109 protein-coding genes, 1 tRNA gene and 2 pseudogenes (1 of these 112 running past the window's edge) are annotated in these 111023 nt (G+C 67.7%); 56 read left to right on the top strand and 56 right to left on the bottom strand.

Features of this window, described 5'->3' with window-relative positions; translation table 11 throughout:
* The 5 genes from ACO057_RS01590 to ACO057_RS01570 form a co-directional block, all read left to right on the top strand.
* On the top strand, positions 1-331 hold a 331-nt coding region (locus ACO057_RS01590; protein WP_421988594.1), incomplete at its 5' end, for a YceI family protein.
* Positions 332-685: 354 nt separating this feature from the next.
* Positions 686-4324, top strand: a complete 3639-nt coding sequence (locus tag ACO057_RS01585) for a response regulator (RefSeq protein ID WP_421988593.1) — start codon at positions 686-688, stop codon at positions 4322-4324.
* On the top strand, positions 4321-5238 hold the full coding sequence (locus tag ACO057_RS01580; RefSeq protein WP_421988592.1) for a GGDEF domain-containing response regulator: 918 nt from the start codon (positions 4321-4323) through the stop codon (positions 5236-5238). Before ACO057_RS01585 ends, ACO057_RS01580 begins: the two co-directional genes overlap by 4 nt.
* Before the next feature lie 390 nt (positions 5239-5628).
* Positions 5629-7848: a polyribonucleotide nucleotidyltransferase gene (pnp, locus tag ACO057_RS01575; protein WP_421988591.1), complete on the top strand. Its 2220-nt coding sequence runs from the start codon at positions 5629-5631 to the stop codon at positions 7846-7848.
* Positions 7849-7976: 128 nt separating this feature from the next.
* Positions 7977-9377: an NAD(P)H-dependent flavin oxidoreductase gene (locus ACO057_RS01570; RefSeq protein ID WP_421988590.1), complete on the top strand. Its 1401-nt coding sequence runs from the start codon at positions 7977-7979 to the stop codon at positions 9375-9377.
* Here ACO057_RS01570 and ACO057_RS01565 read toward each other — a convergent pair.
* Positions 9361-10830 (bottom strand): PLP-dependent aminotransferase family protein, encoded by a 1470-nt coding sequence (locus tag ACO057_RS01565; protein ID WP_421988589.1) that lies wholly within the window; start codon positions 10828-10830, stop codon positions 9361-9363. The genes ACO057_RS01570 and ACO057_RS01565 overlap by 17 nt on opposite strands.
* Before the next feature lie 120 nt (positions 10831-10950).
* Between ACO057_RS01565 and ACO057_RS01560 the strand changes: the two genes are divergently transcribed.
* The 4 genes from ACO057_RS01560 to ACO057_RS01545 all read left to right on the top strand — a co-directional run bounded on the left by ACO057_RS01560 (position 10951) and on the right by ACO057_RS01545 (position 14989).
* Positions 10951-11670: a pyridoxamine 5'-phosphate oxidase family protein gene (locus ACO057_RS01560; protein ID WP_421988588.1), complete on the top strand. Its 720-nt coding sequence runs from the start codon at positions 10951-10953 to the stop codon at positions 11668-11670.
* Between the two features lie 34 nt (positions 11671-11704).
* On the top strand, positions 11705-13060 hold the full coding sequence (locus ACO057_RS01555) for an amidase family protein (protein WP_421988587.1): 1356 nt from the start codon (positions 11705-11707) through the stop codon (positions 13058-13060).
* Between the two features lie 217 nt (positions 13061-13277).
* Entirely contained in the window at positions 13278-14204 is a 927-nt protein-coding gene (locus ACO057_RS01550) for a glycosyltransferase family 2 protein (RefSeq protein ID WP_421988586.1), read from the top strand.
* Positions 14201-14989 (top strand): hypothetical protein, encoded by a 789-nt coding sequence (locus tag ACO057_RS01545; RefSeq protein WP_421988585.1) that lies wholly within the window; start codon positions 14201-14203, stop codon positions 14987-14989. Before ACO057_RS01550 ends, ACO057_RS01545 begins: the two co-directional genes overlap by 4 nt.
* On the opposite strand, the gene ACO057_RS01540 is transcribed toward ACO057_RS01545, so the two are convergent.
* The 8 genes from ACO057_RS01540 to ACO057_RS01505 form a co-directional block, all read right to left on the bottom strand.
* Positions 14940-15707, bottom strand: coding sequence for an ABC transporter permease (locus ACO057_RS01540; protein ID WP_421988584.1), 768 nt, complete (start codon positions 15705-15707; stop codon positions 14940-14942). The two genes, ACO057_RS01545 and ACO057_RS01540, sit on opposite strands and share 50 nt — an antisense overlap.
* Entirely contained in the window at positions 15704-16582 is an 879-nt protein-coding gene (locus ACO057_RS01535) for an ABC transporter ATP-binding protein (RefSeq protein WP_421988583.1), read from the bottom strand. Before ACO057_RS01535 ends, ACO057_RS01540 begins: the two co-directional genes overlap by 4 nt.
* Positions 16474-17478 (bottom strand): ABC transporter substrate-binding protein, encoded by a 1005-nt coding sequence (locus ACO057_RS01530; protein ID WP_421988582.1) that lies wholly within the window; start codon positions 17476-17478, stop codon positions 16474-16476. Before ACO057_RS01530 ends, ACO057_RS01535 begins: the two co-directional genes overlap by 109 nt.
* 122 nt (positions 17479-17600) lie before the next feature.
* Positions 17601-18125, bottom strand: a complete 525-nt coding sequence (locus tag ACO057_RS01525; RefSeq protein ID WP_421988581.1) for a GNAT family N-acetyltransferase — start codon at positions 18123-18125, stop codon at positions 17601-17603.
* 3 nt (positions 18126-18128) lie between these two features.
* Positions 18129-19007: a 3-hydroxyisobutyrate dehydrogenase gene (gene mmsB / locus ACO057_RS01520; protein ID WP_421988580.1), complete on the bottom strand. Its 879-nt coding sequence runs from the start codon at positions 19005-19007 to the stop codon at positions 18129-18131.
* Between the two features lie 42 nt (positions 19008-19049).
* Entirely contained in the window at positions 19050-20621 is a 1572-nt protein-coding gene (locus ACO057_RS01515) for an alkaline phosphatase D family protein (protein ID WP_421988579.1), read from the bottom strand.
* Entirely contained in the window at positions 20614-21288 is a 675-nt protein-coding gene (locus ACO057_RS01510; protein ID WP_421988578.1) for a DUF599 domain-containing protein, read from the bottom strand. The genes ACO057_RS01515 and ACO057_RS01510 overlap by 8 nt, the downstream gene beginning before the upstream one ends.
* A 28-nt stretch (positions 21289-21316) precedes the next feature.
* On the bottom strand, positions 21317-22528 hold the full coding sequence (locus ACO057_RS01505; protein WP_421988598.1) for an NADP-dependent isocitrate dehydrogenase: 1212 nt from the start codon (positions 22526-22528) through the stop codon (positions 21317-21319).
* Positions 22529-22748: 220 nt separating this feature from the next.
* Between ACO057_RS01505 and ACO057_RS01500 the strand changes: the two genes are divergently transcribed.
* Positions 22749-23483, top strand: a complete 735-nt coding sequence (locus ACO057_RS01500; protein ID WP_421988577.1) for an SDR family NAD(P)-dependent oxidoreductase — start codon at positions 22749-22751, stop codon at positions 23481-23483.
* Here ACO057_RS01500 and ACO057_RS01495 read toward each other — a convergent pair.
* From ACO057_RS01495 to ACO057_RS01480, 4 genes are all read right to left on the bottom strand, one after another.
* The gene (locus ACO057_RS01495) at positions 23477-23770 is read right to left on the bottom strand and encodes a hypothetical protein (RefSeq protein ID WP_421988576.1); all 294 of its coding nucleotides are present in this window, start codon (positions 23768-23770) and stop codon (positions 23477-23479) included. The genes ACO057_RS01500 and ACO057_RS01495 overlap by 7 nt on opposite strands.
* Positions 23771-23996: 226 nt before the next feature.
* Complete coding sequence (locus ACO057_RS01490; RefSeq protein ID WP_421988575.1) at positions 23997-24986, bottom strand: MBL fold metallo-hydrolase; 990 nt, start codon at positions 24984-24986, stop codon at positions 23997-23999.
* 35 nt (positions 24987-25021) lie between these two features.
* Positions 25022-26263, bottom strand: a complete 1242-nt coding sequence (locus ACO057_RS01485; protein WP_421988574.1) for a class I SAM-dependent RNA methyltransferase — start codon at positions 26261-26263, stop codon at positions 25022-25024.
* Between the two features lie 147 nt (positions 26264-26410).
* Positions 26411-27604, bottom strand: coding sequence for an acyl-CoA dehydrogenase (locus ACO057_RS01480; RefSeq protein WP_421988573.1), 1194 nt, complete (start codon positions 27602-27604; stop codon positions 26411-26413).
* 249 nt (positions 27605-27853) lie between these two features.
* On the opposite strand from ACO057_RS01480, the gene ACO057_RS01475 reads away from it, so the two are divergent.
* Complete coding sequence (locus ACO057_RS01475; protein ID WP_421988572.1) at positions 27854-28831, top strand: serine hydrolase; 978 nt, start codon at positions 27854-27856, stop codon at positions 28829-28831.
* A gap of 61 nt (positions 28832-28892) precedes the next feature.
* Here ACO057_RS01475 and ACO057_RS01470 read toward each other — a convergent pair whose 3' ends face one another.
* Positions 28893-30647, bottom strand: coding sequence for a DEAD/DEAH box helicase (locus ACO057_RS01470; protein ID WP_421988597.1), 1755 nt, complete (start codon positions 30645-30647; stop codon positions 28893-28895).
* A 383-nt stretch (positions 30648-31030) separates the two neighbouring features.
* On the opposite strand from ACO057_RS01470, the gene ACO057_RS01465 reads away from it, so the two are divergent.
* Complete coding sequence (locus ACO057_RS01465; RefSeq protein ID WP_421988571.1) at positions 31031-31729, top strand: alpha/beta fold hydrolase; 699 nt, start codon at positions 31031-31033, stop codon at positions 31727-31729.
* Between the two features lie 8 nt (positions 31730-31737).
* Here the strand turns inward: ACO057_RS01465 and ACO057_RS01460 are convergent, their stop codons facing one another.
* On the bottom strand, positions 31738-32094 hold the full coding sequence (locus ACO057_RS01460; protein WP_421988570.1) for a hypothetical protein: 357 nt from the start codon (positions 32092-32094) through the stop codon (positions 31738-31740).
* A 286-nt stretch (positions 32095-32380) separates the two neighbouring features.
* Between ACO057_RS01460 and ACO057_RS01455 the strand changes: the two genes are divergently transcribed.
* On the top strand, positions 32381-32911 hold the full coding sequence (locus ACO057_RS01455; protein WP_421988569.1) for a DUF4189 domain-containing protein: 531 nt from the start codon (positions 32381-32383) through the stop codon (positions 32909-32911).
* A 29-nt stretch (positions 32912-32940) separates the two neighbouring features.
* Here ACO057_RS01455 and ACO057_RS01450 read toward each other — a convergent pair whose 3' ends face one another.
* The 7 genes from ACO057_RS01450 to ACO057_RS01420 are packed head-to-tail and all read right to left on the bottom strand — an operon-like array spanning position 32941 to position 39657.
* Positions 32941-34644: a GMC family oxidoreductase gene (locus tag ACO057_RS01450; protein WP_421988568.1), complete on the bottom strand. Its 1704-nt coding sequence runs from the start codon at positions 34642-34644 to the stop codon at positions 32941-32943.
* A 15-nt stretch (positions 34645-34659) separates the two neighbouring features.
* Positions 34660-35316 (bottom strand): glutathione S-transferase family protein, encoded by a 657-nt coding sequence (locus tag ACO057_RS01445; RefSeq protein WP_421988567.1) that lies wholly within the window; start codon positions 35314-35316, stop codon positions 34660-34662.
* 11 nt (positions 35317-35327) lie between these two features.
* Positions 35328-36035 (bottom strand): ABC transporter ATP-binding protein, encoded by a 708-nt coding sequence (locus ACO057_RS01440; RefSeq protein ID WP_421988566.1) that lies wholly within the window; start codon positions 36033-36035, stop codon positions 35328-35330.
* Positions 36032-36787 carry an ABC transporter ATP-binding protein gene (locus ACO057_RS01435; RefSeq protein ID WP_421988565.1) on the bottom strand — a complete coding sequence of 252 codons (756 nt, stop codon included), beginning with the start codon at positions 36785-36787 and terminating at the stop codon, positions 36032-36034. Before ACO057_RS01435 ends, ACO057_RS01440 begins: the two co-directional genes overlap by 4 nt.
* Positions 36784-37659, bottom strand: a complete 876-nt coding sequence (locus ACO057_RS01430; RefSeq protein WP_421988564.1) for a branched-chain amino acid ABC transporter permease — start codon at positions 37657-37659, stop codon at positions 36784-36786. Before ACO057_RS01430 ends, ACO057_RS01435 begins: the two co-directional genes overlap by 4 nt.
* Complete coding sequence (locus ACO057_RS01425; RefSeq protein WP_421988563.1) at positions 37656-38525, bottom strand: branched-chain amino acid ABC transporter permease; 870 nt, start codon at positions 38523-38525, stop codon at positions 37656-37658. The genes ACO057_RS01430 and ACO057_RS01425 overlap by 4 nt, the downstream gene beginning before the upstream one ends.
* Positions 38526-38529: 4 nt before the next feature.
* Complete coding sequence (locus ACO057_RS01420) at positions 38530-39657, bottom strand: ABC transporter substrate-binding protein (protein WP_421988562.1); 1128 nt, start codon at positions 39655-39657, stop codon at positions 38530-38532.
* A gap of 387 nt (positions 39658-40044) precedes the next feature.
* On the opposite strand from ACO057_RS01420, the gene ACO057_RS01415 reads away from it, so the two are divergent.
* Positions 40045-40461 (top strand): hypothetical protein, encoded by a 417-nt coding sequence (locus ACO057_RS01415; RefSeq protein ID WP_421988561.1) that lies wholly within the window; start codon positions 40045-40047, stop codon positions 40459-40461.
* 77 nt (positions 40462-40538) lie between these two features.
* On the opposite strand, the gene ACO057_RS01410 is transcribed toward ACO057_RS01415, so the two are convergent.
* Entirely contained in the window at positions 40539-41300 is a 762-nt protein-coding gene (locus tag ACO057_RS01410; RefSeq protein ID WP_421988560.1) for a class II aldolase/adducin family protein, read from the bottom strand.
* Positions 41301-41647: 347 nt separating this feature from the next.
* On the opposite strand from ACO057_RS01410, the gene ACO057_RS01405 reads away from it, so the two are divergent.
* The 3 genes from ACO057_RS01405 (at position 41648) to ACO057_RS01395 (ending at position 47542) form a co-directional block, all read left to right on the top strand.
* Positions 41648-46516 carry a PAS domain-containing protein gene (locus tag ACO057_RS01405; protein ID WP_421988559.1) on the top strand — a complete coding sequence of 1623 codons (4869 nt, stop codon included), beginning with the start codon at positions 41648-41650 and terminating at the stop codon, positions 46514-46516.
* A gap of 189 nt (positions 46517-46705) precedes the next feature.
* On the top strand, positions 46706-47014 hold the full coding sequence (locus tag ACO057_RS01400) for a hypothetical protein (RefSeq protein ID WP_421988558.1): 309 nt from the start codon (positions 46706-46708) through the stop codon (positions 47012-47014).
* A gap of 324 nt (positions 47015-47338) precedes the next feature.
* Positions 47339-47542 carry a cold-shock protein gene (locus ACO057_RS01395; RefSeq protein WP_421988557.1) on the top strand — a complete coding sequence of 68 codons (204 nt, stop codon included), beginning with the start codon at positions 47339-47341 and terminating at the stop codon, positions 47540-47542.
* Between the two features lie 640 nt (positions 47543-48182).
* Here the strand turns inward: ACO057_RS01395 and ACO057_RS01390 are convergent.
* Positions 48183-48308 (bottom strand): annotated as a pseudogene (locus tag ACO057_RS01390) (hypothetical protein); the annotation flags it as partial.
* 564 nt (positions 48309-48872) lie between these two features.
* Between ACO057_RS01390 and rfbF the strand changes: the two are divergent.
* The 10 genes from rfbF to ACO057_RS01340 are packed head-to-tail and all read left to right on the top strand — an operon-like array spanning position 48873 to position 57917.
* Positions 48873-49640 (top strand): glucose-1-phosphate cytidylyltransferase, encoded by a 768-nt coding sequence (gene rfbF / locus ACO057_RS01385; RefSeq protein ID WP_421988556.1) that lies wholly within the window; start codon positions 48873-48875, stop codon positions 49638-49640.
* Positions 49640-50692, top strand: a complete 1053-nt coding sequence (rfbG, locus tag ACO057_RS01380) for a CDP-glucose 4,6-dehydratase (protein WP_421988555.1) — start codon at positions 49640-49642, stop codon at positions 50690-50692. Before rfbF ends, rfbG begins: the two co-directional genes overlap by 1 nt.
* Positions 50596-51510, top strand: a complete 915-nt coding sequence (locus tag ACO057_RS01375; RefSeq protein ID WP_421988554.1) for a transketolase — start codon at positions 50596-50598, stop codon at positions 51508-51510. The genes rfbG and ACO057_RS01375 overlap by 97 nt, the downstream gene beginning before the upstream one ends.
* Positions 51507-52409 (top strand): transketolase family protein, encoded by a 903-nt coding sequence (locus tag ACO057_RS01370; protein ID WP_421988553.1) that lies wholly within the window; start codon positions 51507-51509, stop codon positions 52407-52409. The genes ACO057_RS01375 and ACO057_RS01370 overlap by 4 nt, the downstream gene beginning before the upstream one ends.
* Positions 52406-53320 (top strand): NAD-dependent epimerase/dehydratase family protein, encoded by a 915-nt coding sequence (locus ACO057_RS01365; RefSeq protein WP_421988552.1) that lies wholly within the window; start codon positions 52406-52408, stop codon positions 53318-53320. Before ACO057_RS01370 ends, ACO057_RS01365 begins: the two co-directional genes overlap by 4 nt.
* Positions 53317-53706: a GtrA family protein gene (locus tag ACO057_RS01360; protein WP_421988551.1), complete on the top strand. Its 390-nt coding sequence runs from the start codon at positions 53317-53319 to the stop codon at positions 53704-53706. Before ACO057_RS01365 ends, ACO057_RS01360 begins: the two co-directional genes overlap by 4 nt.
* Before the next feature lie 16 nt (positions 53707-53722).
* Positions 53723-54469, top strand: coding sequence for a class I SAM-dependent methyltransferase (locus ACO057_RS01355; protein WP_421988550.1), 747 nt, complete (start codon positions 53723-53725; stop codon positions 54467-54469).
* Positions 54470-54475: 6 nt separating this feature from the next.
* Positions 54476-55189 carry a class I SAM-dependent methyltransferase gene (locus tag ACO057_RS01350; protein WP_421988549.1) on the top strand — a complete coding sequence of 238 codons (714 nt, stop codon included), beginning with the start codon at positions 54476-54478 and terminating at the stop codon, positions 55187-55189.
* 2 nt (positions 55190-55191) lie between these two features.
* Complete coding sequence (locus ACO057_RS01345) at positions 55192-56172, top strand: glycosyltransferase family 2 protein (RefSeq protein ID WP_421988548.1); 981 nt, start codon at positions 55192-55194, stop codon at positions 56170-56172.
* A complete protein-coding gene (locus tag ACO057_RS01340; protein ID WP_421988547.1) occupies positions 56169-57917 on the top strand; it encodes a hypothetical protein in 1749 nt (582 codons plus the stop codon). The genes ACO057_RS01345 and ACO057_RS01340 overlap by 4 nt, the downstream gene beginning before the upstream one ends.
* A gap of 165 nt (positions 57918-58082) precedes the next feature.
* Here ACO057_RS01340 and ACO057_RS01335 read toward each other — a convergent pair whose 3' ends face one another.
* The 4 genes and pseudogenes from ACO057_RS01335 to ACO057_RS01320 form a co-directional block, all read right to left on the bottom strand.
* Positions 58083-58292 carry a hypothetical protein gene (locus ACO057_RS01335; RefSeq protein ID WP_421988546.1) on the bottom strand — a complete coding sequence of 70 codons (210 nt, stop codon included), beginning with the start codon at positions 58290-58292 and terminating at the stop codon, positions 58083-58085.
* A 124-nt stretch (positions 58293-58416) separates the two neighbouring features.
* Positions 58417-59167 (bottom strand): IS5 family transposase gene (locus ACO057_RS01330; RefSeq protein ID WP_421988545.1). Its coding sequence is split into 2 segments (ribosomal slippage): positions 58417-58831 and positions 58830-59167, totalling 753 coding nucleotides; the frame shifts between segments, so codons are not numbered across the junction.
* 87 nt (positions 59168-59254) lie between these two features.
* Positions 59255-59930, bottom strand: a pseudogene (locus ACO057_RS01325) (IS630 family transposase).
* 348 nt (positions 59931-60278) lie between these two features.
* Complete coding sequence (locus ACO057_RS01320) at positions 60279-61367, bottom strand: class I SAM-dependent methyltransferase (protein WP_421988544.1); 1089 nt, start codon at positions 61365-61367, stop codon at positions 60279-60281.
* A gap of 1257 nt (positions 61368-62624) precedes the next feature.
* On the opposite strand from ACO057_RS01320, the gene ACO057_RS01315 reads away from it, so the two are divergent.
* Positions 62625-64157 (top strand): hypothetical protein, encoded by a 1533-nt coding sequence (locus ACO057_RS01315; RefSeq protein WP_421988543.1) that lies wholly within the window; start codon positions 62625-62627, stop codon positions 64155-64157.
* Between the two features lie 63 nt (positions 64158-64220).
* Entirely contained in the window at positions 64221-65078 is an 858-nt protein-coding gene (locus tag ACO057_RS01310; protein WP_421988542.1) for a DNA adenine methylase, read from the top strand.
* A 647-nt stretch (positions 65079-65725) separates the two neighbouring features.
* Here the strand turns inward: ACO057_RS01310 and ACO057_RS01305 are convergent.
* The 15 genes from ACO057_RS01305 to ACO057_RS01235 form a co-directional block, all read right to left on the bottom strand.
* Positions 65726-66265, bottom strand: a complete 540-nt coding sequence (locus tag ACO057_RS01305; RefSeq protein ID WP_421988541.1) for a hypothetical protein — start codon at positions 66263-66265, stop codon at positions 65726-65728.
* Between the two features lie 69 nt (positions 66266-66334).
* Positions 66335-67024, bottom strand: a complete 690-nt coding sequence (locus tag ACO057_RS01300) for an SOS response-associated peptidase (protein WP_421988540.1) — start codon at positions 67022-67024, stop codon at positions 66335-66337.
* A 65-nt stretch (positions 67025-67089) separates the two neighbouring features.
* Entirely contained in the window at positions 67090-67503 is a 414-nt protein-coding gene (locus tag ACO057_RS01295) for a hypothetical protein (protein WP_421988539.1), read from the bottom strand.
* A gap of 75 nt (positions 67504-67578) precedes the next feature.
* A complete protein-coding gene (locus ACO057_RS01290; protein WP_421988538.1) occupies positions 67579-67809 on the bottom strand; it encodes a hypothetical protein in 231 nt (76 codons plus the stop codon).
* 180 nt (positions 67810-67989) lie between these two features.
* On the bottom strand, positions 67990-68253 hold the full coding sequence (locus ACO057_RS01285; RefSeq protein WP_421988537.1) for a hypothetical protein: 264 nt from the start codon (positions 68251-68253) through the stop codon (positions 67990-67992).
* Entirely contained in the window at positions 68250-68897 is a 648-nt protein-coding gene (locus tag ACO057_RS01280) for a structural protein (RefSeq protein ID WP_421988536.1), read from the bottom strand. The genes ACO057_RS01285 and ACO057_RS01280 overlap by 4 nt, the downstream gene beginning before the upstream one ends.
* A gap of 299 nt (positions 68898-69196) precedes the next feature.
* A complete protein-coding gene (locus ACO057_RS01275) occupies positions 69197-69394 on the bottom strand; it encodes a hypothetical protein (protein WP_421988535.1) in 198 nt (65 codons plus the stop codon).
* Positions 69391-69765 carry a hypothetical protein gene (locus ACO057_RS01270; RefSeq protein WP_421988534.1) on the bottom strand — a complete coding sequence of 125 codons (375 nt, stop codon included), beginning with the start codon at positions 69763-69765 and terminating at the stop codon, positions 69391-69393. The genes ACO057_RS01275 and ACO057_RS01270 overlap by 4 nt, the downstream gene beginning before the upstream one ends.
* The gene (locus tag ACO057_RS01265; protein ID WP_421988533.1) at positions 69762-70493 is read right to left on the bottom strand and encodes a hypothetical protein; all 732 of its coding nucleotides are present in this window, start codon (positions 70491-70493) and stop codon (positions 69762-69764) included. Before ACO057_RS01265 ends, ACO057_RS01270 begins: the two co-directional genes overlap by 4 nt.
* Positions 70493-72565: a hypothetical protein gene (locus ACO057_RS01260; RefSeq protein ID WP_421988532.1), complete on the bottom strand. Its 2073-nt coding sequence runs from the start codon at positions 72563-72565 to the stop codon at positions 70493-70495. Before ACO057_RS01260 ends, ACO057_RS01265 begins: the two co-directional genes overlap by 1 nt.
* A complete protein-coding gene (locus ACO057_RS01255) occupies positions 72558-72926 on the bottom strand; it encodes a hypothetical protein (protein ID WP_421988531.1) in 369 nt (122 codons plus the stop codon). The genes ACO057_RS01260 and ACO057_RS01255 overlap by 8 nt, the downstream gene beginning before the upstream one ends.
* Positions 72927-73004: 78 nt before the next feature.
* The gene (locus tag ACO057_RS01250) at positions 73005-74111 is read right to left on the bottom strand and encodes a hypothetical protein (protein WP_421988530.1); all 1107 of its coding nucleotides are present in this window, start codon (positions 74109-74111) and stop codon (positions 73005-73007) included.
* A 6-nt stretch (positions 74112-74117) separates the two neighbouring features.
* Positions 74118-74939 carry a hypothetical protein gene (locus ACO057_RS01245; protein ID WP_421988529.1) on the bottom strand — a complete coding sequence of 274 codons (822 nt, stop codon included), beginning with the start codon at positions 74937-74939 and terminating at the stop codon, positions 74118-74120.
* On the bottom strand, positions 74939-76597 hold the full coding sequence (locus ACO057_RS01240; protein WP_421988528.1) for a hypothetical protein: 1659 nt from the start codon (positions 76595-76597) through the stop codon (positions 74939-74941). Before ACO057_RS01240 ends, ACO057_RS01245 begins: the two co-directional genes overlap by 1 nt.
* Positions 76594-77775 carry a hypothetical protein gene (locus tag ACO057_RS01235; protein ID WP_421988527.1) on the bottom strand — a complete coding sequence of 394 codons (1182 nt, stop codon included), beginning with the start codon at positions 77773-77775 and terminating at the stop codon, positions 76594-76596. The genes ACO057_RS01240 and ACO057_RS01235 overlap by 4 nt, the downstream gene beginning before the upstream one ends.
* Here ACO057_RS01235 and ACO057_RS01230 point away from each other — a divergent pair.
* From ACO057_RS01230 to ACO057_RS01170, 13 genes are all read left to right on the top strand, one after another.
* Positions 77768-78166, top strand: a complete 399-nt coding sequence (locus ACO057_RS01230) for a hypothetical protein (protein WP_421988526.1) — start codon at positions 77768-77770, stop codon at positions 78164-78166. The genes ACO057_RS01235 and ACO057_RS01230 overlap by 8 nt on opposite strands.
* Positions 78166-78390 (top strand): hypothetical protein, encoded by a 225-nt coding sequence (locus ACO057_RS01225; protein ID WP_421988525.1) that lies wholly within the window; start codon positions 78166-78168, stop codon positions 78388-78390. The genes ACO057_RS01230 and ACO057_RS01225 overlap by 1 nt, the downstream gene beginning before the upstream one ends.
* Positions 78390-78512 (top strand): hypothetical protein, encoded by a 123-nt coding sequence (locus ACO057_RS01220; RefSeq protein WP_421988524.1) that lies wholly within the window; start codon positions 78390-78392, stop codon positions 78510-78512. The genes ACO057_RS01225 and ACO057_RS01220 overlap by 1 nt, the downstream gene beginning before the upstream one ends.
* The gene (locus tag ACO057_RS01215) at positions 78512-78634 is read left to right on the top strand and encodes a hypothetical protein (protein WP_421988523.1); all 123 of its coding nucleotides are present in this window, start codon (positions 78512-78514) and stop codon (positions 78632-78634) included. Before ACO057_RS01220 ends, ACO057_RS01215 begins: the two co-directional genes overlap by 1 nt.
* A complete protein-coding gene (locus ACO057_RS01210; RefSeq protein WP_421988522.1) occupies positions 78631-79149 on the top strand; it encodes a hypothetical protein in 519 nt (172 codons plus the stop codon). The genes ACO057_RS01215 and ACO057_RS01210 overlap by 4 nt, the downstream gene beginning before the upstream one ends.
* Entirely contained in the window at positions 79146-79829 is a 684-nt protein-coding gene (locus tag ACO057_RS01205; RefSeq protein ID WP_421988521.1) for a hypothetical protein, read from the top strand. The genes ACO057_RS01210 and ACO057_RS01205 overlap by 4 nt, the downstream gene beginning before the upstream one ends.
* Positions 79829-80032 carry a TraR/DksA C4-type zinc finger protein gene (locus tag ACO057_RS01200; RefSeq protein ID WP_421988520.1) on the top strand — a complete coding sequence of 68 codons (204 nt, stop codon included), beginning with the start codon at positions 79829-79831 and terminating at the stop codon, positions 80030-80032. The genes ACO057_RS01205 and ACO057_RS01200 overlap by 1 nt, the downstream gene beginning before the upstream one ends.
* Positions 80022-81086 carry a phage Gp37/Gp68 family protein gene (locus ACO057_RS01195; protein WP_421988519.1) on the top strand — a complete coding sequence of 355 codons (1065 nt, stop codon included), beginning with the start codon at positions 80022-80024 and terminating at the stop codon, positions 81084-81086. Before ACO057_RS01200 ends, ACO057_RS01195 begins: the two co-directional genes overlap by 11 nt.
* Entirely contained in the window at positions 81083-81274 is a 192-nt protein-coding gene (locus ACO057_RS01190; protein ID WP_421988518.1) for a hypothetical protein, read from the top strand. Before ACO057_RS01195 ends, ACO057_RS01190 begins: the two co-directional genes overlap by 4 nt.
* Positions 81271-81417: a hypothetical protein gene (locus tag ACO057_RS01185; protein WP_421988517.1), complete on the top strand. Its 147-nt coding sequence runs from the start codon at positions 81271-81273 to the stop codon at positions 81415-81417. Before ACO057_RS01190 ends, ACO057_RS01185 begins: the two co-directional genes overlap by 4 nt.
* Before the next feature lie 121 nt (positions 81418-81538).
* A complete protein-coding gene (locus ACO057_RS01180; RefSeq protein ID WP_421988516.1) occupies positions 81539-81919 on the top strand; it encodes a hypothetical protein in 381 nt (126 codons plus the stop codon).
* Positions 81920-82093: 174 nt separating this feature from the next.
* Positions 82094-82360 carry a hypothetical protein gene (locus tag ACO057_RS01175; protein WP_421988515.1) on the top strand — a complete coding sequence of 89 codons (267 nt, stop codon included), beginning with the start codon at positions 82094-82096 and terminating at the stop codon, positions 82358-82360.
* Between the two features lie 26 nt (positions 82361-82386).
* Positions 82387-83607 carry a hypothetical protein gene (locus ACO057_RS01170; protein ID WP_421988514.1) on the top strand — a complete coding sequence of 407 codons (1221 nt, stop codon included), beginning with the start codon at positions 82387-82389 and terminating at the stop codon, positions 83605-83607.
* Positions 83608-83717: 110 nt separating this feature from the next.
* Here the strand turns inward: ACO057_RS01170 and ACO057_RS01165 are convergent.
* A tRNA-Thr gene (locus ACO057_RS01165) sits at positions 83718-83792 on the bottom strand.
* A gap of 150 nt (positions 83793-83942) precedes the next feature.
* Between ACO057_RS01165 and sppA the strand changes: the two genes are divergently transcribed.
* The 7 genes from sppA (at position 83943) to trpA (ending at position 89047) form a co-directional block, all read left to right on the top strand.
* Positions 83943-84854 (top strand): signal peptide peptidase SppA, encoded by a 912-nt coding sequence (gene sppA, locus ACO057_RS01160; RefSeq protein WP_421988513.1) that lies wholly within the window; start codon positions 83943-83945, stop codon positions 84852-84854.
* A gap of 70 nt (positions 84855-84924) precedes the next feature.
* Positions 84925-85227, top strand: coding sequence for an integration host factor subunit beta (ihfB, locus tag ACO057_RS01155; protein WP_421988512.1), 303 nt, complete (start codon positions 84925-84927; stop codon positions 85225-85227).
* Positions 85228-85245: 18 nt separating this feature from the next.
* Positions 85246-85530: a lipopolysaccharide assembly protein LapA domain-containing protein gene (locus ACO057_RS01150; RefSeq protein WP_421988511.1), complete on the top strand. Its 285-nt coding sequence runs from the start codon at positions 85246-85248 to the stop codon at positions 85528-85530.
* Positions 85531-85541: 11 nt separating this feature from the next.
* A complete protein-coding gene (gene pyrF, locus ACO057_RS01145; RefSeq protein WP_421988510.1) occupies positions 85542-86255 on the top strand; it encodes an orotidine-5'-phosphate decarboxylase in 714 nt (237 codons plus the stop codon).
* A complete protein-coding gene (locus tag ACO057_RS01140; RefSeq protein WP_421988509.1) occupies positions 86252-86896 on the top strand; it encodes a phosphoribosylanthranilate isomerase in 645 nt (214 codons plus the stop codon). The genes pyrF and ACO057_RS01140 overlap by 4 nt, the downstream gene beginning before the upstream one ends.
* Positions 86897-86945: 49 nt before the next feature.
* Entirely contained in the window at positions 86946-88229 is a 1284-nt protein-coding gene (trpB, locus tag ACO057_RS01135) for a tryptophan synthase subunit beta (protein ID WP_421988508.1), read from the top strand.
* Positions 88226-89047, top strand: a complete 822-nt coding sequence (trpA, locus tag ACO057_RS01130) for a tryptophan synthase subunit alpha (protein ID WP_421988507.1) — start codon at positions 88226-88228, stop codon at positions 89045-89047. Before trpB ends, trpA begins: the two co-directional genes overlap by 4 nt.
* A 2-nt stretch (positions 89048-89049) precedes the next feature.
* Here trpA and ACO057_RS01125 read toward each other — a convergent pair whose 3' ends face one another.
* The 3 genes from ACO057_RS01125 to ACO057_RS01115 form a co-directional block, all read right to left on the bottom strand.
* Positions 89050-90081, bottom strand: coding sequence for an LLM class flavin-dependent oxidoreductase (locus ACO057_RS01125; protein WP_421988506.1), 1032 nt, complete (start codon positions 90079-90081; stop codon positions 89050-89052).
* 67 nt (positions 90082-90148) lie between these two features.
* The gene (locus ACO057_RS01120) at positions 90149-91231 is read right to left on the bottom strand and encodes an esterase (protein ID WP_421988505.1); all 1083 of its coding nucleotides are present in this window, start codon (positions 91229-91231) and stop codon (positions 90149-90151) included.
* Between the two features lie 91 nt (positions 91232-91322).
* Positions 91323-91988 (bottom strand): DUF2848 domain-containing protein, encoded by a 666-nt coding sequence (locus ACO057_RS01115; RefSeq protein ID WP_421988504.1) that lies wholly within the window; start codon positions 91986-91988, stop codon positions 91323-91325.
* Between the two features lie 65 nt (positions 91989-92053).
* On the opposite strand from ACO057_RS01115, the gene ACO057_RS01110 reads away from it, so the two are divergent.
* Positions 92054-92911: an NAD(P)-dependent oxidoreductase gene (locus ACO057_RS01110; protein WP_421988503.1), complete on the top strand. Its 858-nt coding sequence runs from the start codon at positions 92054-92056 to the stop codon at positions 92909-92911.
* Between the two features lie 78 nt (positions 92912-92989).
* The gene (locus ACO057_RS01105; RefSeq protein WP_421988502.1) at positions 92990-93952 is read left to right on the top strand and encodes a Bug family tripartite tricarboxylate transporter substrate binding protein; all 963 of its coding nucleotides are present in this window, start codon (positions 92990-92992) and stop codon (positions 93950-93952) included.
* A 59-nt stretch (positions 93953-94011) separates the two neighbouring features.
* Here ACO057_RS01105 and ACO057_RS01100 read toward each other — a convergent pair whose 3' ends face one another.
* The 4 genes from ACO057_RS01100 to ACO057_RS01085 form a co-directional block, all read right to left on the bottom strand.
* Positions 94012-94464 (bottom strand): cupin domain-containing protein, encoded by a 453-nt coding sequence (locus ACO057_RS01100; protein WP_421988501.1) that lies wholly within the window; start codon positions 94462-94464, stop codon positions 94012-94014.
* Between the two features lie 106 nt (positions 94465-94570).
* Complete coding sequence (locus ACO057_RS01095; RefSeq protein ID WP_421988596.1) at positions 94571-95527, bottom strand: 2-hydroxy-3-oxopropionate reductase; 957 nt, start codon at positions 95525-95527, stop codon at positions 94571-94573.
* Positions 95469-96248: a 2-oxo-tetronate isomerase gene (gene otnI, locus ACO057_RS01090; RefSeq protein ID WP_421988500.1), complete on the bottom strand. Its 780-nt coding sequence runs from the start codon at positions 96246-96248 to the stop codon at positions 95469-95471. Before otnI ends, ACO057_RS01095 begins: the two co-directional genes overlap by 59 nt.
* Positions 96249-96375: 127 nt before the next feature.
* On the bottom strand, positions 96376-97560 hold the full coding sequence (locus ACO057_RS01085; protein WP_421988499.1) for a pyridoxal-phosphate-dependent aminotransferase family protein: 1185 nt from the start codon (positions 97558-97560) through the stop codon (positions 96376-96378).
* Positions 97561-97686: 126 nt separating this feature from the next.
* Between ACO057_RS01085 and ACO057_RS01080 the strand changes: the two genes are divergently transcribed.
* The 4 genes from ACO057_RS01080 to ACO057_RS01065 all read left to right on the top strand — a co-directional run bounded on the left by ACO057_RS01080 (position 97687) and on the right by ACO057_RS01065 (position 102851).
* Entirely contained in the window at positions 97687-100557 is a 2871-nt protein-coding gene (locus tag ACO057_RS01080) for an FAD-binding and (Fe-S)-binding domain-containing protein (protein WP_421988498.1), read from the top strand.
* Positions 100554-101120, top strand: a complete 567-nt coding sequence (locus ACO057_RS01075) for a DUF924 family protein (protein ID WP_421988497.1) — start codon at positions 100554-100556, stop codon at positions 101118-101120. Before ACO057_RS01080 ends, ACO057_RS01075 begins: the two co-directional genes overlap by 4 nt.
* 276 nt (positions 101121-101396) lie before the next feature.
* Complete coding sequence (locus ACO057_RS01070) at positions 101397-102140, top strand: DUF1194 domain-containing protein (protein ID WP_421988496.1); 744 nt, start codon at positions 101397-101399, stop codon at positions 102138-102140.
* A 72-nt stretch (positions 102141-102212) separates the two neighbouring features.
* Positions 102213-102851 (top strand): VOC family protein, encoded by a 639-nt coding sequence (locus ACO057_RS01065; RefSeq protein WP_421988495.1) that lies wholly within the window; start codon positions 102213-102215, stop codon positions 102849-102851.
* A gap of 110 nt (positions 102852-102961) precedes the next feature.
* Here the strand turns inward: ACO057_RS01065 and ACO057_RS01060 are convergent, their stop codons facing one another.
* A complete protein-coding gene (locus ACO057_RS01060) occupies positions 102962-103546 on the bottom strand; it encodes a class I SAM-dependent methyltransferase (RefSeq protein ID WP_421988595.1) in 585 nt (194 codons plus the stop codon).
* A gap of 59 nt (positions 103547-103605) precedes the next feature.
* Here ACO057_RS01060 and ACO057_RS01055 point away from each other — a divergent pair, with 59 nt between their 5' ends.
* Positions 103606-104973 (top strand): PleD family two-component system response regulator, encoded by a 1368-nt coding sequence (locus tag ACO057_RS01055; protein ID WP_421988494.1) that lies wholly within the window; start codon positions 103606-103608, stop codon positions 104971-104973.
* A 125-nt stretch (positions 104974-105098) separates the two neighbouring features.
* Here the strand turns inward: ACO057_RS01055 and rpmG are convergent, their stop codons facing one another.
* The 4 genes from rpmG to dprA form a co-directional block, all read right to left on the bottom strand.
* Complete coding sequence (gene rpmG, locus ACO057_RS01050) at positions 105099-105266, bottom strand: 50S ribosomal protein L33 (protein ID WP_421988493.1); 168 nt, start codon at positions 105264-105266, stop codon at positions 105099-105101.
* Between the two features lie 103 nt (positions 105267-105369).
* Complete coding sequence (rnr, locus tag ACO057_RS01045) at positions 105370-107799, bottom strand: ribonuclease R (RefSeq protein ID WP_421988492.1); 2430 nt, start codon at positions 107797-107799, stop codon at positions 105370-105372.
* 1 nt (position 107800) lies between these two features.
* Positions 107801-110545, bottom strand: coding sequence for a type I DNA topoisomerase (gene topA / locus ACO057_RS01040; RefSeq protein WP_421988491.1), 2745 nt, complete (start codon positions 110543-110545; stop codon positions 107801-107803).
* Positions 110546-110621: 76 nt separating this feature from the next.
* Positions 110622-111023, bottom strand: partial view of a DNA-processing protein DprA gene (dprA, locus tag ACO057_RS01035; RefSeq protein ID WP_421988490.1) — the end only. The gene runs 663 nt beyond the window's last position; the window shows 402 of its 1065 coding nt (coding positions 664-1065); its start codon lies off the right edge, out of view — the gene reads right to left on this strand; its stop codon occupies positions 110622-110624.

The following is a 111023-nucleotide window of genomic DNA, read 5'->3' as shown; positions in this document are numbered from 1 at the left end:
CATGTCGGCCGTGAGCGTGTCCTTGCCGGGCGCCGCCGAGCGCCTGCGCTCCGAGCCCTTTTTCGATGTCGCCCGGTTCCCCCAGGCCCGCTTCCACGGGGAGGCGGACGGGCAGGGCGAAGCCAGCGCCTTCGCGGTCCCTGGCGAGCTGACCCTGCGCGGCGTCACCGGGCCGTTTCGGATGCGCGCCAGCCTGATTCAAGGACGGCCGGGCGCGGTCCGCTTCGAGGCGCAGGGCGAGATCAGCCGTGCCGCCTTCGGCCTCGTGGCGGACCGCCCGATGGTATCGGACGCGATCCAGCTCAAGGTGGATGTCTCCCTCGGGATTTAGGACGCGAGGGGCAGCGCCTCGGCCCGCCTGATCGATGCAATGCAGGGAGAAGCAAATTAACGTAGGATTCCGCGCAGAATAGATTGATGTGTCCAAGTCAGACTTTAGCGATAGAATATTCCGCTCCATGAACCTCGCGTGCGACGGGCCTTCGGAGTGATCTCAATGCCGCCTCCACGATCAATCCCTCCGGAATTTCTGGAGCGATGCAGGCTGAGCCTGGAGGATCTGGCGGATTGGACGGGGGCTGCCGCGGTGCGGCTCGTTCAGGCCCTTCCGGGTCGCCATCTGGTTCTTGTGAGCAGCCATGGCAGTGCGGCGCGGCCGTGGAGCGACGAGCCTGTCTCGGCGGCCTTGCGGGAGCGCGTTCCGCTGCATCTCGCCGAGGCCTCGGGCCTACCGGATGCGGGCTATGCGGCCCATCCCGTCGCCTGGCCGGATGCATCCCCCTTCGGCGTCCTCGACGCGCTCGACCTTCCTGCGTCCCTCGAGCCGGAGCGCTGCCTCCGCCTGATGGCGCAGTTCGCCCGCGCGATTGAGGACCAGCTGTCGCTGCTCTGGAGCAGGAGCGAGATCGCCCGCCTCGAGGTGGAACGGCTGGCCCAGCGCGAGCGCATGGCGCTCGCGACCGAGGTCAGCGGGATCGGCATCTGGGACTATAATATCGACGGCGACGTCCTTCTTTGCGACGAGACCTGCCTGGCCATCTACGGAATGCCCGGCGAGACCGGACGGATGAAAAGCATGGCCGCCTTCAAGGCCCTGATTCATCCCGAAGACGTCGACCGGATCACCGATGAGCGCATGGCCGAGCTGGCCATGAGCAAGCAGGATCGCCAGGTCGAATTCCGCCTGCTCCGGCCTTCGGGGGAGATGCGCTGGATCACCTCGGCCGCCTGCATGCTGCCGGCGACCTCGGTGACGCCCAATCGCCTCGTGGGCGTCGTCGTCGACATCACTGAGGCCCGGCAGGCCGCCGAGGTGATGCGCGCCAGCTACGACGCCCTGCGCCGGGCCGAACGGCTATCGAAGGTGGGGAGCTGGACGCTTCACCTCGACACCGGCCACTTCGACACCTCGGCCATGCTCTACGAGATGAATGGCGCGGATCCGGAGGGACCGTCGCTGACGGTCGCGGATCTTCAGAATTTCCTGGCGCCCGAGAGTTTCCAGGCGGTCTCGGAGGCCGTCGCCCGATGCGCCCGGACCGGGGAGCCCTACGGCATCGATGCCACCCATTTCCGTCCGGATGGCTCCAGCTTCGCGGTCCATATCCGCGGCGAGGCGCTCTACGGTGCCGGCGGCGATATCGTGGCGCTGACCGGTACGGTCCAGGATATTTCCGAACGCGAGGAATCGCGCGCCCGGCTTCAGGCCCTGGCCGACAATCTGCCCAATGGAGCGATCTATCGCCTGGAGCGCCAGCCCGACGGCGGGTATCGCCTGACCTATGTCAGCGCCGGCATCGAGAAGCTCATCGGCGTACGGCCCGAGGAGATCATCGCCAACCGCGGCGCCTTCCTCGCGGCGATCCATCGCGAGGACGTCGGGCATTATCTGCTGGAGGTGGAGAAATCCCGCACGACGGGCACCGTGTTCGATTGCGAGTTCCGCGCCTGCCGGCCCGACGGATCCATGATCTGGATGCGATGCCGCTCCGCTCCCCGTTCCGCGGCGGCCGGGACGGCATGGGACGGCATCATGCTGGACATCACCCGCGAGAAGGATGCGGCACGCGAAGTCCAGCTCGCCAAGGAGGCCGCCGAAGCCGGCGAGCGCGCGAAGTCGGACTTCCTCGCGACGATGAGCCACGAGATCCGCACGCCGATGAACACCGTGATCGGCATGGCGCGGCTGGTCCAGCAGACCGACCTCTCGGCCAAGCAGCGCAACTATCTGCAGAAGATCGACGTCTCGGCGAAGGCGCTGCTGAGCATCATCAATGATGTGCTCGATTACTCGAAGATCGAGGCGGGGATGCTGGCCTTGGATATTTCGGAGTTCGACCTCGACGAGGTGCTGGAGGCGGTGTCGGCCGCGACGTCGGCGCGGGCCGAGGAAAAGGGCCTCGAGATCGCCTATTCCATCGCCCATGACCTGCCACGCCGCCTGCGTGGCGACGCCTTCCGGCTGGGCCAGGTCCTGATCAATCTCGTCGGCAATGCGGTGAAGTTCACCAAGGTCGGCGAGATCGTCGTCAGCGTCGAGGTGGAGGAGGGCGGCATGATCGCCTTCTCCGTGCGCGACACCGGGATCGGCCTCACGCCGGAGCAGATCAGCCATCTCTTCCGGCCCTTTTCCCAGGCCGAGGCAAACACCTCCCGCCGCTACGGCGGCACCGGCCTGGGCCTGGCGATCTGCCAGCGCCTCGTCACGCTGATGGGCGGGACCATCGGCGTCGAGAGCGTGCCCGACTGGGGAAGCACCTTCCGCTTCGTCCTGCCGATCGCGCCCGCCCGGGAGCGCGAGCCCGCGGCCGCGCAGCTGCCGCAGCCCTCGGCATTGGCCGGCGCGCGCGCGCTCATCGTCGACGACAATGCCAGCGCTCGGGAAATCCTGTCCGAGATCCTGCGCGCATTCGGGATGCGGGTGGACAGCGCGGCCTCGGGCGTCGAGGGCCTGCATGCCGTGCGGGAAAGCTGCCGCGACGCCAATCCCTATGAGATCGTGCTCATGGATTGGCGCATGCCGGGCATGGACGGGCTGGAGGTCGCAAGGCGCCTGCGCGAAGACGAGCGCCTGGCCCATATGCCGGCGGTCCTGATGGTGACCGCCTATGGCCGCGAGGAGATCCTGAAGCGCGCCGAGGAGCTCGGCCTCCAGGGCCTGCTGATCAAGCCGATCACCGCCTCGGTGATGTTCAACACCCTGATCCAGATCCTGCGGCCCCTCGCGCCGGTTCAGACATCGCTCGCGCCCCCGGCCCATCCGCTGACTCCCAATGCCGATTACGGTCTGGCCGGGCGCCGGGTCCTGGTCGTGGACGACAATGCGCTGAACCGGGAGGTGGCGACGGATTTCCTGGAGCTCGCGGGCGTGATCGTCACCACCGCGAATAACGGCCGTGAAGCGTTGGAGAGCCTCGAGGACCGCGTCTTCGACGCCGTGCTGATGGACATCCACATGCCCGAGATGGACGGGCTGGAGGCCACGCGGGCCATTCGCCGGCAGCCGCAATGGGCGGACCTGCCCATCATCGCGCTCACCGCCCAGGCCCGCGCCGAGGACCGCTTCATCGTCGCGGATGCGGGGATGAACGCCCATCTGGCCAAGCCCATCGACGAGGCGGCGCTCTACAGCGTCCTCGCCAAAGCGATCGCGGATCGCGCGGCGGGCGGCCCCGTCGCCGAACCCGCGCCGCGGGATTTCGCCGCCGAGCGGCCGGCCCGCGCGATCGCGCGGATCGACATGGCCGCCATCGAGGAGCGCTTCGGTATCTCGTCGGCGCGCATCATCCGCCTGTTCGACGGCTTCCTGCGCGATTTTTCGGGCGCGCCGGCGGAATGCGAGAGGCTCGCCAGCGGGGATGACCTGCCGGCCGCCGCCATGCTGGTGCATACCCTGAAGGGGTCCATGGGCTATCTCGGCGCCGATCTCCTAGGCGATACGGCGGAGCGGATCGAGGATGCCGCGCGCCTCGGCGATGTCGCGACGCTGCGTCAGGCGCTTCCCGGCTTCGCGCGGGATCTGCGCCTGCTGCTCGCCGAGGTGGCGGCCGAGCGCGGGCGCGTTTCGCAGGAGGCCGGCGTCCCCGCGCCATCGCCCGCGCCCGTCCTCACGCTCATCGCGGAACTGCGCTCCCTGATCGAGAGCGGCGATTATGGCGCCGTCGCGAAGCTCGAGCGCCTCTCGGAGCATCTGCGCCAGCCGGACCAGATCGCCCTTGTGGCGCAGATGCGCGAGGAGGTGGACGACCTGCGCCGGGACGAGGCGCTGGTCTCCCTGCGGCATCTCGCCGCCACATTGCCGGAATTCGAGGCGAGCGACGAATGATGACCGCCGACGACCGCCCCACCATCCTCATCGCCGATGACGAGCGCCTCAACCGGACGCTGCTCGCGGAGCTTCTGCAGAAGGACTACCGGATCCTGCTGGCCCGCGACGGCGTCGACGCGCTCGAACGCGCGCGGGCGGATGCGGAGCGCATCGCGCTGATCCTGCTGGATGTCTCGATGCCCGGGGAAAGCGGCTACGACGTGCTGAGGGCGCTGCGCGGCGACGAGAGGACGGCCGGGATCTCCGTCATCTTCATCACCGGCCAGAGCTCGGAGGCCGATGAGGAATTCGGCCTGCGCCTGGGGGCGGTCGACTACATCCACAAGCCGATCCGCCCCGCGATCCTCCTCGCCCGCGTGGGCAACCTCGTGAAGCTCGCCATGCAGAAGCGCGACCTCGAGCTGGTGGCGCAGCGCGACGGACTGACCGGCATCGCCAACCGCCGGCATTTCGACGAGGCCATCGACCGGGCCTGCCGCCACGCGGCCCGGACCGGTGAGCCGGTCGGTCTCGCGCTCTTCGATATCGATCACTTCAAGCTCTACAATGACCGCTATGGCCATGTCGCCGGCGACGAGGCGCTGCGGCAGGTGGCGCAATTGCTCGCGCGGCACGCCCGGCGTCCCTACGATATCGCCGCGCGGATTGGCGGCGAGGAGTTCGCTTTGCTGTCCCCCATGGGCGATGGCATCGTCGAGCTGACGGACCGCTTCTGCGAGGCCGTCGTCGGGCTGCGGATTCCGCACGAGGCGTCGTTGACGACGGCCTTCCTGACCGTCAGCGGCGGGACCGCCCTGGTCGCCGGCGCGGGATACGCCGATTTCCGCCTGCGCCTGGTCGAGCAGGCGGATCGCCTTCTCTACGAGGCGAAGTCCCGCGGGCGGAACCAGGCGGTTCACCTCGACTCATGAGGTTCCCGCGGCTGTTACTTGAGCTTCGAAGTAGTCGCCGAGACCAGCCGGCAAGCAGGGGGCGCCGCGACGCCGTGCGCCCTGGAAATCACGCTGGCGTTCGACGTCCATCCGGTCCATAAGGCGGCGCAGTCGATCCTGGCTCTGCCTGGAACGGCTCAACCACGCGCGCAGCGGTGGGTTGTCAGAGCCTCCGATCCCCCGAACGGAAGACGGGTCTGGCGGCGTTTCCGGCCACATGGCTTCGCCGCGGGTGCAATCCCCGGCCCCATGTACCCCGAAGCGCCGAAAGTCTCCTTCCTCGAAGGGCATTTTTCGCGACGGACTGTCATCCTGCCGCATGCGCACCCGAAAAGTCCCCGTACCGATGCGGGGCAAGAAGGACGCTGCATGTTCGACAATTACTTCCGCAAGGATATCGCCTGGGGCGGTCAGATCCTGACGCTCGAGACGGGCAAGGTCGCCCGTCAGGCCGACGGCGCCGTCATGGCGCGCCTGGGTGACACCATCGTGCTCTGCACCGTGGTCGGCGCCCGCAACGTGAAGCCGGGCCAGGACTTCTTCCCGCTCACGGTGAACTACCAGGAAAAGGCCTTCGCGGCCGGCAAGATCCCCGGCGGCTTCTTCAAGCGCGAGGGCCGTCCCTCCGAGAGCGAGACGCTCATCTGCCGCCTGATCGACCGCCCGCTGCGCCCCCTCTTCCCCGAGGGTTTCCGCAACGAGGTTCAGGTCATCGCCACCGTCCTCAGCCATGACCTCGAGAACGATCCCGACATCGTGGCGCTGGTCGGCTGCTCGGCCGCGCTGACGCTGTCGGGCATTCCCTTCTTCGGCCCGGTGGGCGCGGCCCGCGTCGGTTACATCGACGGCGGCTACGTGCTCAACCCGACCGCCGCGCAGCGCAAGCTGAGCGCGCTCGACCTCGTCGTCGCCGGCACCGCCGAGGGCGTGCTGATGGTCGAGTCCGAGGCCAAGGAGCTTTCGGAAGACGTGATGCTGGGCGCCGTCGAATTCGGCCACCAGCAGTTCCAGGCCGTCATTCAGGGCATCATCGCGCTCGCCGAAGTGGCCGCGAAGGAGCCCTGGGATGTGGCCGAGGCCGATCCGGCCTTGGCGACCCTGAAGGCCCGCATCGCCGAGCTCGGCACGGCCTCCGTCGGTGAAGCCTATAAGATCACCGAGAAGCTGTCCCGCCAGAAGGCCGTGGGCGCCGCCAAGAAGGCCGTGCTCGCGACCCTGGAGTCCGAGGGTGCCGACGTGGGCGCCGCCAAGGGCATGATGAAGGAGCTCGAGGCGGATGTGGTCCGCAACGCGATCCTCGACACCGGCCTGCGCATCGACGGCCGCGACACCAAGACGGTCCGCCCGATCCTCGCCGAGGTCGGCGTGCTGCCGCGCGCCCATGGTTCCGCGCTGTTCACCCGTGGCGAGACGCAGGCCCTCTGCGTCGCGACCTTGGGCACCGGCCAGGACGAGCAGGTCATCGACGCTCTCGCGGGCGAGTACCGCGAGAACTTCATGCTGCACTACAACTTCCCTCCCTACTCGGTGAACGAGACGGGCCGCATGGGCTCGCCCGGCCGTCGTGAGATCGGCCATGGCAAGCTTGCCTGGCGCGCGATCCACCCGGTGCTCCCGGAGAAGGACAAGTTCCCCTACACGATGCGCATCGTGTCCGAGATCACGGAGTCCAACGGCTCGTCGTCCATGGCGACGGTCTGCGGCACCTCGCTCTCGCTGATGGACAGCGGCTGCCCGCTGCTCCGTCCGGTGGCCGGCATCGCCATGGGCCTGATCAAGGAAGATCGCGGCTTTGCCGTGCTCTCCGACATCCTGGGCGACGAGGATCACCTCGGCGACATGGACTTCAAGGTGGCCGGGACGGAAGCGGGCATCACCGCGCTCCAGATGGACATCAAGATCACGTCCATCACCTTCGACATCATGAAGACGGCCCTGGGCCAGGCCAAGGATGGCCGCTTCCACATCCTCGGCGAGATGGCCAAGGCCATCAGCGGCGCCCGCGGCGAGATGGCGGCCACCGCGCCGCGCATCACCGTGATCCAGGTGCCGAAGGACAAGATCCGCGAAGTCATCGGCACGGGCGGCAAGGTGATCCGCGAGATCGTCGAGCAGACCGGCACGAAGATCGACATCGAGGATGACGGCACGATCAAGATTGCGTCGACCAACCCCGAGGCGACCCAGGCCGCGATCGACCGGATCAAGGGCATCACGGCGGAAGCCGAGATCGGCGCCATCTACAACGGCAAGGTGGTGAAGACCGCCGAGTTCGGCGCCTTCGTGAACTTCCTCGGCGCCAAGGACGGTCTCGTCCACATCTCCGAGCTGGCCAATGACCGCGTGAACAAGACGACCGATGTCGTCAAGGACGGCGATGCGGTCAAGGTCAAGGTCATCGGCTTCGACGACCGCGGCAAGGTGAAGCTCTCCATGCGCGTGGTCGACCAGGCCACGGGTGCGGACATCACCGAGCAGGTCGGCGAGCGCCGTCCGCGTGCGGAAGGCGAGGGTGAGGACCGTCCCCGCCGCGAAGGCACCGGCCGCGACGACCGTGGCGGCCGCGACCGCCGCCCCCGCCGCGACTAACTCTGACGAATCGGGCGGGGTGCTTTGCATCCCGTCCGAAAATCGCCATATCCGCCCGGCGCCCGCTTGCGCCGGGCGATTTCGTGCTAGTGTCATATTCGGAAATATTTCGGCAGGAACGGCGGACCTTGAAGGCGATCAATACCATCCGCATGGGCGGTGTGGACGTTCTCCCCCTCGTTGAGGGCGGCAAGGGCGTCGCCGTGAGCAACGGGCTGACCGCCGGCGCCTGGGCCGCCGCGGGCGGCGTGGGCACGTTCTCCGCCGTCAATGCCGACAGCTACGACGCCGAGGGGCGGACCATCCGGCAGATCTACACGGGCAAGACGCGCGTGGAACGTCACGAGGAGCTGGTCGCCTATGGCATCGCCGGCGGCATCGCGCAGGCGCGCGAGGCCCGCGACGTGGGCGGCAAGGATGCGCGCATCCACGCCAATATCCTCTGGGAGATGGGCGGCGCCGAACGCGTCATCCGCGGCGTGCTGGAGGGGGCCAAGGGCCTCATCAACGGCATCACCTGCGGCGCGGGCATGCCCTATCGCCTGTCGGAGATCGCGCGCGAATTCGGCGTGCACTACTACCCCATCGTCAGCTCGGCCCGGGCCTTCAGCGCGCTGTGGAAGCGCAGCTATTCCAAGGTCAGCGACTGGCTGGGCGGCGTGGTCTACGAGGACCCCTGGCTCGCGGGCGGCCATAACGGCCTGTCCAACGGCGAGGATCCGCGCAAGCCCGAGGCGCCGTATGAGCGCGTGCGCAAGCTGCGCGAGCAGATGCGCGCCTTCGGCCTGGGCGACACGCCCATCATCATGGCCGGCGGCGTGTGGTGGCTCGAGGAATGGGACGACTGGCTCGACAATCCCGAGCTCGGCCCGATCGCCTTCCAGTTCGGCACCCGCCCGCTGCTGACCAAGGAGAGCCCGGTCAGCGAGGCCTGGAAGCAGCGCATGACGGCGCTGAAGTCCGGCGACGTGCTGCTGCAGCCCTTCTCGCCCACGGGCTTCTACTCCTCCGCCGTGCGCAACGAGTTCCTCCAGGACCTCGAGGCCCGCAGCGAGCGGCAGGTGGCCTATACGAGCGAGCCGATCGGCGAGCACACGGCCGAATTCGGCGTGGGCCCGCGCAAGCGCCCCGTCTGGCTGACGCCCGCCGACCGCGAGCACGCCGTCTCCTGGACCGACCAGGGCTATAGCGACGCGCTGCGCACGCCCGATTCCACCCTGGTCTTCGTGACGCCCGAGAATGCGCGCGAGATCGTGAAGGATCAGGTCGATTGCATGGGCTGCCTGAGCCATTGCCGCTTCAGCAACTGGACGCAGAACGGGCCGGAATTCAGCTCGGGCAAGAAGGCCGATCCGCGCAGCTTCTGCATTCAGAAGACGCTGCAGGACATCGCGCATGACGGCAGCCTGGAGCACAATCTGATGTTCGCCGGGCACAACGCCTATCGCTTCGCTTCCGACCCCTTCTACTCCAACGGGTTCATCCCGACGGTGAAGCAGCTGGTCGAGCGGATCATGACCGGCCGCTGAAGCCGGAGGGGGCACCAGGCCCCCCGACGCATTCGGCCAGCATCCGGGCCGCGTGCCTGAGGGCGCCGGGCTCGTGTCCGGAAAAGCCGAGCATGAGCGCCTGGATCGGGCGCTCCTCCATGAACATCGGGCTGACTGGCCGGGCGATGACGCCGGCCCGTTCCGCGGCCGCCGAGACCTCGGTGTCGCGCCATCCGGGCTTCAGCCGCGCCAGCAGCTTGAGCCCCTGGTCGGGCGCCTCGACGTCGAGGAAGCGCCCGCAGCCCTCGCGCAGCGCCTCGACCAGCGTGTCCCGCGCGATCCGGTAGCGCTGGCGCATCCGCCGCAGATGCTGCGCGAAATGGCCCTCCGCGAGGAAATCCGTGACCACGCCCTCCTGGAAGACCGGCGGGTGCCAGTCCGAGAGCAGGCGCGCGGATTGCACGGGCTCCAGCAGCTCCGGCGGCAGCACCGCATAGCCCAGGCGCAGGCCGGGAAAGAGCACCTTGCTGAAGGTGCCGATATAGATCACGCGCCCGCCCTCATCGACGCCCTGCAGCGCGGCCAGGGGGCGGCCGGCATAGCGGAACTCGCTGTCGTAATCGTCCTCGACGATCCAGGCGCCGGCGCGCCGCGCCCAGGCCAGCAGCTCCATCCGCCGCGCCATGGAGAGCACCACGCCCATCGGATATTGCGAGGAGGGCGTCACATAGGCGAGCCGCGCGGCGGGGGAGGCGGCGATGCCCTCGCTCACGATCAGCCCCTGCGCGTCCACCGGCACGGGCACGATCTTCGCCCCCGCCGCGGCCATGGCGGCGCGCAAGGCGGGGTAGCAGGGATCCTCGATCCAGACGGGATCGCCGGGCGCGACCACCACCTTGCGCACGAGGTCGATGGCCTGCTGCGCGCCGGAGGTGACGATCACCTGGTCGGGCGTGCAGCGCACCGCGCGCGCGGCGCCGAGATAATTCGCGATGGCCTCGCGCAAAGCGAGCGAGCCGCGCGGATCGCCATAGCCCAGCATGTCGGGATCGGGCGATTGCAGCCGCCGCAGGGTGAGCTGCCGCCAGATGCGCGCCGTCGCGTCGTCCCAGGAGGTGCGGCCGGTGTTGAAGGGCTGCGCGCCCGGCTGAACCATGTTGGGGAGGCTGAAGGGGACCGGCTCGGTCTTCGGGAGGGGGCTGGCCGGCGCCGGCCGCTCGAGCCCTTGGGGCAGGTTGCCCGACACATAGCTGCCGGCGCCCACGCGCCCCTCGATGAAGCCCTCGGCCAGCAGCTGCTCATAGGCCGCGACCACGGTGTTGCGCGCGATGCCCAGGCGCTGGGCGAGCACGCGCGTCGCCGGCAGCCGCGCGCCGGGCGGCAGCGTGCCGCCCAGGATCGCGCGGCGCAGCTCCAGATAGACCTGGCGCAGCAGGGGCGTGCCGCTGGTGCGCTCGATGGCGAGGAGGAGCAGATCGGAGAGGTCGGCCATGGCGGCATTCTATCTCGGAAAAGTGAATGGACCAGTGGATCTTCCTGAAATTGGCCCTCGCGAAGGACCAATCTGCCTGTCACGATATGGCATCAATTCCACCCCACCAGGATTCCCGCCATGTCCGAGGTCGTCGACAGCTACCCCGTCACCGAGCGCAACAAGGTCCGCCGCCTGCACGAGCGCGGCCGGCACGACTTCGCCTCGGTCTATGAGATCTTGGACGCGGCGATGCTCTGCCACGTCTCCTATGTGATCGACGGGCAGCCCTATTGCACGCCCACCGCCTTCTGGCGCGAGGGCAACCACCTCTATTGGCACGGCTCCTCGGCGAGCCGGATGCTGCGCACGCAGAAGCCCGGCACGCCGGTCTGCGTCACGGTCACGCATCTGGACAGCCTCGTGCTCGCGCGCTGCGGCTTCAACCATTCGGTCGACTATCGCTCGGCCATGTGCTTCGGCAACGCGCATATCATCGAGGACCTCGACGAGAAGGCGAAGCTGCTCGACCTCATGATCGACCGCTTCTATCCGGGCCGGAACGCCGAGCTGCGCCCGAGCACGGCGCTGGAGCTGAAGGCGACGATGGTCATCGGCATGAACATCGACCAGGCCTCGGGCAAGGTCCGCAGCAAGGGCATCGGCGACGAGGAGGAGGACTACGCGCTCCCGATCTACGCCACGCGTTTCCCGGTGACGCAGGTGATCGGCGCGCCGGAAGACTGCCCGCGCATGCCGACCGGGGTCGCTTTCCCGGAAGGCCTTGCGGGTTTCACCGCGGGTCGTAGGCTCGATGACATCATGTCGGAGAGCTACAAAAAAACCTATGGCGACACCTGATCTGGCTACCGCCTCGGCGGTCGAAATGGCGGCGATGGTACGCGCGAAGCGCGCCTCGCCCGTAGAGATCACCGAGGCGGTCCTGGATCGGATCGGGAAGAAGAATCCCTCGCTCAACGCCTTCGTCGCGCTCGATGCCGAGGGCGCGAGGGCGGCGGCCCGCGCGGCCGAGGCGGCCGTGATGAAGGGCGAGGGCCTCGGCCCGCTGCACGGCGTGCCTGTCTCCATCAAGGACGTGCAGGCCGTGAAGGGCCTGCCCACGCGGCGCGGCTCCTGTCTGAGCGACGCGACGCCGGCGGCGGAAGATGCCGTGCTCGTGGCGCGGCTGCGCGCGGCCGGTGCCATCATCCTCGGCAAGACCACCGCCACCGAGCACGGCTGGACGGCCGTGAGCAGCAGCCCGCTCACCGGCCACACGCACAATCCGTGGAAGCAGGGGCGCACGGCGGGCGGATCCTCCTCCGGCGCGGCCGCGCTGTGCGGCGCGGGCTGCGGGCCACTGCATCTGGGGACGGATGGCGCGGGCTCCATCCGCCTGCCGGCGCATTTCTGCGGCGTGGTGGGCTTCAAGCCGACCTATGGCCGCGTGCCCTACACCCCGGTGCCGAACAATGGCGGGCTGTCGCATGCCGGGCCGCTCGCGCGCACGGCCGAGGACGCGGCGCTGATGTTCTCCGTCATGGCCGGGCCGTCGCCGCGCGATCACACGTCGCTGCCCGACACCTTTCCGGCCACGATCGCGCCGGGCGGGCTGAAGGGCCTGCGCATCGCCTATAGCCGCGACCTGGGCCATGCCCGCGTCGATCCCGATGTGGCGGCGGTGGTGGAGGCGAGTCTCGCCGCGCTCGTCGCCGCCGGCGCGGTGGTCGAGCAGGTGACGCCGCCCTGGGGCCCGGAGGGTCCCGCGCTGGAGCGCGAGATGTGGGGCGGCGCCTACAAGGCCTTCCTCGCGAAGAGCCCGCAGGAGGAGGCGCGGATGGATCCCGGCCTCGTCGCCTGCACCGAGGCCTTCCGCGGCTACAGCTTCGAGCAGGCGCACGCCGCCATGGGCCGCCGCTTCGCCTATGCGGCCGCGGTGAATTCCTGGTTCTCCGAGGCGGGCTACGACCTGCTGGCGACGCCCTCCGCCTCGGTCGCGGCCTTCGATGTGGGCCGGCAGCTTCCGGAGCATTGGCCGCAGCACGATTGGGACTGGCTGGTCTGGGCCGAGTTCTCCTATCCCTTCGACCTCTCGCATGGCCCGGCGGTCTCCGTGCCTTGCGGGCTGAGCGCCGAGGGGCTGCCGGTGGGCCTGCAACTGGCAGGGCCGCGCTTGGCGGATGCGCTGGTGCTGCGCGCGGCGGCGGGCTTCCTCGCGGCGCAGCCCTTCGAGATCACGCCGGCCCTGTAGGGGCGTGGTCATCGAGACGTCGCGGGCGCGGTCCTGGGCGGAAGGCCGCGCAGCCGGATGCGGTCCTGAGAAGGATCAAATATACCTTTGATATAATTCAAGTTTTTATACATTCCCGGTGCTGATTAAATCGACGCAATCGGTACGAAGTCGTCATATTCCGCTTGCTGTTACGCTTCGACACATTTAAGTGCGAGTCATTCGCATTTGGTGTCCCATGTCCGCATATCTCACCCTGATTCACGACGCGGCCCCGACGGGTGTGCCGGACAGCGTCTGGACGGCGCCTGCGCCCGGAATCCGGCGGGAGGAGATCTCGGGCGAAGGCAGGAGGGAGGGCAGCCTCTCGGTCTTCGTCTGTGCCCGCAACGAGGCGGCGCGGCTGCCGGAATGCCTCGCATGCCTTCGCTTCGCCGACGAGATCGTGGTGCTGCTCGACCGAAGCACCGATGCCTCGGTCGAGATTGCGCATGCCCTGGCCGATCGCGTCATCGAGGGAACCTTCCCGCTGGAAGGGCCGCGCCGTGCCACTGCCCAGGCGGCGTGTACCGGTTCCTGGGTGCTCGAGATCGATGCTGACGAGCTTGTGACGCCGGAGCTGGCACGGGAGATCCGGGCGCTCATCGCCGGCGGGCCTGGGGCGGACTGGTTTCTCCTGCCGCTCGACAACTATGTCGGCGGCCGCTGCGTGCGGCACGGCTGGGGCGGCTCCTTCGGGACCAGCGCCGTCGCGCGGCTCTACCGGCGCGGCAGCAAGGCCTGGGGAATGCAGCAGGTGCATCCCAAGGCGCGCCTTCTCGGCAAGCCCGGTGGCCGGCTGCAAAGCCCGATCCGCCATGAGGTCGACACCGATGTCTCCGACATGCTGCGCCGGCTGGACCGCTACACGCAGCTCAACGCCATGGACCTGCAGAACGGGCGGCGGCGCCATGGGCTGGTCTCGCATGCCTTACGCGGGGCCCGGCGCTTCTGGAAGTGCTACGTCACCCGGCGCGGCTACCGCGAGGGCGACTGGGGCGTGATGATCGCGCTGATGGCGGCCTTCTACCCCATGCTCTCGGAGTTGCGCGCGAGGCTGGAGCCGGCCGCCGCCCCCCTGGCCGAGCCGGCGCCGGCGCCATGCGCGGGCGAAACCATCGCGTGATCGCCTGGTGGCGGCTGGGCCGTGAGCTGGACCGCTGGGCGGCGGCGGGCCGGCGGCCCCGGCTGTGGTGGCGCGACGACGATGCCGGCGATGTCACGCCGGCGCTGGAAGCACTCCTGGGCCTGGCCACGCGCTTCCAGGTGCCGCTGGTGCTGGCCGTCATCCCCGCTTCCGCCGGACTGGATCGGCTGGGCGATGCCCTCGCTTGCCGCTCCGGAATCTTCGTGGCGCAGCACGGCGTCAGCCATGAGAGCCGGCGGCACGCCGGCGAGTGCGACACGGAATTCCGTGCGGACGAGGCCCCCGCTGCGATCGCATCGCGCATCGCGGCGGTCTGGCCGCGTGTCGCGGCGCTGCCGGGTTCGCTGAAGCTCTACGTCCCGCCCTGGAACGACAGCCACCCGGCGCTGCATCTGGCATTGCGGCAGGCGGGCTTCGAGGGCTTTTCGGCCGGCGCGACGTCGGCGCTGACCGGGCTGGGGATGCGGCAGGCGCACGTGCAGGTAGACCTGCTGCGCTGGAAGCCGGCGCCGCGTTTCAAGGGACGCGGCGCCTGCCTTGCGCGGCTGCGCCGGATGCTGGCGCGGCGTCGCCTGGCGGGCGACTGGGCCGGGCCGATCGGCCTGCTCACCCATCACCTCGTCCATGACGCGGCGAGCTGGGCCTTCCTGGAGGAATTGCTCGGCCGGCTGCATGCCGATCGCCGGGTCGAATGGCTCGATCCCGCGCGGGAATTCAGCCGCCCTCGTGCCAGCGCCGCAGCAGCAGATGCGACAGCAGCGTGAGCGCGCCGAAGATGAGGATGCCAAAGCCGGACACCATCACCAGTGCCGCGAACATGCGCGGAATCTGGAGCTGGTAGCCGGCCTCCAGAATGCGTGACGCGAGGCCGGAGGACGATCCGCCCGTGCCCGCCACGAATTCCGCGACGATCGCCCCGATCAGCGACAGCCCGCCCGAGATGCGCAGCCCGGCCAGGAAATAGGGCAGGGCGGAGGGCAGTTGCAGGCGCCGCAGCACCTGCCAGCGGCTCGCGCGATGGAGCCGGAACAGGTCGCGCAGATTCGGGTCCACGCTGTTCAGCCCCTGCGTCGTGTTCGACAACACGGGGAAGAAGGCGACGATCCAGGCGCAGATCAGCAGCGCCAGCCAGAGGTTGTCCGCCCAGACGATGATGAGCGGCGCGATGGCCACGATCGGCGTCACCTGCAGGATGACCGCATAGGGGTAGAGCGACATCTCGATCACGCGCGACTGCGCGAAGAGAATGGCGAGCGCCAGGCCCAGCGTGGCGGCCACGAAGAGCGCGGCGAAGGTGATCTGCATCGTCACCAGCAGCGAGGGCGCGAGCGTGCCCCAGTCGCGCCAGAGCGTCGTGGCGATGAGCAGCGGGCCGGGCAGGAGATAGGGCGGGATCGCGTAATGGCGCACGCCCCATTCCCAGCCGCCCAGCACCAGCAGGCCGAGCAGCAGCGGCGCCATCACGCGCAGCGGCAGGCTCATGCCGCCATCGCCTCGCCCAGCGCGTGCGAGACGGCGCGGCAATGCGCGGCATAGACGGCCGAGGTGCGGAACTCCTCCGTGGTGCGGTCCTGCGCGGGCACACGCAACTCTGCCGCGATGCGGCCCGGGCGGGGCGACAAGACCACGATGCGCTCGGCCAGATAGACACTCTCGAAGGTGGAGTGAGTGACGAAGATCGTGGTGAAGCGCTCCTCCTGCCAGAGCTTCAGCAGGTCGGCGTTGAGGCGGAAGCGGGTGATCTCGTCCAGCGCGGCGAAGGGCTCGTCCATCAGCAGCAGGCGCGGGCGCGTGACCAAAGCGCGCGCGATGGAGACGCGCATGCGCATGCCGCCCGACAGCGCGCGCGGATAGGACTCCTCGAAGCCGGCCAGCTCCATGCGCGCGAGCCATTCCGCCGCGCGCCGCTCGGCCTCGCGGCGCGAAATGCCGGCGAGCTCCAGCGGCAGCGCCACGTTGCGCAGCGCTGAGGCCCAGGGCATCAGCGTGGGCTCCTGGAAGACGAAGCCGATCTCGCCGCGCGCGTCGCGCCCCCAGTCGAGGCGCCCGGCGCTGGGCTCGGTCAGCCCGGCCACCATGCGCAGCAGCGTGGACTTGCCGCAGCCCGAGGGGCCGAGCAGCGCCAGGAAGTCACCCTCGGCGACGTCGAGGGTGACATCCTCGACGGCCGTGACGCCCTTGGGGAAGCGCTTGCAGACGCCCTGGAGCCGAAGGAGATGCGCGCCGCCGCGCGGCCGGCCGGACGCGATCAGAGCCCGGCCCGCTTGTTCACGAAGCGCAGGTCGTAGCCGCGCCTGAAATCCAGCCCGGCCGGATAGACGCCCGCGTCGCGCATCGTGTTGTAGAAGCGCTCCCATCGGGCATCCGTCATTGCGCCCACGCCCAGGGTGGTGGCGTCGCCCGAGACGACGATGCCGGCGCCGTTCATGGCGCGGATGGCATAGGCGATGCGTTCCTCCGTCATGTCCGGATTGTCGCGGATGATGAGGCGGTTCGCGGCCTCGATGTCCTGGGCCTTCATATACTCCGTCCAGCCCTCGATGCTGGCGGTCACGAAGCGCTGCACGACCTCGGCCTTCTGCTCCATCACGCTGCGCTGGATGTCGATGGTGGTCTGGTAGTTCTCGTAGCCGGCATCGGCGATGAGGAAGCTGCGCGGGCTCGCGCCGGCCTGCCGCGCGGAGAGTGGCTCGGACGAGATGAAGCCCTGCTGGATCGCCATGCGGTCCACCAGGAAGGGCTGCAGGTTGAAGGTGTAGGGCCGCACCTGCGCGTCGGTGAATCCGAAGCGCGACTTGAGGAAGGGCCAATAGGTCACCCGCCCGCCCGAGCCCACCAGGATGGGCTTGCCGCGCATGTCCTCGAAGCTCTCGATGCCATTGCCCGCATGGGTCATCAGCACCTGCGGGTCCTTCTGCATCATGGCCGCGATGGTCAGCGCGGGGACGTTCTCGCGCACATAGGTCAGCGCCTGGAAGCCGTTGGACATGATCATGTCCACGCGGCCACTCAGCATGAGCCGCACCGGGTCGAGCTGGGGGCCGCCCTGGCGCAGCTCGCATTCGATGCCGTGCCGGCGGTAGATGCCCGCCGCGACGGCCTGGTAATAGCCGCCCTGCTCGGCCTGGGCGCGCCAGTTGGTGTGGAAGGAGACCCGGTCGAGGCTCTGTGCCACGCCGATGCGGGCGCCGGCCACGACGGCGAGCGCGAGGCCGCCCAAGGCGCGGCGTTCGATCCTGTAGCGGGTGCGCATGGCGGTCTCCCTCGGCGGTCGGCGGATTATGTGGCGCGGGGCGCGCGGGACGCCAGTGTCTATCCGCGTCGGATACCGGGAGGCCGATGGTCGTCCGCCTGCGTATCCGCACCCAGGTTCGCTCAGGCTGCCGCCCGCGCGTCCTGGCGATGGCGCCGGTAGAGGAAGCGCTCCATCTCGGGCACGAAGCGGACCACCTCGAAGCCGGCCTTCTCGAGTACACGCCGTGAGGCCGAGTTTTCCGGATGAGCAAAGGCCCTGACTTCCGGGAGGCGAAGCGCATGGTCGGCGATCGTCAGGCAGGTCGTCATCATCTCGGAGGCATAGCCCCTTCCCCAAGCCGATGGATGGAAGAAGTAGGCGACCTCGACGCCCCAGCCCCGGTCGAAGGGGTCGTCGTAAAGACCGCCCCAGCCCAGGATCTGCCCGCCGGCCTTGGACGCAATGGTCCATGGGGCATAGCCGTCGTGCCGACGGCGCCATTCATGAACGGCGACCTTGCGGCGGCAATCCCGCAGGGACGCGCAGGCGTGGGTGTGGCGCATGGCATGGGCGTCGCCCAAGAATTCGAAGAGCGCCGGAACATCCGACAAGCTCGGGCGGCGCAGGACGAGTCTGGGTGTCTCGATGTCCACGCCGTTGGCCATCCCTTATCGCCCCGTCTCGCGCAGCATGTTGATGATCCCCGAAAAATCCGTGCCCGCGCCGCCGCCCTCGGCGAAGCGCTGGTAGAGCGCGAGCGCCGCCGCCCCGAGCGGTGTGGCCGCGCCCGCCGCCTCGGCCGCCTGCTGCGACAGGCCGAGATCCTTCAGCATCAGCGCGGTGGCGAAGCCCGGCTTGTAGTCGCGATTGGCGGGGCTGCCGGGCACCGGGCCGGGCACCGGGCAATAGGTGGTCAGCGCCCAGCTCTGGCCGGAGGATTTGCTCGCCACCTCGAACAGCGCCTCGTGGCTCAGGCCGAGCTTTTCGGCGAGGGTGAAGGCCTCGCTCGTGCCGATCATGCAGATGGCCAGCAGCATGTTGTTGCAGAGCTTGGCGGCCTGGCCCGCGCCCGCCTCGCCGCAATGGACGATGGTGCGGCCCATGGCCTCCAGGATCGGCTTCGCGCTCGCGAAACTCGCCGCGTCGCCGCCGACCATGAAGGTGAGCGTGCCGGCCTCGGCCCCCATCGTGCCACCCGAGACGGGGGCGTCCAGCATGGGCCGCCCGGCGGCGACGGCGCGGGCGGAATCCACGTCGATGGTCGAGCAGTCGATCAGGACGGCCTGGGGTTCGCAGGCCGCCGCCATGCCGCCGGCCCCAAGCCAGGCGTCGCGCACATGCGCGCCAGCCGGCAGCATCGAGATCACGAAGTCGGCGCCGCGTGCGGCATCGGCGGCGGATTGCGCGCGACCCACGCCGCCCTCGGCGGCGGCGTCCATGGCGGCGGCGCTGAGGTCGTAGCCACGCACCTCATGGCCCTTCTTCGCTAGGTTTCGCGCCATGTGCAGACCCATATTGCCGAGCCCGACGAAACCGATGCGTGCCATGAGCGCCTCCTGTTTTTCTGGGAGGCAAGGCTAGGCCAAGCCTCAGGCCGGAACCACCCCGGGTTGGCCGGCGAGGGTGACGAAGTGGCCCCGGTCCTCGCGCGGCGCGCCGGCCTGCTGGACATAGGGCACGGCGCGGTAGATCGCCTCCAGCCGGTCGGCCCGCGCCACTTGCAGGGTGTAGCCGCGGCGGTTGCTGTGGAACTTCAGATGCGGGTTGAGCGACATGGCGGCCGCCGCCGTGGGCTGGGCCTCGCTGCCATCGCCCTCGCTGGTGATGGAGGTACCGACGAACTCCACCGCGACCACCCGGCCTTCCGGCTGCGCCTGGAGGTCGTTGGCCCAGGCGCGGTGGACGTCGCCCGTCAGGATCACGGCGTTCCGGCCAGCCAGCATGTCGAGCAGCCGCGCGCGGGCCGACGGATAGCCGTCCCAGCTGTCCATGCTGCGGGCGCCGTTCGGGAAGATGCGCGGTGCCACGAAGATCTGCTGGCCGAGCACCTGCCAGCGCGCCTGGCCGCGCGCGAGGCCGTCCCGCAGCCAGGATTCCTGCGCGGCGCCGAGCACCTGGGCCTCGGGTCGCGCCACGGCCTCGCAGGGCAGCACGACGCCGTCGCCGCAGGGCTGGTCGTCGCGGAAGCGGCGCGTGTCGAGCGCGTGGAAATCCAGCGTCCGGCCGAAGCGCAGGCGGCGGAAGGCGGTGATGTCCGTCCCACGCGGCAGGGCGGCGGCGCGGACGGGCGAGTTCTCGTACCAGGCCTGGAAGGCGGCCGCGGCGCGCAGGGCGAAGACCTCCGGCGGGGTGGCGACGGGGAAGCGCCGGCCGCCGTCGCGCTGGCTGATCAGGCTGACCCAGTTGTTCTCGACCTCGTGGTCGTCATAGGTGCAGATGAAGGGATGCGCGGCATGCGCCGCCGCGAGATCGGGGTCGAGCCGGTATTGCGCGTAGCGCGCGCGGTAGTCCTCGAGCGTGGTCGCCTCGCCGCCATGATGCGAGCGAACGGCGGGGCCCCAGCCGCGCCCGCCGACGGGCCGGCCGGCATATTCATAGATGTAGTCGCCGTAGTGGAAGACGAAGTCGATCTCCTCCTCCAGGGCCGCGTGGCGCCAGGCGGTGAAATAGCCGTGCTCGTAATTCTGGCAGCCGGCGTTGAGGAAGCGGACCGGCGCCTCGCTGCCCGCGGCGGGCGCGGTGCGCGTGCGCCCGATGGAGCTGGCGTGGCGCGCTGTGTAGAAGCGGTAGAAATAGGTGCGGCCGGGCTCGAGGCCGGTCAGCTCCACATGGACGGAATGTCCCGCCTCGGGCCGTGCGGTCGCCGTGCCGCGCCGGAGGACACGTGCCATGCGGGAATCTCCCGCGACCTCCCAGGACACCTCGACCGGCGCGGCCTCCATGCCGCCGCCCGTTGCCATCGGATCGGGCGCGAGCCGGGTCCAGATCACCATGCCGTCCGGCCAGGGATCGCCCGAGGCGAGGCCGAGCGTGAAGGGATTGCCCGGCGCCTGCGACCGCGCGCAGGAGGGCTGCAGCACCGCCAGCGCCGAAAGCCCTGTCGCGCCGCGCAGCAGTCCGCGCCGTGCCAGCGCCAGGACCTGCCGCGCGGCGCTATCCACGCGACAGGACCTCGCGCACGACGGAGCGGAATTCGCGCCGGTGCAGTTCCCGCAGCACGACCACCGAGGCCACGATCAGCGCGATGGGATGAACGATCCAGGCCAGCGCGGCCAGTCCGAAATAATAGGCGCGCAGCCCCGAGTTGAAGTGGCGCGCGGCGCGGTTGGCGATCTTGGCGGCGTTCTCGGCCTGCGGGATGAAGCCGTCGCCCAGTCCGATTCCGCCAATCACGATCGAGGTGTAGTTGAACTGCCGCAGCGCCCAGGTCAGCTCGAAGAAGGCGCGGATGAAGATGAGCATCAGGAGTATCACCCGCATCTCCCAGGCCACGTCGCTCTCGGGCGGATCGGCGAAGGGCAGGGCGGAGAGCACCCGGTGGCCGAGGTCCGGCGCGCTCAGCAGCGCCACGAGGCCGGCCAGGATGAAGATGGAGTTGTTGGCGAGGAAGGAGGTGCTCGTCATCAGGTTGTTGATGATCGAGATGTCGCTGATGCGGTTCTCGCGGTCCAGCAGCGCGATCATCCAGCGCCGCCGGTGCTCGTTCATCGAAGCGAGCACCGAGCGGTTATGGATGGACGGGACCCGGTCCACGATGACCGAATATCCCGCCCAGCAGGCGAAGAAGACTGCCAGCGCCACGAGATCGAGCGCTGACAGAACACCCATGGCGTCAGGTCTCCCCGACGCCCCCGGATCAGGCCATCGCCTTCTTGAGGTTCACGTCCAGCGCCGAGAGGAAGGCCTGGGTGGAGAGATAGGCCTGGTCCTTGCCGATGAGGATCGCGAGATCCTTGGTCATCTGGCCGCCTTCGACGGTCGAGATGCAGACCTTCTCCAGCGTCTCGGCGAAGGCCGTCACGTCGGGCGTGTTGTCGAACTTGCCGCGATAGGCGAGGCCGCGCGTCCAGGCGAAGATCGACGCGATCGGGTTCGTGGACGTCTCACGGCCCTTCTGGTGCTCGCGGAAGTGGCGCGTCACCGTGCCGTGGGCGGCCTCGGACTCGACCGTGTTGCCGTCGGGGGAGAGCAGGACCGAGGTCATCAGGCCGAGCGAGCCGAAGCCCTGCGCAACGATGTCGGACTGCACGTCGCCGTCGTAGTTCTTGCAGGCCCAGATATAGCCGCCTTCCCACTTCAGCGCCGAGGCGACCATGTCGTCGATCAGGCGGTCCTCGTAGACGATCCCCAGCTCCTTGTACTTCGCCGCGAACTCGGCGTCGAAGATGGCCTTGAAGATGTCCTTGAAGTTGCCGTCATAGGCCTTGAGGATGGTGTTCTTGTGGCTGAAGTACACCGAGTACTTGCGGGCCAGGCCGTAGTTGAACGACGCGCGGGCGAAGCCCTCGATCGAGGCGTTCAGGTTGTGCTGGCCCATGAACACGCCGGCCCCCTTGAAGGGGAACTCGCCGATTTCCTGCGGCGCGCCGCCCTCGGGCGTGTAGGTCATCTTCACGGTGCCGGCGCCCGGCACCTTCATCTCGACCGCGCGGTAGATGTCGCCATAGGCATGGCGGCCGACCACGATCGGCTTGGACCAGTGCGGCACCAGGCGGGGGACGTTCTGGCAGATGATCGGCTCGCGGAAGATCGTGCCGTCGAGGATGTTGCGGATCGTGCCGTTCGGGCTGCGCCACATCTTCTTGAGGCCGAACTCGGCCACGCGGGCCTCGTCGGGCGTGATCGTCGCGCACTTGATGCCGACGCCGTACTGCTTGGTGGCGTTCGCCGCGTCCACGGTGACCTGATCGTCGGTCTGGTCGCGGTACTCGATGCCCAGATCGTAGTACTTCAGATCGATATCGAGATAGGGATGGATCAGCTTGTCCTTGATGAAGGCCCAGATGATCCGGGTCATCTCGTCGCCGTCCATCTCGACGACGGGGGTCTTCACCTTGATCTTCGCCATACCTGATGCCCTCATGGGCCTCCTGCCCCATGAGGTTCCGGGGGGAGGCCGCTCTTGCTGTTGCGATGCGGGGCGCACATTCGCACCGGCCCTGGGAGCGGGCAAGAGAGGGTGTGCCGGCCAGCACGCGGAAATCCGCGCCGGCGCTCCATGAGCCGCGCGACGATGGCGTCGCGCGCCGCTTTGCGCGATGCTCGCCCCAACAAAGGGCGGGGGGAATATGGGACAGCTCGAAGGCCGCGTGGCCGTGGTCACGGGCGGGGCGCGCGGCATCGGCCTCGCCATCGCGCAACGCCTGATGCGCGACGGCGCGAGGGTGGCCCTGTGGGACAATGACATCGCCCGGGCCAAGGCCGTCGCCGCGCGGATCGGCGCCCATGCCGCCAAGGCCGATGTGACCGACGCCGCCAGCCTCGAGGCCGCGCTGGCGAGCACGCAGGCGGCGCTCGGTCCCTGCGACATCCTGGTCGCCAATGCCGGCATCACCGGGCCGAACGCCCCGCTGGCGGATTATCCCATCGAGGCCTGGCGGCAGGTGATCGAGGTGGACCTGATCGGCGTCTTCCTCTCCTGCCGCTGCGTGGTGCCGGGCATGCGGGCGCGCAATCGGGGCCGCATCGTCAACATCGCCAGCATCGCGGGGAAGGACGGCAACCCCAATGCCTCCGCCTATTCGGCGGCCAAGGCGGGGGTGATCGCGCTCACCAAGTCGCTCGGCAAGGAACTGGCGGATACCGATATCCGGGTGAATTGCCTCACGCCCGCGGCCGTCGAGACCGAGCTCTTCCACCAGATGACCGCCGAACAGATCGCCTGGATGAAATCGAAGATCCCGCTGGGGCGCTTCGGGCTCGTCTCGGAAGTGGCGGAGATGGCCGCCTTCCTTGCCTCGGATGCCGTCAGCTTCACGACCGGCGCGGTCTTCGACTGTTCGGGCGGCCGCGCGGTCTACTGAGGCGGGCGCCGCGGCGGGGTGGCGAAGGCCAGGGCGCGGGGCAGCGCCGTGCCGGGGAAGTTCTGCCGGTACTGCGCCTGCCGCTCGGCGCGCCGCGCGCGATCCGCTTCGAGCGGCGTGGGCGCATGGAGCCGGCGCGGACGCTCGTAGTTCGAACTGGACAGATCCTGTCCGCCGGCGAAGGACGGGGCGGCGGGGAGCCTGGCATTCGGGGATTGCTGGGCCTGGGCGGCCTGGAGGCCGAAGCCCGACATCAGCAATACGGCCCAGGTCAGATGACGTCGCACAGTGGTACCTCTTTCCTCATCGAGGCGCGGGTCGGCCTCGATGGGGAAACGCCGGAACCCGGCGAAAGGCATCACAAAGAATGAAAATTATTTCGACGATGTTTACTTATTGAGGCGTTTCAATCCCGGAACCTGACGAAAGCCGCCTTCCTGCTCCGGGAGCCGGCGCTGGCGGCGAGGACCGCCGCCCTTCCTGCCGGAATCAGGCGGCGGTCCGTCTCCGTGCTCAGACCGCGCTCGACCAGTCGGCCGCGACGAAGCGGTAGCCCGCGCCGTCCTTCACGAAGTAGCCATTTGTCGGGAAGGGGAAGTGGTAGCCCGTCACGCGCATGCGGTCAGTCGCCACGCGGTCGAGCACGCGGCGGCGGGTGGCGGCGGCCATGTCGCCGTCGAAGTCGAAGACGATCTGCCAGTCCGGCCGGGGCGCCATGAGCTCGGGCCGGTTGGTGATGTCGGCCACGTAGAGCAACTGCTCCCCGCCATCGGCGACGTGGAACATCGTGTGCCCGGGCGTATGGCCATAGGCGGCCATGGCGCGGATGCCCGGAACCGCCTCGGCGCCGTCGGCGATCTGGCGGATGCGGCCCTGATAGGGGGCGAAGCGGTTCTTCGTATTGGCGAAGTTGCCGCGCTGGCCCTCGGGGCTGCGCGTGACATTGCCCTCGTCCGTCCACCAGGCCCATTCGGCCGCCGGCACGACGATCTCGGCATTGGGGAAGAGGCGCTGGCCGTCGGCCGAGGCGAGGCCCGAGATATGGTCGCCGTGGAAGTGGCTCATGATGACGGCGACGACGCGGGCCGGGTCGATCCCCGCCGCGCGCATATTGGCGGCGGCCTGGCCGCTGGTGGCCGTGCCCGCCTGGGTGGCGTTGCCGGCATCGAAGGCGACGATGCCCGCCGGCGTGGTCACGAAGGTCATGGTGAAGGGGATGGTCAGCGTGTCGGCCGGCATGAAGTTGCTGGCCAGCACGGCCTGGACCTCGGCGAGCGGCGCGTTGCGCACGAAGCCCTCGACCGGGCGGCGGCCGAAGCCGTCATGCACGGTGGTGACGGTCAGGCCGCCCACCTTGAAGCGGTAGAAGCCCGGCGCCTGGGCTGCGCCGGGAGCGGGCGCCGCGGCCGGCTGGGCGGCCGCGGGACGGATGAAGGAGGGCAGCGCCAGGGCGGCCGCGATCGTGGCCGAGCCGGCGAAAAGCATGCGGCGTTCAGTGGACATGTCGTTTGTCTCCCGTGAACGCCGGAGGTGGGCATTCAGCGGGCGAAGACAACCACAGATTCGAGATGCGGGGACCAGAGAAATTGGTCCACGGGGGTGGCGGCCAGGACCTCGAAGCCGGCCGCGCGCAGGGCGCCCGCGTCGCGCCCAAGAGCGGCGGGGCTGCAGGAGACATAGATGACCCGCTCCAGCTTGCTCCGCGCGATCTGCGCCACCTGTTCGGGCGCGCCGGCGAAGGGCGGATCGAGCACCACGGCGATGTAGTTCTTCAGCTCCAGCGGCAGCAGCGGCTGGCGAACGAGGTCGCGCCGCTCGGCGCGGACGCGCATCTGCGCCGCCCCGGCCCCGGCCTTCATGGCCTCGGCCGCGGGGCCATCGCCCTCGAAGGCCTCGACCAGCACGTGCTTGGAGAGCGGGAAGGAGAGGGTGCCCATGCCGGCGTAAAGGTCCGCCACGCGGGCGCGGGGCGAGCGCTTCTTCGGCAGGCCGGCGATCACGGCCTCGATGATGGCCGCCTCGCCGGGCGCGCTGGCCTGGAGGAAGGCGCCGGGCGGCGGGGTCACCGGCGCGCCGGAGAGCATGTGCCGCACCGGGCGGAGCTGGGCCGCGATCTCCGAGCCGCCCTTGGTCTCCCAGGCGATGCGGGGAAGGTTCTCGGCCTCGGCGAAGGCGGCGAGCAGCCGGCGGTCCGGCATGGTGAGCGCCGCGTCCGTGCGCAGCAGGATGTCGGGCCCGGTATCGAGCATGTTGATGACGGCCGAGCCCAGCCGGCGCAGCGCGTTCAGGCCGCGCAGCGCATCGGCCAGGCGGGGCAGCAGGCCGACGAGGTTGGGCAGCACCACGTGGCATTCGCGCATGGGCACGAGGTTGGTGGTGCCGCGCTCGTGGAAGCCGATCTCGACGCGGCCGTCGGGGTGGCGCTCCAGGCCGAAATCGGCGCGCTGGCGGACGGCGCGCGGCGTGGGCACCATGGGGGCGACCTGGGGATCGTCATAGCCGGCGCGCGAGAGGGCCTCGGCGAGACGGCCGCGTTTCCAGGCGGCGTAGGGGTCTTCGTCCCAATGCTGCAGCGCGCAGCCGCCGCAGATCGTGTAGTGGCGGCAGGGGGGCTCGACGCGCTCGGCGCTCGCTTCCACGACCTCGATCAGCGCGGCGCGCTCCTTGCCGAGGGGGCGTGCCTGGACCAGCTCGCCGGGGAGGGTGAAGGGAATGTGCAGCGGACCGGCAGCAATGCCGTCGCCGCCGGCGCCCAAGCGCTCGATCCGGTATTCGGACATGTGCGGCCTTTATAAGGAGGAGGCGAGGGGCTCGGCCCCTTGCGCTCCCCGCCAGGGCTTTTGGCCCTGGACCCTGAAATGAAGGAAGGTGCAGGAAACGTGTTTCCTGCTGGGGGAGTTCGAGGGGGCAAAGCCCCCTCGAGAGTATCAGCCGAAGGCGTTCAGGCCCGTGATGGCGCGCCCGAGGATCAGCGCATGAACGTCATGCGTGCCCTCATAGGTGTTCACCGTCTCGAGGTTCATGACGTGGCGGATCACGTGGTACTCGTCCACGATGCCGTTGCCGCCATGCATGTCGCGGCTCATGCGGGCGATGTCGAGCGACTTGCCGCAGTTGTTGCGCTTCACGAGGCTGATCATCTCGGGCGCCACCTTGCCCTCGTCGAAGAGCCGGCCCACGCGCAGCACCGCCTGCAGGCCGAGGGTGATCTCGGTCTCCATGTCGGCGAGCTTCTTCTGGATGAGCTGCGTCTGCGCCAGCGGCTTGCCGAACATCTTGCGGTTCATCGTGTAGTCGCGCGCGGCTGCCATGCAGAACTCGGCCGCGCCCAGCGCGCCCCAGGCGATGCCGTAGCGGGCGCGGTTGAGGCAGGAGAAGGGGCCGGCCAGCGAGCGCACGCCGGGCAGGCGGTTCTCATCGGGGACGAAGACGTCGTCCATCATGATCATGCCGGTGACCGAGGCGCGGAGGCTGAACTTGCCCTCGATCTTGGGCGTGGTCAGGCCCTTCATGCCGCGCTCGAGCAGGAAGCCGCCCAGCGTGCCCTCGTCGTCCTTCGCCCAGACCACGCAGACATCGGCGATGGGGGAGTTGGTGATCCAGGTCTTGGAGCCGGAGACCAGCCAGCCGCCATCGACCTTCTTCGCGCGGGTGCGCATGGAATTCGGATCGGAGCCGGCATCGGGCTCGGTCAGGCCGAAGCAGCCGACCCATTCGCCGGTGCGCAGCTTGGGCAGGAACTTCTGCTTCTGCGCCTCGGTCCCATAGGCGTGGATGGGGAACATCACGAGGCTGGACTGCACCGAGAAGGCGGAGCGGTAGCCGCTGTCCACGCGCTCGACTTCCCGCGACATCAGGCCGTAGGCGACGTAGCTCACGCCCGCGCAGCCATAGCCCTCGAGCGTCGCGCCCAGGAAGCCCTGCTCGCCGAAGGCGTTCATGATGGAGCGGTCGAAGGTCTCGTTCCGGTTTGCCATCAGGACGCCGGGCATCAGCTTGTCCTGGCAGAAGTCGCGCGCGGCGTCGCGGATCATCCGCTCGTCCTCGGTCAGCTGCTCGTCCAGCAGGAAGGCGTCGTCCCACATGAAGGGGGGGGCCTTGGTCTTGGTGACGGCGTTCATCATTTCTTTCCTTCGGACTGCAGGGCCTTCGGATAGCAAGCGAGGCGCCGGGTCATTGGGCTGAGCGTCCTATCATGCCACCGTCACCGAAGTGCAAGCCCGCAAGCACCCGGGCATGCTCGGACTGTGCGCCGCGCATGGGGCTCCGGTCCGGGGACCGCGCCGATCGACCCCGGCGACGGCGGATATCGCCGCCGTTTCTCCGCAAGGGTGATAGGCTCGGCCGGACGCGCAGGGGAGTTCGTGAAGATGCCGATCCAGATCCGCCGGCGGCAGGCCGCCCTCGCGGCGCCGCTGCTCCTGCCGGCCGGCGTTCTCGCCCAGGGCGTGCCGGTGAATGCCGTCGAGGAGGCAATGACCGCTTTCGCCGCCTTGCCCGGCACGGCGAGCGCCTTCCTCGCGGTGGACGATCCCGCCGGGGCCTGGCAGCTCGGCCACCAGCCGGACCTGCCGCTCTTCGTGGGCAGCGCCGTGAAGACCTTCATCCTCGCGGCCTATCTCCTGGCGGTGCAGGATGGCGGGCTGACTCTGGCGGAGCAGCTGCCGGTGAGCGACGAGGTCCGCTCGCTGGTCAGCCCCGTGCTGGGCGAGGTCACCGGCACCATGCCGGCGCGCTCCGTGCTGGAGGCGATGATCACCCATAGCGACAACACCGCGACCGATATCGCCTTGAGGAAGATCGGCGTGGAGGCGGTGCGCGCCATGATCGCGCGCGCGCCGGTGGCCGGCGTGCGGATCCCGACCTCGACGCGCCGGCTGTTCTCCCACATCGCCGGGGCGTCGCCGGGGGTGGATCTCGGCTGGGCGGGCGTGCAGGCGGTGATGGCGGACCGTCTGCCGGGCACGCCGCGGCCCATCGTCAATGACAGCGAGACCATGCTGGCCCCGGCCACTGCGATGGTGGCCTGGTATCGCCATGTGCTGTCGGGGCGGCTTTTCACCTCGGAGGCGGCGCTGTCGGAGTTTCGCCGGATCTCGTCGATGGCGGACGGCCTGGGCTTCGTGATTCCGCCGGGCATCGCGGCCTATGGAAAGGGCGGAAGCATCGTCTGGCAAGGCGAGAACGCGCTGGCCCTGGCGGGGCAGATGGTGGTGCGGGGCATCCCGGCGAGCTTCTGCTTCTCGTATAACTGGCAGGGCGGGCCCGAGACCGTGCCGACGACGACGGAGCTGTTGATTCCGGCGGTGCGGACCGTGTTGCGCGCCGTGGCGACCCGGATTTCCTGAGCGGGCCAGGGCCGAAAGCCCTGGCAGGGAGGACGAGGGGCGGCGCCCCCCGTCACCTGTCTCAGGCCGCGGCGTCCGTATCCTCGACGGCCTCGACCGTCTCCCGCACATCCCGCTTGGCGCGGATCGGCACCAGCATGAAGGCCGGGATGCTGTCGCCGAAACCGACGACCGAGGGGCCCATGTCGTCGCGATCGCGGCCACGCGCGCGGAACTCCTCGCGGCGGAACTCTTCCCGGCGGGGGCGTTCCTCGCGGGCGCGGAACTCCTCGCGCGGCGGGGCGGCTTCGCGCGGGGGGGCAGCCTCGCGCGGGGCCTCCTCGCGGCTGCGGCCACGCGGACGGTCGTCGCGCTCGCGGCGGGGACGCTCCTCGCGGGGGGCGGCGTCTTCGGCACGCGGCGCCGCCTCGGGGCGCGGACGATCGTCGCGGTCACGCCCGCCACGCCCGCCGCGATCGCGGCCACCGCGCTCGCGACCGGAGTCACGGCCGCTGGCGGGGGCGGGCATCGAGCGGCCGTTGCGGCCGCGCTTGCGGGTCGCGGCCTCGGCGATCTCCTCGTCGGTGACGGGGTCGATCCCCTCGATCTCGAGGCGCGGGATCGACGCGCCGGTCAGCTTCTCGATGGCCTGGATCAGCTTGCCGTCATCGGCCGTCGCGATGGTATAGGCGTGCCCCTCGCGCCCCGCGCGACCTGTGCGGCCGATGCGGTGGACATAGTCCTCGGAGTGGAAGGGGACGTCGAAGTTGAAGACGTGGCTGAGGCCGCCGATGTCCAGGCCGCGCGCGGCGACGTCGGAGCAGACCAGCAGCCGGATCTCGTTCGCCTTGAAGGCGTTCAGCGTGGCGAAGCGGGCCGACTGGTCCATGTCGCCATGCAGCTCGCCGACCGAGAAGCCGTGCCGCTTGAGCGACTTGTAGAGGATGTTCACGTCGACCTTGCGGTTGCAGAAGATCAGCGCGTTCTGCACCTGCTCGCGGCGGATCAGCCGGCGCAGGGCCTCGCGCTTCTCGCGCTCCTGCACATAGACGACGCCGGTGGTGATGGTGGTGGCGACCGAAGCCGGGCGGCTGACCGTGATTTCCTTGGGGTTCTGCAGGAAGGCATCGGCCAGGCGGCGGATCTCGGGGGCCATGGTGGCCGAGAAGAACAGGGTCTGGCGCAGCTGCGGGATGATCGAGACGATGCGCTCGACATCGGGGATGAAGCCCATGTCCAGCATGCGGTCGGCCTCGTCGATGACCAGCAGCTTGCAATCGGCCATCAGGATGCGGCCGCGATCGAAGAGGTCGAGCAGGCGGCCTGGCGTGGCGATCAGCACGTCCACGCCCTTTTCGAGCACGTCGCGCTGGTCGTTCATGCTCTCGCCGCCGATGAGCAGTGCATGGTTCAGGTTGAGGTACTTGCCGTACTTCACGAACTGCTCGGCCACCTGCAATGCGAGCTCGCGCGTCGGCTCGAGGATGAGGCTGCGCGGCATGCGCGCCTTGGCCCGGGTGCCGGCGAGGATGTCCATCATCGGCAAGGTGAAGCTGGCGGTCTTGCCCGTGCCGGTCTGGGCGCAGCCCAGGACGTCGCGGCCCATCAGCACGATGGGGATGGCCTGCTCCTGGATGGGAGTGGGGTGGATGTAGCCGCTCTCGACGACGGCGCGCAGCAGCTCGTCGGAGAGACCGAGATCGGCGAAGGTGGCGCGCGGCGGGCCGGGCTCGGCGGCGTCGTAATCGGCGTCGGAGACCTCGTCCTCGCCGAGCGGGGCGGGCGCCTCGGCGGCCGGCTCTTCGCTGGAGGGCTCGTCCTGCACGGCGGCGGGCACTTCGGCCTCGGCCGCGGCGACCGGCTCAGCCGGGATTTCCTCGGCCGGCGCTTCGGCGACCGATACTTCCGCAACGGCGGCTTCCGCCACGGGCGCGACCTCCGCGGGAACTTCCTCCACGGGGGAAGCAACAAGCGTGTCGGGGGTGACGATGGTCTTGGTCTCGGTGACGGCCGGATCGGTTCCGTCAAGCGCGCTCGGCGCGGTGGTCTCGTTCAAAGTTGGGCTTCCTGGCCTGAGGGCCGGCGCATGGGGCGCGCACGGCCGGTCGGGCGGACTTGCCGCCCTCTTCTGCAACGGGCCGCATATGCGCCCGATGCGGACGGAACGCAACACGAAACCCGCGCATTGCGCGCGGGCCTGTCGCGAATTATCCACAGCGCATGCTCCGCCCCCTGCTGCTGCTGCCCGGCCTTCTTTGCGACGGCCGCCTCTGGCGCGACTGCCTGCCGCCGCTGGCCGGAATCGCCGATCCGCGCATCGCCGACCTCACGCGCGACGACAGCGTCGCCGAGATGGCGGCCCGCGCGCTGGACCTCGTCGAGGGCGAGGAGCGCTTCGCCGTCGCGGGCCTTTCCATGGGCGGCTATGTGGCGCTGGAGGTCTGGCGGCAGGCGCGGGGGCGCATTACCCATCTCGCGCTGCTCGATACCTCCGCGCGGCCCGACACCGAGGAGCAGAAGCGCCGCCGCCGCGCATTGATGGCGCTGTCCAAGTCGGGCCAGTTCAAGGGCGTCACGCCACGGCTGCTGCCGAGCCTCATCCACCCGTCGCGGCTCGACACGCCCCTCGCCGGCGAGGTGATGGAGATGGCGGCGCGCGTGGGCCATGACGGCTTCCTGCGGCAGCAATTGGCGATCATGGGGCGGCCGGATTCCCGCCCCGATCTGCCGGAGATCGACATCCCCACCCTCGTCGCCTGCGGAGATGAAGATTTGCTGACACCCCCCGCGCTGCACGACGAGATGGCGGCCCTCATCCCCGGCGCGCGCCGCATCGGCTTCGCCCGGGCCGCGCATCTGCCGACCATGGAGGTTCCCCAGGAGGCGGGGGCCGCATTGCGGGACTGGCTGCTGCGCTGAGCCTGCCGTCAGCCCGCGATGCAGCGCGTGACATTGGGCTGGGCGCGGGCCGCGCTCGCGACGGTGCCGGGCGGGCAGGGGGCCTGGGCGCGGCTGGGGGCGGCGATGCCGCGATCCCAGTCGCGCACCTCCGGATCGTCGCCGAGCGATCCCGTCCCGCCGCCGCCGCCGTAACGCGCGCCCGGCGTGCAGCGGCCCCGGCCCTGGGGCACGCCGCCATTGGGGCAGAGGAAGCGCCGCGCGGCCTCGAGCGCGGCGCCGCTCCGGGCCATGGGGCCGCGGATGATCTGGATGCCGCGCGACTGCGCTTCCGCCGCCGGGGGCAGCGAGACGAGAAGGACGGCAAGGATCAGGACCAGGCGCATCGGATCACTCGAAGCAGAGCGGAGGAGGGCGTCGCATCGGTCGTCGAAGGTGCCGCGCGCCGCCGTTCTCCTTGCCTGACGGATACACCCCGGCCGGCCGCGCGGGAAACCCCGCCTGCGACCGGCTCCGGGGCCGGGCGGCGGCCACCTTGGATGGGAGGTCGCGATACTTAAGCGAGAATTGTCTTTAAAAAGAGGTTAATTCTTGCTTGAAGCGGCAACTTTCAGGTGTTACCCCTGACATCGGGGTCGGGGCGGGAAAAATTCCTGCCGTCCTGGAGGCTGCATGAGGCTGGCGGTTGCGATCCTGTTCGCGGTTCTCTTCGTCGGCGCGCTGGTGGTTCCCATGGGCGCCGCGCCGCCCGCGGATGCCTGCGGGACCTCCTGCCTGAACGGCCCGATCCACCAGGCCCGCGCCGACGCCATCCCGCCACCTTTGGCCGTGTCCGCGCCGCGCCCCGTCACCTACGGCGCTTTCTCCCTCGCCCGGCCGCCGAGCTTCCGCTTCGGCGTGGCCGTCGGCCAGCGCGACCGTCTCGCCGCGCAGGAGGCGGCGGAAGCGAGCTGCCGCTCCTCGCCGCGCGGCTGCTCGCGGATCGTCGAATTCACCGACAGCTGCATCGCCGTCACCGAGGGCATCAGGCGCCTCGGGCTGTTCATCACCAGCGACCCGCGCACCTATGAGGTCCGCGGGATCGATTACGGGACGGCCTCCAGCCCGGCCGATGCGCAGCGCCTCGCGATGCGCGACTGCCAGTCGCGCGAGCGCGGCGGGCTCAACTGCCGCGTCGTGCAGACCGCCTGCGGGGCGCGCTGAGGGGCGATTCCGCCGAGACGGATCGCGCCCTAGCCCGCCAGGATTGCGTCCGCGATCTTCTCCGCCGTCATCATCGTCGGGAAGTTCGTGTTCGCGCAGGGCACGACCGGGAAGATGGAGGCGTCCACCACGCGCAGGCCCGCGACGCCCCGCACCCGGCCTTGGTTGTCCACCACCGCGCGCGGGTCGCCGTCCGCGCCCATCCGGCAGGAGCACGAGGCGTGCCAGACGCCGATCGTGGCCTTGCGGATGAAGGCTTCCAGCGCCGCGTCGTCGGTCATCACCTGGTCGAAGGTGAAGCCCTCGATCACGAATTTCTCGATGAAGCGGCTGCGGATGAATTCCGGGCCGTCCATGACCAGGCTGATCATGGAGGTCAGGAAGCGGTTCTTGTTGTTCACGATGCCGAGCGCGCGGACCTTGTCGCTGTAGCTCGCGGGGAAGTGGTTGGAGGTGAGCTGGCCGAGTTCGCCGCTCATCTGGATCGCCGCCATCATGCGGAAGCCCGTCATCAGCCGGTCGAGGTCGCGGCGGTCGGAGAGGAGGTTGAACTCCACCACCGGCTCGGCCCGCCAGTCCTTGGAGGCGAGATAGACCTGGCCCGTCTCGGAATAGGTCTTGTTCACCCAGATCAGGAAGGAGGCGACCTGCTTGCCCACGGCATGCCAGGCCGATTTGCTGACGGCGGCGGCGAACATGTCGCCCTGCGGAATGCCCTCGATCCCCGAGGAGTAGCGCAGCCCGAGCTGGATGTGCCGGCGCGTCTGCACGTCGTCCATACGCGCGTCGCGCTTGAGGAAGGAGGAGAGCGAGATGGCCGGATGGTCCATCAGCCCCTGGCCGACGCCGGGCAGCGCATGCAGGACCTCGATGCCCTTCTCGCGCAGATGCTGCACGGGACCGATGCCCGAGCGGAGCAGATGCGCGGGGGAATGGATGGCGCCCGAGCAGAGCAGGATCTCGTTGGCCCGGAACTCCTGCTCCTGGCCGCGCACCAGCGCCTTCACGCCCACGCAGCGCAGCCCCTCGAAGATGAGCGAGGTGACCTGCGTCTCGGTCGAGATGGTGAGGTTCGCGCGCCGGCGCGTCTCGCGGTCGAGATAGCCCATCGCGGCCGAGGCGCGCTGCTCGTTCTCGTTGGACATGGTGCAGGCGAACCAGCCGTCCTCGAAGACGCCGTTCTGGTCGGGCAGGTATTTGAAGCCCGCGGCCGCGAAGGCCTTGCCGGCCGCGCGGGCATGCGGGTTCCACTGCGCCTCCTTGAGGCGGCGGACGGGGATCTTGCCCTCCTTGCCGTGCAGCGGCCCGTCGAAGTCGAGATCGCGCTCGACCTTGCGGAAATAGGGCAGGACGGACTCCCAGTCCCAGCCCTCGGCGCCGCGCTCGGCCCATTCGTCGAAGTCGCTCGGCGCGCCGCGATTGGCGAGCTGGCCGTTGATGGAGGAGCCGCCGCCCAGCACGCGCGCCTGCTCGTACTTGCGCAGCGGCGGCCGCTCCTCGGGGCGGTTGTGCGGCACGACCTGGGTGTGGACCTTGAGGTCCGTCCAGTGGAAGCGCGGGTCGAAATAGGCGGTGCCGGGATAGCTGTCCTTGATCTCTGTGGGCTCTTCGCCCGGCGGCGTGTCGGGGCCCGCCTCGCAGACCAGGATCTGGTTCGTCCCGCGCGCCGAGAGCCGGTGCGCGAGAACGGAACCGGCGGAGCCGCCGCCGACGATGATGTAATCGTAGATCATGCGGGCTCCCCCTTCTTATGCGGGCTCTTTGTCGCGGGCGGCCACCATGTCCTTGAAGCCCTGGCGCGCATGGCAGGCCTGGAGCCAGGCCTTCACGCGCGGCGCGGCGTCGAAGAGCTGCGCCGCGGGCATGGCGTAGCGGACGACCTCGGCGAGGTTGATGTCGGCGACGGTGAAGCGGCCGCCGACGATGTAGCCCGTCCTGGCCAGTGCCTCGTCCAGCACGGCGAAGGGACCGGCCAGCGCCTCGATCGAGCGGGCGGCCAGCGCGGCGTCGCGCTGCTCCGGCGGCTTGGCGGCGAGGTTGTAGAGGATCTGGATGGAGTGCGGCTCCACCTCGGTCATGGCCCAGATGGACCACATGGTCATCTCGCCATCCTCGGCGAGGTCCTTCGGCGCCAGCGGGCCGCCATGCTTCTTCGCCATGTAGAGGTTGATGGCGAGCGACTCATGCAGGCGCAGCTCGCCATCCGTCATCGAAGGGATGCGCGCGTTCGGATTCACCTTGAGGAAGGCTTCCGAGCGCGTGTGCATCGGTGCGTCCGGCGCGGACTTGTCCTTCACGCGATCCGTCTGGAGGACGGGCACGTGCCGGACCTCCATGCCGAGCTCATTGGCCAGCCAGAGGTTGCGCGAGGCGCGCGAGCGGTAGCAGCCATAGATCGTCAGCATCGACATATCCTTCAGAAAAGTTCCATCAGCCGGGCGTGATCGGAGAAGGCCGCGGGCGGCCCTTCCTCGATGATCGCACCGGATTTCATCACGAGCACGCGGTCGGAAATCGCGAAAGCCTCGCGGACATTCTGCTCGACGAGCAGGATGGCGATGCCCCGGCTTTCCCGCAGCGCCGCGATGGGCGCCAGCAGATCCTGGAACAGCTTCGGCGCGAGGCCGATGGACGGTTCGTCCAGCAGCAGCGCGCGAGGCCGGGTGAGCAGCGCGCGCGCGATGGAGACCATCTGCTGCTGCCCGCCGGAGAGCGTGCCCGCGCGGCGCGTCCGGAAATCGCGGATGCGGGGGAGAAGCGCGAGCACCTCCTCGATGCGCTCCGCGCGTTCCGGCTTGGGCACCGCTGCGGCCCACAAGGCGAGGCCGAAGATCTCGTCCACGGTGAGGTCAGGGAAGACGCCGCGGCCCTCGGGCACCAGCGCCAGGCCGGCGGCGCCCAGCGCGGCCGGGCTGTGGTCCGCCAGCTCCTGGCCGAAGACCCGTATGCTCCCGGCATCGGGCCGGTGCAGGCCGAAGAGCACGCGCAGCAGCGTGGACTTCCCTGCGCCGTTATGGCCGACGAGGGTGACGATCTCGCCCTCGCCGAGCGTGAGCGAGATATCCTCGAGCACCGCGCGCCCGCCATAGCCGGCGCGCAGGCCGGTGGCTTTCAATGCACTCATGCCGCGTCCTCGCGATCGCCGAAATAGATCGCGGCCAGCTTCGGGTCGCGCAGGATGGTCTGCGGATCGCCCTCCGCCAGCACCAGCCCCTGGTCGAGGAAGGCGATGCGGTCGGCCAGTTCCGTCACCACGTCGAGATTGTGCTCGATGAGACAGATCGCGACGCCCTGGCGCCGCGCCTCCTTCAGCAACTCGCCGAAGCGCCGGCGCGAGGAAAGGTCGAGACCGGAGGCCGGTTCGTCTAGCAGCCAGATATTGGCGCGCGCGGCCAGGATGCGCGCCATGGAGAGAAACTTGCGCTCCGCATAGGCGAGGTCGATGGCGCGGGCTTCCGCGAGCGCGGTCAGGCCGGTGCGTTCCAGCGCCTCCTCCGTCGCGGCCTCGCGGGCGCGGCGGGCGGCCGCCCCCCCGGGTTGCCAGAACCAGGATGAGGTCTCGGTCGCCGTGCGGACATTGTCGCGCACCGACATGTGGCTGAAGAGCCGCAGATCCTGGAAGCTCCGCGCCACGCCCATCCGGGCCACGCGATGGGGCTTGAGGCCCATGATCGATTGCCCGCGCAGCATCGCGCTGCCGGCATCGGCGCGAAGATTGCCGGTGATGAGGTTGAAGCAGGTCGTCTTGCCCGCCCCATTGGGGCCGACGAGCGCGGTGACCATCCCCGCGGTGAGCGAGAGCGAGACGCCCGCCACGGCCTTCACCCCACCGAAGGAGCGCGAGAGGCCCTCGCAGACCAGAAGAGGGGCGCTCATGCGTGGCTCTTTCCGCGGCTGAGATCGCCGACGAGTCCGGCCGGGCGGAAGATCATCAGCAGCGTCATGGCGAGGCCGTAGATCACCTGCTGCACGGCGCCGACCTCCGTGGAGGGAATGAAGGGAAGGAAGGACAGACCCGCCGGCAGCGAAAGCAGGATCACCGCCCCCACCAGCGGTCCCCACAGCGTTCCCGTGCCACCGATGATGACCATGGCCATGATCAGCACGGATTGATCGAGGTTGAAGCTCTCGACGTTCACGAACTGCATGTGCATGGCGAAGAGCGCGCCTGCGACACCCGCGCCCGCGCAGGCGAAGGCGACCGCGAGCGCCTTGGCGGCGGCGACGTTCTTGCCCAGCGCCTCGGCCGCGCTTTCGGCGTCGCGGATGGACTGGAGCGTGCGGCCGAAGGCGCTGCGCATCAGCAGCGCGGTGGCCAGCAGGATCACGGCCAGAGCGCAGAGCGCGACCGGCAATGTGCTGACCTCCATGCCGAAGATATGCGGACGCGGGATGCCCGTCAGTCCGCCGATGCCGCCGGTGAGGGTCTTGGCCTCGCTGAACAGCGTGACGGCCATCATCTGCAGGCCGAGCGAGGCGGCGACGAAATACTCGCCCCGCACGCGCAGGGCCGGCAGCGCCAGGCAGAGCGAGAGTGAGCCCGCGACGAGGGCTGCGACCACCATGGCGACCAGCGCGTCCGGGATGAGCAGCAGCGAGACCTGCGCGCCGGCATAGGCGCCGAGCCCGAAGAAGACCGCATGCGCCACGCTGAAGATGCCGGCATAGCCGACGGCCACGTTCAGCGTCGCCGCCAGGATGCAGAAGATCGCACCCAGCGAGGCGAGGTTGGTGAGATATGCGATCATCGTGCTTGTGCGATCCCGAAGATGCCGCTCGGGCGGAAGATAATGAAGGCGAAGAGCACGAGGAAGGAGACGGCCTCGGCCCATTGCGTATCGACGAAGTTCAGCGCCACCGCCTCGGCGACGCCGAGCATGAGGCCGGCCAGGGCCGCGCCGCGCAGCGAGCCGACGCCGCCCACGATCGTCGCCGCCATGGAGATGAGCATGACCTGATGGCCGATCGCCTCGTTCAGCCCCGAGGTCATCGCCGTCAGGATCGCGGCGGGCGCGACCAGGGCCGAGCCCACGGCGAAGGCGAGCAGCGAGAGCTTGGTGGAGGAGAGCCCATAGGCGCGCAGCAGGTCGGGATTCTGGTGCAGCGCGCGCAGGGCGACGCCCGCATTGTGGCGCGTCAGGAAGAACGACAGCATCAGGAAGAGCAGCAGCGACAGCCCGATCGCGACCCAGAAGACCTCGGCCAGATAGACATCGGGCAGCACCTCGACGGCGCGCGACAACGGCGTGTCCACGCTCGCGAAGCCGCGCCCGGCGAACATGCCGACCAGATTCTGCACCACGATGCCCACGCCGAAGGCCGCGACGAAGACGGTGAAGAAGGAGCCCTCATGCCGCTGGATCGGCCGGTAGACGAACCAGTAGATGCCGATGCCGAAGAGCATCGCCACCACGACGCCCGCCAGCGCGGCGATGGGCCAGGGCCAGCCGGCATTGGTGGCGAAGAGGAAGGTGTAGCCGGCCAGCGTGAAGGCCGAGCCGTGTGCGAAGTGGAAGATGCGCGTCGCGCCGAAGATCAGGGCGAAGCCGGCCGCGGTCAGCGCGTAGAGCGCGCCGACCTGCAGCCCCTGCAACAGAAGCTGGAAAAGAAGCACTGGGTCAGCCGATCTTGACCAGCCGTCCGCCACGGATCTCGGTGATCTGAAGCGCCGCGCTCATATTGCCCAGATCGTCGAAGCGGCCCTTGCCGCCCACCAGGTCGAACTCGCGCTGGGCCAGCAGCACGCGGCGCAGGTTCTCGCCATTCACCTCGGCATTCTCGCGCTCCAGCGTCTGCGCGAGCAGGCCGAAGAGCCGGACGGCGTTGTAGTAGTTCACCTGGTAGGTGCCGGGGTCGGCGTTGTGGCGCGCCTTGAAGTCGGTGGCGAAGCGGCGGGTGACGGCATCGCCGCCCTCGAAATCGGTGCTCTGCGTGGTGAAGATGAGGCCTTCCGCCTCGGTCAGCGTGCGCACGCTGTCGATGTTCATCGCCGAATAGGAAACGAGCGGCTGCGACACGCCGTTGTCGCGGAGCTGCTTGATGATCTGGCTCTGCTGCGCGCCGAAGGAGGCGATATAGACCGCGTCCGGCCGCGTCTGGCGGATGCGCGCGGCGACGGGGGCGAATTGCTGCGCCGTGCGCGGCACCGAGAAGCTGCCCACCAGCGAGCCGCCGACCTGCGGCAGCGAGGTGCGCAGGATGCCGAGAATGGCGTCGCCCAGCGGATCGTCCACATAGACCAGCGCCACGCGCTTGAGGTTGCGCTGCATCATGAAGGGCAGCAGCGCCTGCGTCTCGAGATGCGCGAGTGGGATAACGTTCCAGAAATAGGGCGAGAGGCCCGAGAGATCGGGCCCGACCGCGCCGCCATTGACCATGACGGTCTTGGCGCGATCGCCGACCGGCGCGACGGCCTTGGAGACGGCCGTGAAGGCCGAGAGCACGTAATGCGCGCGGTCCACGTTCACGAGCTTGGTCATGCCGATCACGCCCTGCTGCGGCAGGGCCTGGGTGTCCTCGGCCTGGATGCGGAGCGGGCGGCGCAACATGCTGTCGGCGTTGATGTGCTGCACGGCGAGCGCGGCGCCGGCCGTGAAGACCGTGCCGTATTCGGCATTCGCGCCGCTCATCGGGAAGAGGGTGCCGACGATATAGGGGGCGGCGGACTGCGCCTGCGAGCGGCCGATCAAGGATGTCGCGGCGACGCCGCCCAAGAGCGCGCGGCGCCCCGTAGTGAAGCCATTCATGGCCGTTTCCCTAAGTAATTCTTGTGGGATGCATGTTCCTTCGCGCTTCGTCGGCATGTCAACCGCGCCCCCGTTCTCCTTCCGGCGACGTGATCGAAACGATGTCTGGCGGGAAGGCGGATCCCAGGCATCGCTCTCTTTGGCGGAGGCGTCGGGCCGGATGGTCGCGGCTTCGCCTCAGGGGGCCGGCAGGGCGACGATGCCTGCGATTCCGCTTGGAATTCGGTTGCAGGCATCAGTGATTCTAAGGGATTCAACCGGCAATTGCCGGCGCCAGGACGTCGCAACCGATGCGCCGCATTTTCCATGCGAAATGCAACTGTTGGACGGTTGGCGGGGCAGCTGCAAGGCTCTCTAATCATCAAACCTTAAGTGAATATGCTTTCGATGGAGGCGATTCTCGCGGGGAATATTTGTCGACGGCGGCCGGAGGTCGTGACCAGGGACCAGATCATGTGCGCGCCTTACTTTCCCGCCGATACGAGCCACGGCCGACCCATGGCCGCCACGCCGCACCACTCACCTGAAAAAAGACGCGGCGCGCACGAGGGGACGGCCCGCGGCCAGGCTTTCGGCGCGGCATCGCATCCCGATGCCCACGGCGCCTGGATCGGGCTTCGCCTTGCCTTGCTGGATCAGGCCAGAGCGTTGGCGCGTACCCACAGCCGCCCCGCGACAGCGGATATTCGGGGCCCGGAGGAGGCGCTCGCCCGGCTCGCGATCGCGCTTCTCGACGAGGTCAACCGCATCGCCGCCTTCCTGCTCGCCCGGGAAAACACGGAGCCGACCGACCCGATAGGGTGACGCCCGCATCTCCGTCGGGGGGAAGAATCAGCCAGGATGCCAGAAGCACCACGGGCTGACGTGGCAAGGCCGTCCGATCAGCGCTTGTAGTCGGCGCCGTCCCGGTCGATGCGCCGCCGCAGCGCCTCCCATTGCCGCACGCCATATTCGGGCTGCCTGCGCATCGTGGATTGGCGCCTGGCCGCGCGCTCGACGATGTGGGGCTCGATGAGGACCGGCGCCTCATCCATGCTGCGCGCGATCATCTCCACTTCGCAGGCACGCTCAAGCATGTAGAGGCGATAGAGCGCGGCCGGGATGGACTGGCCGGCGCTGAGCAACCCGTGATTCAGCAGGATCAGCGAGCCGCCCTTCTGCGCGCTCTGGCCGAGGGCGATGCATTCCTCCTCCGAGGTCGGGATGCCGTATTCGTGGTAGACAACGTCGTCGAGCACGTGCAGCGCGTCCTGGCTGATCGGGCGCAGGCCCTGGCGCAGCACGGAGATGCCCGCGCCGGCGCGGGTGTGGGAGTGCATGATGCAGGCGACGTCCGGGCAGGCCTTGTAGATGCCGCTGTGAATGGTGAAGCCGGCCGCATTGTACTTGGTGCCGCCGCCGAGCACGCGGCCTTCGATATCCATCTTCACCAGGCTCGAGGCCGTGATCTCGTCGAACATGTCGCCATAGTTGTTGATCAGGAAAGCGCCGGGCTCGCCGGGGACGCGCACGGTCATGTGCGTCTCCAGCAGGTCGGTCCAGCCGAGATATTCGACGACGCGATACAGCGCGGCGAGGTCGCAGCGCGCCTGCCATTCGGCGTCGCTCATGCTGGCGGATGCGGGCTTCACAGCAGCGGACATCGGAAATTTCCTTGGATGATTTGTCGTTGGCGACAGGCTAGCGGTTGAGCGCCGCCGGCGTACAGAGACCGCTCCCGCGCGGATCGGATGGCGGGCGGGGCGGCACTCGACGGCACAACTCGACCTCCCCGCGAAAGGTCTAGCGGCGCGTCCCTGAAAGCACGGCGCATGGACTTGAAGGGAAATGGCGAGGTGGCCTTGCAAAGATCCATCCACCCAGGACGATGACCATTCCCATCACGTCAAACAATGTCGAGACGGGGTAATCATCAGTAAAATTCACACTCCGCGCAATTTGGCGGGCATGTTAGGGAGAGCGGCGGATCCGGAAAAGGATCATCTTTTTGATGGGTTTGCTCTCACAGCGCCGTAAGCTCGCCCGCGGCGTATCGCTGCAAGCCAGCCTGCTGGGCCTCCTGCTCCTCGTCTTCATTCCCACGCTCGGCGTCCTGGGCATCTCGCTCTATGGCGTCGATCAGTCCTACCGGGACGCGTCCAACAAGCACCTGCTGGAAACGGCGCATGTCGTCGCCCAATCGGTCAGCAGCGAGCTTATGACCGCCGCGCGCCTGCTGGCCGATCATGATGGGGGGAGCGAGATCAACAAGGGCGATCCCCCGGACACGGAGCCTCGTCGCAACGGCCAGCCATCCCGCGTCATCTCGGTGCTGCCGGCGCTCACGGCGCACTCCGTCAGCCCGGTCGAAAGGCTGGCCGCGACGGCCGCCGCAACCGGGCGCTACGCGGTCTCCAACATCTTCGCCGCCGATGACGGGACGCCGAGCCTGGCCATCGCCGCCCCCGCGCCACGCGATTCCGCCGCCTCGCGCGTCGCCGTCATGGTCGGCCAGCCGGGGGCGCTGATCCGCACGCTTCAGCGGGAGCGCGGCTTCGACACGAGCCTGGTCCTCGCAGTCGCCGATGGCGCCGGGCACGTCATCGCGCGCTCGCGGGACGCCGAGGCCTTCATCGGCAGGCCGGTGCCCGACTGGGGGCGGCTGATGGCCCTCGGAACGGCGAGCGGCCTCTTCGAGGCCCGCGCGCTCGAAGGGCCTTCCGTGGTGTTTGCTTTCCAGGCCATCAGCGGCACCCCTGGATGGGTCTCGGTCGTCGGCGAGCCCTTGTCGGCCTTCCAGGCCCGCTGGCAGCAGCCGCTGCGGACCATGCTCATCGCCTCGGGCCTGACGATCGCCACGGCGCTCCTGCTCGGTCTCCTTCTGGCCCGGCGCGTCCTGCGCCCGATCCATCAGCTGGCGGCCCATGCCCGCTCGGTCGCGGAAGGGGGCGGGCCCGGGCTCGGGATCTCGAAGGAGGTACCCGGCGCCTTCGTCGCCGAGTTCGAAACGCTCCGGCAGACTCTGGCCAGTGCCGAGGCCGCGATGCGGCGCAGCGCGCTGGCGGAGCGCTCCATGGTGGAGGCGCTGACGGTGAGCGAGCTGCGCTATCGGACCATCGCGGGCATTGGCGCCCTGGCCTTCTGGCGCCGCGCCCGATCGGGGCCGGTCACGGAGATCTCCGGCCTGCAGGGCGTCACCGGAATTCCCGACGAGCAGGCGCGCGGCGACGGCTGGCTGGCGATGACGCACCCCGACGACCTGCCGCGTGTGGATCAGGCCTGGGAGGCCGCCCTGGCGTGCGAGGGGCAGATCGACGTCGAGTTCCGCCTCATGGGGCTCGACCGGCACTGGCGATGGCTCCGGACGCGCGGTGCGCCGCTTCTGGAGGGCGAGGGGCCAGCCCGCGAATGGATCGGCGTCATCGAGGACATCAGCGCCAGAAAGACCAATGAGACCGAGCTGCGGCGGGAGCGCGAACGGCTGACGCTGGCAACGCAGGTCGGCGGCCTGGGCGTCTGGGATTACGAAATCGAGGCCGATCGCCTGGAATGCGACGAGCATTGGCATCGCATCGTCGGGCGCTCCATCGCGCAGCCGGTGACGACGATGGGGGAATGGAAGCGCTGCATCCATCCCGAAGACGCCGGGCGCGTGACGTCGGTCGATCGGTCGACACTGACCGAGCTGGCCGCCAGCCAGGAGAATTACGGAATCGTCTTCCGCATCGTCCGTCCGGACGGCGAGGTCCGCTGGGTTCGCTCGACGGCCTGCGTGATCGCAGGCAGCGCGGGCATCCCCCATCGGGCGGTCGGCGTGCTCCAGGACATCACGCAAAGCCGCCTGGCGGAGCAGGAGCTGCAGGACAGCTACGACTTCCTGCGCCAGGCCGAGCAGCTGGCCCGGATGGGCAGCTGGAACCTGGATCTGGACACGGGGGCCTTCCGATCCTCCGACATGATGTACGAGATGAACGGCTGGAACCCGGCCACCCCGCTGACGGTCCGGGATCTGCGCGGTCTCATGACGCCCGACAGTCTCGAGCGGGTGGAAAGCGCGCGGAAGCGCTGCGTCGAGACGGGCATGCCCTATCATGTCGAGATCACGCATCTGCGGTCCGACGGCACTTCCTTCCCCGCCCATATCCGCGGACAGGCCATCCGCTACGAAGACGGCCGCGTCGTCGCGCTTTCGGGAACGCTGCAGGACGTCACGGAGCGTCATGAGCATGAGGCGCGCCTCGCCGCTTTGGCCGACAACCTTCCCAGCGGCGCGCTCTACCGGCTCGAGCAGAAGCCTGGCGGCACGCTGGTCCTGACCTATGTGAGCGGTGGCATCCAGCGCCTCATCGGCATCACCGCCGACGAGGTCATCGAGGACCGCGGCGTCTTCCTCTCGCTGATCCATCCCGACGACCTCCCGGCCTATCAGGCCGCGGTGGACCGCTCGATCCCGGCCGGCGCGGTGTTCGACCAGGAGGTCCGCGTCAAGACGCGCGATGGCCGCGGCGTCTGGATGCACTTCCGCTCGGCCCCCCGCGCCCAGGCGGATGGCCGCACGGTCTGGGACGGGATCATGCGCGACATCACTCAGGAGAAGCTCGCAGCCCAGGCCCTGCAGGATGCCAAGGAGAAAGCGGAGGCGGCCGAGCGCAGCAAGAGCGATTTCCTCGCCGCGATGAGCCACGAGATCCGCACGCCCATGAACACCGTCATCGGCATGACGCGGCTGGCGCTGCACACGGAAATGACGCCGCGGCAGCGCAACTACCTGGAGAAGGTGGAGACCTCGGCCAAGACGCTGCTGGGCATTATCAACGATATCCTGGACTTCTCGAAGATCGAGGCGGGCAGCCTGGAGCTGGAGGACACCGGATTCACGCTGGAATCGGTGCTGGAATCCCTGTCCGCCGTCACGGCGATGCGCGCGGAGGAGAAGGGCATCGAGTTCGCCTTCTCCATCGCACCGGACGTCCCGCGCAGCCTGCGCGGCGACCAGCTCCGGCTGGGGCAGGTGCTGACCAACCTCGTCAGCAATGCCGTGAAATTCACCGCGCAGGGCGAGGTCGTCGTCTCCGTGGCCACGACCGCCCGTGAGGACGGATCGCACATCCTGCAATTCAACATCCGCGACACCGGCATCGGGATGAGCGACGAGGAGGTGGCCGGGCTCTTCCAGCCCTTCATGCAGGCGGGGTCCGGCACTGCGCGCAAGTATGGCGGCACCGGCCTCGGCCTCGCCATCAGCCGGCAGCTTGTCGAGATGATGGGCGGGCGGATCTGGGTGACGAGCCAGCCGGGGCACGGCAGCATCTTCTCCTTCACCATGCCCGCGGGGCGCGGAGCCGGGACGCAACCGCCGCAGGCCGCCGCATCGGGCCGGCTGCGGTTGTCCGGCCGGCGCGCGCTGATCGTCGACGACAATGCGAGCGCCCGCGAAATCCTCGTCGACATGATGCTGGGCTTAGGCTTCGAGGCCGAAGGGGTGACCTCCGGCGAGGAATGCCTGCCGGCGCTGCGCGCGGCGGTGGCGAGAAGTTGCCCCTTCGACATCGTGCTCATGGACTGGCGGATGCCGTCGATGGACGGGCTGGAAGCCGCGCGGATGATCCGGGCCGAGGCCGGGCTGGAGCAGATACCGGCCGTCTTGATGGTCACCGCCTTCGGCCGGGAGGAGGTCCTTCGCGCCGCGGAGCAGCTCGGGTTGGAGGGCATTCTCATCAAGCCCATCACCGAATCGACGATGTTCAACACCGTCTGCGAGATCCTCGGCCGGCCGGATCCCGGGGAAGGATCCGGGGAGGCGGACGAGGAGGCCCGACGCCGCCGCGGCCTGCCGGACCGGAACGCCCTCCTCTCGATCCTGACGGGCAAGCGGGCGCTCGTCGTGGACGACAATGCCTTCAACCGCGAGGTCGCGAGCGACTTTCTGACGCAGGCCGGAATGCAGGTGGAGGTCGCGCTCGACGGTTTCGACGCCCTGGAGAAGCTGGAGGCGCATGCCTTCGACGTCGTGCTGATGGACCTCCACATGCCCCGGATGGGCGGCCTGGCCGCGACGCGCGAGATCCGCCGCCAGGCGCGCTGGGCCAGCCTGCCGATCATCGCCCTGACGGCGCAGGCGCGGACCGAGGACCAGAAGGCGAGCCTGGATGCCGGCATGACGGTGCATCTGACGAAGCCCATCGACGAGCAGGCGCTCTACCGGATCCTGGCCGATCTGCTGGCGCCTGCCGATCGAGGCGCTAGCTCCGCCGACGCGACCGTCGAGACGGCGTCCACCCCCCTGCGGCTCGACACACCGGCCCTCCTGCGGCGGCTCGGCGGGCGAAGCCCAGGGCGGGTCCGCCAGCTTCTCGAGGGCTTCCTGCGCGACTTCACGGGAACGACCGGGCGGATGAGGCAGAGCCTGCAGGACGGCCTGGCTGCGGAGATCGCGGCCCTGGCCCATACCATCCGGGGCAGCGCGTCCTATCTCGACGCGACGGCGGTCTGCGCGGTGGCCGGCCAACTGGAGGCGGCGGCGACCGAGGGGGATCTTGCCGCGGTGGCCAGCCTCCTGCCCGCCTTCGACCTGCGGCTGGGTGAGTTGCTGGAGGCCGTCCGCGCCAGCCTGCCCCTGCTGCCGGCAGACCCGGAGAAAGAGGCCGGGCAGGGGAGCGTGCTCGCCTCCATACATGCGGCGCTGCCCCTGGTGGTCGCCGGCGATTATGCGGCGCAGCCTTTGCTCGACGGGATCCGCGCGGGCCTCGCGGGCCGGCGCGGACGCGATCTCGCCGAACGGGCGCAGACCAGCTTCGATGACCTGGAGCTGACCCAGGCCGAGACGGCTCTCGTGGAGCTGAAGCAGATTCTGGAGGCGGAACGGCGAGCGGCTGAGTGACGCCCGGATTCCAGCAGCGATTCAGTGGTGATCCGGCGCGGCCGCGCCGGTTCTTGCCGAACTGTCGCTGCCTGGTCAGGGAATTCGAAGAAGCAACGGCGCCCCGGAGAACGAGTACTGAGGCCCGAGAGCAGGTTTCTGTTGCAAAAAGTGCTTGGCATCGCCCACGGAAAGCTTAACCTAAGCTGAATGAGCGACACCGCAATCATCACCTGCACCGTGGGCAACGCGCAGCCCTGTGTCAGCAAGCACGTCTTCGCCTTGGTGGACGTTCAATTGGACGTTGACGGTGTGCGCTTCGTTATCCGGGGCGTGCAGGCACGGCATCTGCCCTCCGGTGGCACCTCGATCCACCTGCCGACCTACAAGGATGCGGGGGGTAGGCCGCAGCCGGCCATAGAGCTTCCCGAGGAGATCAAGCAGCCCCTGTGTGACGCGGTGCTGGGCTTCCTCGTGGACGAACGCCTCGCCCGAAGCAATCCGCACCTCACCCGCTGAGACAGGACGGCCGGCTTCAACATCCCCGGACAGGCTGCGGAGGTGGGGCCGGCGGAGGCGCAGCCGAAGCACCGCGCCCCATATCGAGCGAGCCCGCGTCAAGCTATTGCGACGCGCGCGGCACGATCTCCAGCGCGCGCGGGCCGGGCTGAAGTTGCCGTGTTTGACATGCGTCGACTGATCTGCGCCATTGGTCTCGCCTTCGTTCAGCCGTTCCGATCCCAGAAGCTCTCTAAAAGACCAGCTGGATAAGTCCCGTTTGTCCGGCTTGAGTTGGCGATTTGCGTCGGAATTTCCGCACGCATGTGATCAGGAATTAAGCGAATGGCTTCAGGTACCGTTAAGTGGTTCAACGCCACCAAGGGCTTCGGCTTCATCTCGCCGACCGGCGGCGGCGGCGACGTGTTCGTGCACATCACTGCTGTTCAGGCAGCGGGCTGGCAGGGCCTCAATGATGGCCAGCAGGTTTCCTTCGACCTGACGGAAGAGCGCGGCAAGACATCTGCGGTGAATCTCAAGGCGGGCTGACCCCCGCCTTCTTCGAACGGCGGCTTGCCGCTGATCGCAGCATTAACGCCCGTCCTCCTCGCGAGGGCGGGCGTTTTGCGTTGCACGGCTTGCGTATCTTCAGCCCCACCCACCGCGCAGGCGAGGTGGAAGCGGGTGCGGCCTACACTTTCGTTCATAATCTTTGCGGAGCTCGGTGCGGCCGCTGCTCAGGGCCTGCCTGCCGATTCGCATCGTGGACTGCCGGGCATTGCGGGCCGTGGTTCAGGGAGTTTCGCCGCACGGCGGTGGCCCGACGACATGAGGCAGGGGTGGATGATCTCGGCATCGCTGGCATGACCGGCCACAGGCCCAAGAGCGCCCGGGCCGTCTGAAGCGAGGTGGGTCGACGCGCGGTTCCGGACCCGTTCTAGCCGAGTTGGAAGCGCTTGTTGGAAGTTCTGACCTCGAGCAACTGGCAGGTAAATTGGAAGTACCTTTAAAGTATAATGATGTCGAATTTAACAATATAATCCCAGATATATTGATTTATAATCTTCGAAATACTATTTTGTCGCAATGTATAAATTCCGTAATGGCCAATTAGAGATCGACCGTTTCGGAGCGGGGTAGGGGTATGGAACCGTCCACGGCGCTGACCGGCTCCAGCCGCGAACTACACTCACCCCGGCGCGCACCACTCTTCCCGTCTGCCACCGCCGTAGGGCCCCGCAAGGCCCTTGCGGATCATTGCCTCGGCAAGGTCGCGCCTCTGCGGGTTCCGAACCACAGCCAGTAGCCGCTCATACCGGTCGCGGCCGCGCGGCTATAGCGTTACGCCGCCGGCGATGAGATCCGACATTCGGGTCGTCGCGGCCCGCGCCAGTTGTTCTTCGCGCGGGCATCGGGCTGACATCTCCGGCGCGTCCAAGCACATGATCCGGACGCGCTCGTCGCCGCAGCGGATGGTGTCGCCGGCGATTACCCGGCATCTCGTCTGCGCGTTTATCGGCGATGCGGCGAGCGGCAGAATGGGAAGGCCAGGAGGGCGAAGCTGCTCATGCTGCAGCGCATCGCGAGCTGTATTTCGACACGCGGTAATGGCCGCCAGCGTCGCGTTGGCCTGTGTCACCGCGACGAGTGGTCCCGATCCACGTCCGCCACCTGCTCCTTGGCATCATCACGCCAGTGTCGAACTGCTCAAGCAGCTCCGCGACGGGCTCCCGCGCCAAGAGGGGCTCCTCGGCCAGTGGTGGCCCGACAAATTGCGAGCGGGAACGTCCGAATTCGTCCGCCTGGCTCGGCCGGCCGGCGTTTGCTGAAAGCGTAGCTGTACGTTAATGCCAACCGACAGGCTCATTTAGGTGCGGGTATGCAGGCGGTAATTTTGGCAGGAGGCCTAGGCACGCGGCTCAGCGAAGAAACTATCGTGAAGCCTAAGCCTCTGGTTGACATTGGCGGCCGTCCAATTATTTGGCATATCATGAAGATATATGCGGCCCACAATATTACAGATTTCATAATTTGCTTGGGTCACAAAGGGCATCTTATTAAGGAATTCTTTGCGAATTATACGCTGCACATGTCCGATATGACATTTGACTTGGCAGCGCATAGCTCCATCACTCATCGCAATGAAGCTGAGAATTGGCGAGTTACGCTGATCGATACAGGCGAGGCGACCATGACCGGTGGCCGCCTAGCCCGCGTGCTTGATCGCATCGAGGGCGAGGAATTCTGCCTGACGTATGGAGACGGCTTAGCTGACGTCGACGTCTCCGCCTCCATTGCCTTTCACCGTGCGCACAAAAAGCTCGCCACCGTTACCGCGGTTTATCCGCCCCGGCGTTTCGGCGTACTGGAGATGGAGGGCGATATAGTCACGAACTTCCGCGAGAAGCCGCAAGGTGAAGGAGGCTTCATTAATGGCGGCTTCTTTGTCCTTTCACCGCAGGTCGGCCGCATGCTGAAAGGTGACACCACGGTATGGGAGCAGGAGCCGCTGAAGATGCTGGCGACCGAGGGTGAGCTTCACGCTTTCCGTCACCATGGCTTCTTCCAGCCCATGGACACGCTTCGCGATCGTACCTATTTGGAGCAACTCTGGGCCTCCGGCAGCCCACCCTGGAAGTGCTGGTGATGCGGTTTTGGGCAGGGCGCCGGGTGCTTGTCACCGGCCATACCGGCTTCAAGGGTGCTTGGCTCGCCTTCTGGCTGGCGGAGCTGGGGGCGGAGGTCTCGGGCCTCGCACTTCCGCACTTAAGCGGTCTCAACCTGCACGACATTCTCGGCACGGCCGAACGCGGCCGGTTTGTGCAGGCCGACATCAATGATCGTGCGGCACTCGAGGCCCTGTTCGCGGAGGCCCGGCCAGAGGTGGTGATTCACATGGCTGCGCAGTCGCTGGTGAGACCGTCGTACGAGGCGCCGGTCGAGACCTTTGCGACCAATCTGCTGGGGACGGTCTCGCTGCTTGATGCCGTGCGGCGCTGCCCCGAGGTCCGTTCTGTCGTCGTCGTAACGACCGATAAGGTTTACGAGAATCGCGAGTGGCCATGGGGCTATCGCGAAGGCGACACGCTCGGCGGCCATGACCCCTATAGCGCTAGCAAATGCTGCGCCGAGATCGCCGTGGCTTCCTTGCGGCGAAGCTTCTTCGGGCCGGGCCGGCACCCAGCTCGGATCGCCACGGCGCGCGCAGGCAATGTCATCGGCGGCGGCGATTGGTCCGTTGACCGGCTGGTTCCTGACATCGTGCGCGGTTGTCTGGGTGAGGCCGGCGTAGTGCACCTTCGCAACCCCGACTCAGTGCGTCCGTGGCAGCACGTGCTGGAGCCGCTGCATGCATATCTTACACTTGCCGAACGGCTCTGCACATCGCCCACCGGCATCGACGAGGCCTGGAACATCGGCCCGGACGGTTCGGAGAATCGCCCGGTGCGAGACGTGGCCCATGCCTTGGTCGCCGCGCTCGGTCGCGGCCGCGTCGAGATAGCGTCCGAGGCAGGCGCACTTCATGAGGCGCGCCTGCTTAACCTCGACTGCGCTAAAGCGCGCGCCGTACTAGACTGGCGCCCGAAATTTGATTTCGCTACGTGCGTAGAGATGACGGCAATGTGGTATGCCGCCTGGGCCCGCGGCGAGGACATGCGAGCCATTACCCGCGCGCAGATTGCAGGTATCACCGCGTGACACGGAACCACACCGAGACGCGGGACCTTGCCCGTCGGCTGCGCGCACATTCTATCCGGATGACGCATCTGGCGCGCGCCTCGCATGTCGGCTCATGCCTTTCGATGGCCGACATCATGGCCGTTCTCTACGGTGGCGTCCTGCGGGTGGATCCCGCGCGCCCAGACTGGCTGGAGCGAGACCGGCTCGTGGTCAGCAAAGGGCATGCCGCTGCAGTTGTCTATGCTGCGCTTGCGGAAGTAGGCTTTCTGTCGGTAGCCGAGCTCGACACTTATTCGGCGGATGGCGGACGACTCTCGGGCCATGTTACCCGCACTGTGCCGGGGGTGGAGCTCTCTACCGGCTCGCTCGGTCATGGCCTGCCAGTAGCTGCCGGCATGGCGCTGGCAGCGCAGCGTGACGACGCGTCGTGGCGAACTTTCTGCATCGTAAGCGACGGCGAGCTGGACGAAGGTTCGAATTGGGAGGCCATCCAGTTCGCCCAGCATTTTCGCCTTGAGAACCTCGTCCTCGTGGTGGATTACAATAAGATTCAGAGCTTCGGGCGCATCTCGGAAGTGAGCGATCTTCACCCGCTTGCGGAAAAATTTCGAGCCTTCAACTGGGGCGTCCAGGAGGTGGACGGGCATGACCATGACGTATTGCTCGCCTCACTAACCGGTCTGCCACCGCTTCCGGGACGGCCGACGGCGATCGTCGCGCATACAGTGAAAGGCAAGGGCGTCTCCTTCATGGAAGATCGGCTGGCCTGGCACTATCGCAGCGCAGACGCGGTGGAGCTCGGACAGGCATTGGCCGAAGTGAAGGCGGGTCCATGAGGACTGAGACCATTCAGGCACTGACTGCCTACGCTCAGGCGAATGCCGACGTAATGCTGATTACCGCGGACCTTGGCTATTCCGTGCTGGAGCATTTTGCTGAGGCGCTGCCTGCACAATACGCCAATGTCGGAATCTGCGAGCAGGCCATGGTAGGCATCGCGGCGGGGCTCGCGCTCACGGGCCGCCGTGTCGTAGTTTACTCGATTGCGAATTTCCCAACGTTGCGCTGCTTAGAGCAATTGCGCAACGACGTTTGCTACCACGACCTGCCCGTGACGGTGATCGCTGTCGGCGGAGGGCTGGCGTATGGGGCGCAGGGCTACACCCATCACGGGGTGGAGGATCTCGGCATAATGGCGGCGCTGCCACACATGGCAGTAGCTTGCCCCGCCGACCCTCATGAGGCAACGGCGCTGCTGCCGCAGCTACTTGAGCGGCGCCGCCCGGCCTATTTGCGGCTGGGCCGCTCGGGCGAACCGCTGCTGCATCAGCCAACCACACCCGTGGCGTTGGACCGCGCCATCTGGATGCGGCGTGGGACCGAGGTCGCGCTACTCGCTACGGGGCCCATCCTCGGCCGCGCGCTGGCGGCGGCCGACGTGTTGGCCAAACGGGGCATTTCGGCCAGCGTGGCTAGCTTCCCTGGCATACAGCCGCTGGATGAAGAGGCCGTGCGGGACGCAGGACGAGGGCACCGCGCTGTGCTGACCGTAGAGGAACACAGCGTTTCCGGCGGACTGGGTACTCGCGTCGCCGAGGTGCTGCTCGCGGCCGGCCTCTGCCCCCGCTTCGGTAAGTTCGGCGTGACGGACGCATTGCGCGGCCAGATCGGCAGCCAGTCCTGGCTGCTAGACCGCCTCGGCCCCGTTGAGGACCACGCGGCGGCGCTGCTGTGAGACTTTTTGTAACTGGCGCCTCTGGCTTTGTCGGCGCCGAGGTGGTGCGGCTTGCGATAGAGGCGGGTCATGACGTTGCGGCGCCCATCCGCCTGGGTAACGCGTCCACACGGCTCGCCCCATTCATTGGGCGTTTTTCTCGCATCGATCTGGATCTGCGCGATACCGATGCGCTGGCACAAGCCGTCTTGGCGCATCAGCCCGAAGTAGTTCTGCACTTGGCTTGGTCCGGCGTCGCCAATGCTGCCCGCTTCGATCGCACGCAGATCGGTGACAACCTCAGCGTCGCCTGCGCGCTGGCAGAGGCGGCTGCCGCAGCCGGCGCCCGCGCCTTCATCGGGCTCGGAAGCCAAGCCGAGTACGGCGCCGGCTCCGACATGGGCGAGGATGCGTTGCCCAAGCCGACTAGCCTCTATGGCGCGTCGAAAGTGGCGGCGCTCTTTCTAACGCGGCAGTTGGCAGCGCAGGCCGGGTTGCGGCACGCTTGGCTTCGGCTCTTTTCTACTTATGGGCCGGGCGACAATGACGGCTGGTTGATTCCGATGCTGATCACCGAGATGCTCGCCGGGCGGCGCCCGCGTACAACTCTCGGCACCCAAAGCTGGGACTGGCTGCATGTCGAGGACGTGGCGCGCGGCATTCTGGCCACTGCCGCCGCACCTACGGCCCAAGGTGTGTTCAACCTCGGCTCCGGCTGCGCCGTGCGCGTCCGCGATGTGGTCGAGCGTCTCCGCGACCTTACCGCGCCTGGCATGGAGCTCGTCTTCGGCGAGATTCCCTTTCGACCTGACCAAGTAATGTACATGCAGGCCGATATCTCACGGTTGACCGGGGCGACTGGATGGACGCCCCGCATCGCTATCGGGGAAGGGCTGGAACGTACTGTGGCTTGGTATCGGGCTTGCACGTGACAGGTGAATTTCGGCGCGTGCTGCGGTTTTTGGTGGCCGGATTGGTGAATACCGGCTTCGGCTTTGCCGCCTATGCCGCTTTCATCCTGCTAGGTGCCCCGTTAGCTGTGGCCGTGGCTGGCGGCACGGTCTTAGGTTTCCTGTTCAACTTCCTGAGCTATGGGGGGTTCGTCTTCGGCAGTACGTCGTACCGGTTGCTCCCCCGATTCCTTCTTTTCTATGCCACGCTATGCGGACTGAACCTGCTATTGTTGCATGCCCTTAGTTTGTTCGGCGCCGGGCCCCTGCTCTCGCAGGCGGCGCTACTACCAGTGCTGGCCGTCTATGGATACCTGGGCATGCGATTCTTCGTCTTCCGTGGACAGGCCTCACAGGTTGCGCCATGAGGAGCCTATGAACTCGATGCTGGTCGCCGAGGACTTTAAGCCTATTCCCATTCGCCGGGCCGAAGGGACGCTCGGGCGTCTGCTATTCGCGCTGCGGATAACAGTGGATCTGCAGCTCTTGACCTGCCTCCGCTTCCTGTCCCCGATCCTGGCGGGTATGCGGGGCGGTGTGCTTGATGTCGGATGCGGCGAGATGCCGTTCCGCGGGCTGCTGCCGGCTGATGCGCGCTACACTGGGATCGACGTACCCGCCGCTGAGGATTTCGGCATGACGCGCAATGCCGAGATTGTTAATTTCGACGGCCTGCACATCCCGTTTCCCGATGACAGCTTTGATCACATCCTGTGCACCGAGGTATTGGAGCATGCCCAAGATCCGGTCGGGCTGGTCGCCGAGATGTTGCGGGTGCTGCGCTCCGGCGGAACAATTGCTGCGACTGTGCCTTTTTCGGCGCGGGTGCACCATGCGCCTCACGACTATCACCGCTTCACCCGCTACAGGCTGGCCGAATTGTTCGCGGGATTCCGTGAGGTGAAGGTGGAGGAGCGTGGCGACGACCTAGCCACCATTGCCAACAAGCTGATCGTGGTCTGCATGCGCCTCATCCAACCTTCAATGGCGCTGGTTTGGCGTCTACCGTTGCTGCCCCTCGTAGGGCTCGCGGCGCTAACCGCACTTGGAATCGCGCATCTATCGATTCGACTTGGTTGGGGCTCGAAGGCCGATCCCTTGGGCTACGGTGTCTTTGCGCGGAAGGCTTGAGCGGACATGTCGAGGATCGGGCTGCAGGACGAGCGCGGCTTCAATCAGGTCTTCGCGCCCGTGGGCACCACACCGCTGCGCATGCGCCGGCGCACAGACTGGTTCGCCACGCAGGCGGCGCGCATAGGCGCGCGCCGCATCCTGGAGATCGGCTGCGGTACCGGCGAGGCTGCGGCTCAGGTGGCGGCAAGGACTAATGCCGACGTTGTGGCCGTGGACATCAGCGACGCCTTCCTTGAGCAGGCGCGCGCCACATACCAAGCCTCAAATCTGCGCTACGAGAAGCTGGACCTGCTCGGCGACGACCCGCTGCGCCTTGGCCGCTTCGACCTCGTGTTTGGCAATGGCATCCTGCATCATTTGGTCATGCGGCTCCCCGAGATATTGCATGGGTTGCACGGCCTGACCGAGCCGGGTGGTGGCTTGGCCTTCATCGAGCCGAACTTATACAACCCGTATTGCGCCTTCATCTTCCGCACACGTATTGGCCGGCGCTTCGCGAAGTTGGAGCCTGATGAGATGGCCTTCAGGCCGGGCGAGCTGCGCCGCGCCCTCCCGCAGGCGGGCTGGCGCCAGGTCGAGGTCGCGACACGCGACTTCCTGCTGCCGGGGCTACCGACCGTGCTCACCCGACCAATCCTGGCCGTCGAGCCCGCCTTGGAAGCTGCGGTGTTAACACGCTGGCTCGCTCAATCCCATTTCATCACTGCAAGGGCCTGAACTTGGCGCGTATTTCAATCGTCTCCCCTTGCTACAACGAGGAGGAGAATGTCGAAGTCTGCCACGCCGCCGTCCTCGAACTCTTTGCGCCAGGAGGGCCGCTCGCGCACCACGAGCGCGAGCACATCTTCTCTGACAACTGCTCCCAGGACGGGACTGTAGGGATCCTGCGTCGGCTGGCGGCGGAAGACCCCGCGGTTAAGGTTATCCTCAACGCACGCAATTTCGGTCCCTTTCGCTCCAACTTCAATGCCCTACGATACGCCACGGGCGATGCGATCCTCGTCTTCCTGCCGGTCGACCTTCAAGACCCCCCTGAGCTTATCCCAGAGATGGTGCGCCATTGGGAGAGCGGCATTGAGGTGGTCGCCGGCGCGCGGGCAAACCGGGAAGAGACTTGGGCATTGCGCAGCTGTCGGCGCATCTTTTACCGTATCGTGAACACACTCTCGGATTTCGAGATTCCCGAAAATGTGGGTGAGTTCCAACTCATTGATCGCAAGGTTTGGAAGGTCGTTGTCAGCCACGATGACAAGTACCCCTATATTCGCGGGATCATCGCCTCGGCAGGGTTCCGGCGCCTGATTCTCCCCTATACGTGGAAAGCCCGGAAACGTGGAATTTCCAAGAACAATGCATTGCGGTTAATTGACCAGGCGATGAATGGTATCTTCGCCTTCACCGATGTACCAATGCGAATCTGTAGCTTTTTCGGATTCGGTATTTCTGTCATCGCGATCCTCTATGCTGTTATTTCGGTAATAGCAGGCCTGATCATTCCCGGGCTGGCGCCCCCTGGCACCATGACGATAATCGCCGCGCTTTTCTTTTTCTCGGGCGTGCAGCTTATGTTTATTGGTATGATGGGTGAATATATTACGGCCATCCACGCACAGGTCCGACGCGGTCCAGTGGTTGTGGAGCGCGAGCGTATTAACCTGGACCTTCCGCCAGCCCAGTCGGGCGTTGGTCCACACGGTTGAGCCGCATGCACCGGTTGCCGGTAATTTTCGCTTCCATCGGATGCCTCCTGGCCGGCTGGGCGCTGGTAGGAATCCGGCTGACCAACGGTGACGATATCTATTTCGATATAGTAGCTCGCAATGGAGAGATTGGGCTTTGGCAGGCCGGTTGGTGGGTCGCATCATCATTCGGGCGGCGCATAAGCCACTTGCTCAACGTACCCGCGGCCATGCTCATGGAACGAATCATGGCATTGGGATTGCTGGGCGATGCCGCAGTGCTTGGCCAGCTTCTCATTATTGTCGGAGGCTCTGCCTTCATGATCAGGCGCCTGGTCGGAGGCGCCGCAGCTTGCGGCTGGGTGATGTGTTTGACGGGGGGATACGCGCTTCACTGGTATTTCATGCCGCCCCTGGCTTACCCGTTACACGGGCTCAATTCCCTGATGCTGCTAGTGCTCTCTCTCTTGGCGCTTCTGCGCCATGCCGAGCATGGCGGCCGGCGCTGGCTCGCACTCTCTTTAACCTGTTTCGTGATCGGCGTTGTCTGGCCGGAATTTAACTTCATTCTCTTTCCGACCGCGACGCTGACGATCGTCATCTTGACCCGCGAAACTTGGCCTGCGCGCTTTAGGCTGGCCATACCTTTCCTCGTCGTTTGGGCGCTTGCACTAGTAAGCTTCTTCGTCTTTCGAATGGTGCTGCCACCGGCGCAGGATGAGGCGCGCATGTCCGTCGCCTTCGACCCGGCGGGTTGGTCTCTGGCCCTAGGGGTCCTATTAGGCAAGGGGCTCCTGCCATTCGCAATATGGCAGGGAGTGAGCCTGTATATCCAGCCTCCAATCATGCCGCCTCTGCCGGGTATGCTCAGCGCCGCCGTGCTTTGGCAGACCATGGTCGCCGCCCCACTCGGCTTCGGTATCGTGCTCTCTTTCTGGACAGCCGGTTTCCTTGCGGTTTTCTGTGGGCTAGCGCCACGGCGGACCGGTCTTCTATTGCTGATCGTCGCCGGCATCTTTTTAATGCTAGTGCCCTTTGGCGTGGTGGCGCTCTCGGCGCATTACCAGCACATGCTGCGCATGGCCTACATGCAAGGCGCACTGGCTACTGCGCACGCCCAGGCGGGCTTCCTCACGCTGGTCTTCGCCAGTTCGGCGCTCTTGGCCCTGCGGTGGAAGTCCTGGCCCGTACGAGGCGTCTTGGCACTAGGCCTCGGCGCGCTCTGCACATGTACGCTGGCCTATAACTTGATCAACCGAGACGGGATGGCGGCTAACCAGCAGCGATGGGCCGCCTTTGCCCTTGTTGCCGATTCGTTGCCTGATGGCGCGCGGCTTCATGCGCCAAACCTCTGGCTACATATTTCTGTCGTAGGGTTTCCGTCGGAGCTACCCTTTGGGATGGGCAATTACTGGACTGAATATGCGCGCCTTGCCCTCGGCAAGCACATTGCTGTGGCGGACCGGGTGGCGGAACCAGGAGCGAACGACATTCGCATGAGCTTCGGCTCGCGCCCCGATGGAGCGCCAATTGTGCTGCTACGCGAAGGCGAGCGGGCTTGGCTGCTCGCCAACCGGCCCCGGCCAGTGGATCCGGCGCTGACGATCGGTGCCACCTGGCAGTGCACTGCTCATTGTCGCCTCGACTTGCCGGAATACCCTGATGCATTTGCGGAGGAGCGCCTGCTCCGTGGCCCATCCCTTCCGCGGCTCGGCTTCCTGCGATGGCTCACCGTTCCGCGGGTCGGTGCCTATGGCTGGAATTAGATCAGACTTAGGGGGAAGGAGTTCACGCCTCAGCCGCAAGCAAAAGCCCCACTGAAATTGCCCCGAGAGGCGTGGGAGCGGCCCAGGCCGCGCCGAGTGCGTGAGGCGCTTGGCGGGGATGAGGCGGGGCTGGCGGTGGGTTAGGCGAGGAGCGCCCGGAACCGCTCAAAATCCGCCATCTGCTGGTCGCCGTTGACCGACACCCAGATGCCCTCCATCCCCGAGACGGTCTCCCCTCGCGACCACGGCCAGCACGGCGCGCATGTCGCCTCGGTTCGCGGCATCCACCGCCTTGAAGTGCTGGAGATACCAGGGCGCGGTCATCGCGGCGCCGGGGATCGTCTGCATGTAGGCGCGTGCCGCGGCCAGGCTCATGCTCATAGACCCCAAAGTGGATCGACAGCATCCGCCAAAGGGATGCCACACGGAGCATTGCCATCGCGTGGGTAGGGGCCCTGTGTAGTGGTGGGCCTCGCTGAACGCTAGGCTCCGGACTCAATCAGGTCCATCCGATGAGGATGGCGGCGATGGCGACAGTTGAGGCGAAGTTGTTGGCGAGCTTGTCGTATCTGGTGTGGATGCGTCGCCAATCCTTGAGGCGCCCGATGGTGCGTTCGATGCGGTTTCGCAGCTTGTAGAGCTTCTCGTCGAAGGGGTGTGGATGCTTGCGGGTGGGATTGTTGGGAATGACCGGCAAGGTCCCGCGCGCGATGAGAAAGCTGCGTAGGCCATTGCTGTCATAGGCCGTGTCTGCAGCGCAAAGAGCCGAGGGCGGAAGGTTGGCCAGCAGACCATGGGCGGCTCGGATATCGCCCATCTGACCTGGGCTCACGACAAAGGCGAGAACGCGTCCTCGCCCGTCGACGACAAGGTGGATCTTGGTCCCCCTGCCGCCGCGAGACCGTCCTATGGCCTAGCGTCGGCCCCCCTTTTCCACCAGCGGCACTGCGCTGCGTCTTGGCGGTCGTGCTGTCGATCAACTGCACGCCGCCCGGCGTGGCCTCGGCCAAGGCTGCGAACACGCCCTGCCAGACGCCACGCTGCGACCATCGGTGATAGCGGTTGTAAATGGTCGTCGGCGGGCCGTAGCGCCGCGGACAGTTCTGCCAGCGGCCACCATGCTTCAGAACATGAACGATCCCGCTGATCACGCGCCGATCGTCCACCCGATGTGCGCCAGGCTGGTTACGCGGCAGGTGCGGCTCGAGCGCCGCCCACTGAACATCACTCAGCCAAAACTCATGCTCCATGATCCACGACCTCCCAAAGATCGTGAATCACATCCTCGCGCGTCGATGCCACAACTGATTGGGTTTGGAGCCTAGAGCGTTTTCCGATCATTCTGGGTCATACCCTGCTGCGCTGAAGTAGTTGGCGCATTCAGTGGGCGAGAAGAGTTCGCTGATGCGCCCGATGGCGTTCCAAAGCCCGTCGACGGTGCGTTGGGCGGCTTTGCGCAGCAGCGCCTTCAGCTTGGCGAAGGCATTCTCGATTGGATTGAAGTCGGGGCTGTAGGGCGGCAGGTAGAGCAGGCTCGCGCCAACGGCTTCGATGGCGGCCCGGACACTGGGCCGCTTGTGGCTGCCGAGGTTGTCCATGACGACGATGTCGCCCGGTCGCAGCCCTGGGACGAGCACCTGATCGATATAGGCCTGGAAGCTCAGACCATTGATCGGCCCGTCGAGCACCATGGGCGCGACCATGCCCGTGTTGCGCAGCCCGGCGACGAAGGTCGTGGTCTTCCAATGGCCGTGTGGGATGGCAGCCCGCAGTCGCTCGCCCCGTGGGGCTTTGCCACGGGTGCGGGCCATGTTCGTGCTGGCCCAGGTCTCATCGATGATCGCCTCCCAACGGGCCGGGAGCTACCGATCCCGTCTCATGGGCCATCGCGCACCAGCGAATGGCGCTCGATATCCCAACACCAAAGCGCGCCGCTGCGGCGCGGCGTGATGCGCCGCCCGTGACCGCAGCCACCACACGTTCCCGCAGATCGACTGAAAGGGCCTTCGACATCTCTGTCGGCCTCCTCGCCGACAGATAGCTTGAATCAGATCTCCCTCGTGTCGGGGAAGACCCACGATTCATTCAGGTCGAGAAGCGCTCTAGATTTGCTGCGGAGTTCGGGCAATCCGCCACTTTGGACGGAGGGTGGTGCTGCCTCGGGGAATCGAACCCCGGACCTACTGATTACGAATTTTAGGAATGCCGTTTGTTTTCAGCAAGCATGTTCCCAAATTGGTCGGCCGCGACCGGCTGTTTCGGAACGGGACGAGCTGTTTAGGAACAAGAGGTGAGGGGGCGGCCTCGATCCGATGATTTCGAAGCCAGCCATCCGACGTGGAGCCTCAGAGAGGTAGCAGATCAATTGTTTGCCTCTGATGTCCTGGTGGCGCCGGCTGACTTATCGGAAGCACCGGACGAACTGCTTCGCCCCAACAAGCGACGAAGCCTTGACGCCAACCCAAGCCGGTGTGGGGGTGCTACCCTTGGCCTTCTCACAACGAAGCCGCTGGATATGCCCATGGAACCGACACGCCCGTCGGTCACGACCTCCAGGATCTCACAGCCCTCTTCCCTAATGGTCGCAAGCGCCAAGTGCATAGGAAATGCGTGCATCTCCATTTCGCCGACGGGGCGCGGGTGCGCGATGTAGTTAGCGGCGTCGAAGGTATAGTCGTGCAGGAAGGTTGGGAGTTGTACGTATGCAGCGCCACCTGGCGCGATGGAGGCAATCAAGCGGCGGAACAGGGTGCTGATCAGAGGCGGCGGATTATGTTGCAAGGTGAGCAAGGAAATCACGAGATCAAACCGCTCGTGAGAGGGTGGCCAAGCCAAGAAATCCTCGATTGGCACGAGGCGGAAGTTTCCCCGGCCCAAACCCGTCAGACGGCCGCGCGCATAGTCCAGATGCGGCGAACTGACATCGACTCCACAATAACTCTGAAAGTCCGCCGAAAGGTGCTGCCCAAGCCGGCCAAGGCCGCACCCGAAGTCGAGGACCCGGCAGCCTGACGACAGGGCAACTCCAAGGCGCCCCAGTCTTGCCTTCACGGCATCCACGTCCAGCCGACCCGTGCTGTAAAATTCCTCCTCGAGTTCTGCCGTAAGTTCCTTAGGCAGATACCGCGGATTCGCCATCACGCTCCAATGCGGGGTGGCCGTTCCCAGAGCGGACCAGGATGCCCGGATACGGCTTAGGAGTTGTTGATGCTGCTCAGGACAGATGTCCACGTCGATACGGCTGCTCAAATTGCCGTAGAAAAACATGTGGCCGATTGACGCGTAGAGCTGCCGAAAGTGGAGGGGATCGTTAGTCAGCTGGCGGACCGTCTCCCTCAGTGCAGGGAGCCGATCCAACTCATCTTCCGTTGCCTCTCGGCCCGCCAGTTCCTCGAACAGGACCCTTGCGACCGCGGGTTCAATAGGCAGGTTTTCGTCATCGGACACCATCGTCAGGAGGTTAGCCGTTGCCAGCCAGGAAGCAACGAGAGAACCAACTGCGGAAGCCAGCAGCCCGCCTCGCTCCGCAAGCTACCGCGTACCCTATCGGCACCGGTGCGCACGATCGAGGCAGCATAGTCCGGAAAGATACCGGGCATGGGGGGCAGGTTGAACAGGCCCTCTCGCATCGCCCGTACCGCCGACCGGACTTCCGCAGAGCCCTTCATGGAGGAGTAGGGGTTACACATGCCGCGAGCATGATGCTGGCCGCTTTGCCTCCACAACGAAAACGCCCGCCCTCGCGAGGAGGACGGGCTCTTCAGCCGCCAAAGCACCGGCCGGTCGCCTCTCCGGCTGAACGATTAATAAATCAGCATGCTTCAGGTAGCGAAAACATCACAGCCAGTCCGACCAATTGCTCAGGCGTCTCTATTCTCTTCCCGGCGCGGGCCGACGCCCTCCCAGCCCGTGCTGAAGCAGCTCCGGCCGCCCTGCTCACGTGGCTTCTGTTGAACGAGCGATCCGGCAAGCCGTGGGCGACTTACGCATTTGTCCACACCTTCGCCGAGATCCGCGCGACTGCGGCCCAGGGCATGCCGGAGGTCGCGAACCAGTGGTTCATGGAGCTACGCCACACCGGGATTACGCGTCAGCACGAATCGGGCGTTGAGGATCTGGGTATCTCTGGCGTGACAGGCCACCCCCAAGAGCGTCAGAGCCGTGCTCGACCGGCACTACCTCGTTCGCACGGAAAAGACGGCCACGTGCATTCCGGCAGCGAATTCAGGCCGAGGCGGAAGACGGGTAAAGGTCCCGTTCCCGGCCCGTTCCATTGCCGTTGGAACAGGCAGTTGGAACGCTAGTCCGCGAACAACTAACGAATCAGTTGGACAGCATTGAAAAGACTGGGAAAGATGATGGTGCCGACTCGGGGAATCGAACCCCGGACCTACTGATTACGAAACTGTACAAAGCCCAATGAAATCAAAGGCTGTTCCAACGGCGATCATTTTGGCCATTGAAAGGGCAGGGCAGGCGCCCCTGCCGACACCAGCCTTCCAACGTGGACCCTCATAGCGCTGCGTACTCAAAAAGTTACAAAGGCAGTCGCCCGAGGCCAGCGCACAGAGCGCGCCCCGAACCTCCCCAGTCTTTTTAGCCTCACCTAAGCTTCCGAGCTTCTATGCCGAATCCAAGGCCGATATGGTCCTGGCGCATTCGCGCAAGCAATGCCAGAATCCCGTAACGGGGAGGAGATAATATTGTATGACTGACGATGAAATTCGAAGCCCGCGCACGGAAATTTCCATCATCGATGTTGGCGTTTTCGACGTGGTCGACCTGCTTGTCGATGAGGACAACTTTAGACTTGAACCAAGTCCGGACCAGCCAGCTGCGATTAAAGCCATGCTGCAGCGTCAAGGCGTCAAGTTGATCACTCTGGCACAAGATATTTTGACTAACGGATTGAGCCGCGGCGAATTTATTTGGTTGGCTCCCGATACTAACCCTGAACGGCAAGGAAAATTCGTCGTATGTGAAGGAAACAGGCGGATCACCGCACTAAAAATCCTTCGAGAGCCCGGATTGGCCGGATCCACTGTGTGGGCCAAACAATTCCGAGAATTGGGCACCACATTCAGCCGAAATCCCATCGATAAGGTGCGCGGCGTACTATATTTTTCTGTCGAAGCTGCTCGACCTGATGTTTATCGACGTCACACTAATGCGCAAGATGGGAAAGGCCTAGAAGATTGGAACACATTCGCGCAAGATCGTGCGAGCCAAGCTTCGGGACGCCGACGAAATCTTTCCATGGTTGTCATGGATCACCTAAAATCAACCACCTTGGAAGAATTGGCTGAGAGCCTAGGAATTACTCATCGCACGACAAATGCTGATAGATTATTGAGTACATTTTCCGATGTTTATGCTTCCCAGCTTGATATCAAAATACGAAATACTCGCCCGTATATCGATCTCGGCTCTAAACCGCAGCGTGCTGAAGATATTCTCTGGGCAATAATGCGCTCCTCAGATATTCCGGTCGATAAGATCAAGAGCGTTGAGCAGAGGGTCGAAATTCTCAAGGGCCTCATTGAGGAGATTGATCCGTCTGCCCTCGTCTCTCTGCCAGAATCAGAATCCCCGAACGAGGCGGCCCAAGCAACTGAGGCCCAGCGAGATAGAGCGCGTCAGTCAGGCTCCGAGCAAGAGGACGGGTCAGACGACGACACCCGCAGGACAAGCGGAGAGAGCCAGTCCGATGAGTTCGCGGATAGTAAGCCAACTGAGGCGAAGCGAAGGCCAAATCGAGATTCTCTCGAACGGAAAACGCTCGCTCCAACAGATCGGACCAGAACGCTTAAAGTTGTCGGACCTCGGTTACCGGGCGTTTATATCGAGTGTCGAACCGTAGATGTTGCCGCCCGGCGTAACGCGGCGGCCATGCTAATGCGCATGTTTTTGGAGCTCTCGTGCGAGGCATTTCTTGCACATCACTCGACGCCACTCCCCAAGGATAAGAAGGATAAAACTGACTGGAGTGAGAATGGCATCACGCTCGAAAGCAAGATCGCGACTGTGTTGCATGTTTTAGATCCAGGCAGAACGAACAGAGCCTTTGTTGACGCCCGCAACGGTCTTCTGGCGCAGGAGGGATACTCGCACTCGACCAAGAACTTACATCGCGCCATGCACGATCGTGGCCATGCTCTGGACCCCAATCAAATTAAGCTCAGCTGGGACCGATGGTATCCTCTTCTGCGGGGTATCCACGACTCTATCGCGGGAGGCTAGCGACGTGCTGGCCAGCACCGCCGATCAGCGGTAAGACGTGCTAACGCGGTAGAGGTCATACCCATGCAATTTAACGCCCCTTTGCGATATCCTGGCGGTAAAGCCCGCCTGTCGCAATATGTCATTGACCTCATGAAATTAAATAATCTTGTAGGAGGCCATTATGTCGAGCCTTATGCCGGAGGTGCAGCAATAGGATTGACGCTCCTATATCTCGAATATGCAAATCACATTCATCTGAACGATTTGAACCGTGCCGTGTTTGCTTTCTGGCATTCTGTTCTCAACGAGACGGAAGAATTGTGCAGGCGCATTAAAGATCGGCCGATAACGTTGGACGAACGGAAAAAGCAGAAATCAATACAATTGGATAAAAGCTCATCTGGAGTGGATTTGGGATTTTCTACCTTTTTCCTTAATCGCACCAATAGATCTGGGATTATTTCTGGCGGCGTGATCGGGGGCAACAACCAAATCGGCGAGTGGAAGATCGACGCACGTTATAAAAAAGATGATTTAATCGATCGAATTCAGAAAATTTCTGCATACCGTTCACGCATTACGCTGACTAATCTGGATGCTGAAATCTATATAAACGACATTCTTCCCAATTTGCCGGACAAAACCCTCGTATATCTAGATCCTCCTTACTATACGAAGGGTAAAAAATTGTATCAGAATCATTATAAACATGGCGATCATGCCGGAATTGCACGTTCAGTTGCATCAATTCGGCAAAAATGGATCGTATCGTATGACAATACCAAAGAGATAACTGATCTTTACAGCGCTTACGAGCAAGAACATTTCAGTCTCGTGTGGTCTGCTCGAAGCAGATACGAAGGTGCCGAGATCATGATTTTCGGACCAAACACAACTAGGCCGAATCAGGTCGTAACATGGCGAGGAATTGCCGCCTGAGAGAAATGCATTAAGGACATAGGTTAGATATGGAGGGACGCAAAGGAAGCTTTCTATAGGCCTCGCCGGCAGCAATTCCCCATGCGTTCCAGTATTTTCCGAAGCTTTGACAGGCGCGTTTCGCTTCTGACCCTCGCCTCATTCATGCAGGTCTATCGCCGTCTCACGCCTCCGGCACCGCAGGCAGACCATGCGCCGCTGCATGTCCCAGAACGTGATCCTGTCATCGAGGCGGTTCCACACCACCCAGGCCCTGACCGTCCCGCTCGCGGCGTTGCGACAACCGAGGCAGCGCACGGTGAGCACATGCTCCAAGCGCCAGGAGAGTGGGTCCGCAGGCTTTGGGCTGCGCATGTTGGCGGCCATCGGAGCGGCCCGTCAGGCCCGGCATAGGATGTGCTGGACCGCATCACAGATCAGCGAGGCCGGCAGCGCCGGGTGTAAGCCCCAGGCCAGATCACGCACCCTGGCCGCGGGGTCCGCGCCGGCAGCACGAGCCGCCCGAGCAACGGCCACCAGAGCTGCCACGCTCGACGCCGTGAATCCGGTCGGGATCGCACCCAGACGAGCGCGATTACCGGCCGGCGGACCTGAGGTCTCGCCATCCATCTCAATTCTTCAACTTTTCGGTGCTTGGAAGACGAGGCCTAGAAGGGGATCTCGTCTTGCAGGATGGTCAGCGCCGCCTGGCGCATGAGACCCAGATCCATACGCTTCGGGGCCACCCTCACCATCTCACCCTCGATCGGCAGGGCCTGCGCAGCCTCGACGTGAAGCATCCCTTTCTGGACCGGGATCCAGCCGGCCACCGGGCTTGTGTAGGAGCAGCGGTCGGTGCCGATCTCCCACTCCTCCCCGGCCACCAGCACCCGCGGATCGCCCTGTGCGTTGGCGACGACGACGCCGGCGGCGATCAGCTCCATGTCATCGTCTGGAAGGCCGCTCTCCCAGATGAACATCGCCACGCCGCCAAGGCGGTACTCATGACGTGGGCCTGGGATCAGGAGATCGCCGGATTTGATCCCAAGATGGCTCAGACCCTCGCCAACCATGTAGACGCCCGCGCCATCGGAACCGAAGAGCCAGGCGCGGAGAGCGGCCACGTCGAACCTGCCCTCTGCGTCTGGGTACGGAGGAATTTGGATGTCGTCACTCTCTGCTCGCTCGCCCATGTCCACCTCCTGCATGCCCGATAATGAGAACATAAGTGGAACACAGCAGATGAGTCGAGTCCGAAATCGAGGGCCGGAGGCCGGCTAGAAGAGGCTCGCTTGCGCTGCGGTGGGCTCCGCGGGCGGGTCCTGGCGGCTACCTCGAGCCACGACCTGGAGCGCGCCGTCCGGGAGCGGACGCTGCAGCTCCATGGCGATCGACCAAGGGGCCATCATCCAGGTTTCCAGCTCGTCCGGGGTCGTGAGGATCACCGGCATCGCCTTGGGATGGATCGCGCCGACCTCGGCGTTGGGCTCGGTCGTCAGGAAGCCGAAGAGCTCATTGGTCGTCTCGCCCTCCTTCACCTTCCGGATCGAGGTCCATTGCGTGCGGAGGCCCGCGAAGAAGGCGAGCGGCCGGTCTTCGGCCAGGGCGAACCACACGGGAGGGTGCGACCCATCCGGAAGGGCCTCATTCTCGCTGAAGCTGGTAAACGGCACCAGGCACCGGTGCTCGACGCCCAGCCAGGGCCGCCAGTGTGGCGAGGCGACGTTACGGATGTTGGTGATGCCGCTGTCCGAATTGCGGTTCTTGAGGGCGAATTGCGGGGACGGCATGCCCCACCGGCCCATCGCCAGCTCGCGAACGCCATCGGCGCCGGTCCGCACGATCGGGGCGGGGTAGTCCGGGAAGATGCCGGGCATGGGGGCCAGGTTGAACAGGCCCTCGCGCATCGCGCGTGCCGCGGAGCGGACTTCGGCAGAGCCCTTCATCGAGGAGTAGAGGTTACACATGCCAGCAGCATGGTGCCGGCCGCCTCCTCTCTACAATGGGAAACGTCCGGCCACGCACTACTTGGTCACGTCGGGTCGGAAAACCTCTGGAATGCCTCCAAATTGCTGGATGCAATCCTCGCAATCATGTCGAGTGGATAGTAAATGTGGATATTTTTATTTTCAACAAGAAGCATAAAATCAGACTCACAGCCGGTGTGACGCACAAATTGAAATGCTCCAAGCTTCAATGTAATGTCGAATAGATGGCCTTCTTCATCTTGAACTACCGAATGAGCCGTATGTGAGTTGCCATCGTTGCCAGCCCAGCCTCTGACGGCATGATTTCCGGGATTTAGCTGCACCCACGCATCTACATTTTGGTGGCAATACCCGGGAACCGGCGCCTCCTTGCCGAAGTGCACCTCGCGATAGGGAACGTACTCAAACTCAGCGCCCTCAATCCGCGCCAGTACGTCCAACCTGTACCCCTTGTCCATCGGTCGCATCCTGCACATCCCGAAGCGCTTACGACAACAAAAAGCCCGGCGCGGGTCTCCCCGGCCGGGCTTGGTCTATTTCTGCTTCAGGGCCTCGATCGACCGCATCACTCCCGCATGCATGTCGCGGAGCCATGCGTCATGCATGATGCCGTACTTGAGCTTGCGCACAGGGCATGTCTCCGGCGGAATTCCGATTCCGGTGGAGGCCGGTTGGTCGAGACCGCCACCGCGCTCCATCGCCTCGCGCGGATAGCCGATGCCGCTGTAGATGCCATACGAAGGCTCGGGAAGCGGCTTATCCATGTCCGCAGACTATCACGGCGGCCGCAGATCCCGCCACCAGCTACTACCACCGTTAGCTGCCCCTATCCGCACACTGCCCGGTTGAACGCCCTATCCCCCACCATCGCGTCCATCATCCGCGAGATCGCCGGCCGCCCCTCGATCTCGTTGGCCGCCTGGCGCTGCACCTCGGCCGGGAACTCAGTCACCCGCGGGCACGGGCGAGAGGAGAAATGTGCCGGAGCGCAGCCGGCCAGCAGCACCGTCGCGCTCAGCAGCGCGGGCAGCAATGTCCGCATTTTTCCTGATCCTTTCCTGGGTATGCGCGGACTCGACCGCGACGTTGTTACGGGCATCGGACGCGGCGTCGTGACGGAGCCACGCCAGCCCGGCCAGGACGAGAGCCAGCGCAGCCAGGGCCAGCAGCGCGTTGCGGACGGCGGGGAGTGCAAGGAGGGCGTTCACGCGTCGCGCCGGCTGCGCAGCACCAGCACCAGTGCGAGCACCAGCCCCGCGACAACCACCGCGACGCCCGTCCACTGTGGCGCGCTGCCGATCGCCTGCAGCGCGGGAGCGACCGCCGCTGCCGCAGCGCCGATGCCCGCCACCGTCAGCGCCCCCTGACCCGTCTGGGTCGCTACCGCCTGAGCCACCGTCTCGACCGGCCGGGGCACGCCGGCCAGGCGCAGACCCTCGTCGAGAATGCTGGACGCATAGGGCTGGCCGTCGAGCTCGACGGTGATGATCGCCTCCACCAGCGGCCGCAGGTGGGCGTAATTGTGCAGGTCCAGCGTCGTCAGGTCGGGATCGAAACCCGTGAGCTTCGCCACGCGGCCGGCATAGGCATCCGTGTGGTTCTCGTTCGACGGTGCCCAGCGCGAGATGATCGCCCGGATCGTCCGCAGCCCATGCCGGTCCTGGTAGGTGGTCAGCAGCATCGCCAGTGCCCGGATGCCATATTCGTGGCTCTGGAACACGGCGAACCGCGCGCGCCCGCCGACTGGCGCCGGCTCGATACCCGTCTGGCCCTGCCAGTTGTTGGCCGACGACCAGTCGATATTGCCGGGGTTGCGATTCCGATAGCCGCGCGAACGCGTGGGGTCGGCCATGGGCCACCTCCTCTCTCTGTGATGTTGGGGATGCCGCTGCCCGCGGCGGGGTGGCAGAAATGCTTGTCTGCCGTGGTAGGGATGGTTACAAAATACGGGTATGCCGTCCCGTGCCCGCCGCATTGACGAGTTACAACTTCGCCTCGGCGACTTGCGTAAGCTCCTCCAAGAGTTGGAGAAAAATCGGATCGACTTCCTCGCGGCGACGGCCCGATGCATGATCGACGCCACGGAGAAGCAACTCAGGGACGCAATCGGCCGGCGCGAACCGCAGGAGGATCCGCCCGACGGCGAAGAATTCAGCCAGCGCAGTTCAGGCGAAGCTCGCGATTCACCCGCCGGATCTCGGTGAGCGTGGCGGGCGAGAAGAAGTCGCGGTTGCTGACGGTCACGGGCCGGATGCGGCAGGGCTGTACTGGCTCGGGCGCCGCCGGCGACTCTGGTGGGCGTGCCGCGCAGCCGGCCAGGGCCAGCAGCAGGAGCGCCGCCCGGATCACGGCACCATCCGCCGCGGCGGCGTCATCATTTGGTCTAGGCGATTATTGACCCGCTGCACATCTTCGCGGAGATCGTCGATGCGCCGGCCAATCGCTGCGTCGCCCTCGCGTTGTGCCTGCAAGCGCGTGACGTTGCCGTTGTGGATGGTGAGATCGGCGCGGAGCGAGGCGGCCGCCGTCTCCAGCGCTGTGGCCCGGTCCTTGAGGGTGACAACCGCGGCTTCCGCGATCGTCATGCGGGCGAACAGGCCCACGTAGGCGAGCGCGGCCGCGCCGATGAGCGGCACCAGGAATAGCGTCACCACCCTCTGCGCGAGGGTCAGCCAGACGTTCTCCACCGCCTGCTGCGCGATCTCACGGGCGCGCGTCACAGCACGATGCCGTTGAGGGCCAGCGCGCGGGCAGCAATGGCAGTGCGCAGCGTCGCAAGCTGTCCCGCCGTCAGCGCGGCTGGGATCACGGCGGCCATGGCCACCTGCGTCTGGCCGGCATTGCCGACCGCCACGGAGCCGACGCGCAGCGCCGGGCTGGCGGCGAGGATTCGCGCGCTCGCCTCCGCGCTGGCCTGCGAGGCCCCGCGCGTGAGGTCATAGAAGGTCAGCCCCACTCCCGCCTGCTGCACGACCGCGTACAGGGCCCAGCTATTCGCGAAGGCCGCCGGCATGTTGACCGAATAGGTGCGCTGCGTCGGCGTACCGGCCACATTGTAGGGCGCCGCGTAGCGCAGCAGCGTGGAGCTGCCACCATAGATCGAGAGCCCGTTGCCCAGCCCCACGCCCCAGCCACCGAGGCTCATCCGCGTGGCCGATCCGGATTGGTCCTGGCTCGACCGCGCCGCGACGATCAGCGTCTGGTCGGCCGTCTCCGGGATGGTGCCGGCGAGGTAGTTGCTCGCGTCGCAGAGCAGGCCCTCGGTGCTCGCCGTCGGCGCCCCGACCACGCCCATGGCCGCGAGCCGGGGGGCGGCCAGGTTGCGCGCGCTGCGGCGCAGCGTACTGCCGGCCCAGCTGGCATAGCTCGGCGTGACAGGCCACGGCAGCACCAGCGCCACCGGGTCCCAGGTCGGCGTTACGCCGGAGGGTTTGCGGACGATGCCCATTAGACGGCCTCCATGGGGACTGTGATCGAGAAGAGCAGCGACGGGATCTCGGCCGGGTAAGGCTTGTCCACGAGCGCGGCGATATTGGCCGCCGGATCCATGCCGGCGATGAACTGGTAGCGGTTCGGCACCCATTCCTGGACCGTCGAGAAGATCCCAACCTCGCCGAAGGACACGTCGCGCCGCCCGGCATCGACCTGCACGGTGGTGCCTGTCAGCAGCCGATTGACCTTCACTCGGACGAGATAGTCATTGACCACTTCGACGGCGGTGACCGTCAGCGTGCCCGTGCTGTCGATGACGGTCAGGCCGCGATGCACATTCGAGACGAGGGCGAGCACGCTGTAATAATCGTGCACGGCCAGCGGCGCGGGGGCCTGGAAGGCCAGCAGCACTTCATTGCCGCGCGCCGAACTCAGCGTCGCGATCGGTTGGACCGAGACGAAGCGCCGCCGCCGCACCAGCTCGTCGCGCATCGCAAAGCCGAGGTGTGTCGCAGTCCAGCGCGCGCCGTTGGCGTCGTGATGCAGACCTTTGGAGGTGCCCACGCGGCGCACTATCGCCCAAGCCCGTTCACTGGCGAGCTCGCGGAGAGCCTGGCTGATGGCCACGGTACCGTTGCCGATCACGCCGCCGCCGGCCGTTTGCGATATGAAGACCGAGAAGGGACGGGTCTGCCCCAGCATGGCTGCCGCGCCATAGGTGAACATGTCGTCCACCACCTGCCCAACCGCCGCCTTGAAGGTGGCGGGCAGTGTCCCTGCGCCATAATCCGCCTCGCCCTCGGCGATGATGGCCGCCGCGACGCGCACGGTGAGCCCGGCGGCATCGGCTACGGACTTCACGGCGGCCAGGGCAGTGGCCACCTGGCCGAAGAATTCTGGCGCAGTCGCCCCGCGAGCGAGCCGCGCGATCGGAGCACCGGGCACACCAATATTGATGAGCAGGATGCGACGCGCACCGACCGCGATGGAGGTGGCGTCGAGCTGCATCTGCCGCAGGTAGCTGACGGCCGCGACGGCAATGGTCTCGCCATAGGCATCGGCCGTGGGAGAGAGCGCCGCTGCAGCGGCTTGGGATAGGAGCGTCGTGCCGTCCGTATCGATGGCAGTCGCGACCAACGGGTTGAAGGCCGGCGTGCCCTTGGTGGTCCAGGCCGCGGTGGAGATGGCCGCCGGGCGCTCGCCATTGCCCAACTGGAGAGTGCCGGGCGTCGTCGCCAGGGTCAGCTGAGGATGCGCCTGTGAGCCCGCGCCGTTGGACTGTGCTGGATAGACCACCACGATGTTGATGTCGGCATCGAGCGGCTGACGGGACAAGTCCAGTCCCTCTCGTGCCAGGATGGAGGCGGCTTGGGCGCTGCTGGCGCGGAGACTCAATTCGTTCGGCGTGAACCATCCCTGATCGGCTGCGACCGAGATCACCGGCCGGCCGTCGAGGTTCCGGACCGCGACGTTGCCGGTGGCGTCCTGGGTGACGTTCAGCCCAGCGAAGGAGGCTGCGCCGGGCGCGAAGTGATGGGAGAGGCCGCCAGCGCCATCCGCCGCGCCCTCGCCGGCGAGAGGAATCGCGGCCTGGAAGCCACCGCCGATATCCACGCCCTGCGCATCGTCCACGTCCACCCGCGCACCACCGTCGCGCGTCTGCAGGCTGGTGGTGCTGGGGGTTCCGACGATCGCATGACCGGCCCCATAGACGGACATGCCGTCCGGCGACGACATCTGCAGTGCGCCACCCTTGCCGTCCGTGAGCACGTCAGGGCTCGGCTCCGTGACCGGGTTATCGACCACTCCCACGAGCGCCTGTGCGTTCCCAGCGCTGATCGCTGCGGCCGTCTCGGCCTGCTGCGCGAGGAGGCGCTGCGCCGCAGCATCCGCGGCCGCCTGCTGTGAGATAGGGACATTGGCCGCCACCTGCGCGCGCCCTTCCTCTACAGCCCGCGCATCGCCATCGGTTTGGTCGGCGGCGGCTTCGGCGCGGGTGGCTGCACGGCGCGCGCCCTGTGCGGACGCCCCCTCGCCCGGCGGCGACACCTCGACGTCGGCATCCTCGATGATGTTGACGTCAGGCATGTCGCTCGTTCCACTTCGTCGCAACCAGATCGCCCCAGAACATCGTCACCTCGATGCCGTCCGCGACCTGGAAAAGCTCATGCCTGGCCGGCTGATCGATCGGCAGCAGCGCGCGATCGGCGAATGACAGGGCGACATTGAACTGACCCTCGGTGTCGGCGCCCTCGGCCTGATCCAGGATCTCGATCTCGGCCGGGTTGCTACTGGTTTTGACGAGCGCGCCGCCAGGCCACTCGATGACGAGGCGCAGCAGCAGGCCGGTCAGATTGATGCGCGCGCCGTTCTTCGTGACCGTGAACAGCTCAGGGTCGTTGTTGGTGACCCTCAGCCTCCACTCGACATAGTTGCCACCGACGCTCATGCGCGCGGCTCCACAGGGCGAAAATGCGCCATTGCGATACTCCTGCGATGTCGGGATGCGGCCGGGGCCGCGGCGTGGTTAGGCCTTGAGGCCCGTGACGTTCATGGTCCCGCTGACGAAGGCGCGCGGGCTTCCGGACAGGTTGATGACGCGGACCGCCTCAATCCGCCCGGACGCGATCTCGATGAGGCCGATGTTCTGATAGCTTGACCAGTTCCAGACCACCCCATCGTCGGCGAGGGTCATGCCGAGGATGACGCACCGCGGCGCCAGGATATTTTGAAGCCACAGGCGGCCGCCGACTCCATCGGCGCCGGAGTTGGCCCCCATCCAGCCGAGGAAGTTCCCGCCGCCCGCGACAGCCGCCAAGGGCTGCAGCTGCTGCCCGGCCGACTGCGTGTTGTGGGTGCGGCCGTCGTAATAGGTCCCGGCGCCCGACAACCAAAGCCCGCCCACCTTGACCTGGAGATAAAGCAGCTGGATCGCGCCGCTTCCATTGCGGATATCGTTCAGCTCGATCTCCAGCGAGCGGTAACCGGCCGGGATCGTGATCTCGCCACTGGTGCCGCCCGCGAGCGTGGCGGAGCCGAGGTCAATCGGGCCCACCATCACCTCGTCGAGCCGCAGCTCCGACGTGCTGTGCGCGTACCACTTCACCAACTGTCCGGCCCGGATGACGCCCGGCCCGATCTCGCTGCCGTCGGCACGGCGCAGCGGCAGGGCTGTAAGGCTGTCGATGGCGAGCGTGACGCTACCCGTGCTTGCCGCGGCGGGTGCGTAGTACCGCCCGCCCATGTTTGCCAGCAGCCCCCGCAGCGGTGGGAAATGCGCAACGGCGTGGGCATTCGCCGTGCCGGTCGCCGTAGGGACACCCCCGACCGCCCCGAAGCGCAGGGCATCCGTATCTGGCGGGCAATAGATGCGCTTGGTGCCGGCAGGCCAGTTCACCAGCGCGTTGCCGTTGCTCGAGCGCGTGACGTTGCGCGTGAGCGTGTCGGGACTGCCGGCGGTGGCGAGCCCCCAGCCCTCCTCGAAGTCCGTGTCCAGGGTGCAGCGGTAGCGCACCGGCTTGCCCGAGCCGACGCCGCTCACGAACGACTGGCGCAGCGGGTCGGTGGGCGCGGTCAGGGAATAGGTGCCCGTGCCCGTGGTGGGGGTGGTTTGTTCAACCGAGTTCGGCAGCATGGGACCTCACAGGCTCTGGCGGATCTGGAACGCGGCCTGGAAGGCCACGAAATTCGGTTGGGTGATCGGCTGCACCTGCACGAGGCGGCCGAGCACGGGCGCGATGCGACGGTCCTCGAAGGGGAGGAAAAGCACCTGGCCGCGGATGCCGGCGACGCGCTGGAGCTCGTCCAGCTGCGCCGCATCGGCCTGCGTCAGCACATTGAAGGCAAAGGTGAGCGCGCGGCGGTTGGGGCCCACATCCACGAAATCCAGCCCACTGCGCGGGTTGTTGGAGACGGTGCTGCCATCCTCCCAGACGCGGCCCCAGCCGTAGCTGAAATTGCCGCGCGCGGGCTTCCAGGCGGGCCCGGCCCAGGCTCGGCCGAGATCCACATAGCCGGGCGCGGACGCGAGCGAGGCGGCGGCGAGATCCGCGCGCCAGTACCGCGCGGCGATCGGCGCCGCCGGCACATAGGCGTGCGCGCCGGCCGCCCAGCCGCCGGGCAGCACCGCGGTGTCCAGCAGCGCGCCGGCTCCCGGCGAAACCGCGTCGAGCCGATGGCGCACCGTGTCGGAGGGCGCCATCAGGCCCAAAGCCTCATTGTTCGGGCTGATGCCGCCGGCGTCGTCCGGCTGGACCAGCGCAAGGACGCCGATTGTGCGGACGGCGCCGAGGTCGATATTCAGCACGGGCGAGGTGGCTCCGGGCATGGTGCGCCAGCGCCGGCGCAGCTGCGGCTCCACCAGCCGGCTCGCGCGCAGCGTCGCGACCTCGGACGAGGCGGCGATCGTCACGCCCTCGCCCGCGCGGTCGAGCCAGTTCACCCAGGAGAGCAGCGCCGCCATCAGCCGAGCACCAGCAGGTCGACGCCGCGGCCTCGCAGGGACTGCCCCACGACGCGCACGTTGCGCCCCGTCGCGAGCCCGTGGCGCGGCCAAACGACGCGCGCCTGCTGGCCGAGCTGCAGGCCGAGGCCGGACAGGCCGGTCGGAACGCGCAGGTAGGAACGGCCGGGGGCGTAGAGGTCCAGCAGGTTCTGGGCGAGCGCCTGCGCATCGGCCTCCTCGTCGAACAGCGTCTCGATGGTCAGTTCCTCCGCCAGGGCGTTGCGGGTGGTACGCTGCGGCGCGGCGACGGCCGTCTGGCGGGACGCGCCCTGGAGCTCGCCGCGGCGGTCCGCCGTGATCGTCGGCACCGGCACCAGGTCCGTGCCGCTTAGCTGGGTCCAGTTGCGGCGATAGGTCGCCACGACGCGCCAGAGGGTGGCGGGCGGCGCCATCGGCTCCACTTCGCCAAGAATCCCCTCCTGGTCGAGCAGCACGCCACCATCGGTGTCCGGCGCGGCCAGGCGCCCCAGCGCGATCCGGCCGTCGCCTGCATCGCCCCACCACATCGCGCCCGCCGAGGCGAGGCGCGTCAGCACCTCCGCGACGTTCGCCTGCTCGGCCAGCACGAGGCCCGCCACCCCGGGCGCGACCGCCGCCATGGAGTCGAAGGTCGCGGCCGAGACGCTCGCCCCAAATCGGCCGAGGATCACGCGCATCATGCTGGCCAGGGTGGCGACGTAGCCGGAGGCAGCATCGCCCTGCACATCCGCCGTCACCGTCCCGTCGGGGTTGCTGCCCAGGCGGATGAAGGTGCCGCCCGGCGCGATCGTCCAATCCCAGGTGCCGCCCGTGGCCGAGGTCGCGGCCAGGACCGCATAGCTCACGCGCATGGTGCCGGGCGTCACGCTGGCGCCCCGGACATAGACCGCGAGGATCGCCTCCACCTGGCGCGCCGAGACGAGATAGATGCCGCGCGCCGCGTCGACGAGCTGCAGGCCCGCGCCCCGGCACAGACCCCAGACCTCCTGGATCGGCTTGCCCTTGAGGTCCTCGCCGCCGTCGGCGCCGCCCGTGCCGCCGTAGAGGCCGAGCATGGGCACGTCGAGCCGATAGGCCTGGCTCACGGCCGTCAGGCGCAGCAACCGCGCATCGGTGCGCCAGGCGCGGCCCACGCCGGCCAGCAGCGTCACACGCTCGGCATAGGCCGCGCTGCGGTGGCCCAGCAGGCTGACCGTGACCGGGCGGCCGTCCACCGCGAGGCGCCCCTCGATGCCGTCCTGCGCGCCGTCGGTGTTGTCGATCGGGATCTCGCTGACGGTGGCGGCCACCCGCCGCTCCGCGCCCGGCGACAGCGGAATGGAGCGGTCGAGGGACACATCCCGCACCCGACCCTCGAAATGGACGTTCGCCCGCGTGTCGCCCGGGCGGGAGGTCCAGTCGCGATCGGAATAGTCGAGAGCGACGTCACCGCCGACGATTCCGCCCGGCATTTCGCCCACCGGGTCCTCACCGAGAATGAGATCGCCGCCGAGCGAGACGAGGGCGCCATCCGTCGCGGAGATCTCGATCAGCAGCACGGCGTCGCTGAAGGACGACTGGCCGAGGGCAATGAGGTCCAGCGCCGCCATGGTGGCGGGCTCGACCTCGCCGACGGGATATTCACCGAGGACGGTCATTTCGCGAGACCGCTCAGCGCGGCAGCACGCGCTTCGTCATTGCCGGCACGGTACTCGGCGCGCAGGGCCTGCAATTCCTGCTGGAGGACCGTCACCATTTGCGAGAGCGCCGACACCACGTCCGCATTGCCGCTGCCCTGAGCCTCGCGCAGGCCCGCATTCGCCACGCTCGAGCGCACGAACGCCTCCCGCTGGGCAAAGGCGTCGGTCGCCCCACCGAAGACGTCCCGCGACAGCTCGATCAGGCTGCCCGCCGATTTCGTGAGCGAGGAGGTGTCGCCGCTGGCCAGAGCGGCGTTGTACTGCCGCTCAGCCTCGGCCAGCTTGGCCGTCGCCGAGAGGCTGGAGCTGGTTCCCAGCGCCTGGTCGTTCAGCCATTCGAGCACGCTCTGCGCGGCCTGCTTCTGGGATTCAGCGGTCTTACGGGTGATGCCGAGGATCTGGTCCGAATAGTCCTGCTGGATCTTCAGGCGCTCCTCGGCCAACACCTGTTCGTTCCGGACGATGCGGGTGGCCACCTCGTCCGAATCCTTGCCCAGTGCCTCCAGCGCGGCCTTGGCCTGGACGAGCTGCTGCTCGGCCGCGAGGTCAAACTGCATCAGCGCCGCCTGCTGCATCAGAGCGGTGTCGTTCGCGCCCGTCGCGCGGGCCGAGCGGATATCGAGGCCGAGATCGAAGCCCCGCACCTGCAGGTCGCGGGCGGCATAGGCCTTGGCGATATCCTCGTCGCGCTTGGAATTCAGCACATCCGTCGCGAGGCTGAGCTCGTTCGCCTTGTCGATGGCCGTCTGCCACTGCGTGCTGAGCGCGGCGATCTGCTTGCCGAATTCGCTCGTCGCCTCGGCCGTGCCGGTCAGGGCCTTGTAGGTGCCCTCGTAATACTCAAGGTTCTGGCCGAGCGCCTCGATGGAGCCGCTCGCGCGCAGGATGCCCTGATAGTCGCCGTTGCCGCCGTTGTAATCCTTGAACAGCTCCAGCAGGTATTCGCCGGCCTTTTCGGCGAGCTGCTTGCTGCCCTCCTCGTCGTTCTTGAATTCCGCCTTGCGGCCGGAGACATCGAGATAGAGGTTGCCCGGCCCGTCGCCGCGCGAGGATGTGACGCCGACCGCGATCTCGCCGCCGATATTCGCCCCGCCGAGCTTGCCGCTGATCTCGCTCGCGAGGTTCGCGATGGACATCGTCGCGGCCTCGGCCTGCGAGGCATTGCCCGCGCTGTACCGCTTGGCCGAGCGCGTCGAGGCCGCGACAGGGCCGGATCGGGAGTTGGATGCGGAGATTGCATTCGCGATCGGCTGGAGAAAGCGCAACGGAGAGGAGTGGAGGCCACCGGGCGGCGATTGGGGCCTTGTGCTGCCCCCCTTCACGGAAAACGTCGGCGCCGCGCTGATGACGAAGCGGGAGGATTGCTCCTGGGGCGCAGGCGATCTGGACGAGGACGGTAATCCCTGGGCCTGCCTCACGCCGCGCGTCGCGCCCTGCGAAGACTACTCGGGCAAGGCGGTCAACGTCGCCATGTCGGTCGTAGCCGCGTCGCTCCGCGCCCTCGCCGCCCGCGTGGCCATCGCCTGATGGCCCGCCCCCACGGCATGACAGAGCAGGATCTCAATGAGGCGGCGTTCGTCGCCGTCTGGGAGGTCGATGGGCCGCGAGTCATCAAGAATGTCTTGAAGAACCGCAACGGCCAGACGGGCAAATCCGTCGAAGGCGTCTTCCCGAGCCGCCAGTTTGCCGAGGAAGCTGCGGCACGGCTGAACGCCAAGGCCCGCAACCTGCTGCGGCGGGGCCTCACCTGATGGCCCGCCTCCACATCCCCACCCCGCCCAGCTCCCGCGCGGAGCGGCTCGCCGAGATCTTCCTGCTCGTGATGTCCGCCCTGGCGGCGATCGCCATCGCCAGCGCGATGGGATGGCTGTGATGGCACGCCCTCCGCGCGACGACAGCGACCTGCTGCCCGGCTGCAACCTCCCCATCTCGGCAATCGTCTGGCTCACCTATGCCGCAGTCCTCGCCGGCTGCGTGATGGCGGCCACGCGATGATCGGCGCCGAGATCCTGCGCCGCGGCATCCTGACGCTGCGGCTCTGGGCGCATCCCGGCGCGCGGATCTCGGCGCCCATGCCCGCCCGCGTCTTCCCCGCCCCGGCCGCGCCACCCGCCGAGGATGACCTGGGCGAGCTGCGCTACCTCATCTGCTCCCGCGGCGTGCAGCCCGTGCGGCTCGGCCAGGGCGCGCGCGAGCGCTACGGCTTCCGCGAGCTGCGCGCCTTCAACATCGGCGACGACGGCGCGCCCGTGCTGACGCCGCGCTGGCGGCGCGAGGAGCGCCTCTTCCCCACGATCGACGCCGCGCGCGTCGCCTATGCCCGCACCTATGAGCGGACCTGCACGCACTTCCGCGGCGTCACGCGCCGCGCCGTGCAGAGCAGCCTGCTCGACCTCGCGCCCGGCTCCGGCCCGGCGCGCCGGCCCCTTCCGTCCGGCCGAGAGCTGACCAGCGCAGCCTCCCTCGGCGTCATCACCGCCCTCTCCCTCATCGAATGGATCCTGCCATGAAGGCCCAGCGCCACCCTCTCACCCAGCTTGGCGTGGAGGACATGCCGGGCTGCCTGATCGGCATCGATCTCTGCATCGAGATCGTGAACACCAGCGGGCTCATGTTCGGCGGCCAAGCCCTCATCCGGATGCGCGATGCCAAGGGCCTGGTGGAGGGCCTCATGGAGCGTGCCGAGGATGACGCGCAGCAGGCCCTGGCGGAGGAGATCGCGCAAGAGATCGCCGAAGCCCCGCAGGACGGCGCCCGCCAGGAGAAGGCGGCCCAACGCGTCGCCGCGCACATCGTGAAGACGGCCAACAACCGCGGCAAGGCGCCATCGGTTTGGACCAAAGAGCGCCTGGCGCTGCTCGACGCGGAATGCCTGATCGCGGAATCGAATGATCTGCTCACCCGCATCAACGCTCGACCGGGCCCGCCCTGCGCCAGCACCAATGCGATGCGGACGAAGTTCAACACCCGGCTGCGCAAAGGGCTGGTGAAGCGCAGCGCCGGCGTCGTCGCACCGCCCGCCGCCGCCACCAGGCGCTCCACCATTCCGGAGGAGGACAAGCCCGAAGCGCGGCAGATGGTCCTCGGCGGCAAGGGAGCGAAGGATCTCGTCGAGGAGTTCGGGTGGAACCTCGAAGAGGCCCAAGCCTTCGCGCAAGCCGTGCGCGACGAGCAGAAGGCCGCCGCCTGATGCCCGACGAGATGGACCGCGCGACCGCGCTCACCGAGGCCCAGACGGCCGTCGCGATCGAGGCGGCGCGCCCGCGCGGCCATGGCTCCGCCACCTGCGACGACTGCGGCCAGCCGATCCCGGCCGCCCGGCGCAAGGCCATGCCGACCGCCCGCCATTGCACCCCCTGCCGTGAATCGATGGAGAAAGCCCGTGGGCGCTGACACCAAAATCGAATGGGCCGACCACACCTTCAATCCGTGGACCGGCTGCCAGCGCGTCTCACCAGGATGCGACCACTGCTATGCGGAGGCCCAGGCGAAGCGCAACACGTCGACCTTCGGCGCCTGGGGGGCGCATGCCGAGCGTAAGCGTACCAGTGAGTCCTACTGGCGCCAGCCGCTGAAATGGAACAGCGAGGCCTGCAAGGCCGGGACGCGTCCGCGCGTGTTCTGCGCCAGCATGGCCGACGTGTTCGACAACCAGGTGCCGGAGAGCTGGCGCGCCGATCTGTGGAACCTCATCGCCGCGACGCCGCATCTCGACTGGCTGCTTTTGACGAAGCGCCCGCAGCTGATCGCGAAGATGCTCCCAGTGGCGAGCGCACCCAATCCCGACTACCGACCCTGGCCCGAGCCCTGGCCGTGGCGCAACGTCTGGCTCGGCACGACGGTGGAGAATCAGGCCGAGGCCGACCGCCGCATCCCGCAACTGTTGGCCGTGCCGGCGGCGAAGCGCTTCCTGTCCTGCGAGCCGCTGCTGGGGGCGGTGGATCTGAGGAAGGTCCAAGGGCCGAACGGCATCCAGGTGGTCGACTCCCTGCGCGGCACCTCGCGCGACCCTGAATGGTCGGCGCCGAGCGCTCGCATCGACTGGGTCATCTGCGGCGGCGAGAGCGGCCCCGGCGCGCGCCCGATGCACCCCGACTGGGCCCGCAGCCTGCGTGACCAGTGCGCGGCGGCCGGCGCGCCCTTCTTCTTCAAGCAGTGGGGGGATTGGAAGCCGATCTGCGAGGGGGGCGACGACTGGCACGACCACCTCTACAGCTCCAACCGCAAGGCGCGCGAGGGCGAGGATCAGGACATCGTCGACGAACGCTACGGCCGCACCTGCAAGGTGCCGACCGCCCAGATGCGGCCCGACGGCAGGCACTTCGACAAAGACCGCTTCTCGAACCCTGAGGCCTTCGGCGCCGGCTCGATGATGGTCTTCCAGATCGGCAAGAAGGCCGCCGGACGCCTTCTCGACGGCCGTGAGCACATCGAGGTGCCGGCATGAGCACGCCAGCCCTCCCGCTGAAGCAGCTTCAGGAATTGCTCGATACCGCCGTGGCGGTAGCGCGATCCGAGGTCGGCGTTGCGAGCATGCGCGCCGGTGCAGGCATGCCCTATGACGCCTGGCCCGAGATGGACGCGCTGGTGAAGTTGCTGGATCGGCTCACGCCGGGCTGGGAGCTGCCGGCATGACCGACCGCCCGATCATCTTCTCGGCGCCGATGGTGCGCGCGACGCTGGTTGCCGACGCAAAGCGCACCGCGTCGCACGCACTGCACGCTGTCGGAGCAACGCAGGTCCCGAGCGCCCTCGCCGGAGGCCGCGCCGATGGATGATGTGAAGCGGATGGCGGATCAGCATGCCGCGCATGCCCGATGGGGCAATTGGGAGAGTGTCAGCGCATCCCAGCGCCCTGGCGGCACAGCCTTCGTCGAGTTCCACACGCGGACGGCGGCGATGCTGATGCGCCTCCTCGCCGACGTTGCCCTGGCCGGCGAGGTCGGGATGCGCGCGGGGATCGAGGCGGGGGCGAAGGTCTGCAACGCTCGCGGCATCGATGAGCAGGAGGCGTTTGGGCTCGGGCGAGGCGCTCAGAATTACTACCGCGCCCGTGACGCCATCCGCGCCCTCACGCCCCCGCCGTCCGACGCGCTGGCGGCGATGCTCAAGGCGGCCGAGGAACGCGGCGCGGCGAGGGAGAGGGAGGCGATTACCCGCCTCATCCACGGCTTCCATTACTGGCAAGGCAGCAACGATTTAGCGGATAGGCAAACGAAAGCTTGGCTTAATGACGCCATCCGCGCCCGCGCCCCGGCCGGCGGGGAGGTCGGATCGTGACCCTCTCCCAACTCGCGCGCGGGCTCAGCCCGGCGCAGCGGCGGGCGCCTCTGCGCTTCAGCGGGGATGAAGGCAAGGTCCGGACCGGCAGATTCGCGCGGGGGAAACAGGCCGCGCTCATGGCCTGCCGCGTTTGCGGAGGGGCGGGGAGCATCCTGACGCGGATCTCGACCGATGCCTGACGGCCACTTTGTCTCCCGCGAGCTGCTGACCGCGCCGCTGGTGGCGAAGGCGCTCGGCCGTTCGCTGACCTGGTTCTACCACCACCGCGTCGAGCTCGAGGAGCAGCACGGCTTCCCTCGCACCGTGCGCGGCTGCGGCACCCGGTGGGATCCCCGGGCCATCGAGGCATGGCGCGACGCGCAGCTACCCGCAGCCCCCTCTGCCGAGGGCGAGACCGAGCAACTCCTGCTTCGCAGAGCCGCGACCGGCGTGAGATAGTCCGAAACAGGGCAGGGGAGATCGACGTGGCAAAGCTCCGCCATCTCGTCACGAAGCATTACAAGGGCCGAGCGCTGCATTACTGGCAGCCATCGGCGGCGCTGCGCGGCTTCGGCTGGCGCCCCATGGGCTTGCCCGACGATCCCGCGGCGGCCGCCACTAAGGCCGGGGAACTCAACGACGAGGTGGACGCCTGGCGCAGCGGCGTCATCGGCCCCAACGCCCCGCCGGCGGCGCTGGAGCGCAGCAAGCGTGAGGTCGCCGGCACCATCTCCGCGCTGATCCGAGACTACAAGGCCTCCTCCTGGTGGGACGACCTCGCGGAGCGCACCCAGGCCGAATACGGCACTTACCTCCACCTTATCGAGAAATGGGCGGGCGACGTGCAGGCCCGCGCCATCACCGGCCCCGCCGTCCAGGCCTTCTACAAAGCCTGCCTTGAGCGCGCGGAAGGGAAGGGGAAGGACCGCCGCGTCATCCGCACGCCGGCCCGCGCCGCGGCGGCGATCCGCGTGCTGCGCCTGCTGCTGCAGTCCGGCGAACGGCTAGGCTATCTCAAGCCCGGCACCAACCCGGCCGCCAATCCGAAGATCAAGGTGAGGCGCCAGCGCGACCCGCAACTGTGGTCGCCGGCGGCGGTGGCACACATCGTCGCCGTGGCCGACCGTCTCGGCTGGCACAGCATCGGCACGGCCGTCATGCTCAACGAGTGGATCGGCCAGCGTGAGGCGGATGTCATCGCTCTGATGCCCTGGGCGAGGGAGCAGGGGGCGCTGGTGCTCCGACAGGGCAAGAGCCGGCGCCGTATTGCCCTGCCGATCCAGCACGTTCCTCATCTGGTCGAGAGGCTCGAGGCCGAGTCGTCGCGGCCCGGTCGGGTTCGGTCCCTCACGCGGCTGCTTCTCAACGAGCGGACCGGCAAGCCGTGGGCGACATATACCTTTGTCCACACGTTCGCCGAGATCCGCTCGGCTGCGGCCCAGGGCCTACCCGCCGATTCGCAGCGCGGCCTGCCCGAAATGCCCGGCATGCCGGAGATATCGAGCCTGTGGTTCATGGAACTGCGACATACCGCCGTCACCCGGCTTCATGAGGCCGGTGTGGATGATCTCGGCATCGCCGGCGTGACCGGCCATACGCCGAAGAGCGTCCGCGCCGTGCTCGACCGGCACTACCTGGTCCGAACGGAAAAAGCGGCCGCGCGCGCTTTTCGGCAGCGTATTAAGGCCGAGGCTGAGGAGGCGTGACGCTCCGTTCCCGGCCTGTTCTAGACGAGTTGGAAGTGCTTGTTGGAAGTGAGTTGGAAGTTCGGACCACAAGCAACTGACAGATCAGTTGGAAGTCATTGAAAAGGCAGTGGTGCCGACTCGGGGAATCGAACCCCGGACCTACTGATTACGAATCAGTTGCTCTACCCCTGAGCTAAGTCGGCCTGCTCATGCGGCGCGGTGAATAGCGCCCCACTCGGCTTCTGGCAACCGCCCCCCTGCGCAACCTGCCCCCACCCATCAAAAAGCCTTCGCATTCCGGCACATGCGCCCTATGTCCAGCGTCCAACTCATCTACGGAACGCCCCCGGCCCATGACCCTGGAGTCCGACCTTCTTCTCGACCGTCGCCGCCTCAAACGGCAGCTCGGCTTCTGGCGCGGCGCGCTGATCCTGGGTCTCGTGCTCGGCGGCGCCCTCTATTGGGGCGGCAAGCTGCCCGACGCTCTGGGCGGGGAACACGTCGCGCGGCTGCCCATCTCGGGCACCATCAGCGACGACCCCAAGCTCCTGCGCGAGATCGCCCGCGTCAGCCGCGATTCGCAGGTTCGCGCGGTCATGGTCGTGATCGACAGCCCCGGCGGCACCGTCGCGGGCGGGGAGGGACTCTACCGCGCCCTGCGCGCCCTGCGCGAGGCGGGCAAGCCGGTGGTCGCCGTCCTGGGCGGCACGGCGGCCTCGGCGGGCTATATGGTGGCCCTGCCGGCCGAGCGGATCTTCTCCCGCGAATCGACGCTCACCGGCTCGATCGGCGTGATCCTCCAGTCCTTCGAGGTCTCGGAGCTGCTCGGCCGCATCGGCCTGCGCCCCGAGACGCTGACCTCCGGCCCCCTCAAGGACCAGCCCAGCCCCTTCCGTCCGCTCACCGAGGAGGGCCGCGCCGCGCTGGCCGCCGTGGTGGACGACATGTACCGGCAGTTCCTCGGCATGGTCGTGGAAAACCGCCACATGCCGGAGGAGCAGGTGCGCCCGCTCGCCGACGGGCGAGTGATGACCGGCCGCCAGGCGCTGGCCGCCGGCCTCGTGGACGCGATCGGCGGCGAGGCGGAGGCCCGCGGCTGGCTCGCGGCCACCCATGGCGTCGCGGCCAGCCTGCCGGTGCGCGAGATCGATCCGCGCAGCGCCACCGAGCGCGTCCTTTCCCTGGCCTCCTCGACGGTCTGGCAGGGCGGCATCGCCGCCTTGCGCGCCGAGGGATGGTGGCCCGGTGCGATTCTTCCGCGATGATTCGCACATCCGGGCTTGCAAATCCTTCAGCTTCCGACTGCTATCGTTACGGGACGCTCTGGGGACCTGAATGACGAAAAGCGAGCTCATCGCGCACCTTGCGGCGCAGCACCCGCATTTGCGGCAACCCGACATCGAGCTTGTCGTCGGCACCATCTTCGAGGAGGTGAGCGCCGCTTTGGCCCGTGGCGACCGGGTGGAGCTGCGTGGCTTCGGCGCCTTCACGACCCGCAAGCGTGATCCGCGCCAGGGCCGCAACCCCCGCACCGGCGAGGCCGTGGCCGTGGCCGGCAAGGGCATGCCCCATTTCCGCCCGGGCAAGGAACTGCGCGCCCGCGTCAATGGCGGCCAGGATCCCGGCGAAAGCGATTGATCCCATGAGGCTGAACGCATGAGGCTGATTCCGCCCGTCCTGATCGCCCTGGCCCTCGGCCTTTTCGCCCTGGCCAATGGGCACCCCGTCTCGGTCGCGCTCTGGCCGGGCGGCTGGACGCTGGAACTGGCGCTCTGGCAGGCCGTGCTGGGCCCCTGCCTGATCGCCTTCCTGGCCGGGGCGATCCTGGTCTGGTTCTCCCATCTGCCCCAGAAATGGAGCAACCGGCGCCTGCGCCGGACGGCCCGGCGGCTTGACGCCGAGCTGGCCGCGCGCGATGCGGCCCTCGCCAAGGCGAACTGAAGGGCTTTTCCATGCTGCCGCGTCCGACAACGCCCAAGGGCCGGCTGATCGTCGCCATCGACACGCCGACGCTTCCCCGCGCCGAAGCCCTCGCCGGCCCGATCGCCGCCGAGGCCGGGCTGCTCAAGCTCGGGCTGGAGCTGTTCTGCGCCGCCGGCCCGCCGGCCCTCGCGCGGCTGCGCCCGCTGGCGCCGGTCTTCCTGGACGTGAAACTGCACGACATCCCCAACACCGTCGCCGGCGCCATCGGCACGCTGGCGCCGCTGGGCGCGTCCATGATCACCATCCACGCGGCCGGCGGCCCAGCCATGATCGCCGCCGCGCGCAAGGCCGCCGAGGCCGCCGGGGCCGCGCGCCCCCTGCTGCTGGCCGTCACCGTCCTCACCAGCATCGATGCCGCGACGCTGCGCGCCATCGGCGTCGCGGCCGATCCGGTGGAGCAGGTGGTCCGCCTCGCCCGCATGGCCTTCGAGGCCGGCGCCGACGGGCTGGTCTGCTCACCGCGCGAGGTCGCGCCGATCCGCGCCGCGCTGGGGCAGGGGCCCTGCCTCGTCGTCCCCGGCATCCGCCCGGCCGGCAGCGAGATCGGCGACCAGGCGCGTGTCGCGACCCCCGCCGAGGCCGTGTCCGACGGCGCGGACTGGATCGTGGTCGGCCGTCCCATCACGGGCGCGGCCGATCCGGCCGCCGCGGCGCGCGCCATCGTCGCGAGCCTGCCGCATTGAGCCGGACCGAGGTCAAGATCTGCGGCATCTCCACGCCCGAGGCGCTGCGCGTCGCGGCCGAGGCGGGCGCCGACCTGGTGGGCTTCGTCTTCTTCCCAGCCTCGCCCCGCGCGGTGTCGCCCGCCCAGGCCGGGGCGATCTCGGCCTCGCTGGAGGGCGGCCCCAAGCGCGTCGGCCTCTTCGTGGATCCCAAGGACGAGCTGATCGAGGCGGTGCTCAAGACCACCGCGCTCGACATCCTCCAGCTTCACGGCGGCGAGACGCCCGGGCGCGTGGCCGAGATCCGCCGGATCTTCGGCCGGCCCGTGATGAAGGCGATCGGCATCGCGACCGAGGCCGATCTCGCCCAGATCGACGATTTCGCGACCGTGGCCGACCGCCTGCTGCTCGACGCCAAGCCGCCTCCGCAGGCCACGCGCCCCGGCGGCAACGCCGAGGCCTTCGAGTGGCGGCTGGCGCGGCTGAAGGCCATCCCGCTTCCCTGGCTGCTGGCCGGGGGACTCACGCCCGCCAACGTGGCCGAGGCCATCGCCGTCTCCGGCGCGCCGGGGGTGGATGTTTCCTCGGGCGTGGAGGCCTCGCGTGGTCTCAAGGATGCCGGGCTGATCCGCGCCTTCGTGCAGGCCGTGCGCCAAATGTGACCCGCCGGGGTTGGGGAAACCCCCGCCATTGGCTATCTATCGCGCCCCAATGCCAGAGCCGGGATCACCAGTGAACAACCCCCTCACGCCACCCGCACGGCCGAACACCTACAAGGGCGGCCCCGATGCCGCCGGCAAGTTCGGCGGTTTCGGCGGTCGCTATGTCGCCGAGACCCTCATGCCCCTCATCCTCGAGGTCGAGGCCGCCTATACGGCCGCGCGCAAGGATCCTGGCTTCGACAAGGAATGGCGGCAGCTCCTGAAGGACTATGTGGGCCGCCCCAGCCCGCTCTGGTTCGCCGAACGCATCACGCAGCATTGCGCGGCCCTGGCGGAAAAGCCGGGCCACGGCGCGAAGGTCTATTTCAAGCGCGAGGACCTGAACCACACCGGCGCGCATAAGATCAACGCCGTGCTCGGCCAGATCCTGCTGGCGCGGCGCATGGGCAAGAAGCGCGTCATCGCCGAGACCGGCGCGGGCCAGCACGGCGTCGCGACGGCGACGGCCTGCGCGCTCTTCGGCCTGCCCTGCACGGTCTTCATGGGCGCGACCGACGTCGAGCGGCAGAAGCCCAACGTCTTCCGCATGAAGCTTCTCGGCGCGGAAGTCGTGCCTGTGACCTCGGGCGCGGCCACGCTGAAGGACGCGATGAACGAGGCCCTGCGCCACTGGGTCTCGAACGTCGACGACACCTATTATTGCATCGGCACCGTCGCGGGCCCGCACCCCTATCCGGTCATGGTGCGCGACTTCCAGTCGGTCATCGGCGACGAGGTGCGCTGGCAGCTCCCCGAGTTCGAGGGCGAGGGCCGGCTGCCCGATTATCTGGCGGCCGCGATCGGCGGCGGCTCCAATGCGCTGGGCCTGTTCTATCCCTTCCTGGACGACCCCTCGGTCGAGATCCACGGCGTGGAAGCGGGCGGCCATGGCGTCGACACGCCCGAGCATGCCGCGAGTCTTACCGGCGGGCGCCCCGGCGTGCTGCACGGCAACCGCACCTATCTGCTGCAGGACGAGCACGGGCAGATCCTGGAGGGCCATTCCATCAGCGCGGGCCTCGACTATCCCGGCGTCGGCCCCGAGCATTCCTGGCTGCATGAGATCGGCCGCGTGAAATACATGAACGCGACGGACAAGGAGGCGCTGGACGCCTTCCAGCTCTGCACCCAGCTGGAGGGCATCATCCCCGCGCTCGAGCCCGCGCATGCGCTGGCCCATGTGCTGCGCCTCGCGCCGACGCTGCCGGCCGACAAGATCATCGTGTTGTGCATGTCTGGCCGGGGGGACAAGGACATCTTCACCGTCGCCGACCATCTGGGGGTGACGATATGAGCCGCATTGCCGCTCGCTTCGCCGAGCTGAAGAAGCAGGGGCGCGGCGCGCTCATTCCTTTCCTCGAAGCCTATGACCCCGATCCGGCGACGAGCATGGCCATCCTGCGCGGCCTGCCCGGCGCGGGGGCCGACCTCATCGAGATCGGCGTGCCCTTCACCGACCCCATGGCCGATGGCCCGATCATCCAGCTCGCCAGCCAGCGCGCGCTGAAGGCCGGCGCGACCATGGCCGGCGTGCTCGCCATGGTGCGCGACTTCCGCGCCGAGGACACGACGACCCCCATCGTGCTGATGGGCTATCTGAACCCCATCCTCTCCTATGGCGCCGAGCGCTTCGTCACCGATGCGCAGGCGAGCGGCGTGGATGGCCTCATCGCCGTCGACATGCCGCCCGAGGAGGCGGAGGTTCTCGCGCCGGCCGCCCTGGCCGCGGGGATCGACATCATCCGCCTCGTCGCCCCGACGACGGATGACGCGCGCCTGCCGCTGGTGCTGAAGGCATCCTCGGGCTTCGTCTATTACGTGGCGCTCACCGGCATCACGGGCACGCGCAGCGCCGATCCGGACGCGCTGCGCAAGGCCATCCCGCGCGTCCGCGCCCACACCGATTTACCGATCGCCATCGGCTTCGGAATCCGCACGCCGGAGCAGGCCGGCGAGGCCTCGCGCATCGCCGACGGCGCGGTGGTCGGCAGCGCGCTGGTCGATACGCTTGCCCGCTCGCTGGACGAGCAGGGGCGCGCGAAGCCCGACACCGTGCGCCTGGTGCTCGACCAGGTGCGCGGCTTGGCCGAAGCGGTGCGCGCCACGGCCTGAACTCAGGCCAGCAACTCGCGCACCCGGGGGATCACCCGCGTCGCATAGAGCTCGATGCTGCGCAGGAGCTTGTCGTGCGGCAGCGCGCCGGCGCTGTATTTCAGCTGGAAGCGCTGCACGCCCAGCGCCTTCACGGTCGCTGCGATCTTCTGCGCGACCGTCTCCGGCGATCCGACATAGAGCGAGCCCTGGTCCGCCTCGCCGTCGAATTCCGCGCGGTTCATCGGCCCCCAGCCACGCTCGGCGCCGATGCGGTCGCGCATGCGCTTGTAGTCCGGCCAGAGCTCCTCGCGGGCCTGGGCGTCCGTCTCGGCGACATAGCCGGGGGAATGCACGCCGATCGGCCGCGGCGCCTGCTCCAGCTTGTCGCAGGCCTGGCGGTACAGATCCGCGAAGGGCGCGAAGCGCCTGGGCTCGCCGCCGATGATGGCCAGCATCAGCGGCAGGCCGTGCCGCGCGGCGCGGATCACCGATTGCGGGCTGCCGCCCACGCCGATCCAGGCCTTGAGCGGCGGGTGCTCCACGGTGGGGAAGACGCGCTGGTTCTTCAGCGCGGGCCGCGTCACGCCGTTCCAGGTCACCGGCTCCTGCGGCAGCAGCTTCGCGAAGAGGTCGAGCTTTTCCTCGAACAGCACCTCGTACTGGTCCAGCGCATAGCCGAAGAGCGGGAAGGATTCGGTGAAGGAGCCGCGCCCCAGGATCACCTCCGCGCGTCCGTTGGAGGCCGCGTCCAGCGTCGCGAAGCGCTGGTACACGCGGATCGGATCGTCGGAACTCAGCACCGTCACCGCTGAGCCGAGCTTGATGCGCTGCGTGCAGCCGGCGATGGCGGCCAGCACGACCTCGGGCGCGGAGACGGCGAAGTCCTCGCGGTGATGCTCGCCCACGCCGAAGAAGTCGACGCCGAGCTGGTCCGCCAGCAGGCCTTCGGCGACGACGTCGCGGATCACCTGCGCATGGGAGATGAGAACGCCGTCGGGACCGGAGGTAACGTCGCCGAAGGTGTCGAGGCCGAATTCGAGAGAGGTGGTCATCCAGGCTCCAGGGGAGAGATTTCCCCTGGAAATGGTCCTGCCGGCGTCCGTCGCAAGCCGCCGGCGCTCAGGCCTTCATCAGGCCCTTGGCGGCAAGCCAGCCCTGGATCAGCCCGGCGACCTGGTCCGAGTTGTCGTCGTGCATCAGCATATGCGTGTTGCCGGCGATGCCGCGCGCGGGCAGCTCCATCAGCTCGGCTGAACCGCCTGCGGCCGTGAGCGCGGCGGCGAAGCGGTCGACGGCGCCGCGATAGGCGGGCCAGGGCGCCTGGTCGAGATAGTCGCCCCAGACCATGAGCAAGGGGATGTTGCGCATGCGCGCCATATCGACGGTCGCCGGATCGGGCGCGCCGGAACCCTCCACGGCGACGACCGCCGCCACCTTGCCGGGTGCGTCGAGCGCGGCGCGCAGGGCAAAGGCCACGCCCTGGCTGTGCACCACGATCACCGAGGGCTCGGTCATCCTCGCGAGATAGGCGCCATAGGCGCTCTGCACGAAGGCGTCCGAGCTCGCCCAGCGCGGGATCGCGCCGCGGCCCAGATTCTCCAGCGCGGCGACCGGGAAGCGCGCACCGGGGTAGGGGCGGCGCTTGGCGGGATCGAGGTCGAAGCCATTGGGCGGGCCGAAGCGGAAGGTGCGCCAGGCTTCGGAGAGGCTGCGGAAGACGGGCTCGTCGGGCAGGATCTCGGGGAAGCGCGGCCAGGAGGCGCGGCCGCGCTCGAAGGCGTCGCTGACATAGACGTCGTGACCGGCCCGCAGGAAGAAGGACTGCCAGCCCGGACGGCCATCCGGCGTGTCCTCCCAGCAGGCGCCCGACAGGCCGCCGCCATGCCAGAGCATCAGCGGATGGCGGGCCTTGGGCGCGGCCAGCTTCACGTATTGGACATACATCTGGCCGACCATGTAGTCGCCATTCACCTCGATGCGGCGCAGCGGCCCGGTCGCGGTCATGCGGACCTCGCGGGCGGGCAGGCCGGTCAGCGTGCGGACCCCGCCGCCGACGTGGAAGCTGCCGATGGAGGCGACCTGGAGCGGCGCGGGCGCAGCCGTGTTCGGCGTCTGGGCGGCGGCGGGCAGGGTCGTGGCCAGGAGGCCCGTCCCCAGCATGGCGCCGCGGCGCGAGGCGAGGCCGGGGGGCTTACTTGGCATGTCACACTTCTCCCGAAGTCGGCGCGCCGTCGATCCGGCGCGCTTTTGCGGGAATCCTAGCCTCGCCATAGGGCAAGGGGTAGGCGTCCCGTCAGACGGAGCGCGCGGCGTAGGAATGCCCGAGCGAGCGGCCGCGCACGGGGTCGTGCAGCGTCACGCGGAACTGCGCGGCGGGGCGGATGCCGCCCTGGACCGGCAGGGTGCCGCCGAACATGAGCACGCCCGGGCCGGTCGGCACATCGAGGTCGCGGGCGCGCTCGATCAGGTCGTCCGGATGGCGCATCGCGGCGACGGAGCCGTTCTGATAGGCGACCCATGTGCCGTTCTCGAGGATCTCGGTCCGGATCTCGAGCTGGTCCCAATGCGGGCGCACCTCCTCCCAGGCCCAGAGATGGCCGCCGATGGGCTTGGGGCACATCTGCTTGGAGACGGGGATGGAATAGGCCTCGACCTTGCGGTCCGTGTGGTCGGAGCCGCAGCCGATGAAGCGGCCCTGGGCCGTCTCCAGCACGAACCACTCGCCCTCGCCGCTGCTGTCGCCGCCCAGCACGTCCACGAAGGGCGACTGGGTCAGCGTCTCGATGCCGGCGCGGTAGAAGCAGGGCACGGTGTCCGGCGGCGCGACGCCGAGCTCGGCCAGCTCCTCGATATGCTCCTGCACCTTGTGCGGGTCGCGCCCCGTCCAGCCGGCGATGACGAGCTCTGTGATGGCGGCCGTGAGCGTGCCGGCGGGGGTGGAGAAGGCGAACTCGCGCATGGGGGTGTCCTGGACAGGGGGCGGGGCTCGGCGGAACATGCAGTCAGAAAATCGGGAGTGCGAACGTGGAACACGTAGGATTCATCGGCCTTGGCATGATGGGCAAGCCCATGGCCACCAATCTCGTCGCCAAGGGCGTGACGCTGACCACCTTCGATGCGGCGGGCGTGACCATCCCCGGCGCCACGGCCGTCAGCGACACCGCCGCTTTGGCCGCGGGCAGCAAGCTCATCGTGCTGATGCTGCCCGACAGCCGGATCGTGGCCGCCGTGATGGAAACGCTCGCGCCGGCGCTCCAGCCGGGCTCGCTGGTCGTGGACATGGGCAGCAGCGAGCCGGGCGAGAGCCGCCGCTGGGCGGCGGTGCTGAAGGCCAAGGGCTGCGCCCTGCTGGACGCACCGGTCTCGGGCGGCGTGGCCAAGGCGAAGACCGGCACGCTGGCCATCATGGTGGGCGGCGAGGAGGCGGACTTCACCCGCGCCGAGCCGGTGCTGAAGGCCGTGGGCGAGGCGCTGATCCGCACCGGCGAGATCGGCAGCGCGCATGCGATGAAGGCGCTGAACAACTACGTCTATGCGGCGGGCGTGCTGGCGGTCAGCGAGGCCGCGCAGATGGCGCAGGCGCAGGGGCTCGATCTCGGCATCCTCGCGACGGTGCTCAATGCGAGCTCGGGGCGCAACATCGCGTCCGAGACGAAGCTCGCGCAGGAGATGACCTCCGGGCGCTATGCCGGCGGCTTCCAGCTCGGGCTGATGCGCAAGGATCTGGAGACGGCGGGCGGCATCTCGGAAGCGACGGGCGTGCCGGCCGAGATGCTCCAGCTCTGCCGTTCGATCTGGACGGAGGCGATGGGCGAATTCGGGCCCAAGGTGGACAACACGGAAATCCATCGCTTCCTGTTGACGCGCCCCGTCACGGTCTGAACGACGCAAACAGGGGCGGGCTTGTCAAAGCCCGCTCCTCCGGCAAGCCTCGCCGCAAGAAAGCAACGAGGGACTTCCATGACGCTTCACCGCCGCCACCTGCTGGCCGCGCCGGCCCTGATCGCACCGCTCTCCGCGCAGGCGCAGGCCAACTGGCCCGAGCGCACCATCCGCATCACCATCGGCTTCCCCGCGGGCAGCGTGACCGACAGCCTGATGCGCAACCTGCTGGAGCCGCTCACGCGTGAGCTCGGCCAGACGGTGATCATCGACAACCGCCCCGGCGGCAATGGCGTGGTCGGCACTATGGCGGTGAAGAACGCGGCGCCCGATGGCTACAACCAGGCCATCCTCAGCGTCACCAACGGCGCGCTGAACACCTATCTCGTCCGCAACCTGCCCTATGATCCGATTAAGGATTTCGCCCATACCGGCTTCCTGGCCGAGGCGCCCTATCTGCTGGTGGTGCCGGCCAGTTCGCCGGCGCACAGCGTCGCGGATCTGGTGGAACTCGCGAAGCAACGGCCGGGCGGGTTGACCTTCAGCCACGGCAACTTCTCCGCGCTGATCGGCAGCGAGATGCTCTGCCGCATGACCGGAACGCGCATGCTGGCCGTGCCCTCGCGCGGCGGACCGGAGGCGCTGACCGAAGTGCTGGCGGGTCGCATCGACAGCACGCTGACCGATTTCGCGTCGGGCCTGGCGCAGGTGCGCGAAGGCCGCGTGCGCGCGCTGGGCGTGACGTCCAAAACCGTCTTCCCGCTGGCGGCGGAGATCCCCCCGATCGCGAACGCGGTGCCGGGCTATGAGCTGATCGTGTGGTTCGGCCTCGCCGCGCCGCTGGGCACGCCGGCGCCCGTAGTCGCGCGCTTCAACGAGGCGCTGGCCAAGGTCCTGGCGCAGCCGGACACGCGCGAGAAGCTGGGGCGGTTGGGCTATGCGCCGCGCTCCATGCCGCCGGAGCAGTGGCGCGATTTCCTGCAGTCGCAGATCACGGTGCTGTCGCAGCTGGCCCGCGATATCGGGCTGGAGCCCAGCTGACAAAAAAATGGTGGAACCGTGCGATTACGGTTCCACCATTTTAGATTGTGGTTAAGGCGTCAGACCCATTCGGGCTCGGCGACCGCATCCACCTTGATGTTCACGACCACCTCGTCGGTGCCGCTGCGCACGAGCACGCAGTGCAGCTCCTCGGTGTCGGAGGCGTTCAGTTCCTGGTGCGGCACATAGGGCGGCACCAGGAAGAAATCGCCGGGGCCGGCCTTGGTGATGAATTCGAGCCGGTTGCCCCAGCGCATGAGCGCGTGGCCACGGACGATGTAGATGATGCTCTCCAGCTCGCCATGGTGGTGCGGGCCCGTCTTGGCGCCGGCCTTGATGAGATTCGTGCCGGCCCAGAGATGCGTCGAGCCGGTGCGCGCGCCATTGATCGCGACGAGGCGGCCCATGCCGGCGGTCTCGGGGGTATCGGCGCTGCGCTCCTCGGAGCGGACCCGCTTGATGCCGTGCTCGCGCCAATCGACGGCGACGGACGGGGTGAGGCTATCGGGCATATCACGTCCTCCAATCGTATGATTGGGGCCATATAGCGCCCGACAGGTGAGATGCCAACCGCCTGTCGGTGAATTATGAAATTCACCGACAGGACGCGAGGTTGGGTCAGCCGATCTTGTGGTCGGCCATCTTCTCCAGCGCCTGCACCAGGCCCGAATGGTCCCAGCCGCCACCGCCCATCGCCGCGCAGGCGGAGAAGAGCTGCTGCGTCGAGGCCGTGTTGGGCAGCGCCACGCCCAGCTCCTTGGCCGATTGCAGGGCCAGGTTCAGGTCCTTCTGGTGCAGCTCGATGCGGAAGCCGGGGTTGAAGGTGCGGTTGATCATCCGCTCGGCATGCACTTCAAGGATGCGCGAATTGGCGAAGCCGCCCATCAGCGCGGCCCGCACCTTGGCCGGATCGGCGCCGGCCTTGCTGGCGAAGACCAGGGCCTCGGACACGGCCTCGATGTTCAGCGCCACGATGATCTGGTTCGCGACCTTGGTGACCTGCCCCGCGCCGTTCTCGCCGACGAGCGTGATGTTCTTGCCCATCAGCTGGAAGAGCGGCAGCGCGCGGTCGAAGGCGGCCTGGGGCGCGCCGATCATGATGGTCAGCGCGGCGTTCTTCGCGCCGACCTCGCCGCCCGAGACGGGGGCGTCGATATAGTCGCAGCCGAGCGCGTTGATCTTAGCCGCGAAGTCCTTGGTGGCCGTCGGGCTGATCGAGCTCATGTCGATGACGAGCTTGCCCTTGGACAGGCCGGCCGCGACGCCGCCGGCGCCGAAGAGCGCGCGCTCCACGTCGGGGGTGTCGGGCACCATCAGGATGATGATCTCGGCGGCCTGGGCGACGGCGGTGGCATCGGCCGCGACCTGGAAGGCGGCGCGGCTCTCGGCGGAGAGCGACTTGCGCTCGGGGACGATGATCTCATGCCCGCCCTTGGCGAGGTTCTGGGCCATGGGCAGGCCCATGATGCCGAGGCCGACGAATCCGATTTTCATGTGCTGTGTTTCCTTAGAAGATTTACGCGCGGTACTTCGCGAACCAGCCCAGCCCCGCGAGCGTCTCGCCCTTGGGGCGATACTCGCAGCCGATCCAGCCGCGATAGCCGCTCGCGTCGATGGCGTCGAAGACGAAGGGCCAATTCACCTCGCCGGTGCCGGGCTCGTGGCGGCCCGGCGTGTCGGCGACCTGCATATGCGCGATATAGGGCAGCAGCTCGGCCGCCTTGCGCGACACGTCGCCCTCGGTGATCTGGCAGTGATAGAGGTCGAATTGCAGGCCGAGCCGCTCAGGACCGATCGCGTCGATGATGCGCGTGGCCTCGCTCGTGGTGTTGAGGAAGAAGCCCGGAATGTCGCGATGGTTGATCGGCTCGATCACCGGCTTCACGCCGAGCCTGGCGCATTCCTCGGCGGCGAAATCGAGGTTGGCGGCATAGGTGGCGAGCAGCGTGTCGCGCGGCACGCCGGCCGGCGTCAGCCCCGCCATCACATGCAGCCGCGGGCATTTCAGCGCGGCGCTGTAGTCGAGCGCGCGCTTGATGCTCTCGCGGAATTCGGCACGGCGATCGGGCAGGGAGGCCATGCCGCGCTCGCCGTTGTTCCAGTCGCCCGGCGGGGCGTTGAACAGCACGTTCTGCAGGCCGTTGCCCTCGAGGCGCTTCGCGATTTCCTCGGCGGGATGCTCATAGGGAAAAAGGAACTCCACCGCCTCGAAGCCCGCCGCGCGGGCGGCGGCGAAGCGGTCGAGGAAGGGCAGTTCGTTGAACATCATCGAGATGTTCGCCGCGAATTTTGGCATGTTTCCCGCCCTCAAACGCCGGGAGTGCCCTCCGGCTGTTGTGTCTCAAGGGGCTATCCCTGCGCCAGGCGCGCGGATAGCCCGATTGCCGCGCAGACTGCCGGAGCCTGCGCGGGTTGCAAAGGGTTCAGGCGTTGCCGGCGATATAGTCCATCGCCGCCTTAACGCCCTCGGCCTTGTGCGGAATGCCGGCCGCGCGCAGCCCCATCTCCACGCCCGAGAGCGTGCCGACCAGGTGCAGCTCGCTCACATCGCCCAGATGGCCGATGCGGAAGACGCGGTCGTTGAGCTGGCCGAGGCCGTTGCCCAGCGACATGTTGAACTTCTCCAGGATCGTCGCGCGCAGGCCGTTGGCGCTGTGGCCTTCCGGCACGCGCACCGCCGTCAGCACGGAGGAGTAATGGCGCGGCTCGTCGCACTGCACCTCGAGACCCCAGGCGCGCACGGCACGGCGCGTCGCCTCGGCCATGCGGTCGTGGCGGGCGAAGACGTTCACCAGCCCCTCCTCGAAGATCATGTCGAGCGCGGTGTCCAGCGCGTAGAGCATGTTGGTCGCCGGGGTGTAGGGGAAATAGCCCGTCGCGTTGGAGGCAATCATCGGCTTCCAGTCCCAGAAGCTGCGCGCCGTCTTCGCCGTCTCGCTCGCCTTGAGCGCCTTGGCGCTGACCGCGTTGAAGGACAGGCCGGGCGGCAGCATCAGCCCCTTCTGCGAGCCGGAGACCGTGACGTCCACGCCCCACTCATCGTGTTGGTAATCCATCGAGCCAAGGCCGCTGATCGTGTCGACGAGCAGGAGGGCAGGGTGCCCGGCGGCGTCGATCGCGCGGCGGACCTCGGCGATGCGGCTGGTGCTGCCGGTGCTCGTCTCGTTGTGGACGACGCAGACGGCCTTGATCTCATGTCCCTTGTCGGCGCGCAGATGGGCCTCGATCTCGGCGGGATCGGCGCCACGGCGCCAGTCGCCCTTGAGGACCTCCGGACGGATCGCCAGGCGCTCGGCCATCTCGCACCAGAGGCTGGCGAAGTGGCCCGTCTCGCACATCACCACGCGGTCGCCGGGGCTGAGCGTGTTGACCAGCGCCGCTTCCCAGGCGCCGGTGCCCGAGGCGGGGAAGATGACGACGTGGCTCCGGGTGTTGAAGATGCCCTTGATCTTCTCGAGGATCTGTCCGCCCAGCTTGCCGAAATCGGGGCCGCGATGGTCCATGGTCGGGTTGTCCAGCGCGCGCAGCACGCGGTCCGGCACGTTGGACGGGCCCGGGATCTGCAGGAAATGGCGGCCGGGCGTGGTCTTGCTGGTGAAATAGGCCATAGGGCGTGATCCTCTTGCTGTCCGACCTCATGCCCCGAACCGGGCCGCGGCGCCAATGAGTTCGGCTCGTGCGCGCCATGAGGATTATCCATCTGACGGCGCGGCGTTCTGGGGATAGATAGCGGCATGAACGCCATCACGATTCCCAAGAACAAAATCGGTGATTCCCGCCTGGCCGAGCGGCTGGGGCGCGAGACGCAGGGCGAGGTGCTGTTCTCTGCCCCCGATCGCGGCCGCTATTCGACGGATGCCAGCATCTACCAGATCGAGCCCATCGGCGTTCTGGTGCCCAAAACGGCCGCCGATGTGGAGGCCGCCATGGCCATCTGCCGCGAGGAGGGCATCCCCATCCTCGCGCGCGGCGGCGGCACCAGCCAGTGCGGCCAGACGGTGAACCGCGCGTTGGTGCTGGATTGCTCGAAATACCTGCGGCGCGTGATCAGCGTGGAGGGCGACACGGCCCGGGTGGAGCCGGGCATCACGCTCGGCGCGCTGAACGAGGCGATCAAGGGCACGAAGCAGTTCTTCCCGGTCGATCCCAGCACCTGGCAGCGCTGTACCATCGGTGGCATGGCGGGGAATAATTCCTGCGGCGGCAAATCGATCCGCTACGGGCTGATGGCCGACAATGTCCGCGCCATCGATGCCATCCTGGCCGATGGCTCGCGCCATATCTTCGGCGAGGGCGCGCCGAACACGGACCTCGTGGCCCGGCTGTATGCGCTGGGCGAGCGCGAGGCGGCGGAAATCGCCGAAAAATTCCCGCATCAGCTCCGCCGGGTGGGCGGCTACAACCTCGACGCGCTGACGCCGGATGCGCGCGCGAACGGGCGCGGCAATCTCTCGCGCCTGCTGGTGGGCTCCGAGGGCACGCTGGCCTTCTCGGCCGCGCTCGACCTGAAGCTCTGGCCGATCAAGCCGCGCAAGGTGGTGGGCATCTGCCAGTTCCCCACCTTCCGCCGCGCCATGGAGGCCTCGCGCCACCTCGTCACGCTGGATCCCGAGGCGGTGGAACTGGTGGATCGCACGATGATCGACCTCGGCCGCTCCATCCCGATCTACCGCGCGACCATCGACCAGATGGTGATCGGCGAACCGGACAGCCTGCTCATCGTCGAGTTCCACGGCCACGAGGACGGTCCGCTGCTCCAGCAGCTCGACCGGCTCGAGGAGATGATGGGTGATCTCGGCCTGCCGGGGCAGGTGGTGCGCGCGGTGGAGGGCGGATTCCAGGCCGCCATCGCCGAGGTGCGCGAGGCCGGGCTCAACATCATGATGTCCATGAAAGGCGACGGAAAGCCGGTCTCCTTCATCGAGGATTGCGCCGTCGGCCTCGACGATCTCGCTGATTATACGGAGCGGCTGAACCAGGTCTTCACCGATTACGGCACCAAGGGCACCTGGTACGCCCATGCCTCCGTGGGCTGCCTGCATGTCCGTCCCGTCCTGAACATGAAGGACGGCGAGGACGTGCGGAAGATGCGCGAGATCGCGGAAAAATGCTTCGATCTGGTGCGAGAATATAAGGGCTCGCATTCGGGCGAGCATGGCGACGGCATCGTCCGCTCGGAATTCAACGAGCCGATGTTCGGCTCCAAGATCGCCCGCGCCTTCGAGGCCGTGAAGGACGCCTTCGATCCCGCCGCGCTGCTCAACCCCGGCCGCGTGGTGCGTCCGCCCAAGATGGATGACCGCACGCTGTTCCGGTACGCGCCGGAATATCATGCGGATCCCGCGATCAAGCCGGTCCTCGACTGGTCCGCCTGGCCTGGCCCGCAAGGTGGCCTGCTGAGCGCAGTGGAGATGTGCAACAACAATGGCACCTGCAGAAAATTCGACGCGAATGTGATGTGCCCGAGCTATCGCGTCACGCGCGACGAGCAGCACCTCACGCGCGGCCGGGCCAATACGCTGCGCCTCGCGCTGACCGGCCAGCTCGGGCCGGATGCGCTGGCGAGCGAGCAGGTGGGCGAGGCGATGTCGCTCTGCGTCTCCTGCAAGGGCTGCAAGCGCGAATGCCCGACGGGCGTCGACATGGCCAAGATGAAGATCGAGCATCTCGCCGCGCGCAATGCGAAACACGGCATCCCGCTGAAGGATCGCCTGGTCGCCGCGCTGCCGACGCTCGCGCGCTATGCCCGCTTCGCCCCCTGGCTCGCCAATATCCGCGACAGCGTGCCGTTGCTCCAGAAGCTGTCCGAGCGCTTCCTCGGCCTCTCCGCCAAGCGCAGCCTGCCGCGCTTCCGCCGCGACGTGTTTCGCGATGTGGAAGCCCGCAGCGATGGCTGGAAGGGCGAGGTCATCCTCTTCGGCGACACCTTCAACCGCTATTTCGAGCCCGAGAACCTGCGCGCGGCCGTGCGCGTCCTGGCCGCCTCGGGCTATCGCGTGACGGCGCCCAAGGCGGAGGGTCGTCCGCTCTGCTGCGGGCGAACCTATCTCGCCGCCGGCATGGTGGATCAGGCGCGGGCCGAGGCGCGGCGCACCCTGGCCGCGCTCGCGCAATCGGACGCGCCGGTGCTGGGGCTGGAGCCCTCCTGCCTCATGACCCTGCGCGACGAATTCGCCTCGCTGCTGCCGGGCGAGGCGGCCGAGGCGCTGTCCAAGCGCGCCTTCCTCGTCACCGAATTCCTGGAGGCGAAGGACGCGCTGCCCGCGCTCAACCGCGTCGCGGCCACCGCGCATATCCATGGCCATTGCCACCAGAAGGCCTTCGGCGCCTTCCCGGCGGCGGTGAAGGCCCTGAAGCGCGTGCCGGGGATGGAGGTGAAGCCCATCCAGTCGAGCTGCTGCGGCATGGCCGGCGCCTTCGGCTATGACGCGAAGAACTACGACACCTCGGTCGCCATGGCCGAGCTCTCGCTGCTGCCCGCCGTGCGCGCGGCCGCCGCGGGCGATGTGATCGTGGCCGACGGCACCTCCTGCCGCCACCAGATCCAGGACCTCGCGGGCCGCGAGGCCATCCACTCCATCCGTCTTCTGGACCGTGCGCTATGATCGCGAAGCTTCTCGACTTCTGGTTCGCCGAGGGGGCCGACACCCCCCGCCAGATCTGGTTCCAGCGGAGCGACGCCTTCGATGCCGAGATCCGCGCGCGCTTCGGCGGGCTCGTGGTTCCGGCGCGGGAAGGGCAGCTCGACGACTGGGCCGCGACGCCGGAGGGCGCCCTGGCGCTGACGTTGGTGCTGGACCAGTTCCCGCGAAACCTCTTCCGCGGCTCGCCCGAGGCCTTTGCCAGCGATGCCCATGGCCTCGCCTTGGCGCGGCGGGTGATCCGCGCGCGCCTGGACCTGCGCCTGACGCCGGCACAGCGCGGCTTCCTCTACCTCCCTTTCGAGCATGCGGAATCCATGCCGGCGCAGAACGAGTCGGTCGCGGCCTTCGAAGGGCTGCGCGACATCCCGCGCTGCGCCGCGCCCGGCGGCACGATCGACTATGCCTGGCGTCACTGGCAGGTCATCCGCCGGTTCGGACGTTTCCCGCATCGCAATGCCGTGCTGGGCCGGGAGAGCACGGCGGCCGAGCTCGCCTATCTGGCGCAGCCGGGGGCGGGTTTTTAAGGCTGCACGGGCCACAGGGCCGCCATGCGGAGGGCAGGGCGGCTTAATCCGCGGGCAGTTCCGGCCTTTCCACGGAGAATCCTCAAAAGAAACCAGATTCGGTCCCTAGGCGACCGCATGGATCGTGCCAGCCCGCCATGTCTGCCTGATTCTTAGGCTCTGGGCTGCATTCGATTTGTTGCGTTGCAGCAAATAGGTCTTGACCTATGACCGATCTGTCCCAAAATCGATCCGGAAGTCGGAACCACGCGACTCCCGCTTCGCTTGGGGGCTCCTATGCACCGTCGTCAAATCCTCGCCGCCGCTCTCGCCGCTCCGGCCGTTCTTCTCGGATCCCGTATCGCCAAGGCCCTTGAGCCGGTGGATGTGGAGCTGATCCTGGCCGTCGACGTTTCTCGCTCGGTGGATAACGAGGAGCAGGAGATGCAGTTCAACGGCTATGCCGCCGCCTTCCGCGACCCGCGTCTGATCGAGGCCATGATGCGCGGGCCCATCGGCTCCATCGCCTGCACCTTCTTCACCTGGTCCGACTGGAACATCCAGGAGCACTTGGTCCCCTGGATGAAGCTGGACAGCCCCGAATCCGCCGAGGCCTTCGCCAGGGCCATCGACGCCGCGCCGCGCCGGACGCATCTCTACACCTCCATCTCGGGCGCCATGGACTTCGCCGGGCGGCTCTACGGCGAGGGCTTTGAGGGCACGCGCCGCGTCATCGACATCTCGGGCGACGGCATCAACAATTCCGGCCGCGAGGTCGGCGCCGCACGGACGGATCTGCTGAACCAGGGCGTCGTGGTGAACGGCCTGGCCGTGCTCGACCGCACGCCCCCGCCGCCGGGCCTGGGCGCGATGCAGCCGCTGGACGAATACTATCAGGAGCGCGTGATCGGCGGCCCCGGCGCCTTCCTCATGGTGGCGGATGGCTTCGAGAGCTTCGAGCAGGCCGTGCGCCGTAAGATCATCCGCGAGATCGCGTCCAATGCGCCGGCGGGCCCGCTGGTCGAGCGCGCCTACGGCTGACGCCGCGCCGGTTCTCCTTGCGGCAGCGCGGCTTCGGCCTCATCGTTCCTTACCCAGGTGAGGACCGCTGAGATGGCTGAGATCGACCACATCGTCATCGGGGCGCGCACCCTCGAGGAGGGAGCCGCCTTCGTCGAGCGCGAGCTCGGCGTGAAGATGGGGGCGGGCGGCAAGCATGACGGCGCCGGTACGCATAACCTGTTGCTGGGCCTCGGCCCCGACGCCTATCTGGAGGTGATCGCGCCCGATCCCTCGCAGCCCGATCCCGCGCATCCGCGCCTCTTCGACCTCGATGATCCGGCGACGCGGACCATGCTCGAATCCGGGCCGCGGCTGCTGAGCTGGGTCGCGCGGATCTCGGCCATGGACGCGGTGATGGCGCGCCTCGGCCCGCGCGGCGGCGTGGTGCGCGAGATGCATCGCGGCGACCTGTCCTGGCGCTTCGCCCAGCCGCCGCAGCGGCAGGACATGGACAACCTCATCCCCTGCCTGATCGAGTGGAAGGGCGAGCGCGCCGGCAAGCGCCTGCACGACAGCCATCTGCGTCTGGTCGCGCTGGAGGCCGAGCATCCCGATGTCGATGCGCTGCGCCTCGCTTTGCGCGACCGTGGCCTGGGCGAGGCCCTTGTCGTCCAGCATGGCGCGCATCCGCGGCTGATCGCCCGGCTCGCCGGAAAGGATGGCGCGGAATACACGCTCACCACCGGCTGAGGCGAAGGATTTTACACGCTTGGAGTGCGCCGGGCGGGAAGAACCCCTCCCAGCTCCGTGCCCGTCATGCTATCTGCGACCGCATGTCAATTGGCGCGACACCGCAGACCTCAGGGACGGCCGGCCGGGCGATAGCGCCAGACGCTCGCGGGCGGAAAGTTCGCGAGCGTGAAGGCCATGCGCTGTCCCGTCATCCGCAGCTTGCGGTAGGGCAGCGGCGAGGTCGCGCAATAGGTGTAGAGCAGGTAGCCCTTGCCGGGCGCGACGGCCTCCACCGCGTCACGGAAGGCGGCCTGCCGCTCGAAGGGCAGCAGGACCAGCGGGATGCCGCAGATCGCCGTGCCGATCTGGTTGTGCATATGGGCCGGCAGCGTGTTCTTCAGGTCGAAGGCGTCACCGCAGATCACATTCACGCCGGGCAGGCTCTCGCGCAGGAATTCGGCCATCTCCGGCACGATCTCGACCACGATCAGCTTGCTGGCCGGGACGCCGGCGGCGAGCAGCGCGTGGGAGATCACGCCCGTGCCGGCGCCGAGTTCCAGGACGTATTCATCGGCGCCCCGCTCGACCGCCGCCGCGATCTTGCGGCAAAGTCCCGGCGAAGAGGGGATGATCGAGCCCATCTGCAGCGGATTGCGCAGCCAGCGGCGGAAAAAGAGGCCTTTATTGGGAGCCCCCTCGTGTTCGAACGTCATTTCAGACACGCGATGCTCCTGTTGCTGTCCCAGCCTGGCCTGAGAGGAAGCTCCGTTCGATGACCGCCCGCATTCTCGCGGTGGATGACATCGCGGCCAATCTTCGTCTGCTCGAGGCCAAGCTTCAGGCCGAGTATTACGAAGTGCTGCTGGCCTCCAGCGGGCCGGAGGCGCTGACGGTAGCTTTCACGCAAATGCCCGACGTCATTCTCCTGGATGTCATGATGCCGGGAATGGATGGCTATGAAGTGTGCAGGGCGCTCAAGGCCGATGCACGTACGCAGCATATTCCCGTCGTCATGGTCACGGCCCTGACCGACAGCACGGAGCGCGTGCGCGGACTCGATGCCGGCGCGGACGACTTCCTCTCCAAGCCCGTGGACGACGCGACCCTCTTCGCCCGCCTGCGCGCCCTGCTGCGCGTGAAGCAGGTGCAGGACGCCTGGCGCCTGCGCTCGGAAACGGCGCGCGACCTCGGCATCGAGTCCCAGCCCGATCCGCTGATGTCCGTCGCCGGCGCGCGCGCGCTCGTGATGGGGGACCGGCCGGACGAAGTGCAGGCCGTGCGCGAGGCGCTGGAGGCCGATGCCGTCGTCGTCACCACGGTCTCCAGCATCGACGAGGCGCAGCGTGAGCTCGCCAGGGGCGAGCACGACCTCGCCCTGCTCGCCTTGCCCGAGGATGCGATGGACGTGCTGCGCCTGGCCTCGCGCCTGCGCGCGCAGAACGCCACGCGCGACCTGCCGCTGCTGCTGCTGGCCGATCCCGCGCAGAAGATGCAGGTGCTGCGCGGCTTCGACCTCGGCGCGAACGACCATGCCTTCCGCCCGCTCGACCCCAACGAGCTGCGCGCGCGCGCCCGCAACCAGATCCGCCGCCGGCGCTATCAGGAACGGCTGCGGCTTGAGCTCGACCGCTCGCTGGAGATGGCCGTCACGGACCAGCTCACGGGGCTGCGCAACCGCCGCTACGTGCGCCGCCACCTGGATGGGCTGCTGCGCACCGAGGAGGCGGCGGTGCTCATCGTCGATATCGACAAGTTCAAGCTGATCAACGACACGCACGGCCACAACATCGGCGATGCGGCGCTGCGCGACGTGGCCGAGCGGCTGAAGATCCAGCTGCGTGCGGCGGATGTCGTGGCGCGCTATGGCGGCGAGGAATTCCTGGCGGTGCTGACCGGCGCGCCGGCCGGCTATGCCCTGGCCGTCGCCGATCGGCTGCGCGAGGCGATCGCGAGCGAGCCGGTGCTGACGGGCAATCTCACGGTGCCGATCACGGTCAGCATCGGCGTGGCCGTGGGCGGCCCGGGAATCACCTCCGAGCGGCTGATCGGCATGGCGGATGAGGCGCTGTACCGCGCCAAGCGCGATGGCCGGAACCGGGCCTATCTGGCCGATCCCGCGCTGGACAAGTCGGCGGTCTGATCAGCCGGCCCGGGGACGGGCCAGACCCGAGTCTCGCGCAGAAGGGGCACAAACAAAAACGAGGGGCGTGAGCCCCTCGCGCATCCCAGCAGGGAACCGGGTTCCCTGCTCCTTCGGCTCAGATCTTACTTGATCTTGCCTTCGCGGTAGACGACGTGCTTGCGCACCTTGGGGTCGTACTTGTTGAGCTCGAGCTTGCCCGTCGCCGTGCGGGTGTTCTTCTTGGTCACGTAGAAGTGACCCGTGTCGGCGCTGCTGATCAGCTTGATGAGGACGGTATTGGCCTTGGCCATGGTCTTGTGCTTCGCTCTTTGCGCGCGGGGATGCGCAGGTGCCGGAAAGGAAGGCGAGTTCTAGCGACTGAGGCCGCTGGGTCAAGTCTTTTGGCCGCATGGCCTATCGGCGCTTGCGGTCCCGGCCGCCACGGACGCGCGCGGGCGCCCCGCCCATCAACAATTCGAAGACCAGGCTGCCCGTCTGGGCATTGGCCTCGCGCAGCCGCGCCTCCACCTCGTCGCCCAGGCGCAGCACCTGGCGCGAATGGCGGCCCGCGACGCTGCGCTTGTCCTCGGAGACGATCCAATGGTCGTTGGGCAGCGCCTTCATCGGCACGAAGCCCGAGGCGCCCGTCTCGCTGAGCTGCACGAAGACGCCGAAGGGATGGATGCCCGAGATTCGCGCCGCGAATTGCGCGCCGACGCGATCGGCCAGATAGGCGGCGAGGTAGCGGTCCACCGCGTCGCGCTCGGCCATGGCGGAGCGGCGCTCGGTGGCGGTGATGTGCTCGGCCGTCTCGGGGAATCGGGCCAGCTCGGCTTCGGAGATGCCGTCGGAGCCGAGCTTCAGGCCCCGGATCAGCGCCCGGTGCACCAGCAGGTCCGCATAGCGGCGGATGGGCGAGGTGAAGTGCGCGTAGCGCGCCAGGGCCAGGCCGAAATGGCCGATATTGTCAGGGTCGTAGGCTGCCTGGGACTGGCTGCGCAGCACGGTCTCATTGACCATCCGCGCCTCCGCCGTGTCCTTCACCTTCTCCAGCAGCGTCGCGAAGTCGCGCGGCTGGAGCTGGCCCACCGGATTGATGGAAAGGCCCAGCGTGCCGAGGAACTCCTTCAGCGAGGCCAGCTTCTCCTCGGAGGGTGGGGCGTGGACGCGGTACATGCAGGGCTGGCCCAGCCGCTCCAGCTCCTCGGCGGCGCAGACATTGGCGGCCACCATGAACTCCTCGATGAGGCGGTGGCTGTCCAGGCGCGGGCGCGGGATGACGGCGGTGACGTTGCCCTGGGCATCCAGGATGACGCGCCGCTCCGGCAGATCGAGGTCCAGCGTGCCCCGGCGCTCACGGGCCGCGAGCAGGGCGCGGAAGGCGTCGTAGAGGCGGGCGACATGGCCCGGGGCCAGGCCCTCGGGATCCTCGCCGGCATCGGCGGCGGCCTGGACCTGCTCATAGGTCAGGCGCGCCGCGCTGCGCATCAGGCCGCGGCCGAACTTGTGGTGGGTCTTGGTACCGGACCTGTCGAAATGCATCTCGACGAAGAGGCAGCCGCGCTCCTCACGGGGCTTGAGGCTGCACCAGCCATTGGACAGCGCCTCGGGCAGCATGGGCACGACGCGGTCGGGGAAGTAGCAGGAATTCCCGCGCGTCCAGGCCTCGCGGTCCAGGGCCGAGTTGGGCGTGACGTAATGGGCCACGTCGGCGATGGCGACGAGGACCTTCCAGCCATCCCCATTCGGCTCGGCATGGACCGCGTCGTCGAAGTCGCGCGCGTCGTCGCCGTCGATGGTGACGAGCGGGATGGCGCGCAGGTCGGTCCGCTTGCCGAGCGGGGTGCCCTGGGCCTGTTCGGCCTGCAGCACGGCCTCGGCAGGGAAGACGTCGGGGATGCCATGGGCGTGGATGCAGATGAGCGAGACCGAGCGCGGCTCGCCCATCATCCCCAGCCGTTCGACGATCTTCGCCGGGCGCAGGCCGAAGCCGGTGGAGGGTAGGGACTCGGCCAGCACGATCTCGCCGGGCTGCGCACCGCCCGCCTGGCCGGGGGGGACGGTCCACTCGGCCTTCTGCCGGCGGTCGGTCGGGATGATGCGGCCGTCCTGGAAGACGCCGAGGATGCGCTTGCGGTCCTCGGCGGCGGCCAGGCGCTTGAGGGTGCGGCCCTCGTATTTCTCGCCGGTGATGTGGCGCAGCCTGGCCAGCACGCGCTCGCCGGGGGCGAGGGCGGTCTGCCCGCGCCGCTCGGGGTGCATGTAGATGACGGGCTTGCCGACGCCCTCCCAGCTCACCGGCCGGGCGATGGGATCGCCGTCGGGATCGGTGCCGAAGACCTCGACGACGGCCGTCTCGGGCAGGCGGTCCGGCAGGGAGGCCGGGCTCGGGCGGCGCTCGTCGGGCTGCGGGCGGCCGCGCGGGCCACGGGGGCGCGCGGCCTCTGCAAGCTCGGCGGGGGTGGACTGGACGCGCCGGGGCGGGGCGTTCTCCGGCATGGCCTGGGCGCGCGGGGGGCCGCCCTCATAGGTCCGCTTGCCGACCGGCTTCACCGCGCCGTCGAACTTCATCTCGGAGAGCATCTGCCGCAGCGCGGGCCGCAGCTCGGTGGCCAGGCCGAAATGCCGGGCGATCTCGGTCTTGCCGATCCGCCCGCCGACCGAGGCGATGAAGGCCTTCACCTCCGCCTTGCCCGGCAAAGGCTGGCCCTTGGGGGCCGCCTTCACCTTTGCCCTGGGCGCGGAACGCTTGGGCTGCGGCGGCGCGCCGATGCCGTCGGCGCGTGCCTTGGCATTGGACTTGCGGGCCTTCTGCCCCTTCACCGGAGGCCCGCTGCGCGGCATCTCAGGCGTTCTTTTCGGCGGCAGGCTTCTTGGCCGCGGGCTTTTTCGCCGCCGGCTTCTTCGCCGGGGCCTTCTTCTTGGCCGCCGCCGTCTTGGTCGCAGCTGCCTTGGTCGCGGTTGTCTTGGTCGCCGCCGCCTTCGCGGGCGCCTTCTTGGCCGCGACCTTGGGCTCGGCCGGCGCCTTGGCGGCCGCCTTGCGGGCCGGCGCCTTCTTGCCGCGGCCCTTCTGCGGCGGCAGCTCCTTGCCCTTCTCGGCCAGCAGCGCCACGGCCTCGTCGAGCGTCACCGCCTCCATCTCCACGCCGCGCGGCAGGTTCGCCACGCGGGTGCCGTGCATCAGATAGGGGCCGAAGCGGCCGCGCCGCACCTCGACGATGCCGCCCTTCGGGTGGTCGCCGATCGTGATCCCGCGCGGCTTGGCGCTCGCCATCAGGTCCACGGCGCGGTTGAGGCCGATGGTCAGCGGGTCGTCGTCGCGGTCCAGCGACTTGCTGAGCGCGCCCATCTTCAGATAGGGCCCGAAGCGGCCGAGATTGGAGGAGATCTCCTCGCCCGTCTCCGGATGCAGCCCCACCACGCGCGGCATGGAGAGAAGCACCAGCGCCGTCTCCAGCGTCATGGTCTCGGCGTCCATTCCGCGCGTCAGGCTGGCGCGCTTGGGCTTGGTCGGCTTGCCCTTGGCATCCGTCCCGCCCTCGCCGAGCTGGGCATAGATGCCATAGGGGCCGCGCCGCAGCGTGACTTCCAGGCCGGAGGCCGGGTCGGTGCCGAGCACGCGCACGCCATCGGCCAGCGCGCCGCCGCTCTCGCCCTCGGCGCCGGGCATCGCCAGCGGCCGGGTGAAGCGGCATTCGGGATAGGCCGAGCAGCCGATGAAGGCGCCCGTCCGGCCGAGCCGCAGCCCGAGCCGGCCCTTGCCGCAATTGGGGCAGAGGCGCGGGTCGCTGCCGTCATCGGCCTTGGGGAAGAAGTGGGGACCCAGCTCCTCATCGAGACGATCGATGACGTCGCTGATCTTGAGGTCCTTGGTCGCGTCGATCGCGTCGCGGAAATCGCGCCAGAACATCCGCATGACCTCGCGCCACTCCGCCCGGCCGCCCGAAATGTCGTCGAGCTGCTCCTCGAGGCCGGCGGTGAAGCCGGTGTCCACATAGCGTTCGAAGAAGGCGACGAGGAAGGCCGTCACCAGCCGCCCGCGGTCCTCCGGGGTGAATCGCCGCTTGTCGAGCTTCACATATTCGCGGTCCTGCAGGACCTGCAGCACGGAGGCATAGGTGGAGGGCCGCCCGATGCCGAGCTCCTCCATCTTCTTGACCAGCGAGGCCTCCGAGAAGCGCGGGGGCGGCTGGGTGAAGTGCTGCGCGGCCTCGACGCCCTGGCGCTTCAGCGGATCGCGCTCGCGCATGGGCGGCAGGATGCGGCTGTCCTCGTCGGCGTCGTCGGCGACGTCGTCCTGGTCCTCGCGATAGAGCTTCAGGAAGCCGTCGAAGGCGATGACGCTGCCCGTGGCGCGCAGCCTGGTCTTGCCCGAGGGCTCCACCAGCTCGACCGTGGTCTGGTCCAGCTCGGCCGACTGCATCTGGCTGGCCACCGCGCGCTTCCAGATCAGCTCGTAGAGCTTGCGCTGCTGGTCGGAGAGGTAGCGGGCCACCTTCTCCGGCGTGCGGGACACGTCGGTGGGGCGGATGGCCTCGTGGGCCTCCTGGGCGTTCTTGGCGCGGCTGGAATATTCGCGGGGCGCGCCGGGGACATAGTCCTCGCCGAACTCCGACTTGATGTGGCTGCGGATGTCGGCGATGGCCTCGCGCGCCATCTGCACGCCGTCCGTTCGCATGTAGCTGATGAGACCGACCGTCTCGCCGCCGATGGCCACGCCCTCATAGAGCCCCTGGGCCGTGCGCATCGTCAGCTGCGCGCCGAAGCCGAGCTTGCGGCTCGCCTCCTGCTGGAGGGTGCTGGTCTGGAAGGGGGCGGGCGGGTTGCGCTTGACGCGGCGCTTCTCGACCGAGCCGACGGAGAACTCCGCGGCCTCGACGGCGGCCTTGGCCGCCATGGCGAGCGCTTCGTTCGGCAGGTCGAACTGCTCGAGCTTGCGGCCCTCGTGATGGGTCAGCCGCGCCGTGAAGGGGGCGCCGGCGGGCGTCGTGAAGCGGCCGGCGACCGTCCAGTATTCCCGCGCCAGGAAGGCCTCGATCTCGGATTCGCGCTCGCAGATCAGCCGCAGCGCCACGCTCTGCACGCGCCCGGCGCTCTTGCTGCCGGGCAGCTTGCGCCAGAGCACGGGGGAGAGGGTGAAGCCCACCAGGTAGTCGAGCGCGCGACGGGCCAGATAGGCCTCGATCAGCGGCATATCGAGCTCACGCGGATGGGCGATGGCGTATTGCACCGCGCGCTTGGTGATCTCGTTGAAGGTGATGCGCTGGACTTCGATGCCCCTGAGCGCGCCGGATTTCTCCAGCATGTCCTTCACGTGCCAGGAAATCGCCTCGCCCTCGCGATCCGGATCGGTTGCGAGATAGAGGTTCGTCGCCCCGCGCAGCGCCTGGGTGATCGCCTTGACCTGCTTCTGGCCACGGTCGTCGGCCTCCCAATCCATGGCGAAGTCCTCGTCCGGGCGGACGGAGCCGTCCTTGGCGGGGAGGTCGCGTACATGGCCGAAAGAGGCGAGGACCTTGTAGTCGCCACCGAGATACTTCTCGATGGTCTTTGCCTTGGCGGGGCTTTCGACGACGACGATGTTCGTCACTTCAGCGTCCTTATGGGCCGACCTTCACCGCGAAAGGCGTGTGAAGGAGGCACAGAGTGTTGATTCTGCGGGGTAGTCAGGCCAGTGCCACCCGGTTGCCGGGCAGGGTCTCGATGCGCCCCGACAGCTCCAGTTCGAGGAGCAGGGCCGAGAGCATCGCGGCCGATAGCTGGCAGCGCCGACCCAACTCGTCAACCGCTATCGGTGTAGGACCAATCATTTCAACTACTTGTGCCGCCGCCCCCGAGGCGGGAGGGGGTTCGTGGACCGGTTCTTCCGGTAAATCGGCCAGCTCGGGCATCCGGAACAGGGGCATTTCGGCCGGCGCGGCGGGCAGATGGAGCAGGATATCCTCGACCGTCTCGGTCAGCCTCGCGCCGCGCCGGATCAGGTCGTTGGAGCCGCGCGAACGCGGGTCGAGCGGGTGGCCGGGGACGGCGAAGAGCTCGCGCCCGGCCTCGGCGGCCAGGCGGGCGGT

This window comes from Roseococcus sp. (assembly GCF_965227005.1).
GTDB lineage: Bacteria > Pseudomonadota > Alphaproteobacteria > Acetobacterales > Acetobacteraceae > Roseococcus.
The sequence above is the reverse complement of the archived record's forward strand: the minus strand, read 5'-3'. Positions and strand labels throughout refer to the sequence as shown.

What these genes read in the sequence shown, in the direction of transcription:
- ACO057_RS01105 (WP_421988502.1), top strand. Translation starts at nt 92,990, where the DNA reads ATGACGCTTCACCGCCGCCACCTGCTGGCCGCGCCGGCCCTGATCGCA.
- ACO057_RS01335 (WP_421988546.1), bottom strand. Translation starts at nt 58,292, where the DNA reads ATGAGCCTGGCCGCGGCACGCGCCTACATGCAGACGATCCCCGGCGCC.
- ACO057_RS01100 (WP_421988501.1), bottom strand. Translation starts at nt 94,464, where the DNA reads ATGCCCGATAGCCTCACCCCGTCCGTCGCCGTCGATTGGCGCGAGCAC.
- ACO057_RS01080 (WP_421988498.1), top strand. Translation starts at nt 97,687, where the DNA reads ATGAACGCCATCACGATTCCCAAGAACAAAATCGGTGATTCCCGCCTG.
- ACO057_RS01200 (WP_421988520.1), top strand. Translation starts at nt 79,829, where the DNA reads ATGCCCGACGAGATGGACCGCGCGACCGCGCTCACCGAGGCCCAGACG.
- ACO057_RS01320 (WP_421988544.1), bottom strand. Translation starts at nt 61,367, where the DNA reads ATGGTGTCCGATGACGAAAACCTGCCTATTGAACCCGCGGTCGCAAGG.
- ACO057_RS01180 (WP_421988516.1), top strand. Translation starts at nt 81,539, where the DNA reads ATGCTGATGCGCCTCCTCGCCGACGTTGCCCTGGCCGGCGAGGTCGGG.
- ACO057_RS01125 (WP_421988506.1), bottom strand. Translation starts at nt 90,081, where the DNA reads ATGACCACCTCTCTCGAATTCGGCCTCGACACCTTCGGCGACGTTACC.
- ACO057_RS01210 (WP_421988522.1), top strand. Translation starts at nt 78,631, where the DNA reads ATGATCGGCGCCGAGATCCTGCGCCGCGGCATCCTGACGCTGCGGCTC.
- ACO057_RS01280 (WP_421988536.1), bottom strand. Translation starts at nt 68,897, where the DNA reads ATGGCCGACCCCACGCGTTCGCGCGGCTATCGGAATCGCAACCCCGGC.
- ACO057_RS01405 (WP_421988559.1), top strand. Translation starts at nt 41,648, where the DNA reads ATGGGTTTGCTCTCACAGCGCCGTAAGCTCGCCCGCGGCGTATCGCTG.
- ACO057_RS01430 (WP_421988564.1), bottom strand. Translation starts at nt 37,659, where the DNA reads ATGATCGCATATCTCACCAACCTCGCCTCGCTGGGTGCGATCTTCTGC.
- ACO057_RS01490 (WP_421988575.1), bottom strand. Translation starts at nt 24,986, where the DNA reads ATGTCCACTGAACGCCGCATGCTTTTCGCCGGCTCGGCCACGATCGCG.
- ACO057_RS01215 (WP_421988523.1), top strand. Translation starts at nt 78,512, where the DNA reads ATGGCACGCCCTCCGCGCGACGACAGCGACCTGCTGCCCGGCTGCAAC.
- ACO057_RS01530 (WP_421988582.1), bottom strand. Translation starts at nt 17,478, where the DNA reads ATGCGCACCCGCTACAGGATCGAACGCCGCGCCTTGGGCGGCCTCGCG.
- ACO057_RS01400 (WP_421988558.1), top strand. Translation starts at nt 46,706, where the DNA reads ATGAGCGACACCGCAATCATCACCTGCACCGTGGGCAACGCGCAGCCC.
- ACO057_RS01225 (WP_421988525.1), top strand. Translation starts at nt 78,166, where the DNA reads ATGGCCCGCCCCCACGGCATGACAGAGCAGGATCTCAATGAGGCGGCG.
- ACO057_RS01290 (WP_421988538.1), bottom strand. Translation starts at nt 67,809, where the DNA reads ATGGATAAGCCGCTTCCCGAGCCTTCGTATGGCATCTACAGCGGCATC.
- ACO057_RS01060 (WP_421988595.1), bottom strand. Translation starts at nt 103,546, where the DNA reads ATGACGTTCGAACACGAGGGGGCTCCCAATAAAGGCCTCTTTTTCCGC.
- ACO057_RS01265 (WP_421988533.1), bottom strand. Translation starts at nt 70,493, where the DNA reads ATGGGCATCGTCCGCAAACCCTCCGGCGTAACGCCGACCTGGGACCCG.
- rfbF (WP_421988556.1), top strand. Translation starts at nt 48,873, where the DNA reads ATGCAGGCGGTAATTTTGGCAGGAGGCCTAGGCACGCGGCTCAGCGAA.
- ACO057_RS01085 (WP_421988499.1), bottom strand. Translation starts at nt 97,560, where the DNA reads ATGGCCTATTTCACCAGCAAGACCACGCCCGGCCGCCATTTCCTGCAG.
- ACO057_RS01420 (WP_421988562.1), bottom strand. Translation starts at nt 39,657, where the DNA reads ATGAATGGCTTCACTACGGGGCGCCGCGCGCTCTTGGGCGGCGTCGCC.
- ACO057_RS01535 (WP_421988583.1), bottom strand. Translation starts at nt 16,582, where the DNA reads ATGGGAGCGCTTCTACAACACGATGCGCGACGCGGGCGTCTATCCGGC.
- ACO057_RS01465 (WP_421988571.1), top strand. Translation starts at nt 31,031, where the DNA reads ATGCTCCGCCCCCTGCTGCTGCTGCCCGGCCTTCTTTGCGACGGCCGC.
- ACO057_RS01240 (WP_421988528.1), bottom strand. Translation starts at nt 76,597, where the DNA reads ATGACCGTCCTCGGTGAATATCCCGTCGGCGAGGTCGAGCCCGCCACC.
- ACO057_RS01310 (WP_421988542.1), top strand. Translation starts at nt 64,221, where the DNA reads ATGCAATTTAACGCCCCTTTGCGATATCCTGGCGGTAAAGCCCGCCTG.
- ACO057_RS01250 (WP_421988530.1), bottom strand. Translation starts at nt 74,111, where the DNA reads ATGCTGCCGAACTCGGTTGAACAAACCACCCCCACCACGGGCACGGGC.
- ACO057_RS01510 (WP_421988578.1), bottom strand. Translation starts at nt 21,288, where the DNA reads ATGGGTGTTCTGTCAGCGCTCGATCTCGTGGCGCTGGCAGTCTTCTTC.
- ACO057_RS01445 (WP_421988567.1), bottom strand. Translation starts at nt 35,316, where the DNA reads ATGCTGACGATCTATGGCTGCTACCGCTCGCGCGCCTCGCGCAACCTC.
- trpA (WP_421988507.1), top strand. Translation starts at nt 88,226, where the DNA reads ATGAGCCGCATTGCCGCTCGCTTCGCCGAGCTGAAGAAGCAGGGGCGC.
- ACO057_RS01555 (WP_421988587.1), top strand. Translation starts at nt 11,705, where the DNA reads ATGGTACGCGCGAAGCGCGCCTCGCCCGTAGAGATCACCGAGGCGGTC.
- ACO057_RS01455 (WP_421988569.1), top strand. Translation starts at nt 32,381, where the DNA reads ATGAGGCTGGCGGTTGCGATCCTGTTCGCGGTTCTCTTCGTCGGCGCG.
- mmsB (WP_421988580.1), bottom strand. Translation starts at nt 19,007, where the DNA reads ATGGCACGCATCGGTTTCGTCGGGCTCGGCAATATGGGTCTGCACATG.
- ACO057_RS01525 (WP_421988581.1), bottom strand. Translation starts at nt 18,125, where the DNA reads ATGGCCAACGGCGTGGACATCGAGACACCCAGACTCGTCCTGCGCCGC.
- ACO057_RS01245 (WP_421988529.1), bottom strand. Translation starts at nt 74,939, where the DNA reads ATGGCGGCGCTGCTCTCCTGGGTGAACTGGCTCGACCGCGCGGGCGAG.
- ACO057_RS01220 (WP_421988524.1), top strand. Translation starts at nt 78,390, where the DNA reads ATGGCCCGCCTCCACATCCCCACCCCGCCCAGCTCCCGCGCGGAGCGG.
- ACO057_RS01070 (WP_421988496.1), top strand. Translation starts at nt 101,397, where the DNA reads ATGCACCGTCGTCAAATCCTCGCCGCCGCTCTCGCCGCTCCGGCCGTT.
- ACO057_RS01550 (WP_421988586.1), top strand. Translation starts at nt 13,278, where the DNA reads ATGTCCGCATATCTCACCCTGATTCACGACGCGGCCCCGACGGGTGTG.
- rpmG (WP_421988493.1), bottom strand. Translation starts at nt 105,266, where the DNA reads ATGGCCAAGGCCAATACCGTCCTCATCAAGCTGATCAGCAGCGCCGAC.
- ACO057_RS01505 (WP_421988598.1), bottom strand. Translation starts at nt 22,528, where the DNA reads ATGGCGAAGATCAAGGTGAAGACCCCCGTCGTCGAGATGGACGGCGAC.
- ACO057_RS01415 (WP_421988561.1), top strand. Translation starts at nt 40,045, where the DNA reads ATGGAGGCGATTCTCGCGGGGAATATTTGTCGACGGCGGCCGGAGGTC.
- ACO057_RS01580 (WP_421988592.1), top strand. Translation starts at nt 4,321, where the DNA reads ATGATGACCGCCGACGACCGCCCCACCATCCTCATCGCCGATGACGAG.
- ACO057_RS01055 (WP_421988494.1), top strand. Translation starts at nt 103,606, where the DNA reads ATGACCGCCCGCATTCTCGCGGTGGATGACATCGCGGCCAATCTTCGT.
- ACO057_RS01485 (WP_421988574.1), bottom strand. Translation starts at nt 26,263, where the DNA reads ATGTCCGAATACCGGATCGAGCGCTTGGGCGCCGGCGGCGACGGCATT.
- ACO057_RS01565 (WP_421988589.1), bottom strand. Translation starts at nt 10,830, where the DNA reads ATGGCCGACCTCTCCGATCTGCTCCTCCTCGCCATCGAGCGCACCAGC.
- ACO057_RS01150 (WP_421988511.1), top strand. Translation starts at nt 85,246, where the DNA reads ATGAGGCTGATTCCGCCCGTCCTGATCGCCCTGGCCCTCGGCCTTTTC.
- ACO057_RS01065 (WP_421988495.1), top strand. Translation starts at nt 102,213, where the DNA reads ATGGCTGAGATCGACCACATCGTCATCGGGGCGCGCACCCTCGAGGAG.
- ACO057_RS01295 (WP_421988539.1), bottom strand. Translation starts at nt 67,503, where the DNA reads ATGGACAAGGGGTACAGGTTGGACGTACTGGCGCGGATTGAGGGCGCT.
- ACO057_RS01440 (WP_421988566.1), bottom strand. Translation starts at nt 36,035, where the DNA reads ATGAGTGCATTGAAAGCCACCGGCCTGCGCGCCGGCTATGGCGGGCGC.
- pnp (WP_421988591.1), top strand. Translation starts at nt 5,629, where the DNA reads ATGTTCGACAATTACTTCCGCAAGGATATCGCCTGGGGCGGTCAGATC.
- ACO057_RS01475 (WP_421988572.1), top strand. Translation starts at nt 27,854, where the DNA reads ATGCCGATCCAGATCCGCCGGCGGCAGGCCGCCCTCGCGGCGCCGCTG.
- ACO057_RS01460 (WP_421988570.1), bottom strand. Translation starts at nt 32,094, where the DNA reads ATGCGCCTGGTCCTGATCCTTGCCGTCCTTCTCGTCTCGCTGCCCCCG.
- ACO057_RS01235 (WP_421988527.1), bottom strand. Translation starts at nt 77,775, where the DNA reads ATGTCCATCGCGAACCTCGCGAGCGAGATCAGCGGCAAGCTCGGCGGG.
- ACO057_RS01120 (WP_421988505.1), bottom strand. Translation starts at nt 91,231, where the DNA reads ATGCCAAGTAAGCCCCCCGGCCTCGCCTCGCGCCGCGGCGCCATGCTG.
- ACO057_RS01075 (WP_421988497.1), top strand. Translation starts at nt 100,554, where the DNA reads ATGATCGCGAAGCTTCTCGACTTCTGGTTCGCCGAGGGGGCCGACACC.
- ACO057_RS01540 (WP_421988584.1), bottom strand. Translation starts at nt 15,707, where the DNA reads ATGAGCCTGCCGCTGCGCGTGATGGCGCCGCTGCTGCTCGGCCTGCTG.
- ACO057_RS01350 (WP_421988549.1), top strand. Translation starts at nt 54,476, where the DNA reads ATGTCGAGGATCGGGCTGCAGGACGAGCGCGGCTTCAATCAGGTCTTC.
- ACO057_RS01300 (WP_421988540.1), bottom strand. Translation starts at nt 67,024, where the DNA reads ATGTGTAACCTCTACTCCTCGATGAAGGGCTCTGCCGAAGTCCGCTCC.
- ACO057_RS01190 (WP_421988518.1), top strand. Translation starts at nt 81,083, where the DNA reads ATGAGCACGCCAGCCCTCCCGCTGAAGCAGCTTCAGGAATTGCTCGAT.
- ACO057_RS01560 (WP_421988588.1), top strand. Translation starts at nt 10,951, where the DNA reads ATGTCCGAGGTCGTCGACAGCTACCCCGTCACCGAGCGCAACAAGGTC.
- ACO057_RS01260 (WP_421988532.1), bottom strand. Translation starts at nt 72,565, where the DNA reads ATGCCTGACGTCAACATCATCGAGGATGCCGACGTCGAGGTGTCGCCG.
- otnI (WP_421988500.1), bottom strand. Translation starts at nt 96,248, where the DNA reads ATGCCAAAATTCGCGGCGAACATCTCGATGATGTTCAACGAACTGCCC.
- ACO057_RS01370 (WP_421988553.1), top strand. Translation starts at nt 51,507, where the DNA reads ATGAGGACTGAGACCATTCAGGCACTGACTGCCTACGCTCAGGCGAAT.
- ACO057_RS01175 (WP_421988515.1), top strand. Translation starts at nt 82,094, where the DNA reads ATGCCTGACGGCCACTTTGTCTCCCGCGAGCTGCTGACCGCGCCGCTG.
- rnr (WP_421988492.1), bottom strand. Translation starts at nt 107,799, where the DNA reads ATGCCGCGCAGCGGGCCTCCGGTGAAGGGGCAGAAGGCCCGCAAGTCC.
- trpB (WP_421988508.1), top strand. Translation starts at nt 86,946, where the DNA reads ATGCCAGAGCCGGGATCACCAGTGAACAACCCCCTCACGCCACCCGCA.
- ihfB (WP_421988512.1), top strand. Translation starts at nt 84,925, where the DNA reads ATGACGAAAAGCGAGCTCATCGCGCACCTTGCGGCGCAGCACCCGCAT.
- ACO057_RS01255 (WP_421988531.1), bottom strand. Translation starts at nt 72,926, where the DNA reads ATGAGCGTCGGTGGCAACTATGTCGAGTGGAGGCTGAGGGTCACCAAC.
- ACO057_RS01480 (WP_421988573.1), bottom strand. Translation starts at nt 27,604, where the DNA reads ATGAACGCCGTCACCAAGACCAAGGCCCCCCCCTTCATGTGGGACGAC.
- ACO057_RS01410 (WP_421988560.1), bottom strand. Translation starts at nt 41,300, where the DNA reads ATGTCCGCTGCTGTGAAGCCCGCATCCGCCAGCATGAGCGACGCCGAA.
- ACO057_RS01185 (WP_421988517.1), top strand. Translation starts at nt 81,271, where the DNA reads ATGACCGACCGCCCGATCATCTTCTCGGCGCCGATGGTGCGCGCGACG.
- ACO057_RS01355 (WP_421988550.1), top strand. Translation starts at nt 53,723, where the DNA reads ATGCTGGTCGCCGAGGACTTTAAGCCTATTCCCATTCGCCGGGCCGAA.
- ACO057_RS01205 (WP_421988521.1), top strand. Translation starts at nt 79,146, where the DNA reads ATGAAGGCCCAGCGCCACCCTCTCACCCAGCTTGGCGTGGAGGACATG.
- ACO057_RS01395 (WP_421988557.1), top strand. Translation starts at nt 47,339, where the DNA reads ATGGCTTCAGGTACCGTTAAGTGGTTCAACGCCACCAAGGGCTTCGGC.
- ACO057_RS01230 (WP_421988526.1), top strand. Translation starts at nt 77,768, where the DNA reads ATGGACATCGTCGCGGCCTCGGCCTGCGAGGCATTGCCCGCGCTGTAC.
- pyrF (WP_421988510.1), top strand. Translation starts at nt 85,542, where the DNA reads ATGCTGCCGCGTCCGACAACGCCCAAGGGCCGGCTGATCGTCGCCATC.
- sppA (WP_421988513.1), top strand. Translation starts at nt 83,943, where the DNA reads ATGACCCTGGAGTCCGACCTTCTTCTCGACCGTCGCCGCCTCAAACGG.
- ACO057_RS01315 (WP_421988543.1), top strand. Translation starts at nt 62,625, where the DNA reads ATGACTGACGATGAAATTCGAAGCCCGCGCACGGAAATTTCCATCATC.
- ACO057_RS01305 (WP_421988541.1), bottom strand. Translation starts at nt 66,265, where the DNA reads ATGCAGGAGGTGGACATGGGCGAGCGAGCAGAGAGTGACGACATCCAA.
- ACO057_RS01115 (WP_421988504.1), bottom strand. Translation starts at nt 91,988, where the DNA reads ATGCGCGAGTTCGCCTTCTCCACCCCCGCCGGCACGCTCACGGCCGCC.
- ACO057_RS01450 (WP_421988568.1), bottom strand. Translation starts at nt 34,644, where the DNA reads ATGATCTACGATTACATCATCGTCGGCGGCGGCTCCGCCGGTTCCGTT.
- rfbG (WP_421988555.1), top strand. Translation starts at nt 49,640, where the DNA reads ATGCGGTTTTGGGCAGGGCGCCGGGTGCTTGTCACCGGCCATACCGGC.
- ACO057_RS01500 (WP_421988577.1), top strand. Translation starts at nt 22,749, where the DNA reads ATGGGACAGCTCGAAGGCCGCGTGGCCGTGGTCACGGGCGGGGCGCGC.
- ACO057_RS01435 (WP_421988565.1), bottom strand. Translation starts at nt 36,787, where the DNA reads ATGAGCGCCCCTCTTCTGGTCTGCGAGGGCCTCTCGCGCTCCTTCGGT.